The organism is Colwellia meonggei, from assembly GCF_057537295.1.
Genome location: NZ_BAAJLZ010000009.1, coordinates 1 through 115,343, shown reverse-complemented (window position 1 = coordinate 115,343; position 115,343 = coordinate 1). Strand labels below are relative to the sequence as shown.

The window sequence follows — 115,343 nt, the reverse complement described above, 5'->3', positions numbered from 1 at the left end:
ATTTCGCAGGTTAGAGGGTTTCGATTTAACTAGCTATAACTACCAAACCGTACTTGTTGATCCTCCTCGTGCTGGGCTTGATCCGGACAGTGTTGAACTCATTAGCCGCTTTGAGCGTATCATTTACATTTCATGTAACCCTGAAACATTAAAGAGCAACCTGATAGAGTTAGTTAAAACTCACAAAATAGAGCACTTTGCACTATTTGATCAATTTCCGTATACCCACCACGTGGAAACAGGGGTTATTTTAACTCGCCTTTAGTGCTATCACTACCCGACTTACGGGATTCGTTTCGTAGGCCAAATTCAAAAGCACCGCGAGCAATAAACCTAAGCTGTTTGATTGTTCGCTGTGCTAATACTTCTAAATCTTTTTTATCGCAATCCAAAGCATCAGAGCCAGCACTAAAAACAATAGTTACCGCGGCATTGGCTTGTAAATAAGCCACTTCAGCATCTAACTTATTTGCTTGTTGTAAATAATCACAAAGCTCTAAAGTGAAATAACGAATTTCTCGATTAACCGCAGCACGAAAGGCTGCCGATGTACCAGAACGCTCACGTAACAATAAGCGAAATATATTGCCATTGTTTTCAATGAATTCCATAAAGGTATGTACTGATATTTGAATAACAGAGCCACCCTTTTCAATACGCTGCCTTGCTTGACGCATGAGCTGTCGTAAGGTTAAACCCGCTTCATCAACAAGTGTTAAGCCCAATTCATCCATATCACTAAAATGTCGATAGAATGATGTAGGTGCCAATCCTGCCTCTTTAGCTACTTCACGTAAACTTAAGCTGGAAAAACTTCGTTCACTGCTGAGTTGCCCCAGCGCCGCATCAATTAATTGACGGCGAGTTTTTTCTTTTTGTAGTGCACGAATTCCACTCATAACGTTGTAAACCTAATCTTCGTTTTTCTTATACAGCAAAGTTATCATGATACTGAAAACCGTTGATATTGCCAGTAAATTGAATTAAAACGATGATAAATATCACAACTTTGAATTTTTTATTACAAGGCAATAATCACCAATCAACACTTGACTCTAGTACCACTAAAGCTAAAATAGCGTACATGTGTACACTGAAATAAGCAGTGTTTAATCTTTATTGGAAAATTAATGAAAAAACCTCCTGTAATTTGGCTAAATGTATTCGTATTTAGCATTACCTTTTTATTTGCTGCTATTGCGGTACCTTACCGAGCATTTACTCACGGTTTTGATAGTGCAGAAATTACCGCAGCAATTATTTGCTTTATTTATTGTGGTATGTCGATTACTGCTGGCTATCACCGCTTATGGTCACACAAAACATATCAAGCGCATTGGTCGCTAAGGATAATATACGCATTAGGCGGCGCATTTGCTTTACAAAATAGTGCTTTACACTGGTCTTCAGATCACCGCATTCACCATAAACATGTCGATAAGAATCATGTTGACCCATATTCAGCGAAAATGGGATTTTGGCATTCACACATTGGCTGGATGCTAAGAGATTTCCAACCTGAGCGTTACAACGACTACGATAATGTTCGCGACTTACAAAAAGATCCAATCGTGGTTTGGCAACATAAGTACTATTTGCTTCTTACCATCATAATGAACTTTGGCGTGCCACTAGTATTTGGTTTATGGCATGGTGATGTCATTAGCAGTTTATTATTACTAGGCTTTTTAAGACTTGTGCTTAGCCACCATACAACGTTCTTTATCAATTCTTTAGCCCACATTTGGGGTAAGCAAACCTATACCGAGAGAAATACAGCGCGTGATAACGGCTTCTTGGCATTCTTTACATTTGGTGAGGGATATCATAATTACCATCATATATTTGAGAATGATTATCGTAATGGTATTCGTTGGTGGCAGTTTGACCCTACTAAATGGTTAATCAAAGGGTGTGAACATTTAAGACTTACCTCTAAATTACGAGTAACACCTGAAGATAAAATTGAAAAAGCCCGTTTATCTATGGTGTTATTACGTAGCCAGCAAAAAATAGCTACTCACCCTGACGCTGAACAATTACTTGAGCGTTTACAATATGAGTACGACGAGCTTATTCATAAAGTAAATGCATTTTATGCCGCCCGCAAAGCCTTACTTGCTAGTAAACGTGATCAATTAATTGCTGATGTTGAAAACTCAGAAGCGATGGCTCAATACCAAGAAATTAAGCAGCTTTTGGCACAGCAACGACGCAGCTGGCAACTTACGATTGAGAAACTAGCATAAAAACAGTTACCTTGTATTTAATTCCTGCTAAAATTTTCGACATTATGGCAGGAATTAGCAGGGTTGATCATTGAGTAAGCAAGCACAAAGCAAAACAACAGCAAAAACACCGAAGCAATATGATTTTGACGCTATTATCATAGGGACAGGTCCTGGCGGCGAAGGCGCTGCAATGAACTTAGCAAAACGTGACAAGCATGTTGCCATTATTGAGCGATATCATAACGTTGGCGGTGGCTGTACTCATTGGGGCACCATTCCTTCAAAAGCACTGAGACAATCGGTTAGCCGCCTTATTGAGTACAACTCAAATCCACTTTTCAATGCCGGTCAAAGTGCCAAGCAATTAACCTTTCAAGATATTTTAAGTCACGCCTCGGCAGTTATTCGTAAGCAAGTTAACTTGCGAAGCGGTTTTTATAACCGAAACCAAGTAGAGCATTTTTATGGCGAAGCATCTTTTGTTGATGCAAATACTATTCAAGTACTACGAAATGATGGCTCTATCGACACCATAACGGCAAAACAAATTGTTATTGCTACTGGCTCACGTCCGTACCATCCTGATGATATTGATTTTTCACACCCTCGTGTCTATGACTCAGACAGTATTTTATCACTTGAGCATTCACCACGACATATTATCATTTACGGTGCAGGGGTTATTGGTAGTGAGTATGCGTCAATATTTCGCGGCTTAGGTGTAAAAGTCGACTTGATCAACACCCGTGATCGTTTACTGTCATTTTTAGATGATGAAATGTCTGACTCTCTCAGTTACCACTTATGGAACAATGGTGTTGTTATTCGCCATGGTGAGCAAATTGAACGGGTTGAAGCAAGTAATGAATCAGTAATTGTTCATCTTGAGTCTGGTAAAAAAATGCGTGCCGACTGTCTATTATTTGCTAATGGTAGAACCGGTAATACCGCAGATTTAAAACTTGAAAATGCAGGGTTAAAAGCCGACGGCCGTGGGCAACTAAAAGTCAGCGAAACATATCAAACCGAAGTTGAAAGCATTTTTGCCGTTGGTGACGTTATTGGTTATCCAAGTTTAGCCAGTGCCGCATTCGACCAAGGCAGAATTTGTGCCAGCGCTATGCTCGATGGTAATAGTAAAGCTAAGTTAATTGTTGATATTCCAACAGGGATTTATACCATCCCAGAAATTAGCTCGGTCGGTAAAACAGAGCAAGAGTTAACGGAAGCAAAAATTCCTTATGAAGTGGGTCGAGCGCAGTTTAAGCACTTAGCGCGAGCACAGATTTCCAATAACTTAGTTGGCTCTTTGAAAATTTTATTTCACCGAGAAACCAAAGAGATTTTAGGCATACATTGTTTTGGTGAGAATGCAGCTGAAATTATTCATATTGGTCAAGCCATAATGCAACAGGTAAATGGCGGCAACAATATCGAATACTTTGTTGAAACAACCTTTAATTACCCAACCATGGCAGAAGCATTCCGAGTTGCAGCATTAAATGGTTTAAACCGACTATTCTAGTAATTAAAGTGAGCAATGCTTTATTTATTCAGCGTTGCTCACTCTTACTTTGAATTATAAAAGTTAGCTTTATACTAGCCCAAACACTTAGAGGAACTCATGAAATATAGTTTAATGCTCATTTTATTGCTATCAGCCTTCGCGACTCATGCTGACAATAACTTCACCATTTACTTAACTCGTCACGCTGAGAAACAAAAAGAGCAAGAAAATCCAAAGTTAACCCAATGTGGAACACAGCGCGCACAGCAATTAGCAAGTTTATTAGCTAAGACTGAGCTCAAAAAAATTTATAGCACACAATATAATCGTACACTTGCAACGGCGCAGCCAACAGCCAAAACATATGCCTTAGAAACTCAACATTACTCGCCAGTAAAGCTAAAGGTATTTGCCAAGGAATTACTTGCTAATAAAGAAAATGCTTTAGTGGTTGGTCACAGCAATACCACACCACAACTAGCGGCTCTATTAAGTGGTAGTGATATCAAGAAAATATCTGAAAAGGAATATCAAAATTTATACCAAATACAAATTAGCGGCAGAGCGAAAACAGTAACTTTACTAACTCAGCCACTAACTTGTTATTGATAGCAATTAAAGGTCAGCAGGATTTCCTATTGTACCAGGACTAATAAGTTCAATTTCAGTAATGGTGAACGGCGTACCCCATTGCTGAATGGTCATAATATTTTTAACTTTACCTTTAACCCTAACAATTGCACCATTTTGAGCAAATTCTTTTTTCATATTCATTGGTAATAATTTCTTACCTGAATCAGTGATAATACCGTAAAAGCCACCTTCTAAATTCAAAAACTGCACACGGCCTCGCTGCCAACCAGAGTACTCTCCTTTCAATTTATCTTTTATTTCTACCATTTCATGCTCTTTTAATCGTTCTTCGGTATTAATTGGTGTCGCTACAAGTTTAGTTGAGTTTTCTTTAGGGTTGCTGTCGGTTACTTGCTGCGCTGCCTCGTTACCATTGTCAGGCACATTATCCTCCTCATCTTTTGTGTTGCTGCCACAAGCGGCAACTAGCAAAGCAACTGCTAACGCTGATATCACCTTATTATTTATCATCATTATAATTTCCATTTCTAAAATAAGCCTTTAGCTTAAGCATACCTTAAACATGCACTAAACCAAAACGAATACCCAACTCTTCCATTACTCATAATAACTTAATTATGGTCGTAAAATTACACGAAAAAACCTCTGAAGAGGCTACTAAAGATATAAATAATAAAAAAGGAGCCTATGGCTCCCTTTCTTAAAACTTTTTCTACCAGTTAATAACTTGGCAACTCGTTAAGCCTATTTATGAAATGGCTTACTTAAACGATGTACTGAGTCAATAAAGTGACCAGCATGTTCTGGATTCACATCAGGGTGAATACCATGACCTAAATTAAATACGTGACCAGTGCCACCATCACCAAAACCGGTTAGTATTTTTGATACTTCCTGCTCAATGCGTGGTAATGGTGCATATAACATTGAAGGGTCCATATTGCCTTGTAACGCCACTTTATCACCAATGCGTGCTTTGGCATTTTCAATATCAATAGTCCAATCTAAGCCAACAGCGTCACAACCTGTTGCAGCAATATCTTCTAACCACATGCCACCATTTTTAGTAAATAAAGTTACTGGTACTTGGCGGCCATCATTATGGCGTGTTAAACCATCAACAATTTTTGCCATATATTGTAGTGAAAATTCTTTATAATCGCGTGGCGACAATACACCGCCCCATGTATCAAATACCATTACAGACTGAGCGCCAGCAGCAATTTGTGCATTTAAGTAAGAAATAACAGAATCAGCTAACTTATCAAGCAACAAGTGCAATGTTTGTGGCTCTGCAAACATCATTTTTTTGATTTTGGTAAAACCTTTTGAACTACCACCTTCGATCATATAAGTCGCTAGAGTCCACGGGCTGCCAGAGAAACCAATTAATGGTACATCACCATTTAAAGTTTTCTTAATAGTACGAACTGCATTCATGACATATTGCAATTCGCCTTCTGGATCAGGGATACCAATTTTATCAACATCGGCTTTACAGGTAATTGGGCGTTCAAACTTAGGACCTTCGCCTGTTTCAAAATATAAGCCTAATCCCATCGCATCTGGAATGGTTAAAATATCGCTGAACAGAATTGCAGCATCAAGCGGGAAACGGCGCAATGGCTGAATAGTCACTTCACACGCTAAGTCTGCGTCACGACAAACCGTCATAAAGTCGCCAGCGTCTTTACGCACTTCACGATACTCAGGCAAATAACGACCAGCTTGACGCATCATCCATACAGGGGTGTAATCAACAGGTTGACGCAATAGTGCGCGCAAATAAGTATCATTTTTTAATTCAGTCATGAAAGTTCTTCTCCGCTATAATATGCGCGCATTCTAGCACTTCAAAATTTATTGATCTATGTCCCAAATCAAATCTAGGCCCGCTCTTCCAGCTCAAAGCACTTTTTTTGTGATATTTCGCAAAATTAATGACAAAAACTAGATTTGCAATATTCGAGGTACAGCTAAAAGAACTCATTAACGAAATACACTTTACGTTTTAATCACAGAATTTGAGGTACAAAAAACAAGCAACAAAAAAATAAATTAATAAATTGTGAAATTTTTTTAACGGTAGCAAGAAACATATGTGTCAATATATTTTACAGATTTTTTGTTGTTTTTCATTAGCTTCCACACCAGTGGTTAACCAGATGCGAACCAAGAATTCTCATCTGATTAATCGTAGACATTATCTTTAACTCTTGATAGGTAACACTTTTTTACATGCATATTTTTAGTAAAAATGGCTTCCGAATTAGTTGATGAAAAAAGCTTTTTAAATTTTCTCTGTCAAAAAAGCAATTCTAGTAAAAATAACGCTAATGACGGCACCTTACGTACGAAAAAATTCGTGGAATATATGCTCTATTAAAGTTGTTGCAGCATGAAAAAGCCTTTGCTATAAATTGTCCCGCGCTACAGAAAAACAATAATAAAAATCAAGAATAACTAAAAAGAAGCTAGTTTAACTAGACCATACAGCGAGCATTTCAAGCCTTACTTCGGTAAGGCTTTTTTATTGCCTAAATTATTATAGTCTGCACTTCCAATATACTAATGTGGTTATATTTAATACCGTAAATACTAATAAAATAATAGAGAGTTAGCATGCCAACAGTAATCGAATGTAATCGCATAATGAAAACCGCTATTATTATTTGGCTAATCGCTGTCACACAAAGTTTATTAGCTATTAGTGGTATATTTGGTATTACAAACACAACTTATGAGCGTATAACCTTTGGTCTATTAGAGTTAATGACGATGGTGCTAGTGATAGCCAATTTAGCAGCAATTAAGCGCATTATTGCAAAGGAGAAACATCCTATTGCGCATAAACTGGGCCGGCTATGCTTTTACTCATTATTATTTTGTTTTATAGGCGATATTATTAATCGCAATTTTTTACAGCAGTTTTATCAGTATGACAGCCAAATAAAACACAGCTACCTAGCTGACTCGGTAGTATTTTTCTTTCCTGGCTATCTCATTTTAATTGCAGCAGTGGTATATATTACCAAATTAAAAGGCGTATCAAATCGCTTCTTAATTACTACGGCTGCACTGGCAAGTTTTATAGCGCTATATACTTACTTTGATATGCACATTGCTAATAGCAGTACACTATTAACACTTATTACCGCATCATATTCAGTATTAGTGAGTATTCTAGCCGTGTCAGCAATTTGGTTATTAAAAGCTTTTAAATGGCGACAAGCTTCGCTAAAAATATGGTTAGTCGCCTTTGGTTTATTACTCGCTATGGTAGCAGATGCAATTATTGGCCAGTTTTGGATTTTTGGTAATCAAGGGCAAGGTTACTTCCCAATGGTGAGTCATATCAATTGGATTATCTACGTTGCTTCTCAATTATTAGTCCAACAACTACCCCTTGCGCTTTTACAAAATAAACATCGATAATGATTTATATCAATAAGTGAGTGTTAACATCACTAACAAAAGTAGTATATTAAAAGTAGCACATATATTTTTTGTACTAATCAGGTTACTAGCTAGAGTCTAATTATGACAGTTGCACACGGCGAACATACCATCGACATTCAAGAAGACATAATTCTTTTGAAGTTAATCGGTTCTTTTAATGAAATGGGTGCAGCAAAGTTTACAAAAGGAATGAAAGACGCAATTCTAAGTTTCAAAGGTGCTCCATTTGCAATTTTAGTTGATGATTTAGAAGTTATTGGTGGCACACCGGAAGCATATGCCGAGCTTGAATTATACAATCAATGGCTAAATACTCAGAATATGCGCGCCAAGGCAATGGTTATAGACTCCCCTGTAACCTTGGCTATAATTGAAAAGTACGCACCATCACGTGAAAAACAAAATATTTCCATATTTAACAATCGTATTGATGCTATTGCTTGGCTAAATTCTCAGTTATAAATAACTTTACGCTTTCCTAGTAGTTCAATTAATATAATTCCTATGACTCCCCTACATTAAAATTATGTTGGCAGTTCAAATTATACACATGAACGAAATGCAAAAGTTTTGTGTTATAACACATAGAGAGAATCGTTATACGGAGCAATATGCATGGAAGAAGTTGACGTATTAGTTGTTGGTGCAGGTGTTGTCGGTTTAGCAATCGCTGCCCAACTAAGCATGCGGTACGCTAATGTACTTATAATAGATAAAAACCTAAGCTTTGGTGAGGAAACCAGTAGCCGAAATAGCGAAGTGATCCATGCTGGCATTTACTACCCAAAAAACAGCTTAAAGGCGCGGTTATGTGTGAAAGGGAAAGAGCTACTATATCAATACTGTCAACAGCGCCATATTCCACATCAACGAGTCGGAAAATTACTAGTAGCACATAATAAACAAGAAGAAGAGCAGTTAAAAACAACCTTAGCCCAAGCTAAGCGCAACGGTGTTGATGACTTAGTGTGGCAGAACCAATCGCAATTAGCTAAGTCCACGCCAGCATTAGCCGCTACTGCCGCACTATTGTCTCCATCAACGGGGGTTATCGACGTACACAGCTACATGCAAAGCTTACTTGCCGATATTGAAAATCAAGGTGGATTATTTGTCGCACAAACCAACTTTGTTAAAGCTACCGTAAACAAGCTTGGTATTGCTGTCACACTGAATAGCCAAGGAGAAAAAATTAAACTGCAATGTAAAACAATTATTAATTGTGCGGGCTTGCACGCAACACAAGTTGCAAAAGCAATTACAGATATGCCAATTAATAAAATCCCTAAACTTTACTATTGTCGAGGACATTATTTTAGCTATCAAGGGCAAAGCCCTTTTCAACAGCTCATTTATCCAATACCAGAAGCAAATGGGCTTGGTATTCACGCCTCGCTCAATACAGCTGGGCAGTTAAAGTTTGGCCCAGATACACAATATATCAAAAATATTGATTACCAAGTTTCCGATAACTTAAAAGCAAAGTTTATTGAAGCAATCACAAAATATTTCCCTACAATTAATCACGATAAGTTAATACCTGACTATGCTGGCATTAGACCTAAATTACAGGGCCCTAATGAAGGCTTTAAAGACTTTTGTATACAAGATGAAAGACAACACAATGTGAAAGGGCTAATTAACCTCTTTGGCATCGACTCTCCGGGCTTAACCTCAAGCCTAGCGATTGCTGAGTATGTTGATGGCTTACTCAATTCATAATATTTAAGCACAAAAAAGCCAGCGCTAAGGCTGGCTTTTCATATTAACGCTGTAGGTTAAGCATTTAATAACATTAAATTACTTATCACCAACTTGTGCTGCTGCTTCAGGCTTTTGAATTTCAAGTAATTCAATTTCAAATTCAAGCACTGAGTTACCAGGAATGCGTGGTGGGTTACCGTTTGGTCCATACGCTAAGTCAGATGGAATAGTAAATTTAAATTTAGAACCAACTGACATTAACTGAACACCTTCAGTCCAACCAGAAATTACACGATTCAGTGGGAATACTGCTGGCTCGCCACGATCGTATGAACTATCAAAAGTTTCGCCATTTAAGAAAGTACCTTTGTAGTGAACTTTTACGGTATCAGTCGCCGCTGGTTTTTCACCTTCTGCAGCAGTCATTACAAGGTACTGAATACCTGAATCTGTTACTTTAACACCTTCTTTCTTAGCATTTTCTTCCAAGAACTTTTGACCTTCAGCTAGGCTTGCTTCAGCACTTACTAATGCTTGCTCTTGTTGCTTAGCTTTCATCGCTTGATCTAAGTTCATTAACAACGCCTGAATGTCTTCTTTCTCTATTTGAGATTTGCCATTTAAGCTATCAGTGAAACCACGAAGGATAAGTGACTTATCTAACGCTAAACCCATTTTATTATGTTCTTCTAGGTTACGCTCCATGTACATACCAATAGAAGCGCCTAAACCATAGGCTTGCTTTTGTATTTCAGTTTCAAGAACTGCTGGCTTTTCTTCTTGTTTTGCTTGTTCTTGACAACCCATTACTGATAATAAAGCAATGGCGACTACAGTCGGTTTAAAAAATCTCATTTACATCTCCGTTTTACTACTCAGTCGGAAATTCCCGCTAAGTCATTAAATATGTGTGAATTGTGAAACAATGCGGCTTATACTAACGATAAATGAGACAAGAAAAAAGTATTAATATTTTGCTAAACTGTAACTTAACTATTCGAACGCTCAAACTACTGTTTTTACTAACATTACTAACTGCTTGCCAACCTAGCGGCCAAACACCAGAGCAACGTTGGCAACATGCGGTTGAAGGTGCCTACGCTGCCAATATTTCAAATGACGGCAAATATAGTGTGGTGTCTTCTATTCATCATGGTGTCAGTCTTTGGGATCTTGAAAAGAATGCCTTAAAATATAGTTGGTCACAGCAGCAAAACAGTGCCGATAACTTAGTGCTCGTTGCTGATATTGCCGACAACAATAGCCACGCCCTGATTGCAAATCGTAATGACTTCTCTTTGTGGAATATAACCAATGGTAATTCAGAGGGATTTTGGGCAATTAGCGAGTCCAACATTCGTGACATTGCCGTTGCTAATGATGGTCGTTATGTTTTAGTTGGGCAAAGTAATGGCAAAGTGGTTCATATTAATACCAACAATGGTCGCCGTTTGGAGTTTTTAGGTCATCAAGAAAAAATCAATGCCATAGATATGATGCCGAATGGTCGCGTTGCCATTTCTGGTTCGAATGACTTTGTTGCCTATGTTTGGGACACAGAGTCAGGGCAAGTAATTTATCGCTTTAATCACCCAAGTAGAGTCACCATGGTTGCCCTCGACCCTAAAGGCCGATATGCATTTACCGCTGACAGCAAAAAGTCGGCAAATATATGGGATTTAAAAACCGGAAAGCTAATAACAAAGTTAAATTACACTAATCGCCAAGAAGTTTTCAGTGCCGTACAATTTTCGCCAGATGGCACTAAGCTCCTTACTGGTGCGCCATCACGTAAAGTTAGTGTCTGGGCAATTTCAACTGGCGATAGAATTACCAGTTGGCGAGTAACGCCACGTGAAGACATTCGACCCGCTGGTGCTGTTGTTTACAGCGTTGCTTTTAGAGATAATAACCAAGTAATTACAGAAAGTTCTTCCGGATACGCCGAATTATGGCAGGTAAATAAATAGTGAAATCAGTTAATGACCTAACTCAAGCAATAGAATCGCTTGAAACTCGTAACGCTTTTCAAGACGATGTTATTGAGCAACTCAACCATGAATTATCAGTGCACCAAAGTGAAATAGCAGAATTAAAATTACAACTGAACTTAATTGCCAAACGACTTAAAGAAAACAATTCGAGTCAATCAGGTAAAGAAGAAATAGAGCCTCCACCACCGCACTACTAAACACAGTTAAGCAAACATTAAGCTAAATAAATATTTGTTTAGCTTAATGTTCTTTCGTTATTCCTGCTTAAAAATACCAATAACCTGCTCATTAGGTCGCACTTCTTGCGCAACATGTTCTTGTGATTGCGACATTTGTTCACCACAATCTACACAAGTAACAGTTTCAACGTCATTTTCTTTGGTTAACGCCATGGTATCCATTGCCTGACACTTTGGGCAAGTAGCCCCGGCTATAAATCGTTTTTTCACGCTAATACTCAATTTAAGGTAAGTTTCATTTCAATTTCAGTTAAGAAAGCAAGATAAATGTCCTGCTGCTTTATTTTACCTTGAATAATCCCCTAAGGAAAAGCGACAATAGCGCCCTGCATTGAAAAGAGTAATTGATAAATGATCACAGCCACAGACTTAAGTTTAGCCCGAGGTGCAAAATACCTTATAAAATCATCAAGCTTTACAATACACCCTAACCATAAAGTTGGGCTTGTTGGTGCGAACGGCTGTGGAAAATCATCATTATTTGCAAGTTTATTAGGCACCTTGCCGCCAGACATGGGCAATTTATCAATGCCTGCAAGTTGGAAAATTGCCACCGTTAAGCAAGAAACGCCGGCACTAGAACAGTCAGCATTAGATTATGTTATTGATGGCGACCACGAATATCGTCAACTAGAAGCAAAGTTAGAGCAAGCACGACAAGACGACAACGGAACACTAGAAGCGACTATTATCAACCAAATAGACGCTATTAGCGGTTATAGCTTACCAGCGCGAGCAGGTGAATTACTTCATGGCTTAGGTTTTTTGCAAGAACAGTTATCAAACCCAGTAAAATCATTTTCTGGTGGTTGGCGAATGCGCTTAAATTTAGCACAAGCATTAATCAGCCGAGCAGACTTACTATTACTCGATGAGCCTACTAACCATTTAGATTTAGATGCAGTCATTTGGTTACAACGCTGGTTAAAGCGCTTTACCGGCACCTTGGTATTAATATCACATGACCGCGACTTTCTAGATGATGTTATCGGCCAAATTTTACATATTGAGCAACAAAATGCGAAGTTATACTCTGGCAACTACTCAGCATTCGAGCGCCAGCGCGCAGAGCATTTAGCCCAACAAGACGCACAATTTCAAAAGCAGCAAAAGGAAGTGGCGCACTTAACCTCATTCGTTGACCGCTTTCGTGCTAAGGCAAGTAAAGCAAAGCAAGCACAAAGTCGATTAAAAAGATTACAAAAACTGCCAGATTTAGCGCCTGCACACGTTGATAGTCAGTTCACTTTCAGTTTTGAAAAACCTGATACCCTACCCTACCCGTTATTGGCACTAACAGAAAGCCAGTGTGGTTATAGTGATCAGGCAATAATTCTTGAAGATGTTGCTATGACACTTGTACCAGGCAGTCGTATTGGCTTACTTGGTCGTAACGGTGCCGGTAAATCAACCTTGATAAAATCACTGGCTGGAGACTTAAGCATTTTGCAAGGTGAGCGTTATTGCGCACAAGAGTTGCGCGTTGGCTACTTCTCTCAGCACCAGTTAGAACAATTGCATATGGCAAGTAGTGCAATTGAGCATATTATTCGCGCTAAGCCAGAATTAACTGAATTACAGGCGAGAACCTTTTTAGGGCGTTTTGGCTTTAGTGGTGACCAAGCTCTCGACAGTGTTGGCACTATGTCTGGCGGTGAAAAAGCTCGGTTGGTACTAGCGCTTATTGTTCTAGAGAAACCACAGCTGCTACTACTTGATGAACCAACTAACCACCTTGATTTGGAAATGCGCCAAGCCTTGGTACTTGCGCTACAAGACTTTGACGGTGCTATTATTCTGATTGCCCATGACAGGTATTTATTAGAATCATGTGTTGATGAGTTTTATTTGGTTGCAAATGGTCGAGTTACCGACTTTGATGGCGACATTGACGATTATCAACAATGGCTGAACGATGATAAAAAACAAACAGTAAAAGCAAACAAAGTGGTTAGCGAACCGCAAATCGATAAAAAGCAATTGCGTAAAGAGCAGGCAGAACTTCGTAAGAAAGCTTCACCACTTCGTAAGCAAGCCGACAAGTTTGAGAAATTAGTTCAAAAAGATCAAAGCACTTTAACTGAAGTAGAAGCTAAACTTGCTGATAGCGACATTTATCAAGCAGAGTATAAGGCTGAGCTAACAAAATTACTAAAGCAACAAGCAAACCTTAAACAAGATATTGAAGAGAATGAAATGCAATGGCTCGATTTAGAAGAGCAAATAGAAGAGATAATGTCACAAGCATTATAAATTTATTGCTACACTTAAACTAGGGCATGTTGATCTTTGGTGTATGTTTTTGCTGCAGTTTAGTGAGTATTTATACAAGGCAGAACTTATAACGTGTGGTTGTTCCACATAAACAATTGATAACACGGTAGAAATACTCAATAGACGCTACCCTTAGGGTTCGTTTAAAAGTGATTTACTCGTTGTTGTCGCTCATTTATGTAGAATGACTATACTTCAATCGCTACGCTGCGATTAAATCACTTTTAATTCAAACAAAATTTATACCACAAAGTTCAACACGCCCTAAAGCATTCCGTTATTTTAGTTTTTGGCACAACACAGTTATAGGACATTATGATGAAAAAATTAACCTTAGCAATATTGAGTATTGCCCTATGTACAACGAATTTTGCGCACAGTGCTGACCTAGATCTTGGCATTTACGAATTAAATCGAGGAGAATTTAAAGCCGCTATTGCCGAATTTGAACCTTTAGTTGCTGAAGAATATGCACCAGCTCAATATCAAATGGGCTTAGTGTACTTAAATGGTTATGGTGTGATCAAAAACCCTAAAAAGGCACTTGAGTTATTTAATTTAGCCGCTTCACAAAATTATACAGAAGCATTGTTTGATTTATCGTTACTGTATAGTGAAGGTGAAATCATCAAGAAAGATTTAAAAACTGCTTATGCTTTAATGGAAAAAGCTGCCAATAAAAACTTACCACGTGCGCAGTTTAATCTTGGGGTTATGTTATATAACGGTGACGGTGTAACTCGCAATTATTTAAAAGCATCACGTTGGTATCAAAAGGCGGCTGACCAAAACTACGCCCTAGCGCAATTCAACCTTGCTTTAATGTATTTTGAAGGCAAAGGCGTAGCAAAAAGCACAGAAATGTCTTATATCTGGAATATTATCGCCGCTAAAAATGGCTATAAAATGGCGGAAAAAAGTCGCGATATGGACGAACATAAACTGACGGTTGATCAAATAAAAACCAATCGTGAGAAGGCCGATGCTATTTATCGAAAAATTCTAGATCAAAGAGAATTAAAATTACGTAAACTCTCATAGCGTTTAACGCTAAATGGTCACAATAAGCCCGCTACAAACATAGCGGGCTTATTATTTTTGAAGCGAAAATAATTCACCTAACACTGCAAATAAAACTAAATAATTAAACTAACTGTGCTTTCAAGTTATCTTTATATCTTCTAGATAAATTTAGAACTTTACCGTTATTAAGCTTTACTTCACTATCACCACTACTTAGCGGTGTAATTGATTCAACATAGCTTAAGTTAATGGCATGCGAGCGATGAATGCGACAAAAGCCCTTCTCTGCTATCTGTTCACTTAATTGTGTTAAAGTTGCTCGTGTTGGATAAATACGGCCATTTATATGTAAATTTACGTAATTTCCAGCTGACTCTAACCATTCTACGTCAGTAATCTTAATAATAAATTCCTTGCCAAGCTTTTTCACTAATAGCCTATCAATAGGTTTATTTACTTGTTGGTTATCACTTTCTTCTTCACTTTCCGCCACAGGGTTCGCTTCACCTTGTAAGCGCGCCAAAATAAAACGATAACCTTGCAAAAATATAATAAAGAATATAAATGCCCATAAATCTTTTCGATACTCGTAAAGCAATTCAAACCACAAATCACCAAAGTCATAACTACGCTGCACTGAAAAATAAGCTAATTTTCTAAGCCCGACCATAATGCCAACATGCAATAGTGAGAATACCGAAGCGGCAACAAAATATTGCAAAAACGAGCGTTTAACAGCTTGCCAATTAAAAGGGATTTTTCTCAATAATAGAATAATAAAAGGTAATAGTAGCAAGGTACTTATTGCACTAGAGTATTCCCATACAAAAGGTTCCCATATGTCGAAAGGCAATGAGGTATTTTTTCGCTGTGCTTCCATTATTTCAGAAGTTGCTAATAAGGTATTATTAATAAAAAAATAAATAACAACCGCAACAACTTCATAACGTAGCTTGTATTTCTGAAAATGTTTTAACTTGCTCATAATATTTATCCCAGGACTATATTTTTTATCCCTGTATATCGCCTTTTATCCCTAGCCATTGTTTTTACAACCTTTATAGCAAGTATTTATTGAGTGTATCAGTGAAGATATCTTTATCACAAGTTGAATGAGTTTTTAAAAAAATGCCAAATTTATTACCGCACCACCTTAAAAGTACCTTAACCAAGTTATTCATTCCAGACATTAGGCAAATGCCAGGTAGGCGCTATGATCTTGATTGGCTAAGAGTAATCGCCTTCGGTTTATTGATCCTTTTCCACTGCGGTATGTTCTACGTAGAAAACTGGGGCTGGCACGTTAAAAGCCAATATCAGTCAGCGTTGCTTGAAAATATTATGCTAATTGTTGAGCCCTGGCGCATGGCCTTATTATGGCTAATTTCAGGTATCGCCATTCGCTTTATAATTGCGAAAGTTTCAGTGTGGCATTTTATTAGTATGCGCTCTTTACGCATATTACTACCTTTACTATTTGGAATTTTGGTTGTCGTACCACCACAACTTTACGTTGAAATGACTGTAAATGGCGATATCAATATGAATTACTGGCAATTTCTAAAGGCATTTTTTAGCAATAACAGTGGCATATTTGACAACTATCAGTCTGGAATTTGGCCACATATTGATGTTAACCACTTATGGTTTTTACGCTCTCTTTGGCAGTATTCACTACTGATACTCTGCCTATTGCCTCTACTAAATAGCGCAAAAATAACCAGTGCCGTTAACTGGCTGTTTCGTAAACCAGGCGCACTGGCAATATTACTGGCAACATTACCGATATTTATTATCCAAATTAATTGGCCAATGGATACGGTACGTTACCCGCTTGGCTTCACTTTTATGCTTTACGGCTATTTAATTGGTTGGCAACCGAATTTTTGGCAACGACTAACCAGTAATTTAGGTTGGCTAAGCAGTAGCTTTGCCGTGGCCTTTATCTGTTTCATTTATTTTTATAATCAGGTTTGGCTTCCAGAGCAGGCAAACCCTAATAGTCATGACGCTTGGCTACTTATGCTAGGTATGTTTAATTACAGCTTATTACGCATACTCGGTGCTCTGGTACTTTTTGCCATTGCCTATAAAGTGCTTAACAAAAACTCGCCAACGCTAAGTTATTTAAATAACGCCGTGTACCCATTTTATATATTGCATCAAAGCTTTATCGTCGTTATAGGTTATCAATTATCTAACTATCATTTAGGTGCCTTTATAGAGGCTAGTTTGCTTATTTTTGCAACCATCATTTCTTGTTTCATTAGCTACGAAATCATAAAGCGTATTAATTTACTCAGACCTTGTTTTGGACTAAAAATGCGACCGTTTAAGCAACAAATAAGTCAACGATTCGCTTATACTATTACGCTTTTGATGGTTTTACCCATAGGCATAGAGATATTGATTTAAGTCGCAAGCTCCCTCAAAGCAAAACTGCAAATATTGTTTAAAAGAGAGGACGACAGTGATCTAAATCAATAAGCACTCCGAAGAGGTTATTTACAATAGGTTAAGTATCTATTTACTTTTTTGTTATCTCTAGGAGTGAGTTATGAACATTTTCGATATGCTTATCAATGACCCTGTAGTGCTATATTCTTTTATCGGTTTAGCTGTTGTATTAGGTATTTGTAGTTTTTATGTTTACTACTTTTTGAAACATATAAACGAAGATGAAAAGTAGTTAGTCTGCCAATAGTTAGCATGTCACAGCACCTAAAGTCATATTGAGTAAAGTTCATTGTGGCTTAAGGTGGGCATTATTATGCTTATATCGTACAATATGCTTTTGTTGTTTTCAGCCTTAAATACCTTATGTTTACCGAAAGCTCTTTCTCACCTGCGTGGTGGCTTAAAAATGGTCATGTGCAAACCATGGCGGCAAAATTCCTTAGACGTAACCATACTTTAGATACTCGCAATGAAACGCTAGAGTTACCCGATGGTGATTTTGTTGACTTAGCTTGGACCGAGAGAGTGAGCGCAGATTGTAATCGCCCCATAGTGGCGGTATTACATGGTTTAGAGGGCTCTAAAAACAGCCATTACGCCAGAGGAATGCTTTCAGCAATCAAAGCCAAAGGTTGGGTTGGAGTGTTAATGCATTTTCGTGGCTGTAGTGGCAGGCCAAATCGCATGGCAAAATCTTATCACAGTGGCCAAACTTGCGACGTTGATTTTTTTAGTCGCTATATAGCCAAGCAGTACCCGCAAGCAAAAAAGGCTATTGTTGGTTTTTCGCTGGGTGGAAATGTCCTTACCCGTTATTTGGCTGAACAAAAGGAAAACATTTATCACGCCGCCAGCGTAATTTGCGCGCCGCTCGATTTATCCAGCTGCTGCGATAGAATTAACCAAGGCTTTTCCCGAGTTTATCAAAAATACCTAGTCGATATGTTAAAAGATAGTACGCTGGAAAAAATGCGTATTAACTTAGTCAACAATATTGATAAGCACAAATTACTCAATATTCGTTCTATTCGCGACTTCGACCAAATGGTAACCGCGCCAATAAATGGCTTTATTGATGCTAATGATTATTATCAAAAAGCCAGTGGCCGCGATGTAATTAGTGATATTCAAACACCTTGCTTAATTATGCATGCAAGCGATGATCCTTTTTTATGTCATAAGAATACCACCGCAATCAGTAGTCTACCTGACCATATAATTTTTGAAGTCAGTGAACGAGGCGGTCATGTTGGTTTTATTAGTGGTAACAATCCATTCAAACCACATTATTGGCTAGAATCACGGATCCCTGAATTTTTTGCGAGACACTTATGATCATCCCATTAGATAGCTTACCGAAAGAAACAGTAACCGCCATTATTGAAAACTTCGTACTACGTGAAGGCACAGAATATGGCCGCGAAGATGTCGCATTAGCAGATAAAATTCAGCAAGTTTATCAACAGCTAAAACAAGGTACGGCATTACTGGTTTATTCTGAGCTACACGAAACCGTTAATATTTTACCTGCAGATCAATTTGTAGAGGGCGTTGAAGAAGAGTATTAAGCATAATTTTGCAATAAAAAAGCACTGGTTAAGTGCTTTTTTTATTTCTGTGTTGGCACTGTTAGCGAGTAAACGTTACCGAAAAACTCACCGGCACGACATAATCAATACTTGGTAATGACGCTAACTCTTTTAATTTATTAATGCCGGCAACAATTCCGTAAGCGTCAGCTTTAATAAAAAATGGCTTTAACGTGGAGACCAGTAACTTATCTTTATTAAGTTTACTAACCGTTACATCGAAGTTCACTTCTTGGCTGTGGCCATGGAAGTTTAATGTGCCGTTAATAGTTGCCATTTTGCTATCGCCAGCACTTAGTTTCGCTAACAGTTTTTTATCAAGCTGAGCATTAAATATTGCAGAAGTATATTGTTGTGTTTCAAAAACAAACTTTTTCATGCGTTCATCACGAATTGCAATATTGGTATCAACACTGGTTAGATCAACGCTGATATTAACTTGACCACTTTTATCAACACTGCCTTTTAGCATTTTAAAGTGATGATTTTCAGCAATCGCGCCCTTTTTCACTGAAATAAAATTAAGCAGTGAATTCTTATTATCTAAATGCCAACCGGCGAAGCTAGGTAAACTTAATACCGAGCATAAGAAGAATGTTATTAAAGACAAGATGGATTTGCGCATTTAGCACTCCGTAAATTAAGTTAAACGATAATTGCTGATTAAGTTATTCAACTCGTTCAGCAATTTCTCAGTTAACTTAATTGTAAGGCTAATTATGTGACATTTCTAACATTATAGAATTTTTTACGTTAACAATCGGCTAGCTCGGTGTGGTTTAATGACCTTCTGCCAAGGGATAGCCTTATTCCCTAAGGAGAGGAAGTCAGGCTGCATTAAAGTATCACGTTGGTTATAGGTCAGCGGCTTAAATTCGCTATCAATAATACTGCCGCCCGCCTGTTCGATAATACAATGGCTAGCGCCAGTATCCCATTCCCCTGTTGGGCCAACTCTTAGGTAACAATCAGCTCCACCTTCAGCGATTAAACAGTTTTTGAGTGAGCAACTGCCTAAGGCAATATGATCATAAGAAAACTCATCACTAAGATATTGCCCCATTAAATTGATATCTTGACGACGACTGATAGCAACCTTTATGCGGCGCTCTCCATCGTACTCAGCAACATGAATCCTATGGCTACCAACATTATTTTCTTTGAAGGCGCCAAGGTTCTTTTGCCCATAATAAGTTAACTGGTGATCAGGGGCATGAATAACGCCAATACTTGGCCAACCGTTTTCCACTAAAGCAATATTAACCGCGAAGTCACCACTACCAATAATAAATTCACCTGTGCCGTCGATAGGGTCAAGTAACCAATACCGAGACCATTTGCCACGTTTGGCTAGCTCTAACGCCCCAACCTCTTCTGAAATCACAGGAATATCCGGTGTTAGAGTTTTTAACTGTGCCATTAAAATATCATTAGCGGCGATATCAGCACTTGTAACAGGGCTATTATCTTCTTTCATTTCAGCGGTAAAATCGCCATGTTTATAGTAGCGAGCAACTTCTTTTCCCGCTTTTTTTGCACTTTCTATGGCTATTGCTAATAATTTCTCTGAGCTCATTCAGTACCTCTTAAATGATCTTTCACTAATAACAACGCGGCGATACTTCGAGCTTCGTTAAAGTCGCTAGCTTGCAATAATTGCTGGTAGTCATCTAAACGCCACGGCACCACCTCTAATTCTTCAGGCTCATCACCTTCAAGCTTTTCTTGATATAGGTTTTCACCAAGGAAAATAGTCATTTTCGCATCAAAAAAAGCAGGGGCTGTTGCTAACTTATGAATAAAGCTTAGCTTATCGGCACCATAGCCAATCTCTTCTTTAAGCTCACGGTTTGCGGCAGTGGGCGCATCCTCGCCAGCGTCAATCAAACCCTTTGGAAAACCTAGTTCGTAGCTATGCGTACCAGCACAATATTCTCGCACCAGTAGCATAGTATTGGCATCTAACATTGGCACCACCATTACTGCACCATTACTGCTACCAGGAATTCGCTCGTACTCTCTGCTCTCGCCATTGCTAAAGGTTAGGTCAACCTGTTCAACAGCAAATAATCGACTTTTCGCAACCTGTTTAATTGCGGTAATTTGTGGCAGTTGTTTTTTTTTGCTCATAATGCCCTTCAAACACTACAGAAATCAGGAAATGAATCTATAGAAATAGGTATAATCCTATAATAAACGTGTTTCTAGGAAAAAATCTATGCTTGATTGGACAAAAATTTCAACTGTTTTACTGGATATGGATGGCACCATTCTAGATTTGCATTTTGACAACCACTTTTGGCTGCAACATTTACCCAAACGTTTTAGTGAAAGTAACAATATCTCTTTTGAAGAAGCACAAAGCCAACTTAGAAGTCATTACCAAAAGGTAGAGGGAACCATAGATTGGTATTGTTTAGATTATTGGGCTCAGCAAACTAAACTATCGATTACTGATTTAAAGCGAGAAGTACAACATTTAATACAATTACGTGCTGATGCCCATGATTTTTTAACGGCATTAAGAGAATCTGGTCGAGACGTTGTACTGGTTACAAACGCTCACCCAGATAGCTTGTCACTAAAAATTGAACGTACTGAACTTCATCAATACTTTGATACCTTATATTCAACCCATGAATTTGGTGTCACCAAAGAATCACAACTACTATGGCAAAAACTGCAAGCTAAACATGACTTCGACTTAGCAACAACACTATTTGTTGATGATAGCCTAACGATTTTAGATTCAGCGAAGCAATTCGGAATTAAACACTTATTAGCGGTAGCTAATCCCGATAGTCAGCAAGCAAATAAGGTTATTGAAGAGTACCCAGCAGTAACAGATTACCGAGAGTTTATAGCTGAAATAAAACGTACTAGCTTCAAATAAACAATAAGTTTTTGTGCCAGTACGTTATTTATATATTAATTAAGCGTCGCTATATTTTTAATCGGTAGCGACCTTTTTTATCCACCTTACCTAAGAAACTTAGCGCACCTTTTAACTGTTCAGGAAATTGTTGCCCCGGCGTTAAGTAACCACTACCACTAAAGCGACCACCTTGTTTAATTTGCGCTTTATAACTTAAACCTAAGTTATTTTTTGGGTCAACTTCTGCAACAAGCTCACCTTTTTCACAGCTAAGCTGAGCTGAGAGTTTACCCAGTTTTACTTTTTCATCTAGCGCTGTAATTGCAGCATTTTGCCAATGTAAATTACCAGAGAGTTCTGTACATATAGGCTTTCCAATCACAAAATTAGGCACATTAATCGTTAACTGCTCGTGAGCAATAACATCAATAGGTAAATTTAATCTTTGGGAGATATTATTTGCCGCTATACTGATGTTGGCATTTTCTACGGTAAGATCCGCCAATAAACCACTTAACTCTAACTGCCCTTCAGGACCACTGATTAATGCGTCACCAAAGCGAATATCGAGTTTAGGGTCAAACATAAACACTGACCACAAAGACAATGAGCTTTCGACATTATTAATAACGATATCATCAACCTTTACTTGAGATATGTTCGTTTGCCAAATACTGCCTTCAACGCCAGCAACAGCAACATTGCTTGGTAACTTTATTTGACCAACAAGCCAATTTGCCGGCATAAGCGCGATGACAAAAACACCATATAAAACGAGAAAAATTGCTACGATAGCAACGTGCTTTTTCATTAATTCTTTCCTAACTGTAATCGGCGAACACGGACAACACCGGCTTGATCGGCCTTACTTAAATCAATACTTTTTACTTGCAAGCCATCACGAACGGCTAAACGTTCTAGCCAAGACAACAACTGATTAAACGAGATTTCATCAATCCACACTTGTAAGTCATCCCCTTGAGGTTGCATACGAGTAATGGTAATTTTTTCCAATCGTGAAGTTCGATTAACAATACTTGATAAACTTTCACCACTACTTCGGCCACCATTACGCTTAGCTTGTTGATATCTTTGAGTACCTTCTTGTACCCATGCTAATAGTGTTTGTTGACGTTCAATTTTAGCTTTGCTATTCGCTATGTTTTCGTTAATTGGCTGCCAAATAAGACTATATAAAATAAAAATCGATATCAATGTAGACATCGCCATCACTAGTCGTTGCTCACGAATATTTAATTGTTGCCACCAAGTTTTCATGAGCGCCCCTTCGATGATTTATCCGTTATACTAAACGAGCCTGAAATTTCATCACCTTGATTATTCTGTGCACCTAAATTAACCGATAAGCCAGCTTTCTCTAGTGCGACCTTTAACTTTTCAAAGTACTGATAATCTTGTGCTGTTGCTTGCATACGCACTTCTTTACGCCTGCCATCAAACTTTAAAGTTTGTGGTTTAATTTCCGGCACACTTGCCAATGCTGGCTCCAAATCAATCAACAGCGGTAAAAAACCTGCTGACTCGCCACTTGTACCAACTTCAGCCAACTTTCGTTTTAATTGTGACCGAATAGTTGCCACCTTAACTCGTTTAGTTGCCGGGAACGCTTTTTTGTAACTAGCAACAATTTGCGCTTCGATATCAGCCTGCTGATTTGATAATTGGTAAAGTTCAGTACCTTTTAGGATAAAATTTAATACCAGTGCTAGACCTGCAATACCTGCTACCCAAAGCCAGTTATTAGCTGTAGCTGAGCGTTTTTCTTTAACTTGAAACTCACCCTGCAATAAATTAAATTTAAGTGAATAGTTATTTGCAAATATAGCTAAAGGCAATTCTTCTGGCAGGTATTCTATCAGTAACTCATCCGGTATATTAGGTAATGGAGAATAGGCGTAAATGGTTTTGCTCGTATCATCACCCTGATTTAATTGCGCAGCTATAATTGACCAAGCATTCTCTTCAAATGACATTAATTGCCATGTATCAAGACGCATCAATATTTGCTGTTCTAACATTACCGCAGTCACGGAATTTTCAGTCACGGGGAGTGCTAAGGCATCCGGAATCATCACTTTACAAAATATTTCAGCATCAGTAAGCCATTGTCGCCATTGCATTAGCTGTGCACGCTCTAATGCAGCCAAAAAACAATTTTTGCCATCATCACTTTGCTTTTGTTCGCTAAAAGCAAAGAACAATTGTTCAACATCTTGTGCTAATTCATCTTCTAGCATATATGGCGCAGCTAAACGAATAGCACGCTGCGAAGAACCAGGCACAGTTAAACTTTTTATGGCAACGTCAGATGCAGGAACAAATACAATCACTTCTCGAGAGTTTGATTTCTCAGTTAATTGTGTTAATTCATCAGCATTTGGCAACTCGCCACTAGCTATAATTTCTTCATGTCCGTTAGTTTTAATTAACCAATGTATTTTGTCTTCTACCTGGCTACCTAAACGGATAAATAAGGTTTCACCCATTATTTTCGTCCTATGATGCGACTATCCACATATATATTATTCTTATTTTTCACTTTAGTATTCACGTTAGCTTTTCAATTTGTAACAACATTCATCACGAGCTTAATCTCGTCCAATGCGACGGCTGATGACATTAATTTTATTTTTATTTTCTACTTGTATCACCGAGTTCATAGCAAAATAACTGTTATTAAAACTTGCTGTTGTTTTCAACTTAAAGTACTCGCTTTTAACGGTAAACTGCTCTTTTTGTTCTGCTGATATCTCAGCTTTACTTAACTCTTTAAGCGCAAAGAAATCATCAATGTTTTCGAAACCATCATCTTCACGGCTGGAAAGCACTTGTGAAGCATCATTTTGACTTATCCCCAACATACCGACAAGTATTTCAACTCTATCTTGCGCTATAGTATTCACATTCACTTTATTCAAATTTGTATTTGGCAACACACATGCATAATCTTTTAACTTATTAATGGCAGCAACGCTAAAGTGCTCAATCACTCGCAGTTCACCAATACTCGCCAAATAGTTATTTGCAGCTAAATACGGAAACTCTTTTGCCGCATAATCATTATCTTCAGCACCGCCTGCGCTTGAAATGCTGCCATCAGCGTCAAGCCAGTCAGTTAATGCATCAGCCATAGACTCGGCTTCAAAATTTCCAACACCTTCAATATTTAACGCAATAAGTAACTCTTCAAAACCTTTTCTCGCTGCTGATTTTTTCGTGCTTTGATTATTTTCATCATTGTTATCAGTACGAAGCGCATTTAAATTAAAACAACTATGCAAGTCGGTTATTTCACCGGTAATTTCACCGAAATCAACTGGGAAAGTGTTTTCTCCTTGAGCCCATATCTGTTCTAAATTTGTTACTTCCTCATTATCTTCAAATGACTTTCTTAATATTCCCTTAGCGAATGCCTCTGCACCCATAGCATACCAGTAAGCCTGTTGATTTGAACCCACATTGGTTGTTCGCTGCATTTGTAACTGTAAACGCGCTGTCATTTGCGTGGCTAGTATGGCAATAAGCGCAACAATCAGCATAACCGTGATTAATGCCACACCTTTTTGCAAAGAAGCTTTAATCATTACTGCTTTCCTTATCAGCGAGGCTATCTCCAGCTACTAAGAATTGACGACGAATAACGCCATAATCGGTAGTATCAAGTTCGATCGCAATAGCAATTGGCAACGAGTTTTCGGCCAGTGTTTTTTGCCATTTTTTGCCGTCGTAAAACTCAAAATCTAACTTTTCAACTTTTGAAATTAACGGTCTTACTTTTGGTTCTTCGCCCAGTACTGCATCAACAAAATTAAAGTGTAAACGCTCAAGTACGTTTTCATTTAGTTGGTACGCTACTGACTGTACATCACTACGCGGTAATAAAAGACCAGGATTGGTCCAACCATGGCGTACAAACCCTAATGCCTGCTCATTGCTTGAAAAGCTCTCATTGTCTGTATGTAAAAAGCCTTCCTGTGGAGGTTCACCATTAAAGCGCACACTACGGCGAGTAATTTGTATCATGTCGCGTTCAATAACTAAAAAGCCGCGTTGTAGCTCATTAATTCTATCTGTGCGTTCTTTCGAAACAGTGTCGCTATTTAGTACTGTTTGAAAGATACTAAAGCTCGCCATACTGATAACAGAAAAAATAGCGACCGCAATCAGCACCTCTAGCAAGGTAAAACCTTGCAATTTTTGCTTACCGCTTAACTTTATTGCTGGCCTTTTAAGCGCGTGATGAACACTTAATGTTTTCATTTACTATTCTTTGACACGTATGTCATTAAGGTGGTCAATGCTGATTCTTCTTTTTCTTCCAATCGCACTTCCATGACAATCGCTCGCATATCCTTATCGGTTGTTTTGATCACTTTTTGTTGCCAAAACCATTCTTGACCGGCAACTTCTACTTTGCCTTTACGGTTATTCTTTGGTGGCCAACTATTGTCTAGATTTGCCTCAACTAATTGATTTGACGCTACCCAACTGGCAATAATTTTACTTTCCAAATAACCTAAATTTCGGGCATTAGTATCGGCAGTACCTAAAATGGCAATGCCTGCAACTGAAAACACCGCCATCGCTAGCATCACTTCAATTAACGTAAAGCCTTTTTTCAATCGCTTACCAACGAGGTAGCTATAATTAACCACGGTTTTCATTGGCTAAAGGGCCTTCTATCGTTAATGGAGTTGCATAAATACCGGTAACTTTAAAAATTACATCATCACTTTCGTCAAAGGCAAAATCCGCTAATGCAAATGTCAAACTAAACGGGGTAATATCACCACCAGAAAGAATATAAACCTGTGGAATAGTCTTCTTTTCTTCTTCGTCTTCTTCAGAAAAACTGTCTTCATCTTCTTCGTTATTTAATAACTCAGGATCAAACAGTAACTCTTCTTCAATTGGTAAATCATCAAGTTGCAATGAAATTTCAACACCTTCTGGCAACTCGTAAACTTCAAACAATGGTTTATCAGCAATCGGTGACCAACGCACACCGTCATATCCTAAAAACTGATAGCTATTTTCTTCAATATATAAACCAAGTTCGACATTATTTAGCATGCCATATTCAGCTGCGACGTCAAAAATGCCCGCAAAGCGGGCACTGTTTTGTTGTAATATTTGCTCAGGTTTGCTGCTAGAAAAACTAAATTGCACCGCCGATATCATAATGCCAATTAAGACAATCACCAGCATAACTTCAATTAATGTAAAGCCTCGAGATGGCTGAGACTTAATGTAAAGCCTCTTAACGGCATAAGTTTTCATAGCGAACAACTGACAGTAATAAATAACTACTGATAATCGCCTAAGTTCCAGTTACCGATATCATCATCTGTACCAGCTTCACCATCTGGTCCCATAGAAAAAACATCCATATTTCCATGTTCGCCTGGATTCAATAATTGATATTCGCTACCCCAAGGGTCGTTAGGTAAACGTTTAACATAACCACCTTCTGGAAAACGACGTGGTGCTGGCTCGATATCAGTTTCTGTTACCAGAGCTTCTAAACCTTGTTCAGTGCTAGGATACTTATAGTTATCCATTTTATACATACTTAGTGATGTTTCTAAGGCGTTAATATCTGAAACGGCTTTTTGCATGTTAGCACGCTCTTGGCTGCCCATTAAATTTGGCACAACCATACTGGCTAAAATACCTAAAATCACAATAACTACCATGACTTCCAATAATGTAAAACCACGAGTATTTTTTACTGCTTTCATTTCTAACTTCCTATTAATGTATTTAACTGAAGAATTGGCTGTAAAATAGCCATTACGATGAATAAAACGATACCAGCCATAACTACCATAAGCGCTGGTTCAAATGCTTTTAGTGAAATGCTTACAATCGCCTCAAACTCTCGGTCTTGATTGTCTGCTGCGCGGCCAAGCATATGTTCTAACTGACCACTTTTTTCGCCACTAGCGATCATATGTAACATCATAGGTGGAAAAAGTTTTGTTTGCTCTAACGAGACACGTAAACTAGCCCCCTCCCTGACCTTATCCGCTGACTCTTTGACACTCTGCTTGATAAACAGGTTATCTAGTACCTCACCAGAAATTTTCATGCTCTCTAATAGAGGAACGGCGCTAGCGGTTAAAATGCTCAATGTACGAGCAAATCTTGCGGTATTTATACTTTTAGCGACCTTACCAATTCCTGGCAAAGCCAAAAAATGCTTATGATAGGCAAACTTAAAGCTCGCTTTTTTAAGTAATTGCGACCATAAAAACATGAGTGCTGCAATAACCAAAACAATTGCTAAGCCATAGTCGCGTAGAAAGTCACTACTAGCAATGAGTAACTTGGTGGAGCCCGGTAAATTGGCTCCCATATGTTCAAATTGACCAACAATTTTCGGTACAACTGCAGTTAACAAGATAGCAATAACCCCTGTTGCCACAACAGTCATAATTATTGGGTAAACTAACGCTTGAATTAACTGAGACCTTAATTGCTGGCGCTGCTCAGTATAGTCAGCTAACCGATCAAGTACTTTATCAAGGTGGCCTGATTTTTCACCCGCAGCAACCATAGCTCTAAATAGGCGATTAAAGATTTGCGGGAATTCCGCCATACTTTCTGCTAAGCCATAACCTTCGGTAACTTTAGTGCGAACTGCCATCACCATACTTTTTAGCGAGTTCTTATCACATTGCTCGGCAACCGCCATCAACGACTCTTCAATTGGTAAGCCTGATTCAACTAATGTTGATAGTTGGCGAGTAATTAACGCTAATTCTGCCGCTGATATTTTCTTGCCACCAAAACGAGAGGCCTTATTTTGCTGTTTGCTTTTTTGTAAGCTTGGCGTAACTTCAATCGGCATCAGACCTTGTTCGCGCAGCAAACTACGAACATGCCTTGGCGTGTCCCCTTCAATGACACCTTTTTTATTTTTGCCACGGCTATCAACCGCTTGATAATCAAAAGCAGCCATAATCTAATCTTCTCGTGTTACACGTAACACTTCTTCAATAGTGGTTTCACCACGCATTACTTTATCAAAACCGTCACGACGAATACTTGGTGTAGTTTTACGAATAAACTTTTCGATAACTTGCTCACCTTTGCCGTTATGAATAAGTTCACGAACTTTGTCGTCAACAACAATTAATTCATGAATACCGGTTCGTCCACGATAACCTTTAAAGTTACATTCTTCACAACCAACTGCTCTAAATATTGGCGCTTGGTCATCGTCAGCTAATTGTAAAAGTTTACGTTCTTCAGCAGACGTTGGGCAGCACTCTCGACAATGAGGACATAAGGTTCGCACTAACCGTTGTGCTAATACCCCGAGCAAACTAGAAGATAATAAAAATGGTTCAACACCCATATCTTCCATTCGCGTAATAGCACCTGCGGCAGTATTAGTATGTAATGTCGACAAGACTAAGTGGCCTGTTAAACTTGCTTGCACGCCGATTTGTGCAGTTTCTAAATCGCGAATTTCACCAACCATCACCACATCAGGATCTTGTCGTAAAATAGCACGTAAACCACGCGCAAAGGTCATATCAACCTTGGTATTTACTTGCGTTTGGCCAATACCTTCAATGGCATATTCTATTGGATCTTCAACCGTTAATACGTTGCGTTCTTTACTATCAATTTGGCTTAAACCGGCATATAGCGTGGTACTTTTACCTGAGCCTGTAGGGCCTGTTACCAATATAATACCGTGCGGCTTATCAATAAGTTCAGAAAAGCGAGCACGGTTACCGTCAGTCATACCTAAATCTTGTAAATCGAGTCGAGTAGAATTTTTATCAAGTAAACGCAATACTACGCGTTCACCATGCCCTGTCGGCATTGTTGATACACGCACATCAACTGCTCGACCAGCAATTTTCAATGAAATTCGGCCATCTTGTGGAATACGTTTTTCAGCGATATCAAGCTTAGCCATAACTTTGATACGCGACACCAGCAGTGATGCTAATTTACGATTAGGTTTCAATACTTCACGTAGAACGCCATCAACACGGAAACGAATTTGCAGTGCTTGCTCAAAAGTTTCAATATGAATATCAGAAGCATTTTCTTTAATCGCTTCACTGAGCATAGCGTTAATCAATTTAATGATCGGCGCATCATCTTCATTTTCAAGCAAATCTTCTGTTTCAGTCATTTCATCAGCAAGTGAATATAAATCCACTTCATTGCCGATATCTTCCATCATTTGCTGCGCTTCTGAAGAGTCGCGCTGATATGCAATGGTTAGTAATTGTTCAAATTCTTCTTCGTTCTTTACATCAATTTCAAACGGCGCTTTTAAAACTCGTCTAACTTCTAACAATATTTCTGCACTTAAATCTTTTAAACAGACTAGGCGCAATGCGTTATCGTCTTTTTCAATTAATACACTGTGGCGCTTTGCAAAACCAAACGGTAAACGAAAACGACTTGTGCCTACAGCATCAATGTTGTCTTCATTTTCCAATAACTGTTTGCTATCAGCTTCACTTGCGTTAATAAACGCTTCTGCTTGAGAGTCAATTTCACTCATGTTTATTTATCTTTTTTAGTCGAGAGTTTTTCGTTCTCTACTTTTTTCATATGTTCTTCGAATGAAGGTGGTAATGACAATTGATCATTCCATTCTGGTAAAATAGGTAACTTCTCATCATCCATTAATTCAAGACCGGCTTCACGACTTGCCATTTCTTGTGCGCGAATATAGTTGTATTTTTCTTTACTTAAATCATTCATTAATTGACCATCACGAACGATTGTAGGACGTAAAAACACCATTAAGTTTCGTTTACGCTTGCTGTTACTGGTTGATTTGAATAAGTGGCCAAGAATTGGAATATCACCAAGTAATGGTACTTTCTGAACACTTTCTTGCACATCATCGTCAATTAAACCGCCTAAAATAACGGTAGCGCCGTCATCTGCCATCACAGTAGTTTTAATTTCACGCTTATTAATAGAAATATCAACACCCGTTGCACCACTTACAGATGATACTTCTTGTTCAATAGTTAGCTGTACGCCACTACCTTCATTAATTTGTGGTGTTACTTTTAATTTGATACCAATTTCTTGACGCTCAACTGTTTGAAACGGATTGCTATTATTGCTGCTCGAAGTTGACCCCGTAATGATTGGTACTTCTTGGCCAACAATAAAGTAAGCCTCTTCATTATCCAGCGTGGTAATACTTGGTGTTGAAAGTAAGTTTGAATTAGTATCAGAGCTGACCGCTTGCACAATTGCGCCCCAGTCATTTTTAACAATACCAAATAATGTACCGCTAACTGAGCCTAGCACTTCCGCTGCTAAACTGTAATCACCATCAACATCAGGTTGATCTGGATTAACAGTAACAGCACCATTTTCTGAAGTCACTGTTGACCCCTTAGCACCTGGGGTGGATTGCGCTGCCTCAGCTGCTGCAGCAATCGAGCTAATGGGTGCAACACCGTTGGTAAATTGTGACATAGCACCAGATTCGTGATACCACTGCACGCCAAGATTAACGCCATCGCCTTCGAATACTTCAACAATAATCGCTTCAATCAAGACTTGTGCACGACGAATATCTAGCTGACGAATTACCGCCTCTAATGATCGCAACATATCAGGTTGAGCAGTAATAACTAAAGTATTGGTATCTTCATGAGCATCGATACTGACATCACGCCCCTTGCTGCCTTTCGATGATTTTTTTGCCCCTGATTTATCAGAAACAATAGATTCACTTACCCCTTCCAGTACTTTCACCATGTCTTCAGACTTAGCATATTTAAGATGATAAACACGGGTATTACCGTTTGACTCTAATTCACTGTCTAATCGAGAAACTAAACGAGCAACACGCTCACGGGCTTGTATTTCGCCACTGACAATGACGCTGTTAGTTCGCTCATCAGCAACAATTTTTGGAATTAAAAAGGTCGGAGTTCCTGCTGACTTACCTTGGCTCGACTTGTTCATCGCTTCAATAATACGCACCATTTCAGCGGCTGAAGCATACTTGAGCTTAATAATTTGTACGTCTTGGTCACCCGCTTTATCAACGCGTTCAATAATCTTAACCAAGCGATTAACAACAGCAGCGGTGCCTGTTAGCATTATAACGTTGGCTGGGTCGTAGTTTACTACGTTACCACCACCTGCTTGATCTGATAATTGACGTAGTAGCGGTGTTAATTCTCGTACGGTAACGTTTTTAACTTCAACAACACGGGTAACCATTTCGTCACCAGCACCAGGGTTATCATTACCAACAACAGGAATAGATGAAGTTTTCGCATCTTTATTTCTGATAATTTTAACAATATTGTTATCCATTTCTACGGCGGCAAAACCATAAACTTCAAGGACATTTAAGAAAAATTGATAATACTGTTCTTCAGATAATAGGTCGTAACTACGCACGTTAACTTTGCCACGAACGTTAGGGTCAACGATCATGGTTTTTTTCAAATTCTTACCAACGATATTGATAAACTCAGCTATTTCCGTGCCTTTAAAGTTCGGTGAATATTCAGCAGCTTCAATATCTGTTGAAAGTAAAACACCATTTAGCATAACTGCGGTAACAACCCCGGTAAGGCTTCGCTTATACCAAGGTGCGCTTAATAAGTTGCGCATGTATTATTCCTTTTATTCTAATTATCTATACTGAAAAGTATTTCGGTCATATCACCATTGCGGTCGAGCAATAATGAAACTTCACGCTGTTCTTTTAAAGACTTTATTGCCTGAGCAGCTTCTCTAGGCTCAGTTAAATCAAACCCGTTCATTTGTATGGCAACGTCGCCACTTTTAAGACCAGCGCTTTGGAAAAAAGTTGGATCTTTTCCTGGCATAATTCGATAACCACTAATTTTTCCATTATCACGCTTAGGTGATATTTTTAAATAGTCAGTAATCTTTCCTGGATCTTTATCTAAGTCTTTTCTCAATGATTTAGTACTTTGCGTTAACGCCTTATTGTTTCTTTGATCAACAACGTTAAGGGAAGATAAGCGCTTAGATGGAGCTTTTTTTAACCCGTTTTGTTGTAATTTATTAGTTTGCTTTATTGCTTTAACATTTTTATTAAAATCGACACCTTCAATCATCAGAGTTTCAAGACGACCTGATACTTTTAGCAGTACTCGGTCGTTAAACACATTTTCTAGAACCGCTCGTGTCCCTTTAATGTTTTCACCAATGCTGTAAGTTTCTTGTTTACCAGCACTTTCAATAATTGCCGCCGCCGTTGATTTATCGCTACTTGCCACTGCCCCTGTTAATGTTAATTTCAAGCGTGTTTCTGGAGCATTTTCAATGACAACCTCTTCGACTTTTTCAACCGTTTGCTGAGAAAAAATGCCAAATAAGTTAAGTGCTTCAACGGCTTTTACGTTAATTTTTTCAGTATTTGCTGTTTGGCTACGCTGTGAAGCATTGCTTTGAATTGCCAGGCCTTTATTTTCTTGCGGCATCGCTTGCCAAGTTAATTTCGCGCACAGTAAGGCAATGTATGCAAGCAGCAAGAAAATAATCGCTTGCGATATTTTTCGCTGGGGGAGTTTAGACAGCTGATCAAACACGCTTGATAAGTTATTCAATAATGACATTTTTATAATAATTTTATTGTCTGGAAATTTTAATTCACTTTGATGATACTTGACCGGACGCTTGGCAACAAGACGTCATATTATTTTTTCGCTATAATTAGTAAACAAATTTTTCCGACTAGCTTACACACAATAGCTGTGGTAACTTCGCCAATTTTATAACATCTACTTTGAGTAAACGCAAAATAATGGCCAAATTCAGTAATAATCCAAGCCAAGATAAGCTTTCGATTCGTTTAGATAAATGGTTATGGGCGGCACGCTTTTATAAAACCCGCGCTATAGCCAAGCAAATGATTGATGGCGGCAAAGTTTTTTATAATGGCCAACGTAGCAAATCAGGAAAAGCCGTGGTAGTAGGCGACCGTATTACTGTAAGACAAGGTTTTGAAGAAAAGCAGGTCATCGTTATCGCTCTTGCAGATAAGAGAAGAGACGCTAATTTTGCCCAAACGCTATATCAAGAAACCAAAGACAGTATTGAAACAAGAGAGAAAAATAGTTTAGCACGCAAGCAAGGCATATTACTTAGTCCTGCTAGTGATACAAAACCCGATAAGAAACAACGTCGACAAATTCGACATTTGAAAGAAAGGATTTAAACAGTGACAAAGCAAACTGATGTATTAAATCGCTATTTATTCGATAACTTGCACGCACGTGGCGAGTTAGTCAATTTAAAGCAAACATTTCAAGATATTATTGCACCGCATAATTACCCTGTTGGCGTTGAGCAATTATTAGGTGAACTTGTTGCAGCTACTTGTTTGCTGACTGCAACGCTAAAATTTGAAGGCGAAATTGCTGTGCAATTGCAAGGCGATGGACCAATAGGTTATATGGCCGTAAATGGTAATCACCAACAAGAAATGCGTGGTATTGCTCGTTTAACTCGCGAAACAACTGCGACCTCGCTTCATGAACTGATTGGCAAAGGCAATATGGTCATTACTATTCGCCCAAATAACGGCGAAGCTTATCAAGGTGTAGTTGCTCTTGAAGAAGATACATTGGCAGAGTGTTTGGCACATTACTTTGAGGTATCTGAACAAATACCAACGAAAATTTGGTTATTTATCAATGATGATAAGACGGAAATTGCCGGTAGTTTAATACAACTTTTACCTGACGGTGAAGACAAAGAAAAACAGCATGAAGATTTTGAGCATTTATGCCAGCTAACAAATACTATTAAGAATGAAGAAATTTTTTCTTTAGATAGCGAAGCATTACTATATCGTTTGTATCATCAAGAGGAAGTTCGGTTATTCGATCCACAAACCGTTAGTTATAAATGTAGTTGTTCTGCAGAAAAGTGCTTAAATGCAATTGCTCAAATAGAACCAAGTGAATTAGAAAACATTCTTACTGAACAAGGTAATGTTTCAATGACTTGTGATTATTGTATTACAACATATAAATTTGAACGCCCACAACTAACACAATTCTTGGATAGTGCTATGCACTAAAACCGTTAGACTACTTTCAGCGATCGAGTAAATCACCGGTCGCTTAACCCTCATAATTATTCATTAAATCCTCTACTGTAAACTCTATTTTCCACTTTAAATTAATTAGCTCAAATTAGATAAACTCTTTTAACACAACTTGTTTACATTATCTTTACATGTGCTATGTTTAAGCGTCGCAATTCTTGCGTATCTCGTATTATAAAATCTGTAGGGTTGTTAACTAACGACCTTACTTACTAAAAAGTATAACTAGCACTAGATAGTGCATTTAGGGAGGTTCTTTGTGAATAACAAAGTAACAATCGCTGTTTCTACAGCGCTATTATCGATGGCAACTTTGCAGGCGTCAGCCAGCACTGCTCCAACTAAGTACTCAGCTGAGCCACTTAAATCAGTTGCAGCAACTTCAATTAATAAAGGCGGCACATTTAATACTAAACAAGCTAAAAAATTTCGTGTAGAAAAAGATTTAGCTGCTGGTACATACACGTATATTGTGCGACTTAAAGATCAACCTATAGCAACCTACGACGGTTCTATTGCAAATCTTGCAGCAACAAACCCGCAAATCGCAAAGAAATCTCTTTTCAAGTCTTTGGCAAATAGTAAAAAAACCTCTCAAGAAATACGTAAAGAGTTACGCCTAGATTTAAATTCTGTTGAAGCTGTTGCTTATGGCGAATACTTAGAAAGTAAACAACAAGCATTTTTAAACAAAGCAAATAGCAAGTTAGGAAGCAGTCTAAACGTTATTTACCAATACAAAAACGCCTTTAACGGTATGGCTGTTCGTTTAACTCAAGACGAAGCGCAGGCGTTATCAAAGCTAGCTGATGTTGCATATGTAGAGCGTGAACGTATAGAACAACTAGATACAGATACTGGCCCTATTCACATTGGCGCCCCTAAAGTATGGGAAGGTGAAGGCCAAAGTGCTGTCAACATGGGTGAAGGTGTCATCATCGGTGTTGTAGATACTGGTATCAATTCAGACCACCCTTCGTTTGCCGATATTGGCGGTGATGGTTATGACCATACAAACCCATGGGGTGCTGGTGTATACGTTGGTGATTGTGCCACCGATTTCGCATCTATGTGTAATGACAAACTTATCGGTGTTCGTAGTTACGCTTCAGTCGTTGATAATTACGACGATGCAGATGTATTTGGTGATACACCTCCTGCGAAAAACGGTGAAGATTACAACGGCCACGGTTCACACACTGCTGGTACTTCAGGCGGTAATATTTTAATCGACGTACCATTACTCGACCAAGAAGTTGGTGAAGAAGAAGGTGACGGTATAAATACAACAGGCTTTGAATTTGGCCAAATTTCTGGCGTAGCACCTCACGCTAACATCGTTGCTTACCAAATTTGTAGCCCAGGTAATTCAACGCAATCAGCGTCAGATACATACGCTGGCTGTCCTGGTGCTGCTATTATTGCCGCTTTAGAAGACGCAGTTGCCGATGGTGTTGATGTAATCAACTACTCGATTAGTGGTGGTGGCGATCCGTGGGCTAGTTCTTCTGAACAAGCTTTCTTATCTGCTCAAGAAGCCGGTATTTTCTCTTCAGTTTCAGCTGGTAACAGTGGCCCTGACGCGTTTACAACACCTAAAAGTGCTCCTTGGTACACAGTTGTTGGTGCATCAACTCATGGTCGTGAAGTAGCGTTTGAAAAGCAAATAGGTGAATTTACTGGTGGTGAATCTGAACTAGCGGCTATCGATGGTAGTAGTGCGTCAGGTGGCATTTCAGCTAGCATTGTTTGGGCTGGTGATTACACTAACTCTAATGATCCAGATGGCGACCCAGCACAATGTTTACAACCTTTCCCAGCTGGAACCTTTGATGGCGAAATCGTTGTTTGTGACCGTGGTGCAATTGCTCGTGTACAAAAAGCAATTAATGCTGAAGCTGGTGGTGCAGGTGGTTTTGTTCTTGCTAACATTGACGGTGGTTCAAATACCGTAGCTAATGATGTTTACGTTGTTCCTGGTATACATATTAACAACGAAAACGGTAATGCATTGCGTACATGGTTAGCAGCTGGTGATAACCATATGGCTACAATCACAGCAGCTGATGGTGAGTTAAAAATCACTCCTGAAAATGCAGATGTTATGGCTGACTTCTCTTCACGTGGTCCAAATAACTTCGTAGCAGATATCATGACACCATCTGTAACTGCACCTGGTGTTTCAATCTACGCTGCATATTCAGATCAACACTTTGGTCACGATGTATTAGGCCCAGATCCTTCTGATTTTGCTTTCTTACAAGGTACCTCAATGTCAGCGCCTCATGTTGCTGGTGCAGGTGCAGTATTAAAATCTGCGCATCCAACATGGACACCAGATAACATTCGTTCAGCATTGATGATGACAGCTGTAACGGCAGACGTTAAAAAAGAAGATGGCACTACAGCCGCTGACTTCTTTGATATGGGTGCTGGTAGCATACGAGTTGATTTAGCACACCAGACTGGTTTGGTAATGAACGAAACTGCGGCTAATTATACTGCAGCAAACCCAGAAGCAGGTGGTGACCCTAAAACCCTAAACATTCCTTCAGTTTCAAATGCAAATTGTGTTGGTTTATGTGATTGGACTCGTACAGTTACAGCAACAGCTGCTGGTACTTGGACGGTTGAAGGTGCCTCAATTTCTGATGGATTAGTTATTACTGCCACTCCGGCGACGTTTACACTTGCTGAAGGTGAAAGCCAAACATTAACGATTAATGTTGATGCAATCCAAGCAGAAAGTAACGCTTGGTCGTTTGGTCATGTTGTAATGACATCGGATGATCATCCTACAGCTCGTATACCTGTAAGTGTTCAAGCTTCGAATGGTAACATTCCAAAGGCCGTTTCTTTTGACGCAAACCGCAATACCGACAGCTTCTTAATTGAAGATGTAATGGCGATTGAAATATCAGAGTTTACAAGTCGCTCTTATGGTTTAACAAAAGCAACCCAAGATAAAGCTACACTTGCTGTAGATAGCAACAATGGTTCTGCGTACGATGACCTAGAAGACGGTATTAACATCACTATGCATACTGTTCCTGAAGGAGCTAAACGCTTTGTAGCTGAAATATTAGCATCAGAGTCTCCTGATTTAGACTTACGTGTAGGTTTAGATGCTAATGGCGATGGTATTCCTCAAGAAGACGAGCAAGTAGGTATCAGTGCAACAGGTACTGCACTTGAGAAAGTTGACTTGCTTATGCCAGAAGCTGGTAGCTATTGGGTATCAGTTCAAAACTGGGCTGCGTCTGAAGAAGGTGCTGAAGATGCGTATACCTTAGCAACTGCAATTGTTGATGCTGAAGCTGGTGATAATCTATCTGTTGAAGCCGATGCAACTGTTCCTGCGTTAACTGAATTTGACATACGCTTTAAATGGTCGCTTGACGATGGCATGTATGGTGATATGTATTACGGCGCTTTAGACTTAGGCACTAGTGCTGATAATGCTGGTAACTTAGGTTTAGTTACAGTAGACCTTATGCGTGGCATGGACGATGTTTCTATTTCAAGCAATGCAGATGCATATATGGAACGTCAAGACCGTGTAGACTATGAAGTAAGTGTACTTGCAAACGTAACACCTGGTGACCGTACTTACACAGTTAAAGCAACTGTACCTGCAGGTATGACACTTGATGAAGAATCTGTTACGGGTGACGCTGTAGTTGATGGCAATGAAATTACTTGGACATTACTACAAGAGTCTTTATATGGCTTAGCTCCATTTTACACGATGACTAGCAATGTTGATGATGCAAGTTGTGCATTACCAAACTTTGGTGCAGGTGGCGCATATATCAACTTAGCAGATTTAGGTGTTAATCCTGGTGATGTTGAAGGTAATGACCAAATAGGTACATATAACATTAGCACTAACTTCTTAGGTAAATCTTTCTCATCATTCAATGTAACTGATGATGGCTTTGTTTACTTTAGCGGTGGCGCAGGTTCATCACCATGGGTAAATCAATTACTTCCTGATAGTGCTGAAGCTAATAACTTAGTTGCACCGATGTGGAGAGATGGACATATCGTAAAAGGTCCAGAATCTGGATTATCTGTAGCAAGTAACTCTTCTTACGCAATCATTGAATTTGATAACATGATGCACTGGTTAGGCGTTAATGGCTCAGCAGCCAACGGTATTGCTCCTGGTGACATTGCAGATATTATGGATTTTGAAGTCGTAATCGAACGAGCAACAGGTAACTTTATGTTTGCTTACGATAACGTAACTCATCATTGGGGCTCTAACTTAGGTGCAACTGTTGGTTACGAAGATGCAACCGGATCTAATGGTCAAACTGATATCTACGCTAAATCAATATGGAATGGTGGCGCTGAAGGTTCAATCAGCACTGTTGAGTCAATCCAGTCAGGTTTAATCATGTGTTATACATTGACTGAAATTGCAAAGGAACCTACAGTATTTAAGTTCTCAACTGAGATCTCTGATGACTTTGCTGGTGGCCCAACTAACGTTGTTATTTCAAGTACAACTGATGATGTAAATACAGCTGAAGTTGTTAATGATACAAGTGTTGCTATTCAGGTTGAAGGCGCGCCAACAGCTATGATTACAGGTAGCACTTCAGTTGTTGAAAAAGAGAATGTTTCACTTGACGCTTCAGGTTCTACAGATCCAAATGGTGATGAGCTTAGCTACACATGGGTACAACTAGCAGGTACTCCAGTAACCTTTAGTGCAAGTGCTGCATCAATAAGCTTTGAAGCACCAAAAGTATCAAAAGATGAGACTATCTCATTCCAATTAACTGTTGATGATGGTAACGGTAATACTGATACAACTGTTACTTCAGTATCAATTGTTAATAAGAAATCAAGTGGTTCATTTGGTTGGTTAATGTTACTACTAACTCCTATGTTATTTACACGTCGTAAAAAAGCGTAATAATATAGAAGCTTGTTATTTAACAAATAACTAATAGATAAAAAGCCATCAGCATAGTCTGATGGCTTTTTTATACATTGAACTATCGTTTATAAACCTAAGACGGATATAACATTAACTCCAAATAACAACTAAGCTGTTTGCGCAATAAGAGCTGGCTCTATTTAACCAGAATTAGTCAACATTACTTAAGTATCCACTAAAGCCAAGTTACCAAGCCGACACTATACTCCCCCTCTATCTTTGCCTTAAGGTCATTTAATACTCAAGCCCAATACGAAGCGTAATAAATGCTACCTCATTGATATGCTATATAAGAATGGCCATCGCAGACATTTCAAATCAGCACTATAAGTTAGCTATGGCCAAGAAGCTTACTTAGTCACTCAAATAAAAACACTAGATAAATTATTAAAGTAAATAACAACAAACAATAAAAAAGCAGAGCTGATTTCTCAACTCTGCTTTTTGTAAGTGAATTAATTTAAGCTTTAGAAGTGAATTGTTGTACCAACAAATACACCATCAAACTCAATGTTTGTATACAAGTCATTTAAATCTTCTAGCTCTAATTTAACCGAACGATAGCCAGCATTTAAATTCATATCAACAACCATATTATCAATTAATTCATAACTTACACCGACTTCGTAGTCATATAAGGTATGGTCGTCGATTGATAGGAAGTTACCTTGAGCATATAAATTTAAACCCGTTAACGGTAAACCGACATTAGTGGCAATATATAACATAGGAACAATATCTGTTACGGCAATAGTGTCTGACTGAGTCACTGTACCTGTATTTGTTATTACTTGTGTAGAGACAGTAACATCACCGTCAAAGTCACGCGCAGTTATACCAAAATCGAACGACAACAAATCATTATCAAACAACTCGTAGTACAGGGTGTAATCAACATAACTTACATCAAAGTCGGCATTTACATCTGCACCGCTAACGAAAGTTTCATCATCAAATTTAAAGTCTTCACCGAGTGTTGTCATACCCTTTGTTTCAAGCGATGTTGAAGCAATACGTGCGTTTGGAATAAGTGGTAAAGGATGCTCAAAAGCAATAAAAAAGCTATTTTGTTTCTCATCAACTAAATTAAAATCAACCAGTGAACTGCCGTCACCAAATGTACCTGAAGCTTGGTTGTCCCATACTTGACCACCTAAATAAATGCCTAAGGCATCAGCTTGTACGTTGGTTGATAAAACAGTGGCAAGTGCCGCCGCTAATGCTATTTTTTTCATGTTTTTATTACCCTTGACTCAATAAGTCGTTTAAATCAATCAGTGCAGCATTTGCACGTGATATATAATTTGCCATTACTAAAGAATGATTTGCTAACATACCAAAGCCATCGCCATTAAGCACCATAGGGCTCCATACCGATTCCTGGCTTGCTTCTAATTCTCTAATAATCTGTTGTACGCTAACTTTAGCATTTTTCTTTTCTAAAACATCATTAAAATCAATTTCAATGGCTTTTAAGAAGTGCAATAAAGCCCAACAAGCTCCGCGAGCTTCATAAAATTCATTATCAATCGCCCACCAGCTGGTTTTTAATTGCATACTCGCCGCAGTTGACGTTGATTGCTGCGCACCACTATCGCCAGCAAGATCAACATTAATTTGCTCACGACCAACACTAGCACTTAAGCGTTGTGAATAACTTCCTAAACGTTTAGTTGCTTCTTGAATCCAGCCACGTAAGTTATCCGAACGGGCATAAAACTGCGCTGACTGATTATTAACTTGTGTTAGCGCTGTACGATAAGCATAAAGCTCTTTAATCGCTTTTTGGTATTCACCTTCCGCACTAGGAATTGCCCAACTCGTATGGTCAATATTAAACTGAGGTTGTGCAGCTTTTAAGTTAACATTTTCTACTGACTGCGATTGTGAACGACTAAACTCCTGGCGCATAACTAATGCCATATCGCGAATCATTTCTAACGCGCCGAATTCCCACGCAGGAATATTATCCAAAAAAACTGACGGAGGGAGAGCATCATTTGCTAAGTAGCCACCCGGCTTATTTAGCAAAGTTTCAGTTACCCTGATCAATGCTGTAGTTGTCGTGTAACCAACTACAGGTGCTACATTTTCCGCTGTAGCAGCTTTTGTTACTTCTTCACGAATATCAAGTTGGGCTGGTTCAAAGCTCCAATAAACACCAATAAAATACAATACGATAACTAAACCGGAGAAAGCAGATATCACTGCCTTAGTTGAAATATTCACACTCATAATAAACTCCTAATGGTGATGGTGCTGCTTTTGTTTAAGGCCTTTTACCTGATAATTCACATCAATACTCGACTCATCATCAAAATACAAAGTGATGATAATAGTTTCACCAGCTTTTAATGGCTGCTTTAAATCAAATATCATCAAATGATACCCCGATGGCTGAAATACCGTACTATCATTAGCTAATATTTCGACAGAATCTCGCTGACGCATACGCATCATGCCATCTTTCATTATGTGCTCATGAATCTCGACACGCTCACTTACCGGGCTAGCGGCTGAAATCAAACGGCGATTTTTAGATGTAGCGTTATTCAACGTCATATAAGCTGAAGAAATATTCGTACCGGGAATAGTTTCCCTAACATAGCCATCTTGCGCCGAAACCTGTGTTCCCTGGTTGGCAAAGCTCACATTCAACAGTAGGTTAGTTGTTAATAACGCAAGTAAAAAAATAGGTTTAAGTATATTCATCATAAGCCGCTATACATCCTTTTTTATCCATATTATGATTCAACTTCACTATTGTAACTAAGCTCGAGCAAAATGGATAACTTAATTCTTTCAAATGAACACAATGGTGTTCTCACGATTACCATCAACCGTTTCGATAAGAAAAACGCCTTAAACAATGATATGTATTTAGCGCTTTGCCAGCTATTTACCCTAGCAAATAGCAACGACGATATTCGCTGCGTGTTAATTCAAGGTGATGAGAAATGCTTTTGCGCAGGTAACGATCTACACGATTTTATTAAATGTAGCGAAAGTGGCGACTTAGCCGCGTTTGATCTTGTTAAAGCACTCGCTGCATTAGAAAAGCCACTAGTTGCTGCCGTTGCAGGCCCTGCAGTCGGCATAGGTACCACCTTATTACTACATTGCGACATGGTTTACGCCGCTAATAACTCAAAATTTAAACTACCATTTACCCAATTAGGTTTAAGCCCTGAAGCTGGCTCAAGTTTATTACTACCGTTACGTATAGGCCATAATCGCGCTTTTGAATTACTGGTTTTAGGCAAATTATTTACTGCTGAGCAAGCACTCGAATATGGCTTAATTAATGACATTTGCCCTGCCGAAGAGCTACTCGCTACAGCACTTAATACCGCAGAAGCCATTGCCAAGCTACCACTAGATTCACTGCTCACCAGCCGAAAATTAATGAAAGCGCATACACAGGCACTATTACCGCAAGTGATGGAAAATGAAGCTGAGCAGTTCAAACGTTTAGTGAATACTGATGAATGTAAAACCATTCTAAATAGCTTTTTTAAATAACATTCACGTTGCTAACTTTAAGCTACAAACCTTTTAAAGAGTAAGCTGAACTCTATATCAGCTTATTCTTAATTTCCCTGCTTCTTAACCCATCAATTTCTTTAATTTTTTCTTCAATTTTTTCACTTTATCTTCAAGTTCTTCATCTTCACTTACATCAATTTCAGCGATAAAGTCACCCGCTTTAGTTAACTGTTTTTCAGTAATATATAACTGCGCTAACCGATAAGTAACCCAAGGTTTATATTGTTTATCAGCAATGGGTAATGCCTGCGTTAAAGCATCAATACCCAATGCCGCTTCTTCACCAGACTTCACTGAAACTTTACCTTGCTGATATAAAGCTCGGCTTTTTTTCTCATCATCTTTTGCATATTTAGCTGCAAAAATTAAATCAGCTCTGGCATCTTGCCAAGCTTCATCGGCAATATTCGCCATGGCACGAGTAAAATATAACGTGCCGCTTTCAGGGTGTTTCTTAAAGCCCTCAGCCATTATTTGCTTGGCGAGTTCCGGCTTTTCTGTTTGCCAGTAAACATTGGCAATTTGACTATACCCTTGTTCTTCATCATATTGTTGCAGTTGCTTAGCAAAAGTAAGTGCTTGCTCCGAATCACCACCAGCTATACTTGGCGCATTCAGATGAAAGCCGATTAAAGTATTAAGCGCATCTTGATGATCAGGTTTAAGTTCAACGGTTTTTTCCATGGCTTTAATAAAGTCTTTTGCATAGCCTAGCTTAGAAAAAATACTCGCTTTTTGCGCCATGATTACCGCGCTAACACCTAAGTAATAATTCACATCAACATTGCTACTATGCTCGTCTTGCAGCTCTTCAAAGTAATCAAATGCATCTTCAGTATCTTCTTTAACCAGCATTAGTCGACCGGTTAACACTTTTCCATCAATACTGTTTTTGTCAGCTGATGATAAACCATCAAAGGCCTGCTGAGCTGCAACTTTATCTTCAGCTTCCAATGCCTGCTGTACATCATTAATATCAGCAAAACTTGCCATACTTACTGCACCAGCAATAACTAGCGCCACCAATTTTCTTTTCATCTTACGTCCTGTATTTTTATTATTCGTCATATTAAGCGGTGTTAATATTGAGCTGCTCTTTTGTCTCGCGTCACTAACCAAATAACCATAGCGATTAAAATAATTGGCCAAAACACACCAATTAACAACATAGCACCGCCACCTAGTAACAGAATGGCGACAAAAATTAGTGAGCCAAATACACTCATGGCGATAGCCAATGCAACCAACACCAATAACACCACAACTAATGCTGAGATACTAATTGCCTTTAATGGTTCAATCAATTGTTCACCAATATAGATGTCGACATCAAGTAGCTCAATCAAACTTGTACCTAAAACATAGGTTAAAAACATCGTGGCAAAAATAGCTAAAAATAATGATTTAAAGAATGACATTGGTTCTCCCTCTTTATAAAAGCGCTGGTAACCTCTAAAGTTAATTACAACTCTTACAACAGAAGGTTAATATTTACTTATTTTCGATGGCATTAATAAAGTTGCAACTAAATAGGCAACGCCAGTAGCTACAGGAAACATTAGCAAGGCAACAATAGCGCCAGCTCTAACCGCAATACGTGGTACGTTATAATGCTTGGCAATACCACCACAAACGCCCGATAACTTCTTGTGAACCGTATCTTTCGTTAAGGTTTTATTTACTGAATATTCGCGATTAAAACTCATACTTTACTCCTCATGTCCAATTCTGGGGCGTTTGAACATCAACTTTAAAAAAACTAGCAGCCCAGCACCGATAAAGAAGCTAACCACTGGTGTAATAAACATCACACCAGCAATCAACCACGATGAAAATGCCACGTTAATACCTTGCCTATCTCTTAACCGTTAACAACTTTTTTCTTAAGTTGCTCAAGCTCTTGCTCGATATTTTCATTAGTTTCTAGCTCACGAAACTGGCTGTCTAAGTCTTTTGCAGTTGTCATATCATAAGCTTCAACTTCTGCCTCTACTCGGTCAATCTTTTGCTGATAGCGCTCAAACTTACTAATAGCTTCATCAATATTGTAAACCGCCGCTTTTTCACGAACTTTCAAACGAACTTCAGCTGACTGTTGACGCATTGCATAGGCTTCTTGCTTACGTTTTGCTTCGCTTAGCTTATCTTGTAAGCGCTGTCCGTCTTGCTGAACCGCTGTTAAAAATTCATCAAACTGGCTTAACTCTTCATTAAATTCAGCAAGCTTTTGCGCACAACTTTGCTTTTCTACAAGTGCCGACTTTGCTAAGTCTTCTCGGCCTTTAGTTAACGCTAGCTCGGCTTTTTGCTGCCAGTTGGCAACACGACTTTCCATATCACGAATATTGCGCATTACCGTTTTCTTTTCCGCAATGTGTTTCGCGGCTGTTGAACGCACTTCAACCAGAGTTTCTTCCATTTCCTGAATAATCAACTTGATCATTTTTTCAGGGTTTTCTGCTTTATCTAACATTGAATTAATATTCGCGTTAACAATATCTGTGAATCGTGAAAACATGCCCATGGTTTTTCTCCTATTACTCTTCTGAAGTTTGTTGTTTTTGTTGACGTAATTTACTTTGCTTGGTAACTGCTGCCACGTCTTGACTGCTTACTAAGGTGTAGCGCATTGAAAATCGTTGCAGCTCAGCTTTAATTGAATTTGAAAGTTCTGCAGATAAATCACGTGCAACCTTTTGTCCTTGTGCCTGTACCGTTGCTGCTAAGCTTCTTTCCAGTGAAGCTTCTTGTGCCGAAGCACCTACTGTAAATAGCAACGTACAAGATAATAAAACGGTGCTTAAAGTGCGTTTACTTTGTAATAGTTTCATTATGAATATCCTTATGTCTGTCACATGAAAAGCTAACTGTTAGCTCTTCTTGTTGATTTCTGATATTACTATTACAAGTGCTGTGCCAATTGCTAAAAAACTTTTAAACACCTGTTATAAAAGACTTTTTAATTTTATCAATAAAAATCACCCTCGCCAGACATAATATGTCACACGAAAATATGGTCAATATAATCACTACCATTGGTTAAATTGACCAACCGATATTAAAGAATAAAATTGAATTGAGAATGCTGAGCAGAAAGTAAGATAAAAATAGAAAATGGCAGCTAGGCTACTGCCATCAATTTAAGCTTTATTAGCTAAGTCGTAATTAAACTTATAGTGGCAACTAGCCCTTGTCGACCTTTGTATGTTCAAGTGATCCCCATTCGCTCCATGAACCATCGTAAACACGAACATCATTCAAGCCACTAATATTAGCAGCTAGTGCGAGCACACATGCCGTAACGCCAGAGCCACAGCTCATAATCATAGGTTTATTATCTGCATTTAACCTTTTAAATATTTCAACCACATCATCAGTGCTTTTAAAAACACCTTCTATTAGTAAGTCACTAAAAGGTAAGTTTTTAGAATTTGGAATATGACCACTACGCACACCCGCACGTGGCTCTGCAGCCTCGCCTTTAAAGCGAGCATTGGCTCTAGCATCAAGTATTAATTCAGTTTGTTGCTGGGTTTGTTTTTCAACTTCCTGCCAATCACAAAAGTAATTTTCGTTAGCCTTTGCAATAAAGTCTCCTGTTAGTAATTTACTTGCTACTTTAAGGTTGTTCTCGGCACTTACTAACGGTTTATTCATTTTAACCCAGTAAGGTAAACCACCATCTAATACTGCAACATTTTTATGGCCCATGGCTTTGAACATATACCAAGCTCTAGCAGCTGAAAACAAACCAAGATCATCATAAATTACAATTTGGCTTTGCTGATTAATACCCAATGCTTGCGCTGCACGCTCAAAATAGTCAGCTGACGGCATAGTATGAGGTAATTGGCTATCAAGATCAGAGAAGTCTTTATTTAAGTCAAAGCGACGAGCATTAGGAATGGCATGCGTTGGCCAGCTAAATTCAGCAGCTTTCATATTACCTACAGGGGGAATACTAGCATCTAGCAGCACTAAATCGGATCTATCTAAAATAGAATGTAAATCAATACAAGATATTAACTGTTGAAAATGAGTCATTTTAATAACGCTATGCTGAGTAACATTAAGCAAAATTAACCGAGTTTAAACAGAATGTACAGTGCTAGTAAATGTTAGGGATTCTATTCAAATTAGTTTGAAATAGTCTTTAGTTTGGCAGCCATCAGCAAAGTAACATGGAGAAATAATGGAGAGTGTTTTAGTGTAATAAGTCGTTAGGCAATGGCGTACATCAGCCTTAAAACAAAAATGCCGCAAGGTTTAGTCTCAAACTCACCTTACGACAATAAAGATTTTTTACCTTGCTCTAAACGAGCCACAACAAAAGACGTTGCTAACATACATACACCTGGCAACATAAATAGAGTAAATAACATGGTTAAACTTGGCATTGCATCAATCCTTTTAAGCAGTTTTTAAAGTAACATTTTTAATTTGTTACTAATTAAGTTGCACAAACACTTACAAAGGTTGTGCCAAGGATCGAAAAAAAAGTTAACCTATTGTTTTTAAATTGAATTTAATTTTTACAAATTTTCTGTATTTGTTAAAAACCCCCTGTTTTACGGACAATGTGGTTAAATTTACTAATTAATAGTGAATTAAAGAGTTTCTGATAAAAAACCAAAAAAATGTCCCGATATCGGGAAATGACTTACCGATATCGAGACATACATATATTGCGGGCTAGCTATCAATCAACAATAATTAAAAAGCCAATAGCTATTAGTTTAGATCTGGATTTAAGTTTTTAACATTGGCAAATGCCTGATGCAAAATATCACCAGTAACTTCTTTACCACTACAATTCTCACTTAAAAAGCGACGAAATTGCTTGGCGCCTGCTAAGCCATTACACAGCCCAAGCATATGCCTAATAACATGCCAGGCACGACCACCGTTAGCAACATTGCGATCAATATATTCCGACATTTCATCAACAATAGCTTGTCGAGATTTAACAGCAGTATTGGCCTGCCAAATAGCGTTATCAGCCTCAGCTAACATATAAGGGTTTTGATAAACTTCTCGGCCTATCATTACGCCATCAATATGCTGCATATGTTCATTAGCTTCAGCAAAGCTTTTAATACCGCCATTAATCGATATTTCTAACTCAGGAAAATCACGCTTCACTTGGTAAACTCTTTGGTAATCCAACGGCGGAATATCTCTATTTTGCTTAGGGCTTAAACCACTTAACCAGGCTTTGCGCGCATGAATAATAAAATGCTGGCACCCTGCCGCACTTACCGTTGTTAAAAACTTATGTAAGAACTCATAACTGTCTAAGTCATCAATACCAATACGAGATTTCACTGTAACCGGCACATTAGTGGCATCTTGCATACTTGCAACACAATCAGCAACTAACTGTGGCTCTGCCATTAAACACGCGCCAAACATACCGTTTTGCACGCGGTCTGACGGGCAGCCAACGTTAATGTTAATTTCATCGTAGCCATGCTGCTCAGCAATTTTCGCGCATTCAGTCATCGCTTTTACGTCACTACCACCCAGTTGTAACACAACAGGATGCTCTTGCTCGTTATATTCTAGGTAATTTCCCTTACCAAATAGAATAGCGCCAGTAGTTACCATTTCCGTATACAGCACCGTTTGCTTCGACATTACACGGTAAAAATACCGACAATGGCGATCCGTCCAATCTAACATGGGTGCTATGGAAAGCTTGTGACTTATTGAATTTGTTGGGTTTAATGACTTTACTGAGCTAGACAATTTTCTACCTTGTTCGATGTACTTTATAAACGATTCGCGTGATATAACTGATGACAACACACATCATAAAAACAACGCGATTATACACTGATAATCTAAAACATGTGCTAAAAAGAGTTAAGCAAAATTTATAAGAAAGCATAGAAACAAAAATATCAATAATTTCTGCTTTTGAGTTTGTCTAAAAATGCTAGCATATACAAAAGATTAAAGAATGGCGGCATTTACGTAATGCGTCACGACAACAATTTATTAATCAAACGCTTATTGCCATTACCCGGTCCAATGTATTTACATAGCATCAAAGTAAAATCTGATAACAACATGTACGAGCCATGGGGAATTAACAAAAAGCATTTAAATGGAACAGATATAGAACTAATTGGCCGTGTAGTGTGGTCAGGTCAAAGAATGTAAAAATTAATTAATTTTACATTTATAAAAGTGATAATTGATAGGAAGAAAAAATGCCTCAAACTTTATACATAACTAGAATTAATGCTGATGACCACCCATTTATAAAACAAAAACATATTGAAATTAATTTACCAAAAGACAAAAAACAAAACATAATTATAACTGGTAAGAATGCGTGTGGAAAAAGCACCCTTTTACGTTCAATTAGAGATAATGTCCAAACAACAAACCTACAAGGTATGGAAAAAAAAGCTCAAGATAAACGAGACGTAATTGAGAACTACAAAAAAAGCATAAGACAGCTTAAAGCCGAATCAAGAGATTACTCTACAGTTTCGGGCTACCTTGAACAGCAAATCGACTTACTTTTTCGGATGGGTCAAGCACTAAATATTAGTTACTCTGGCATGAACGATACTGCGAAAAATCACAATGTACTCGCTTACTTTGCCGCAAAACGAATTACAAACTTAACACAACCTACTCATATAGAGTCACCTAAGCTTACTGTAGAACCTATTGGGTCGAACAATGCTGGGACAAAATTTATTCACCATTTAGTTAACAGAAGATCTCAGTTAGCATTTGCAAATGAAGACAATGATACCAACGAGGCAGATAAAATACGTTCATGGTTTTCTAGCCTAGAAAGTTTATTTAGTAGCTTATTTGAAAAAAAAGTAAAATTAAAGTTCTTGCGAAACGAATTAAACTTTGTTTTGGAAACCGAGAATAAAGAAATTATTGATATGAAAGTACTTTCAGACGGGTACTCTGCAATAGTTAACGTGGTTACAGAAATAATAATTAGAATGGAAGCAATAAGTTTTGGCAGGCTTGATATAGGTGGCATTGTACTTATTGACGAAATAGAAACTCACTTGCATGTTTCTTTACAGCGACAAATATTGCCTTTTTTAAACATTATATTTCCACACATCCAATTTATAATAACTACACACTCACCTTTCGTCCTTTCATCTGTGAATAACGCAGTAATATACGACTTAGAAAGTGGTGAAACAATCAATCAAGAAGAGATGCTCTGGGCATACTCATACGAAGCATTAGTAGAAGGTTATTTTGAGGTTGAAAAATATTCCAAGGTACTTAAGAATAAAATTCAACTATACAAAAATTTAGTGGAAAAAAAAGAGCTAGATAGAGGGGAACGAAAATTATTAAGGCAATTGAAAAATGAATTGCAATCAGTTCCTATATATAAAAATGCAGCTATTGAAAGAGAATTAAAAAACTTAGATTTAAAATAAAGGTATTACTAAATGATTTATTTTGAAAAACCTAGTAATCCAGCAATCGAAACCCAGCTATTACACCAAAAAAGCTTAACAACAGGAACATATAATTTAGACTCAGTAGTTACTCAATTGGCAATAGATTTTCATATGAAATGTTATATATGCGAAAGTAAAACAAGGTCAATACGAATAGAACACTTTCGCCCTCAATGTTTAGGAAAAGATGAAAAATTTGATTGGTATAATATTTTTAATGCCTGCGAACATTGTAACGCTATTAAATCAGATGATTATAAAACACTAATTGATTGTACAAGTGAACTCCCTGAAGCACATATAAAGTTTGCAATAGAGCCACTAGCGCCAATAGGACAACAAGTTAAACTAACTCAACTAGCGTCAAGTCAAATATCTCCAGATACTATCACTTTACTTAATGCTGTGTACAAAGGAACAAATAAGCGAAAAGAGCTTCAAGCAGAAGTAATTGTTGAAGACCTACTTGATGAACTCAATCAATTTGAAAACTTAGTAAGAGATTACCTTGAAGAACGCGATCAAGATGACCTAGATGATATAAAATATGAAGTTAACAATGCTAGTCCATTTACCGCGTTTAAAAGATGGTTAGTAAAAGAGAATAATACTTACAACAATGAAATAGCACAGTTTTTCATCAACTAATGCATTCAATTTGATTATCAAAAAAGATTAATGAAAATCTAAGACCCCTAATTAATATAACTATGAATTTATTTCACTACACTGACCTTGATGCAACTAAATCAATTTTATCAAACAAAACCTTATGGCTCTCTAACCTTAGGTTTCTAAATGATGGGAATGAATTACGAAATGGCATAAACCACGTAAATCAAACTCTTTGGGAAGAAGTAAAAAAGCTATGCGTAAATGAAAATTTTTCTGTAGACGATGTATTCAATGACATAAATATGAAGGATATCGAAACCGACCTAAGAAAAAAAATTGTTATGCTGTATCTTTTTGTCAAGACGGAGACCTATTAAGCCAGTGGAGAGGATATACCCCTACAAATGGTGGTTACAATATTGAGTTTTGCAAAAAAGAACTATTAGAGTTGGCCGGTAACATTTCAACTGGTTTAAGCAAACCAAAACTTTCTAATACTCCTATATCTAGAAGTCATTTTGGCAAATGTATTTATGACGAAAAAGAAGCTATTGAACGACTTTCTATACCTATTCAAGAATTAGCAAAGTGGGAACTGGAATATCATAACAGCCAAGCTTTACGCAACAATGACAGCTGGACTGCACCTAGTATACAAACTAAAAAAATCGAAGAAATATATCATATTACTAGCTTTTGGAAAGATAAAGGTTTTTCTGAAGAACAAGAATACAGACTATTTATCGAGCTTTTTAAAAGAGATAAAAATCCTCTAAAGTTCAGAAACAAACAAGGTATGTTAATTCCGTACATCGAATTAAACATACCTTCTAATGCAATCTTAAGTGTAACTATTGGTCCTAATCCCAATCAAGATTTAGCTGCTGACTCTATGGAGCTTTATTTAGAATCATTAGTGAATTCTGGGGAATTGTCTTCAAAACCTGACATAATAAAATCTGAAATTCCATTAAGATATTAAAAAGGTATAATAAAAATCAATCTATTTCGAAATAAAGAATTAAGGAAGTACACCCGAACCTTTGAAAAAGTCAAAAGTACACCTTGCCGCACTAGAGGTTATGTATTTAGCTAAAATCAGTCCAATCCAGCAGTCAGATATAAGTAAGGCCAAAAATAACGCCCACATGATAGGCTAAGTAACGTTGGCTGAAATGTGTATCAAAGCAGAACGCAGCCAACTTTACGTATCCTAATTAACTTGCTTGTTAGCTGCATTTTAGCCAACACTGCTTTGTTTCAGTATAGATATTCGAAATTTCTTCAGGATAAAAGGGTGTATCCAAGGTTGATAGCGTAACTGATGTCCAGTCTGGAAAATTAGAACTTCCAGACCACTCAATATTAGAACCACACTCGCCACAAAATTTGCGTTTAATTGTCCCTGATGAGTTATAAGATTTTAAAAGCCGTTTTCCAACAACATACTCTAAATCTGCTTTTAGAAGGCTTCCGTATGTAGCAAAAGCTGCACCGTGTTGCTTTTGACACATAGTACAATGACAACTCGTAACCTTTTTCGGCTTACTTAGTAATCGATATTTAATTTTGCCACAGAGGCAGCTTCCTTGATACATAACTTTCCTGTACTGCTAACGCCCTAATAAAGGACAAAAATAGCTCTCTAGCTTTTTGTCCTGTTAATTAGTTTGTTATATTGTTAACTACACAAGAGATTCAGCAATAAATTTTTTTGCCTGCTTTGGCGAGTTTAACCTAACGAAATCAATGTGTGAATATCTCTCAGATTTCATTATTTCAAAATATTTCTTACGATTTGAATGATAATTTTGCAATGTCCATAGAATTATTGACTTTCGACTAAGAAATGTTTTTTTAAATGATTCAACATTTCCAGTATTAGGCCATATTTCTTGTTTACTTATAATTCGCTGAATTGCTCTTTTAAAGGCCTGAAATATAGTGCGACTTAACGAGTAATCGAGCCAAATAATTGTGTTAACTTTGGCCCATTTTAACGAGGAAGTTCTGGAGTAATTACCATCAAGAACCCAGCCATCCTTCAAAATAGCTACCTCGATTTTAGAAAGAAACTCATTATTACTCGACTCTTCCCAGTTAGGTTTCCAGAAGAGTTCATCCATTTCTATATATCGAACATTCAATTTAGCCGCTAATTCTTTGCTAAATGTAGATTTACCACTAGCGCTTGTTCCTACTACATTAATATTTTTAAAAGAACCCACAAGTGCCTCGATTGAAATAATGAAGAGTTAAGTAACATAACGCCCTGTTAAGGGGAGAATTGTAGTTGGCTAAAATGTTGAACGGAGTGAAAACAGCCTGCTGTATTTTTACGTTTGAACAGCTTGTTAGTTGCTACATTCTGTGACATGCCAAAGCTCTCCTGATGGCCCCCACAGATAAACAACTTTCCCCCAATGCTCAATTTTAATTGGTTCATACTTTATGTCGAAACCATCAAGACTTGAAATAACCTCAAAGGCTTCATTTATATCTAAAATTGAAAGTTGAAGCATTAAATTTTTTGCTAACTCTTCGTTATAAAACCGCTGTAGAAAAAACGTACATTCGCCATTTTCGAATAAAGATAAATCATCAGTTACATAATCCATTTTAAAGCCTAAAGCTTGGTAAAAGGACTTAGATATTTCGTAATTCTTACTAGGGATGAAAACTCTAATATCATCAACTTTCACCAGATTCTCCTTTGGCAACTAAAGTACTATTAAGGGGCAAATTGTAATTGGCTAAAATGTGAAGCGAAGCGGAACCAGCCAGCTGTTATTTACCCCGCTTGAACAGCTTGTTAGAGCTTTGTTTAACTTTACCTTTTACTAAAAAGTTCATCAAGCCGGTATATTTCCTTCCCTTTTCCAGGCGACAAGCTAACCGACACCATTTTCTTAGCAACATCTTCTCCTGATATTGGTCTGTACTGCTTAAGAAATGGCAATTTACATATAATGGGAAGTAACCAGTTTGCAATAGTCTCTCCTAACCGAAAAGACTCGCGCTCTCCTTTTAGAAGAGAGGGCTGTAATATAGTTATCTGTTTGAAAGGCAACGCTGAAACTTCAGTCTCTAATTCACCTTTCATTTTTAAATATGGGCTTTTACTTTTTTCATTAGCGGCACTAGAAGAAACCAAAATATAATGACTTACTTTATTTTCTGAAGCTAGCTTTGCTGCTTTGTACTGGTATTCGAAGTCAACTTTTCTTTGCTTTTGAAAAGTTCCGGCTTGTTTAACTGTTGACCCTAAGCATGAAAAAATCATATCTCCTCTAAAAACATTAATGTATTCCTCAATATTTTCAAAGTTGATAACTTCATTAACAATTTTTGGGGATGCGTACTCAACATGTCGCCTTGTAATAGTAACAACTTTTTCAATACTCGGCTCTTTCACTAATCTTTCGACAAGTTTTTTTCCTACTAAACCTGTCGCTCCCAAAACTATTGCTATCTTCATAAACTTACTTTTACGATACTCAAAATTCAAATTAGATGAATATGCTTAATTGATACTACAGAGCCCTAACTGCTTATTATGCAGACGTCTCAGTAATATGAATATAAAAATTAAAGAAGTACACCCGAACCTTTGAAAAAATCAAAAGTACACCATTAGTACGCGTTGTTGCCTTGAGGGTTTTGTATTTAGGTAAAATCAGTTCAATCCAGCAATTGAAATCATTAACGATACAAAAGCTCAGAAACGCTACATAGCACTTACATATACACAGTTTCTACCTTGGCTTTTAGCACTGTATAATGCTTTGTCTGCATCGGCTTGAATAAAATCAAACGTATCAACATCTGATAGTTGTTTACTGGCGATACCTACACTTAGCGTAATAGCGTTATCAAAAGCTGACGTTGCTTTGCAAGCAAGACTGAAAGACTCTCTTATACGATTTGCAATCGTAATTGCATAATCAGCATTGGCGTCGTGCAATAATATGCATGCCTCTTCTCCACCCCAACGAGCAACAATATCAGTTTCACGTAGTGTACTTCGTAATGTACCTGAAAATATTTCTAATACATCGTCCCCTATCGCATGGCCGTACTGATCATTTATACGTTTAAAATGATCAATATCTAACATCATCACGGTGACCAGCTGCTTATTGCGTTTCGAAATTGACAGTATTGGTTTAGCTTGAGCAAAGAAACCTCTACGATTTAGCAACTTTGTTAATGGATCATGATGGGCTGCAAAATCGAGCTTTTCAACCAATCTTCCCACACTTAGCAACATTAATAGTGGCGTACTAATAGTAATACCTAATAAAGCACCTAACCACGTTATGCCCGATACCCAACTCATTTGCGTACCCACAAAAGATAGATGTCCGAGCGAACCGTAAATAGTATAAATAATTGTAAAGCAAACTTCTGCTAACGCTACGACAGCGGCAATGTTGGCTGCCAACTTTTCTATTCGATTATTATGAGCGTATCGAAACAATATCCACGCATAGTGCTGACGAACTACAATCAACCAAATGCCGATAATAGCAATCCGATATTCTATTGCTGGCCATATCATGGTGAAAGTTAGAATAAGAACAACGACAGGAAAAATAAGCCAAGTTTTTTGCTGAATTGTTAATGGTCGTCCAACAAATTTATATGCTCCTATCAACCAGCAAGCATGTCCCAAGACCAAGCATAAATTATGGCTATTGGCTCTTATGGATAATGGCATTCCCTGTAGAAATAAGTGGGAGCCATAAGCGACAGATAATAATGCAAGACCAATTGCCCAATATTTCGAACCTTCAACGGCTCGACTCAACTGCGATAAAATTCCCAGGATAATAGCACCAACCAAAGACGCTAAAGATAAAGTTAACATTAGAGTTATGTCATGAAGCTGCAATAAAAGTCCTTTGGTTATGAATTATTTTGGAAGATTTCCATTATGTAGTAATAATCTGCACTTATCTAGCCAAGAATAATTACAAGAAAATAAGAAAGGAGGTGGATTGTTTCAAATGATATTTAGAATAAATTTATGCTCTTTTATAATTAGTATTGAAAAAAAATTTTACACATTTGGTCATGCTATGATTTCTTAGCAATATGAATTAACGAAGTACACCCGAACCTTTGAAAAAATCAAAAGTACACCACTAGTACACCTTGTTGCGTTAGAGGCTATATGTTTAGATAAAATCTGTCCAATCTAGCAGTCAGTTTAGTAAGTAAGGCCAAAAATAACGCTACAATAAGCAGCTAAGTAATAGTTGGCTAAAGTGTGAAGCGAAACCGAGCCAACTGTCGCGTATCCGTTTGATTGTCTTGTTAAGTGTGCGATGCAATTAATACTTTTTTGATACGCATACATTGAGCAATGCCGCATACCCTTTTTCCCGAGTGAAATCAGGTTTATCTACTTTTTTATTCACAACGACTCTAAATTTGTCGAAATCTACGAGGTTTTCGCAGATATAAGCTTCAGTAAGATTTCGATTGCACATATTGTTGTGATAACAAAATCCCCAAGCACTTAAGTGTGCCTGAATTGGAAAATAAATCGTTTGCAGGTGCCCCCATTCTTCCTTAGTAGCATCTTTCTTTTTTATCAGCTCATTAAATACTTCCTGAATCCTTTGTGCGGATTTCGATATTGATTCATTCTGCCCACTAACTATGAGTTGCAGCACCGCCTCTTTTTGTAAGCGCTCCTGTGCTCGGTCATGTAGAACAAACTCCCGCATGGCAAATGCAATCCCAATAGTAACTGCAAGAGCTTGGATCCAATCAGTAATTGAAGATTTCATTTTTCGAACACCTAACGCCCTAATAATGGGCAAAAATTTGTTGACTAAAATGTTGAGGAACGAAAACAATCAACTAGTTTTTGTCCTTATTAATTAGCTTGTTATAAATACTTAGCCACGTAATTGCGATGTTATAGAGTCTTGAATTGATTTGTCATATTCATTATCACTAACCAAATCAAGGCAAAGCTCCTTTGTGCAATAGGAAACAAATTTGATCTGCTTATTATCAGAGTTCTTTGCGGTTAATTCGTAAAGCGTATAAGACTTAAACTTGCTTTCATTTACCACAACATCAGTTGAACTTTCCTTAAAGTCAGCCACTAAATCTATATTATTTAGTCGGAAATTATAAAAGTACATACGCTGAGAAGAGTCTTTACAGGCGTATAAAATTGAAAAGTCTTGGGCAACTAAATCTGCCATTGCTTTACAACTTGAGTTTAAAACCAAAGAATCAGGAAGTATTTTCACAACAACCCCACTTTCTTCTTTGGCTGATAGATTAAAAGCTATGAACAATAATATTATGGTGAAAATTTTCATTGACCCTTCCTTGTATTTATAATGCCCTGTTAAGGGGCTGATAATGTTTGGCTAAAATGTGTAGCGTAGCGAAACTAGGCAAACTGTAAAAATTCCCACTTGAACAGCTTATTAGGCGGATTACCCACCGTACTTTATATTAGCCTCGAACGCTTCAACTTCTAGTGGAGCTTTATCGTATCCATATTTAGCAAGATCAGATAAGTGTTGTAAAGTTACGTCCTTAAAGTTTGACCTCTCTATTTGCAAGACATGAACGATTTCATGAGCTAACTTTGGTTTATCAAACTCTAAATCTTTTCTAACATATATTGAATAACCAAAAGCCTGCGCTTCGGTTGTAATATTATCTCCTATAAACCCTACGGCTTCGCCTAACACCTTTAAAGCAAAGTTATCGTGTGGAAAAGGCACTTCATCAACATAAACAATTCTAATTTTCTCTGGAGATTTAATACCAATATCTTTTGCTAACATTAGGCCTTCGCTATCTAAAGGAACACCCAATTCAAGCCCTTGTTCCTCGATTTCATAGCCCCATTCAATATATTGAGGTACTAATATTTTTGACGCAATGTCTTTGTGAAAAACCACTACCCCAATTAAGGAAATAATTAATATTACCAATACCGATTTTACTACTGCCATGTTTATATTCTCTCCATGTTTCGCCTAACAGCTTATTATGTAGACGTCTCAGTAATTCCCGTCCCATAAAATTCATTTAATTGACATTAATATCACATAATTTCAACGCATTAGAAACTAGAAAAGACTGAATAAAGTCCCAAAAGTGGAATTAGTGAAAATTCACAGTAAGATGAATTAAAGGAGTACACTCGAGTCTTTAAAAAAATCAAAAGTACACCATTAGTACACCTTGCTGCATTAGAAGCTATATGTTTAGATAAAGTCTGTCCAATCCAGCAGTCATTTTAGTAAGTAAGGCCAAAATGACTCCTCGTTATGAGGCAAATAATTGTTGGCTAAAATAAGCGACGCTGTAGTAAAATCCAACTGTTATTTGTCCGACTTGAAAACCCTTGTTAGGCATTTGACAGCACTAAACTATCAGCAATTACGTTTTTAGCTAAGTGCTCTTTATAACTTTTGAGTAACAACGTCCTTTCTTCTTCTGTTTTTCGTTGCACACCATGAGCGATAAAAGCAGGTAGTATTTCCCAACCGATGAATCCAAATATATCTTGATATAATCCATCGATTTTATTTTGGTAATATTCTAACTCCTCTTTAGAGTTAGCACCGCCTGTTGTAATTGAATACATGATTTTTTTAGGCTTCAGTATTGCATTGTTACCATAAGCAAAGCCGGAAGATAAAACACGATCTATCCAGCCTTTTAATATGCCAGGAAAAGACCACCACCATAAAGGAAATTGAAAAATTAGCAGATCGGATGAAGCCAACTTTTCTTGCTCTTGACTAATGCTATTTGCAAAAGAGTTACTTGAAAGCGCTAACCTTTGGGCTTTTGCCAATTGAAATATATCTTCAATTGGAAAATTAGTAGTATCATTTTTCCCCGCAACAGGATTGAAGTTTTGTTCATACAAGTCTGAAACTTCAAACTTGATGTTCTCTTTGTTCAAAACTTCTATTGCTGTTTTGTGTAACGCGAAATTAAAAGAACCTTGTTCTGGGTGTGCTACAACTAGGTGAACTTTCACCATATCTCCTTAGAATGCCTAACGCTGTTTTAAGCGGCAAATCACAGTTGGCTAAAATAAGTGAGGTACGAACAAAAAGCCAACTGCAATTTTTCCGTCTTGAAAGCCATTGTTAGTAAGCCTTTCGACGACCTAGAAATTTAATGTACGTAAACCATGCTTGCTGTTGGAAATGGCCCACCTGCCATTGACGGAGTACATGCACCATCTAACCAAAATGCAATTTTTTTATTATTCGCATGAGCCAGCATTATTGAAGCATAAAGTTCAGTAAAGTTTTCACGCTCAGTAGATATTGCTACTGCGGCTGCTTCATTTGAACCGCTGCAGTTTTCATTATCAATAAATTTAGTCGCAGTGTCTGCATATACGACTATTCTACTGGCGTCTATTTTATAATAATTTATATTGGATTTTCCCGAGTTATTTTGGGCAAGGCATGGTTGAATAAATGTCATAGCGAATAAAATGGCTACCAATGATTTACATTTTTTATTTATCATAATTATCTCTTTGTTTTTATTTAGATTTAACTTTATTGAAACCATCATCTTCAAGACCTTTCCAAAGTCTTAGTGGACCTAAGTATTTAGTCATATAGCGTTCTTCTTCTGTTATTATTTCATTATTCTTCATGCGCTCATGTCTGTATACCCCTGTACGAATTTCAGGAGAAGGTATAGGGAAGTCGAAGTTATTCGGATATTGATACATTGTAGGCCCATTGTAATCCCATTCAGGAAGTGAATTTTCAATACTTAGATTATCGTTACTTAAGGGGTCATGCTCAAAAAGCCAAATTCTAAAACGGCCATCTGATTCTTGTGAGTATTTAATTTGAACTACGAAATCATACCATTTCCCTATTTTTATACTCTTACTAGATATATGGGTATTGCCTGTAGGGACAGTCCAATTTGTTGGCTCTCCGTCGCGAGCAGTGAATTGGTAATGTAATTGACCATTAATTGGAGTGGTAATAATGCCTATTGCAGGCCCCCCAGTAGTTAATTGTTCATCAACTATTAAAGCAATATCATCGTTATTAAAACCTTTTTCAGCAAGTGTAGTTGTATTAGGTTGGTTTCTAAACTGAAATACTGTTGTCACCTTTGACTTGTCTAAATCGCTATAATATTCAGACCAGCCAAGCCATAAAGTTGAGCCTTCTTCGACGTTTAATTTCTGTAATGTAGTACGAATGTGCATTTCTGCTCGAGTCATTCCTAAATCTGCTGCACCAGTTTGACCAAAATCCGTATAAAACCGAACATTTTTACTATTCTGCTCTCTAGGAGCTATAGTTTCGTCTCCAAATTCTATTTCAACTCCAAAATCTTCATTATTTGGACCTTTAAATCCAGGGTCTGTAACACTATATGGTTGAACAAGAGGGACTGGCATTCCTTGCGTACCTGGATAACGATCACTAATTCCCCATATTTCAAATAAAGGACGGTTCCAATTCCGGGTTTCTTCACTTACGGTGCCGTTAACTTCTCCTGTCCATAAGAACTCTTTAATATTGTCTTTCTTTAAATCTTTAGCTTTAAGCATCATATAAGCTTCGATTGCAGTTGAATCTGACGCGTAACTTAGAGTAGAGCCTAAGCATAAAAAACCTGCGACTTGAATATATAACAAAAACCTAATTTTCATAAAAACTCTCTATTGGATGAAAAAGTTATAGACATGCTAACGCCCACATAAAAGGGCTTTTTAATAGTTTGCTGAAATTATGTATCGTAACCGAGCCAACTGTTAAAAATCACACTTGATTGGCTTGTAATAGGGTTAAATTATGTGATTTATTGGCTATCGTCACTCTTATTATGTTTAAATTTATTTATAGTGCCGTAGACAACTCCAAGCCCAGCTCCTGCGGATAAGCCTATGCCAACATCATCAAAAATAAACTGCCCAAAAACAAGACCAATCCCAGCTCCCATTGCTATAGCCAATCCCATATTATTGTTAACTTTATTTTCGCTCATATCATTGCAACCTTAAGTTATAATTACACAAATATCTAAAACCGTATACTGCCCGTATAAAGGGTAAATTGTTTGGCTAAAATGTGAATCAGAACGGAACCAGCCAACAGTTAAAAATACCGCTCGATTGCCTTGTTAATTTTCCTTTATAACGACTTTGTTCTTTGCGGTAAAAGTTTTATTGATAATACGCCATTCATTTTGGCGCTTATACATAACTAAATAATCGATGTAGTGTGTTTTTGGGGTATGAAAGTCAAGTTTTACCATAGCCATTTGATCGTCAACAATATCAACAGACAATATATTCGCTTCCCACTTATCTTTGGTCGCTTTTTTGAAATAACCAGCAAACTCTTTTAATGGAACTGTTCTGATGACTTCCTTTCCTGTTTCCTTGCTAAGGGTAATCATTTTCACATGACCAAACTCTTGATCAAAGGCTTTAGAAAGAAGCTTTTGATCTCCATTTGCAACTCCATTAAAGTAATTATAAGCGGTTTCAACAACTGCTTGATATTCCTTACCTGTCAAAGCTTCAGCATGACTAGGCAACGACAAATAAGAGGCAAACAACACAGCAGTCATTAAAAGTAATTTAATTTTATTCATCCTATTTATACTTCCCGAATAGATTAACGTTTAATTTTGGAGAGATACTATCTAATACGCAAATAGATAATAAGTAAACCATTGCAATTGTTCCAATTTATGAGTGAATAACCATCAGGTAAATTAATGTTATTTATAAAAGCACGCTAGGCTTAGGCTAGTAAACTAACGCCCATTTAAGATGGTTGGTCATTGTTTGCTATACTTTGAAACGAAGTGAAACTGAAGTGAACTTAAGCAGTCCAGCTGAACAATTTGTTAGGTTTTATTACCAAGCCAAAATAGTGCCTTTTCTTCACTACTAAACAACTTAATTTCGAGACCCTTTTTATGAGCTTCTTTACTCAGTAATTCATCAGTAGGCTGGCCAACATTTAGCAGTATAGCGACTGAAGCCCCCTTTAATTCATCTCTTGATGAGATATACTTTCCAAAAACTTCTTGCTCAATAGAACTCATTCCTTGTTTAATATTTCTAACATCAATTAACAGCCGAAACCTTTTAAAAATATTAAAGTCACGACATAGTTCATTAAGAACGAGTGAGCGTTTCTCTAAAGTCACAACACACTCGTGAGTAACTTTAATTACTTCAGAGCCTTCTAATATTTCAATTTTGTGACTCATAGTTAATTTCAACCCTAACAGTTTTTCATGTAGACGCACTCATAACCCTCGCCCCATAAAATTATTCAACTGACATTAATATCACACAATCTCAATGAATTAGAAACCAGAAAAGGTGAATGAAACCCAAAATGTGGAATTGGTGAAAATCCACATTAATATGAATATAAGAATTAAATTAGTGCGCCTTACTGCGCTAGAAGCTTTATGTTTAATTTAACCCCTGCAATCATATTAATAAATCAGCACTGGATAGCAATCATGTAAGGGGCAAAATTTAGTTAGCTAATCTGTGAAGTAAAGTGGAACAGAGCCAAACTTTAGCAGCTCAGCTTGAACAACTTATTAGCAAAACACTACCCCATGTAACGTTTTCTTTCTTTTGTGAAGTGCCACCACGGAAGTGAATCACCACCCTCCATATAAGATATTGCCGATAAGAAAACATCTATAATACAGTGATCTTGTTTGCATCCTAGTCTAGTACAATGTTGTTGATACAAGTCATATGCATTTTTGCCAATGAGCTGTTTTGGATGAGTTAAGCCAATTTTTTCTAAATCAGCCGATATAGCTTTACCAATATTTGGTAAATCTGTCATTTTTGAGGTTTTATCGCGGTCTGGTGATTTCATATTATATTGCTAACGCCCTACTAAGAAGTAAATTACGCTTGGCCAAGATGTGTAACGAAACGGAATTAAGTCGTACTTTAACAATTCAGCTTTGTTGCTTTGTTAATGCTATATAACTGCGCACTTGGCTGTTGAATTTTCTTTAAGAAGAAGCAAACAGGTCGCTAAATACAATGGAATTAGTGCAATAAATGTATATGCATATGAGAACTCACTCCCCCAAATAGCCATTACACACCCCATTAGAGGCATAGTTATACCTAAAAAATAGTAGGCTTTACTTTTATAAAGCCAACCAAAAGGAATAAAATGAGAGCCAAAAAGAATTGCTAAAGTAAAAGGAAACCAATTAGGTGTTAATTGCAGTACTAGAATAAGCACAGGCCAATATAAGAATTGAGCACAGGCGAGCACAGTACCTAAACTTGTTAATGGCGGCAGTTTAGCAAATGGGTTGACTCGAAATATTTTTGAGATAAAAAATGCAATTGGGAATGTACTTCCTGTAGCAATGATAGTTGTTATTAAAGCCTGCCTTTGTGGAAGTAAGTTAATAGCAATAGCACAAACGCACATTACAATTAATCCCGCAAAAGGGAAGCCAATTCCCTTTTTAGTAAAACGTATCAATTCATCTCTATTGTCCATAATTTTTCCTAAAATCGACTTATAACTCAAATGCCCCGTTAAGGGCTAAAACGAGCTTGCTTAAATTGTGTGGAGAAACGGAACCGAGCAACTGTTAGCATTGCCACTCAACGGCTTAGTTAGACATGTTCAACTCAAAATTTTAATTTGCTCAAGCGAGGCAACTCTAACGTGCGTTTGAAAGTAGTATTTTTTAGTAATTTTTCCCTTTGAAAAAAAGAAAATTTTCATACGCTTTGCCTCACCAGTTACTTCAATAGTTTTATCTATGAGGTATGACTCCGGAGATTCACCATACTTTTTTATAAACGCATTAATTAGCTTAGGATGAATTGCTACGGTAATATTTCTTCTATCTCGATAATCATTTTCAGTATTAAAATAGATAACACCTCTTTGATTACCTGAAGTTTTTATTGGAAATCGAAACGTACCTTTGACCCCTTCAGGTGCCTTATCTTCAGTTAAAGCAATCAAATTCATAATACTTGCCGTATCAGTATTTGAAGTAATTTTAGGTGTAGAACTACATCCGAATAAAGTGACGATGGATATTAAGACTAAATATTTCAATTTACTACTTCCTTGTTGGCACGCCTAACCGTTTATTATCGAGACGTCTCAGCAAAACCCATCTCATAAAATTCATTTAACTTGCATTAATATCACACAATTTCAACGTATTAGAAACTAGAAAAGAGAAAATTGAGTACAAAACACAGAATTAGTGGTATTTCACCGTAATACACAACATTTAACGAGCATTTTTATATTTAGTATTAACGCTTTAAGAAAGTAAACGACTATTTTTTAAGATCTTTATTAAGACTGCACAGTAACTATAGAAACAATAATGAAATTAGTACGTTCTAATAGCTAAAAGACAAAAGGCACTTCTTTAAAATGTCTTTTAGTAGTTTGAAGTTATAAGCGAAGCCACTGAAAGCTCCACTTAAATTCTTTGAGACTTACCAATATTCCCTAACGAGTGAGACTTTTCCGTCTTTAAAGCCAAACAAAGCGAACTTTACATGCCCTTTAGTCCAGCTTCCGTCCTCATTCAATGTACCGTAGGAATACTCAACTGCCGCATGATTTTTACCATAAATAATATTTAATATTTTGGCTCTGGCGTTTGGGCTACTTACATATGAACCCAACTCTAATTGATTAATAAACGCTTTACGCCATTTTGTTTTATCAAAATCAGCTTCATACTCTTGATGCTCGTATTTTACCTCTTCGTGTAATCCATCAAGAAAGTTATCTATTTCTTTTACAGTCGACCCTTTTATAAAAATTTGCACAATATTGCGCAGGTAATTTTCAGTTTGTATTTTTTTACACTCGTTATCGCAAGTAAGTTCTTTTGACAGAATGGGAAGCGACAACAGTAAAGTGATCAATAAAATAGTTAACTTTTGCACGAATACCTCCATTTACTTAGCCCTATTTTTCAAAGGCTTTCAATTAACTTTAAAAAGCTGCGTGAAACAAAATCAGCGAAACCATTAGTAGCTGGTTATTTTGCTTGCAGCTTTGTAAGTGTTTTATTGTTTCACTCTAAGATTCTCAATGACTTGCGCATCAACCCAATAGCTTTTGCCAACCCAATTACGAATCCCACTTTCGTTAACTTTCCATTCCCCTCTAGAGAAAAATAAATATTTTCCATCATGAGTCACGCGTGGTGAGCTTTCTTGTAGTACTGTGTTTATTATCGGCCCCATATTCATTGCAGGTAACCAAGAGCCATTTTTGTGCCTAAAGCTGATATAGATATCTGACTTACCTTGCCCATCTTCCCGTTCTACATCCCACATTAAGTAAGATTCATCTGGTGCAATATAAGGGTGAGCGATGTATTTTCCAGTATTTATATCCGCAGACATTTTTACTGGCATTTCATGTTTACCGTTAATTATGCGTGAATAAGCAAGGTTGCCATGGCCCTTATCTTGTTTTTTAAAAAATGGGAAATAATAGGTACCGTTAGCTGAAATCGATATGCCGTGCGCTTGTTCTTTTAAGAACTTCCCTTTGCTTTTTCGCGGCGACCATCCTGTATCTGTTCGTTCTCGATACTCCTTACCTAGGTACATTACCTTGCCGTCAGCAGAAAATTGCGGCCATCGAATATCCGTTTCAGTTTCTCTACCCCAACGGTTATTCTGATATTTAATAACAAAAAATGCGCGCTCTTTATATTTGCCGTTTTTCCGAGTGAAATAGAATGTTTTCATATCAGGGGAAAACGAACCGCCTTCGAACCTTCCATTTGGTGAGACTACTTTGGGATCAAATAGCTTTGGTATTAAACCCGGAGGCTTTTCACCAAAATAGTGATTATCTATAGCTGAAGAACTGTCTTTACTAAAACTATTACTACTTACGGTTAATGTAGAAACAAGTAAAAAAGTTGAAATGTAAATACGGCTCATAAAATCCCCTTAAATTTAAATCAACGAGTGAGTTCACTTCTCTGTGAAGTTACTTTCATTGATAAAATATTTGTTGCGAGCCACCTTAACAAAACAAGTTTTAATTACCTGACGTTACTATGATTTTTTGCTGATTTTTTTTATTGAAGAGGTAATTTTAGTGGCATTAACTACAAACAACGCCTGAAGGTGCGGAAAATAATAGCTACTCAAAATACTGAGGAATAAACATATTGTTTCGACAGTTCATTATTTTTAAATAAATTTTTATAACGACTTATTATCAATATCTTCATCAAGTGGCTCACCACTTTCACCTTCACTTTTCACTTTTTCTTGCTTTATTCTTTCCAGCTTTTTGATTTCTTGAGGTGGGATTGGAAATATGGATATTAATGGGAAAATAGCTAAAAAGATAAATGCCCCTTTTGGCATTTTCTTACTCCAACTTATCAACCAAATCATCCCTCGAAATATGAATAAAACAAACACTATGGCAATGAAGTAATAGAGAATACTTTTTAGTTCAATTACGCTTAATAAATCCATTTACCACCCTATCTCTTATATGAAATAAGTGGGGTAATTTTCAAGTAGAGGTAAATTAATACTTATGTGCATTATTAATTTGTTAGAGAGAATATCCTAAGCAGCTTTCTATTCTCTATTATGGTGAAGAAATAATTTAATCAAAAAAAGCACCAGCTATAAAGCTGATGCTTTTAAAGAATTTATAGCAAAATTAAATTAACGTTTACTCTTTAAACGACGAGAGGCAAACGCCATCAAACCTAAAGCGAATATAGCTAGTGTCGATGGTTCTGCAACATTAACAGACTGATTAACAACAATATTATCATAACCAACACGATTGTGGTTTCCCGTAGCATCAAAAACGGCATAACCTAAACCTTTAAAAGCATTCCCAAGATCTAATGTAGTAAAAATTAAGTGACTATATTGTGCAGACGTATAAGTAGTACTACTAATTAAATTACCTAATAAGTCAAACCCGCTAATTGTTAATGTTGCTGCTATATCAGAGCCATTAAGATAACCACTCGTAAAGTCGAAAGCATTTAAGTCGAATAAAGAATTATCAACTGCATTCATTCTCATAGAAGAAACTAACGGAGAATTAGACCAATCCATTAAATGAATAGTGCCGTTATCAACACTAGTATCATCTAAATTTGAAGCTGTACCTAGTGAATCTTCGCCAGTAAGATCATTAAAAACAAAGCCACCAGCACTAATTGGATTTACAAAATAGGAATCCTCCAAATTAGTATCAAAATTTATTATTGAAGCATCACTTATAGCTGAGAATAGTACAAAAACTGCGCCTAAAATTATCTTTTTACTCATATTGCTTAATCCTTAAAGTCAATTGTTACCATATTTTGCGTAATGTCCTAGCAAGAAAAGCACCAACAACCAAATAACAATCAAAAACAAACACTTAACTATCATCAACTCTATATTACAACCTTGTTCGTAAAATTTATCGACAAAATATAACTTGGAAACATTTTACTTACTAAATGATTCTGTTTAAGGTTTTTTTTCTTCAGCAAGCATGGTCATATATTTTTTAAACCTCCTTTGTCTAGTTTCAGGCTTTTTAGCACTTGTCAGCCCATATGCGATCGTAGAACGACTAGACTTATTAAGGGTTGTAAAGAATAGCTTCACCGTCGGCTTACTTTCCAATGCATTTAGAAAGTCTTGCGGTATTTCCATCTTACTAACAACATACGCTTTCTCCCAACGTCCATCAACTTTAGCCGCGCGAACATGCACTAGCCCCGCTTCCTTCATTCGACCTGCAGTTATCAATTGTTCAACATGCTCTGTATTCCTTTTGGACCAATTACTTAATGCTTTTCTTGGCGTAATACGTTGAAGATAAGCTTGCTCATTAAGTGATTTTTTAATTCCGTCGATCCAACCAAAGCATAACACTTCAATTACAACATCATCCCAAGTAACACTTTGAATGCCTGTGTTTTTCTTAAAAATTTTCACCCACAACTCTTGCTCAGTTGTGTGGTTACCACTGAGCCATTCTCGTAACTCTTTTGAATTGGTAAATGATCTTATTTTTAATGAATCCGGCTCAGGCATGAAATTCAACTCTCCATAGTATTAAAGTTTTTTACTCAAAAGGTAATAAGGCTAACTGAAGATAAAAGCGAAGCACACAGCTAATTGAAATATATTTCGCTTTACCAGCCAGTAATCATTATTTTCAAATTGAAAGAAAATAAGCCTGAACCGCAGCCTTATAAATTTAAGTGTCATACGGTCATACTCAACGATGTTACTGTCTTTTTCTTTAAGAGCAAAGCTAAGTAGTAATCTCCAAACGCCTTTATCATAGGCTTTCGTATTTTTTTGCTGGTAACCAGGAACCAACAACATTAGTGCCATAGAGTTCTGACATGTTTTAGTTGTTTCTGGATATTCTGCTATTCTTTTAGCCTAGTCAGGCCACTTTCTGTAATAATCAAGGTTATGCTGCAGACCAACGTAACGACCATTGTCTTTTAACAATGAAGCGAGTATATGTGATCACCAAGGACTACTTCATCAACAGAAGAGTTTTTGGAATAGCGTGAACCTAACTTCAACGATTCACACAATATAAAAAACGTTCCTCCTACTCCTTGAAAAATACAATATTACTGTGCCTGAAAGTCATCTTCCCTTAACTTTGCACTACCGTCACTTTGCAATACCCAAAGTTCATTAGTAATAACACCTGCCGCCTTATTCATTTTCCAGCCTGATGTTAATACTGCACTATTTTCATCAAGTACCTCTACGCTAGGTTCCACGTAATCAACATCACTAAAACCATCAGCAATTAATTGCTGCCAAAAACCTTGAATTACTTCTCTGCCTTTAAATTGCCCAAATGGTATAGCATTCATTACCGCGTCGGCTTCATATTGTTGTGCACAGCCAGCGTAATCACCGCTATTAAACGCCGCCTTCCACTTATTACTCGCTTCATTAACCGCTGTTAATACTTGTTTTTTTGCTTTTTCCGAAATTTGTTTTTGCTCTGATTGTTGATTAGTCATGTTGAACTCCTACTTGATCTATTAGCTTAATACTTGGTTATTGAGTGCTATTATGCAAAACTTGCACTAGCTAAACCTATGGCGTAACTGACATAAAAGAGTTTAAAAATGACAAAACCAATTAGTATAGCTCTGATAGATTACCCACAAGCACTGCAAAGTGCGGTACATGGCTTAACTGAGTTATTTACCATGGCAAACAAAATAGCCCATCAGCAACAGCTAAGTAGCACTTTTATCATTCACCTTATTAAGCCAGAGCAACTAATTAGTCAGTTTAATGCAATTACTAAGCAACATTTTGACCTTGTTATTCTGCCGCCAAATTCAAATGAAGAATATTTTCGTCAACCACCAGAAGAATTACTGTTATTTTTAATAGCATCTCATCAAGCTGGCGCCGTGACCTGTTCAGCATGTGCTAGTGCCTTTACCTTAGCGCATACTGGCTTGCTCGATAACCGCACCGCGACAACTCATTGGCAACTTGCTGAGCAATTTAATGCAACCTTTCCCAAGGTAAATTTAAATATAGAAAGTTTACTTATCAACGACGGCGATATTATTTGCGCCGGCGGGCTAATGTCGTGGCTTGATTTAGGACTAGAGCTAGTAGCACAATTTATGAAGCCGCACATTATGCGCAAATTGGGTAAGTTACTAATAGTTGATACCGGTAAGCGAGAACAACGTTATTATGGCAGTTTTACGCCATCGTTTAATCATGGCAACCAGGCAATACTTAACGTACAACACTACTTGCAAGCTAACTTTTCTCAACCAATAACCATTGCTACATTGGCGGAGATAGCAATATTAAGCGAACGAACCTTTTTGCGACATTTTACTAGTGCGACATCACACAAACCCATGCAATACTTGCAACGCCTTCGCGTACAAAAAGCCTGTGAGTTATTGGAAACCAGTAAACAAAGCTTCGAACAAATATCAGCGGTAGTAGGTTACGACGACGTAAACAGTTTCCGTAAAGTATTTATTAAAATCATTGGCCTAAGCCCAAGTGCGTTTAAGGCTAGGTTTGTCTGAATAATAGCAAACAACCTTGATTTTTAAAAAATATAAAGAACGTCAGAAACTACCATTTACATTAACGCTCTAAAGCTCCAAAAAATGTTCATTTAACATACATTGTTTCTTTTGGGAACAATTAGCATATAAATTAGCCATGCAGGCCATGAAACAAATAAAAAATCTCAAAACCACAATATTTTAATTCCACCTGATGTACATTTAGACTTTACTAAAGCGATAATTAGGGTAAACCATAATAATGCAATGAAAAGTAATGCGAACATATTAAAATCCGAAGCATTATTCCTCTTAACAAACCAAAAAGACTATTATTATGAAAAGGAGTTATGGCTAAGTTTTAGCTAATATCAACGACTGCTTTATCGCCAAATCATCACACATAACTTTATATTACAAAAGTATACTTTAGAATTTAAAACGTTAAATATTAAGATAAAATTAAGTCAACTATTTAGCTCCTCATTCAGTTAAAAGTATAAATTTTGCAATCCCTTATTGACCCGTCTATAAGTGTAGGGCTGATACTTCCTCCACTGGCATGATGAACGCAGGATATAACATGCAAACCGTTACCGAACTGGCAAAGCACTTTAATTTATCGCGTACGACTATTTTGTATTACGAACGCATTGGTTTATTAACACCAAAATTTCGTTCCGATAATGGTTATCGTTGGTATGGCGAAAACGAAGTGTCGAGATTAGCAAGCATTGTTGCTTATCGTGCATTTGGAATGTCACTTGCTGATATCACTCCATTGCTCAATCAAACCAGCGAGTCATCTCAACCTCAATTGTTAAAAGATCAATTTTATAAACTTGAGCAAGAGATAAATATACTGCGAAAACAGCAAGAAGCCATTGTTGTTACGCTAAAAGAACCGGGATTATTGGAGGAAAAAATGGTAACTAAACAACGTTGGGTAGAAATAATGCACGCATCAGGTTTTGATGATAATGATATGAAAACATGGCACAAAAACTTTGAAGCTATGGAACCCAAAGAACATCAAAAATTCTTAGAATCATTAGGCATTAACGCAGCAGAAATTAGCAAAATTAGAGCCATGTAAGTTAGGCAAGTAAGTTAGGCAAGTAAGTTAGGCAAGTAAAATCAATAACAAGGTTGGTATTCTATATAGTATTAGTACCGGCCTTTATTTCTTTATCTATGAACTACCACCTACCCTGTTAGTTAGCGAAAGTAGTTAATCACCAATAAGTATTAAAATATAAAACAGAGGTGAACGAGCAAATTATAGCAACTAACTTGTCTCTGATATTGTTAACTGATAGTTATATAAAGCAGATTAATACTGTTAATTTTCATGATAAAGCGATAAAAGGTAGCCTAACTTTCAAAAGATCAGTTACTATTAATAAAATCGCCGATAATAATTAATACTAGTAGATTTACATTTTACTCAGATACGTGCAAAATCGAATAACTAGTTAAAACCAAAAGGTTTTGGAAAACTTCATGAATGTAGAGTTTATTAACCCGTTTTTGTCTTCAATGCTTAATGTTATGTCAACCATGGCACAAATGGAGCTTACCCCTGAAAAACCCCGTTTAAAAAAGAATGAGGTAGCGCAAGGCGATGTTTCTGGTCTAATTGGCATGGTAAGTGAACAAACCAAAGGGTCATTATCTATTACATTTGAAGGTAAGCTTGCCTTAGCGACGATGAAAGGTATGGTGGGTGAAGGCCCTGACGAAATTAATGAAGAAATTACTGATTTAGTTGGCGAAATCACTAATATGGTTACCGGTGGTGCAAAACGTATGCTAAGCGAAAAAGGATTTGAATTTGATATGGCGACACCTATGGTCGTTTCAGGTAAAGATCATACTATTAATCATAAGGCCGACGGCCCAATTGTCATTATTCCACTTGCCTCAGAACACGGTAAAGCTTTTATTGAATTCAGCTTCGATAAATAAGTAAATAAATGTCTAAACTGGCCTCGTTATTACGGGGCTTTTTTATGTTCAGAGCTATTTAGGATAGTCTATCCTAAGGTATAAATAATCATCATTAGTGTTAAGAGCCTATTTTTCCGCCTAAGAGGTGTTTATGTGGCAGCAAGTTGAGTTAACTCTAAAACCTTATCGTCGTGGCTTTCATTTGGTCACAAATGAAATAGAACACACTCTCAACAAGCTCGATACTATTCATTGTGGTTTACTTCATATTTTTATTAAACACTCTTCAGCATCGTTGACCATTAATGAAAATGCCGACCCCACTGTTAGAGTTGATATGGAAAGTCATTTCAATCAATTTGTTCCTGAAAACGCATCATACTACCGTCATACCTATGAAGGACCTGACGATATGCCAGCTCATATTAAAGCCAGTACTTTAGGCACTAGTGTGAGCATTCCATTAACAAATGGAAAAATGAATTTAGGCATATGGCAAGGAATCTATTTAGGTGAACATAGAGATCATGCTGGTGAGCGAACTTTAGTGCTGACTTTACAAGGTGAATAATAATTCACACGTACTATTTTAGTTGCTGGTTAAAGCCTCTTCAAAACAACTAAGCAAGCTGAATATGAACTCTGCGGGTAATATTACATAAAAGTTCATAGGGAATGGTAGTCGCAAACTCAGCAACTTCTTCTACGGGTAAACCTTTACCCCATAAAGTCGCAATGTCTCCTATCTGCTCATGACTGTCACAACCTAAATCAACGGTAATCATATCCATGGACACGCGACCAATTAGCGGTACTCGGCGACCATTTACTAATACCGGCGTGCCGTTAGGTGCATGGCGAGGGTAACCATCACCGTACCCAATAGCAATCACACCTATAGTTGTCGATTTTTCGCTAACCCAAGCTCCACCATAACCAACGGCTTCACCAGCGGCAATATCACGCACGGCAATTAAGCTTGACTGCAAGGTCATAACAGGCGCAATACCGTTAACAGACACTCCAGAGGCAAGCGGCGAGACACCATACAACATTAAACCAGGTCGTACCCAGTCATAATGACTTTCTGGCCACGCGAGAACGCCAGCAGAGTTTGCTAAACTTTTTTCTAACGCCTTATCCGCAGTAAGCTCTTTAAATAATGCTAATTGCTTAGGTGTCGCTGGATTATCTTTTTCATCTGCGCAACCTAAATGGCTCATCAGCACGATAGCTTGTTGAACATTATTGGACTGACTTAGTGCATTGTAAAAGTCGGATAATTGCCCAGGATTAATACCTAAACGGTGCATTCCTGTGTCAATTTTTAACCAGACTTTTAACGGCTTTTTTACATCAGCATCAACAATAGAGGCAAGTTGCTCACTATTGTGAACGATCGTTTGCAGGTTATGAATAGCAAGAACATCAATATCTTCTTTAGCGAAAAAACCTTCCAATAACACTATTGGTTTAACTATGCCGGCAGCTCTAAGAGCAAGCGCTTCATCTATACGTGCAACACCAAAAGCATCAGCATCAGGCAATGCTTTGGCAATACGCTCTAAACCATGACCGTAGCCATTAGCTTTTAACACCGCTAACACCTTACTACTAGGTGATAAAGATTGTATTAAACGGAAATTATTTGTTAGCGCATTTAAATCAATTACTGCTGTGGCTGTGCGTAAAGTCATCTATAACTAATCTTCTTCAAGCACGTGTGGTCCCGCATAATTATCAAAACGAGAAAATTGCCCTTGGAATGTTAATGGTACACGGCCAATAGGCCCATTACGCTGCTTACCGATAATAATTTCCGCCATGCCTTTAAACTCAGAGTCATCGTGATAAACCTCATCACGATATATAAACATGATTAAATCGGCATCTTGCTCTATTGAACCTGACTCACGTAAATCAGAGTTAACCGGACGTTTATCGGCACGTTGTTCCAAACTACGGTTAAGCTGTGATAATGCTACTACAGGCACTTCCAATTCTTTTGCCAAAGCTTTAAGTGAACGTGATATTTCAGCAATTTCCAAAGTACGATTATCAGCAAATTGAGGTGCGCGCATTAATTGTAAGTAATCAATCATGATCAAGCTAATACCACCATGGTCTCGGGCAATACGGCGCGCTCTTGAACGCACTTCCGTTGGCGTTAAACCTGCGGCATCATCAATGTACATTTTGCCTTTTTCCATCAACAAGCCCATGGTTGACGATAATCGTGCCCAATCTTCGTCTTCAAGTTGGCCGGTACGAATTTTGGTTTGGTCAATGCGACCAAGCGAGGCAAGCATCCTCATCATAATTTGTTCTGAAGGCATCTCTAAACTAAAAATAAGTGCAGGTTTATCTTCAGTCATAGCGGCATGTTCTGCCAAGTTCATAGCAAAAGTGGTTTTACCCATAGATGGACGTGCTGCAACAATAATCAAATCAGATTTTTGTAAACCTGCGGTCATTTTATCTAAGTCTGTGTAACCACTAGAAACCCCTGTAACACCGCCTGTTGGTTCCGAACAAAGCTTTTCAATTCGATCGACAGTTTTCTCTAATACCGAGCTAATATTTTCAGGCCCTTCCGATTTATTCGCTCTTTGTTCAGCTATCGCGAAAACTTTAGTTTCGGCAAAGTCGAGCAAATCAGCACTGGTACGCCCTTGTGTGTCATAGCCTGCTTCGGCTATTTCATTAGCAACGCTGATCATTTCACGCGTAACCGCACGTTCACGTACTATATCAGCATAAGCGGTAATGTTAGCGGCACTTGGGGTGTTTTTCATCATCTCGGCAAGATAAACAAAACCACCAGCATCTTCTAACGTTTGCTCGTTTTCTAAGGCTTCAGATAATGTGATCAAATCTACTGGGTTACCCAGTTCAATTAAGGCACCGATAGTTTCAAAGGTAATACGGTGCGAACGACTGTAGAAGTCTTGTGCAACTACACGCTCACCAACCTTGTCCCAGGTTTCATTATCCAATAACAAACCACCAAGTACTGACTGCTCTGCTTCTAAGGAATGCGGCGGTACTTTCAATTCATCAATTTGTTTGTCTTTAGGAAATTGGTTGTTTTTACTAAACTTGGCTGGCTTTCGATCGGCCATATTACACCTTAAACTTGTGGCGAAAATTTAAAAAATTATTCGAAAATAAAGAGTGCTAATGTAGCAGAAATTAGCCTTAAGCAAAATGCTCATGCGAAAAGAAATATTAAGTGGAAAGGTTTATGAAGAGATAACGTAGTGTGCAGGTATTGGTTTACTAGGCTATTAAAAATGTTAAATGAGCGCTTACCGATATGGCGGCAAGCGCATCACTATTAAAGTTACTTAACCTCAATGCGCCCGCTAACTGTACTCGCTCGCACTGAGCTACTACCATTACCCGTTTCAAAAGCAAGTTTAGAACTTGGTCCGTATTTAGCTCGCTTAGCTTTTGCTGACGTTAAACGGTTAACTATGTCACCACCGGCGTTAGCCTTTAAATTAAAACTCGCTTGTACGTCATTTTTAAAGTTAACGTGCAAATCTCCACTAACACTCGACATTTTCAGCAAGCCATTGTCATTTAGAGATAACTCACTTTCAAATTCGCCACTAACGGTAGAAACAATAAGTTCATCAATGTCTGCCAGTTGTAATTCAATATCACCAGATACCGAGTTTGCAGATATCTCGTTAGCACTTGAGCGTGAACTTAAGCTACCACTAACGGTTTTAAAACGTGCTCTCCCTGATGAATTACGGTCTTCAATATCCCCACTAACAGACGATAGGCGTAATTTTCCAGATAAGTTTTTGCTATCAATATTGCCACTTACGGTCGCTAACTCAACCTGTTCGTGTAAGTTTTTAGCCGTTACATCGCCGCTCACGGTTTGTATTTCAGCACCGTTAGTAAAATTATCTATATCAATATTTGATGACACCCCTTTAAAGCTAACTCGCACTTGTTTTGGTAATTCAATAACCAAATTAGAACCATCAGCTCCCCAACCATTATGGTTATTATGAGGAATTTCAACTTTGATAATTATTCGTGAACCCGACTTTTCAAATGTAAGACCTTCGGCTTTGTCATCTAGTTCACCAACAACCGATACGGTGTCGCCGCTATTACCAGTAACTTTTACTTCGCCCCGTAAATTCTCAATAGTAACGCTTTTCACATCACCTAACGACATTGACTCATCAACACGCTCACCAGCCATTGTTGGCATTGCACTTGTAAGTAATAGTAGTGGTAAATAATTACGTAAGTTTCCCATATAAACCTCTTTTTTCGTATTTAATAACAACTAAATAACGACTATATTGTTTGCCACTGTGGACTATATAATTGCTTTAGTAAATCTAACTCTTGCTTCTGTGTCCAGCGTAATAAGTTTAATAAATCACTATTATTTGGATCATCAACAAGAGCTTTGCTAATTGTTTTTTGCGCCGAGCTTAGTTTAGTTAATTCGGCCTGCATGGCATCAGAAAGCTGTTTAACATCTGGCGTACCAAAACTCACTAACATAGTACGCTTTTGTTGTTCAAAATCTTGCTGCATTTGAGCAACTAAATTAAATGGTTGCTCGGTATTTTTATCTTGTGGTGCCAATGTTACCCATGTAAGTAATACCGCTGCAACTACCGAAGCTGCCCAAGCGCTAGGTGTAAAAACTTTTGCACTTTGATTTTTACTTTCCGTTTGAGCTTGTTGATTAATGGCTTTTTCAATACCTGACCACAAATCACGCTCAGGTGTCATTTCATTTGGCAACTCTGCAACAGCATCTCGTAAGTACTGCTCTGATTTCTGCTCTTTCGTCATCGTTTGTTTCATATTTTACTCGCTTAACGATTCACGTAATAAACTTTTTGCCCGATGATATTGCGATTTACTCGAACCAACCGCCATACCTAACATTTTCGCAATTTCTTCGTGGCGATAGCCTTCAATGGCAAACAATACAAACACTTGCCTTGCTCGCTCTGGTAACGTTTGGATTTTCTGATCCAAATTCGATAATTCAGGCATTTCTATCGCAACATCTTCTACTATTTGCTCTTCAATACTAAAAATGCGCTGTATCCAGGTTTTATTCTTACGAATGTGTCCTAAAACAATATTGGTGGCAACGCTATGGAGCCAAGTAGAGAATTTACTCTCACCACGAAAGTTATTTATTTTTTGCCACAATTGTACAAACACTTCCTGACAAACATCTTCTGCACTGTCTTTGTCAGCCATCATTCGCCAGCACAGCGCATAAATTCGGCGGTGATAGTTTTCATACAAATGATAAAATGCCTGTTGGTTGCCTTGTTGAGCTTGCGCTATCCATTGTGACTCAACATCTGGGCTAAAACGTTCATGGGCATCAATAATTTTTAACTTATCCAAAAAGTAAATTCTCGATGTTTTGCTTAATTATTAGGTTAGATGCAGTATGCCGCAAAAGGGTTTAAAGAAAAGTAAAAATAAATTAATTTTTTGAGATATGAAAACTACAGACATAAAAAAAGCGCCAGTTGGCGCTTTTTTCCGTTTGATAAACTAGCAGAATTACTTCTTGCTAAGAGCACCAAAACGTTTGTTGAATTTATCAACACGACCACCAGTCTCAGCAGCTTTTTGCTTACCAGTGTAGAATGGGTGACATTCAGAACATACGTCTAAGTGTAAGTCTTTACCTACAGTTGAACGAGTTTTGATAACGTGACCACAAGAACAAGTTGCGTTGAACTCAACGTAATTAGGATGAATACCGTCTTTCATGGGAACCTCTGTTAAGGCCGTATCGCCACTTGATCAGTCATTATTGCTGCCAAGCACCATACGAGTTAAAAATAATGGAGGCGAATATTATAGGATCACAACCAGCATGGCAATAAATATCGCTAAAAAAATAAACAATTACGGGTTTTATGAAATAAATAATCGTTTCAAACAATTTTCTCGCTTGGCATCAGTTAATTTAACAGTAAAATAAGGCAACACTTACTTTCTATATGACAATTATTTGTGGCAGTAAATCCTCCCGATAAGTACCTACAAGTCGCTATTCCTGTACCAATGCGCCAATTATTTACTTATAAGTTGCCAGAAAAATTAAATACCCCATCAGTACAGTTGGGTGAACGCGTCATAGTTCCGTTTGGATCACGGCAAGTTGTCGCCATAGTATTGGCAATTGACGAGGAAAGTGAATATGAAGCCGAAAAGTTAAAAGCTGTTTTAAGTCGTGTAAATGATAATTATAGTTTCTCCGCAGAGCTACTTTCTTTCTTACAGCGCTGTGCGGATTATTACCATCACCCGATTGGAGATGTTTTTCAGCAAGCATTGCCCGTACTGTTACGACAAATAAAACAACCCGATGTTGAGTTACCGCAAATTTGGCTGGCAAATGAATTTGTCAGTGATAATGATTACAAGGCAATAGAAAAACGAGCCCCTAAGCAAGCTGAATTACTGAAGTTACTCAAGCAGCATCAAGGCATGACTTGGTCGGAACTACTAACTTTAGGTTTTAATAAAGCGCAATTAAATGCCCTAGAAAAAAAGCAGTACATATATGCGAAAACACGCGATGTTAAAGTTTTTGCTTGGCAAGAAAGTGCATTACAACAAGAAAACCGCCTAGCACTCTCCCCCGAGCAAGCAGTAATAGTGTCGACGATCAAAGAAATGCAACAGCAATTTTCTTGTCACCTAATTGATGGTATTACCGGCAGTGGTAAAACCGAAGTCTATTTACAGGCCATGGAACAAATATTGGCGGCCAATAAACAAGTATTGGTGCTTGTACCAGAAATAGGTTTAACACCACAAACACTTTCGCGATTTGAACAACGTTTTAATGTGCCTATCTGCCTACATCACTCAGGACTTAACGATAAAGAACGACTCCAAACTTGGCTTGAAGCCCAGCGCGGCTCGGCAGCAATTGTTATTGGCACACGTTCAGCTATTTTTACCCCACTGCATGACCTGGGCTTAATTATTGTTGATGAAGAGCACGATGCATCATTTAAACAGCAAGATAGTTTTCGCTATCACGGCCGTGATATTGCTATTTTACGTGCTAGACAATTAAACATTCCGATTATTTTAGGCAGTGCTACCCCAAGTTTTGAGACATTACAAAATGCACTTAGCGGTCGTTACCATTATCATCAACTTAAAAAGCGTGCTGGTAATGCCTCAACAGCAAAAATTAGCTTAATTGATGTCGCCCAGCAGCAAATGGAACATGGCCTTTCTGGTACTTTAAAACAAGCAATCAAGAATACTTTAGTACGTGGTGAGCAAGCCTTAGTATTCCTCAACCGCCGCGGCTATGCTCCAGCAATAAACTGTCAAGAATGTCATTGGATTGCCGATTGCCAACGTTGTGATAAACCTTATACCTTGCATCAAGGACAAAGGTTATTGATCTGCCACCATTGCGGCAGTCAAAAGCGTATTCCGCCACAATGCCCAAGCTGTGGCAGCGTTAGAATAAAGCCAATGGGACAAGGTACTGAGCAATTAGAAGAAAAAATTAGCGCACTATTTCCAGAATACAGCGCTGTGCGCATTGATCGCGACAGCACTCGTAAAAAAGGTGAATTGGCCAAGTTATTACAACAAGTTAATGATAAAGAGCATCAACTGTTAATTGGCACACAAATGCTAGCAAAAGGGCATCATTTTCCTGATGTTACCTTAGTGGCAATACTCGATGTTGATGGAGCCTTATTTAGTTATGATTTTAGAGCTGCAGAGCATATGGCGCAACTTCTAGTGCAAGTGTCTGGTCGAGCAGGTCGAGCGAGTAAACCAGGAAAAGTCATGGTGCAAAGTAGCTTTCCCGACCACCCGTTACTACAAGACTTAATTAATAATGGTTACCAGCACTTTGCCAAACAGGCATTAACGGAGCGAAAACAAGCACTATTGCCACCTTTTAGTTTTCAGGCCTTGTTTCGTGCCGAAGCGAATTACCCATCTTACCCTGAGAAATTCTTACGTGCACTTTCCGAGGTAAATTACGATGGTTGCCAATTTGCAGGACCTGTACCTGCGGCAATGGAAAAGAAAGCCGGTAAGTTTCGCTATCATTTAATATTGCAGGCAAAATCAAGAAAACAATTACACCAAGCAATATTTCATCTCATTCACCACCATGCGAATAATGAATGGCAATCAAAAGTGCGTTGGACTGTTGATATCGACCCTATGGATTTAAGTTGGTAAATAAAAACACTGATAAGCATTTACAATATATAGCTGACAAAGTAGTGATATTTTTCTACCAGTTGGTTAGAATTGTCGAAAGTCTTCCTGTTTAAGTTTTCCATGGCACATCAAGATTACGTTTCCCGCTCTCGAGCAAAAAATAAAAAGCAAAGTCCTTATAAAAAAAATGTTGAGCCAGCGCCTGCGGTATCAATTAAAGTGAAAATGATTGCGGTATTTTTACTAATTGCTTTACCTGCATTTGGTTATTTACTGTGGAGTATTAAAGACAAGCAACCGGAAACTATTACGACGCCTCAAACGACTAAAACTGTAAAAGCAAAAAGTACAGAATTACCTAAGCCACCAGAAGAAAAATGGACTTACGTTGACGATCTAAAAAGTAAGGAAGTCGAAGTTGGCGAGTACGAAGTAACGCAAAAAGGGCCATATAAAATGCAATGTGGCTCTTTTAAAACCCGTAAACAAGCGGAAGCTTTAAAAGCCAAAATAGCCTTTACAGGTTTAGAAGCTATTGTTAGTAAGTCAGTCGGCACCTCGGCCACTTGGTTTAAAGTTTATTTAGGTCCTTACCCGAAAAAGCGTGGCGCGGAAAAAGATAAACATAAACTAAAAAACAACTCAGTACATGGCTGCAAAATTTGGAATTGGAACTAAGACCTTTTCCACTCTCTACAATACAAAAAAATTCCTATAATTTCCTGATAGCTCCCTTGAAAAAGCGTGAGCTATCCCTTATCTCTTCTACATTGGACAAGCCAGCTACCTTAGTTGGCAAAATGTAAGAGGTTAATTGTGACTACTATTGTTTCTGTTAGACGTAATGGCAAAGTTGTTATTGGTGGTGATGGCCAAGTTTCTCTTGGCAACACGGTAATGAAAGGCAATGCACGTAAAGTTCGTCGTTTATATAATGATAAAGTACTTGCGGGTTTTGCGGGCGGTACTGCTGATGCATTTACCCTATTTGAACGTTTTGAAAGTAAGTTAGAAATGCACCAAGGGCACCTAACTAAAGCTGCTGTTGAACTTGCTAAAGATTGGCGTAGTGATCGTGCATTACGTAAACTCGAAGCTTTACTTGCTGTTGCTGATGAAACTGCGTCTTTAATCATTACCGGTAATGGTGACGTTGTACAACCAGAGCACGACTTAATTGCGATTGGTAGTGGTGGTAATTTTGCGCAATCAGCCGCCACAGCCCTATTAGAAAATACTGAATTATCAGCTAAAGAAATTGTCGAGAAATCATTAAAAATTGCTGGCGATATTTGTGTGTTCACCAATCACCAACATGTGATTGACGAACTATAACGCCGGATTTGCTAAGGAATAACTATGTCGAATATGACGCCACGTGAAATAGTTCACGAATTAGACAGCCATATTGTTGGTCAAAGTGACGCTAAAAGAGCCGTTGCTATTGCATTAAGAAACCGTTGGCGCAGAATGCAACTTAATGAAGAGTTGCGTGTAGAAGTAACCCCAAAGAATATCTTAATGATCGGCCCAACTGGTGTCGGTAAAACAGAAATAGCTCGTCGTTTAGCAAAATTAGCAAATGCACCGTTTATTAAAGTTGAAGCGACTAAATTCACGGAAGTGGGCTATGTAGGTAAAGAAGTTGAAACCATTATTCGCGACTTAGCTGATATGGCAATTAAACTGACCAAAGAACAAGAAATGTCACGCGTTAAGCATTTAGCTGAAGAAGCGGCCGAAGAGCGAATTTTAGATGTGTTAATACCACCAGCTCGTGATAGTTTTGGCAATGACGAACAAGCTGATAATAGCTCAACCCGCCAAGTATTTCGCAAAAAGCTTCGTGAAGGTAAACTTGACGATAAAGAAATTGAATTAGATTTAGCAGCGCCACAAGTAGGTGTGGAAATTATGTCGCCTCCAGGCATGGAAGACATGACATCGCAATTACAGAACATGTTCCAAAGCATGTCGAGTGAAAAAACTACTAAGCGTAAACTAAAAATTAAAGATGCTTTTAAAGCTCTGCAAGAAGAAGAAGCGGCAAAAATTGTTAATCAAGACGATATAAAACAAAAGGCGATTGAAGCTGTAGAGCAAAATGGCATTGTTTTTATTGATGAAATTGACAAAATTTGTAAACGTGGTGACTCTTCTGGCCCAGACGTATCACGTGAAGGCGTGCAACGTGACTTACTGCCTTTGGTTGAAGGTTCAACCGTTAGCACCAAGCACGGTATGGTTAAAACCGACCATATTTTGTTTATTGCTTCCGGCGCCTTTCAAATGGCAAAACCTTCTGACTTAATTCCTGAGTTACAAGGCCGATTACCCATTCGTGTTGAGCTTAAAGCACTGACAACCGATGACTTTGTGCGTATATTAACTGAGCCAAACGCTTCGTTAACTGAACAATATATTGCACTATTAGCCACCGAAGGCGTTGATATTTCATTTAGTGAAGATGGCATTCAAGCCATTGCTAATGCCGCATGGCAAGTAAACGAAAGCACAGAAAACATTGGCGCCCGTCGTTTACATACTATGATGGAACGCTTAGTTGAAGAGTTGTCTTTTACCGCTAACGATCGTGCCGGTGAACGCATTGTTATTGATGCTGATTTTGTTAGCAACATTTTAAATGACTTAGTTAAAGACGAAGACTTAAGCCGCTTTATTCTATAATAAAAATGTACAAACCTATTGGAGTTAACTATGAGTAATATCAATAGCTTTACTATTCACCGTCATGCAGCAAGTTTATCAATACAATTTGATAATCAGACGCAAGATAGTGCAGATTTGAGTTTTGAATATTTACGAGTTTTTGCGCCAACTGATGATAAAGGCCAACCAACAGGCTTAACTCCTAAGGTTTACCATAAAAAGCAAGTTCAGCTATTAAATATCGAGTCTGTTGGCAAACATGGTTATCGATTTATTTTTGATGACGGCCACAGCAATATATATAGCAATGACTATTTAAGGATATTGCTAGCAGAGCGTGAAATTCGTTGGCAACATTATTTAAAAGGCGCCAATTCAGCTATCAACAATCGTGAAGCAACAATAGAGATCACGGAAGTTAAATAGTCAAAAATAACCTTCGATAATGAAAGAGCTTAAGTTAAATAACTTAAGCTCTTTCATTATCTTTAAGTAAAAACGTTAACTTAAACCGTAAACTGGCTAACCTCGTCATGCAGTACACGTGCTTGTTCGGAGAGCTCTTCACTCATCTGTGCATTATGCTGTGCGGTAACACCAGATTGTTCTGCAACATCACGAATAGCGACAACATGCTGGTTAACTTCAGATGCCACCGTACTTTGCTGATGAATTGCAGTAGCAATTGAGGTGCTCATTTCCATTATAGTCGTTACATCTCCTGTTATTTGCTCTAGCATCTCGCCAGCACTACTCGCTTGCTCCGCACTCTCTTTTCCTTGGTCTCGACATGATGCCATATGAGTAACAATATCACTGGTGCGGGTTTGTAATGAGCTAATAATAGTCTCTATTTCTTGTGTAGATTCTTGAGTACGGCTGGCAAGAGTTCTTACTTCATCTGCAACCACTGCAAAGCCGCGCCCTTGCTCACCAGCTCTTGCAGCTTCAATTGCTGCATTTAACGCTAATAAATTCGTTTGTTCAGCAATACCACGAATAACATCTAGCACTGAACCAATGGTATCACTGTCTTTTTCCAACGCATGAACAACAGTTTCTGAATCTGATAATTTATCTGACAACTGACCTATTTTACTGATGGTTTGCGCAACGCCAGTTTTCCCAGCATTTGCATTTTGACTGGTACTTTCCGCTTTATTAGCCGCTTCATGAGTATTAGAGGCTATTTCCTCTACTGTCGCCACCATTTCTGTTACAGCTGTTGCAACTAAATCAGTTTGCTGAATTTGATTATCAACCCCTTCGTTAGAAATATGAATATTCTCTGATAGAGTTCTTGTCGCATTATTTAACGTACCAACTGATTGATTAACTTGCACAATAAGGTGTCTAAAACTATTTAGCATCTGATTAAAGATCTCAGCCATTTCACCTATTTCATCTTTATTGTCCATCGACACTCTAATCGATAAGTCTTGCGTTTCAGCAACCTTATTCATCACTTCATTCAGATTATTAATGCGCGATAAAATATTACGGCTCACTACCATGGCCATTAAAGTTGCTAATATTAAAACAATGGCAAAAACACTATAGGAGATAACATTAACTGTTTGCGCATGCTCTGCGACATTACTTTTACTCACGGCGACAACTTTAGCAATCATGTCATCAACTTTATGAACTGCAGAGCGCATTTGTCCTTGAATACCACTGTTTGCATCAAAACCTAAGCTTTTTTGTGCTTGTACTAAATTACCAAAGCCTTGCTGATAAACGTTAATATTGCTAATCACTTGTTGTTTAACATCTTCATTTAATGCACTTTCTTCAACATGCAATAAAAATTCGCTGGCATTTTCTTGCCAACGCACAAAGTACTTCTCATCAAGACGTAGCATAAAGTCTTTTTCATTACGTCTAAGCTGCAACATATCACTAAGTAATCTGAAATCAGCGCCAGTAAGTAACTCTTCAACCCCATGTACAGCGTTACGTAACTCTCCATATAAGCCATCTTTTGGATGCAGGCCTATACGCTTTTGCGCACTAGAAAATTGACGAAAGAATTCATTATAGTCATTGAGCACAGTAGCTAATGTTGCTAACTCAGTAACATCTTTATCAATATCTTTAAATTTTTCAGAAAGCTGTGATATTTCGGTTTGTAGTTTTGTGAAGTTAGTTTCGAATTTTTGCAGGTATTTAATATCTTTGCGGGCAATAAAATCTTTTTCGTCTCGCCGTAACTGTAACACTAAGCTTTCCGTGTTACCTATCATTCTGGCAATATTCACATCGCTTTCAAGAGAGTTAACAGAATAATTTATTAAGCCAAGCATGACTAGCATGGCGACACCAACAATAGCGCTGTTAGCGAGTAGTTTGTGCTTTATTAACATACCTTATTTTATACTCTAAGTTTATTCACAATAAATTGAGTATAGACGGCATAAAAAAATAGCAATAATTTTAGTTAAAATTATTTACGCTTTAGGTACTTAGTAAATTCTTCTTCACTAATAGGCTTACTGATAAAGTAACCTTGAACCGCATCACAGCCGATATTGCGTAATAATTGTAATTGCTGCTGCGTTTCAACGCCCTCAGCAAGTACCCGCTTTCCTAAACCATGAGATAACTCCACCATAGTTTTTACTATGGTTAAGTCAGAATCATTTGAGGCTACTTCTTGAATAAAACTACGATCTATTTTTATTTTATCTATCGGTAATTTACGTAAATATGCCAATGAGGAATAGCCTGTTCCGAAGTCATCAATAGAAACTTTAATACCCATATTTTGTAAAACAACAATGGTATTCATCACTAGATCAATATCGGTAATAACAACATTTTCAGTGACTTCCAACTCTAGGTAAATAGGTGGTATTTCATACTTCATCAGCAAGTTTTGAATGTTACTGATAAAATCAGATGCTTGAAATTCATCTGCGGTAATATTAATAGCTAACGGTACACGACGTTTATAGGTTTGATACCAGTTGGCAATGGTTTGGCAGGTTTTCTCCAAAACATAATTGTCGAGTTCACTATATAAATTTAGTGCTTCTATATCGTCAAAAAACTGCCCTGGTGCTAATAGGCCTTTAGTTGGGTGTTGCCAACGCACTAATACTTCAGCACCTTCTAAGCGATTATTTTTCAAGTTAAGCTGTGGCTGAAAGTGTAAAACAAACTCTTCATTTGTAACGGCTTGCCTAATTTCTTTTTCCATTGCGAGCAGACGACGCCCTTGTGACTGCATTCCCGCTTGATACTTAACACTCTGAATATTGTTACTTTCTGCCTGAAATAATGCCAAATTTGCTTTTTGTAGTAACTCATCGGCGACATTAGCATCAGTGGGAAACTCACAATATCCAACACTACATTGTAAGTGCACTTCCTGTTGAGAAACCAAATAAGGCCTTTCTATTAGTGCATGTATATGCTCTGAGACTGTCAATTGCTGTTTTTCATTTTCATACTCAACAACGTACATAAAAGAATCGCCACTTAAGCGCCCTACCACTTTAGGCTTTAATAAACTCTGATTCAGTCTTCGGGCTATTTCGCCTAAAATAAGGTCTCCAACCTTCAAGCCATAAGTATCATTAACAAATTTAAAGCGCTTAATATCTAATAAAAATACACAAAGGGACTGCTCACTCCCTTGTGCTATTTGCATTTCATTAGTGAGTTTTTCTAACACCTGTTCGCGATTTAGAACGCCCGTTAATGAGTCATGTTTGCCAAGATATTTTGCTCGGTTGATAGCTGTCGAAGCAACATGACGCTCTGCGCCTTGCATCCAAATCAACACCAGAAAACCTAGCACAGTGTTTACACCAATATCGATGTAAATTAAATTTTGTGTCAAATAGCGAAACCAATCTTCGGTTAAAAAGATAATAGAAGCAAAAGAGTAAGCTATATATCGCGTGCCCACTACTAAGCAAAACGCTAAAAACACTTTGCCAGAAAAATGATTAATTTTGGCTGAATATAAATAAAAAGCCGAAGCAATCAGCGCACTACCAAAAATAAAAGCGGATAGGCTTTCTCTTAAATAAAAGCGATTGAATACACTTTCGACATCAAAACCGTAAATTAATGCCGCTAATGCTCCCAATACACCGGCAAGTGATACTCCAATCACTAATAACTTATTTGAAACTATTTGCTGCTTAGTCGCAGCATAAATACCAAAAATCAGAAACAAAATATGTAAATACAAACTAATTTGCCGCAGCAATGCAATACTAATATCAACAACACTACCAACATCTTGTTCATTGAAAGTATTTTGGCAAAAAAGAGCAAATTGATTAGCAGCAAGGGCAAATAAACTGATGGTCCAAAATTTAACGTACTGGCGACCTAACCCGCGATAATAAGCAAGAAGAAGTAATGCGAGAATACTGAAAATAAGAGTTTCACTAAAATAAATTAAGCTGTGGGTTAATGCCCGTTCTGCCATGAATACAACTCTTAGGGGAGATAAATTAGTACTGTTATTAAATAATGTTTCTTGGCTAATTACAAGCGACAGTTTAGTTGAAAAAATTTTAGCCACTATAGTAGCTTAGCAGTTGTGCCCTGACACTTAGTCGTTATACTAGAAGTTAAGAAAGAATAGCATTAGGGACCAATCATGGAATATAACACTTCAGAATTATGCGACATTTACACAGATTTAATCGATGTACTTGAGCCTATATTTAGTAATTATGGTGGTCGTAACTCCTTTGGCGGTAAAGTTGTCACAGTAAAGTGTTTCGAAAGTAATGGTCTTATTGAAGAAATAGCAGCTACTGACGGTACTGGTAAAGTCATGGTAATAGACGGTGGCGGTTCAACACGACGAGCATTAATTAATATTAAAATTACTGAGCTTGCCGCCCAAAATAACTGGGAAGGCATAGTCTGTTTTGGCAGTGTTCGTGATGTTGATGCATTAGAAGATATTGATATCGGTATTCAAGGCTTATTATCAATTCCCGTGGGCGCAAATGACAATAAGGTCGGGGAGAGTGATTTAGCAATAAACTTCGCCGGTGTAACGTTTTTACCTGACGATCACATTTATGCTGATAACACAGGTGTTATTTTGTCACCAGACCCATTAGATATCGAATAGACTTTTCACATTTCCCAACTAACTATGTAGCTTATCTCAAGCTGTTGGCATGGTAACCTTAGTGCGTTTGACTTGGATATTGCTGATACCAAGATTTAAGCCATGCTGACAATTCATTAAGACTTACGCCAGCACTATAGTGGCTTCCCTGTGCGTACTCTCCGCCCATTGACACAAACATGTCTTCAATGGCAGTACTATTAATATTGGTGCCAATTAGTGGTAAATCCATTTTACGTGTCAAGTTGATAAGTGCGTTGATAATTGCCTTATCCGATGAGCCAGCCTCTGCTTGCGCTAAGGCCTGACAATTAATTTTAATTTCACTTACAGCTAACCGTCTTAAATAGCGTAACGCTTCATAACTACCAGAAAACTCATCAATCGCAACCAAAACACCAAGTGATTTTAACTGCTCAATACTCGCTTTAGCAGCTTGGGCTGTCGTTAGTAATACTTCCTCTTGAATTTCTAGTACCAAGTACTGACAATCAATATTATGTTGTATGGCTTGCTGTTCAATATAGTCAATTAAATCGGGCTCGAGTAGGCAATGGTGAGACACTTTCAATGCCACAGGCACTGGTGTGTGATTACTGTGTAGCAATTTTAGAAAAATAAATGCTTGAGTAATCATTTTTTGGCACAGAATAAAAGCATCGCCACTTTGTTGAGCTAACAACATTACCTCATTAAAATTTAACTTTTTTTCTGTTTGATGTTGCCAACTCAGCAACAATTCAAACGCGAGTAAATTTTTTGAAGCTAACTTAATTTGTGGCTGAACTTGCCATGCAATTGCATCTGATAAAATATCACGCTTAAGATGCTCCATTTTTTGCAATTGTTGTTGATTAAAAACGGCAAGCTCTTGCGCAAAAAAACACACTAATTTTTGCTGTTTATCAGCTTGCAGCAAGGCATCTTCTGCACATGCAATAACTTCACTAACATTGCTACTGTCTTTACCAACAAAAGCGACACCAAAAACTAATTTAAAAAATAATGAAAAGCTTTTAAAGCTCATAGGGCCAGGTACCGCATTTGCTAGCTTTTTACAAAGTTGTTCAATAATAATTTTATCATCGTGCTTACTTAACGAAACATCAATTACCACTAAAAAATGTAAACCTTGTAAGCGTGCGATCCTAACTGGTCGCTTCTCGGTAGAAAAATTTAAAAGTTCATGATCAAGTTCAACAGCTTTCTGCAAACAATAAGCAAGTTGCAGTAAAAGGATATCGGAATTATGATGACCTAATACCGCATTAACCTGTTGAAAATTGGTAGGCTTAAAAGTGATTGCTGCATACCGTGCCGATGATTGATGTTTGGCTTTAAAATTAAATCTGTTTAATGCACTTTGATAGCTTGGTAAATTTGTCGCTGGATCTAAGCTAATATTCTCAGGTGCGTGTGGGGCATTATTTCGAGAAACTTCAATAGTTTTAGTCGAAAAAATTAACAACCAAAAACCAACAACCATAGATGCCACATAACTTGTTACGACAATCATGGCTAGTACTTCAAGAGAAAGTTGGCTACTAACCCAAATATATACTGCGATAGCAAAAATAATATTTGCACTCAAAAATAGCAAAAAACCTTGCTTATTTTTACCGACAACACGCTTAATAAAATCGGGCTGAATCACAAAGAATGATATTTGCAAAATACTAAATACTAGCCAAGCCGTCGCTGCATCTATAATACCTAACCACAATACCACCAAAAAAACGACCAACAGAACGGCGCACGCCGAACGTTGCCAAGCATGTTTATTTATCTTTGTATTCTTAATCGCTGCTGCTTGGAATTCCGCGAACCAATAGAAGCTTAACTGCAAAATTAAAGCACTGAAAGTTAACGCTATAGCATCATTTCTTACAGGTATATAAACCATACTAAAAAGTAGTGCCAATAATGCTACCGTTAATAAAATAGGAGAGTATGCTGAAAGTCCATTAGCACGACTAATAAGAAAGGCTGTCACCAATGTCGGTAAACTCAAACCTAGTACAAAGGCAATATTAAATTCGAAAAACGAAAAAGATGTATTCCCAGCATAAGCAGAAAATGAACAAAAGCCGCTAAACAAGCAAAAGCAGATAGCAGTTAAAACAAAGTAGGATGTAGCTTTAGCATTTAGCATAGCAACCCCAGTACTCACCACGTATGCTAAGGGTAATCAATCGAATGGTATTTGTACAGCAACTAACGAATCAACAAGTAGATAAGAAAATTAACAGTGATAATACTAATATCACTGTTATAATGTACCTGTTCTAAGCAATAACGATATCACCCGCCTGCATTAATTTACTCAACGGATTAACACCAAATTGATAGCACAACTCTGCCGGCTGTTGAATGTCCCAACAAGCAATATCAGCGTCAAAACCAACTGCTAATTGTCCTTTTTCATCACCAAGCCCTAGCGCTTTCGCACCATTACAAGTAACGCCAGCAAGCGCTTCAGCGGGAGTTAAACGAAATAGCGTACAGGCCATATTTAACATTAACTGAATTGAGTTTATTGGAGAGGAACCAGGGTTTGCATCACTTGCAATTGCCATATTTACACCATGTTTTCGCAACAAATCAATTGGTGGTAATTGCGTTTCACGCAAAAAGTAAAATGCTCCTGGTAATAACACAGCGGTCATATTCGCTTTCTTCATCGCAACAATTCCTGCTTCATCAAGAAATTCAATGTGATCAGAAGATAAAGCCTGATACTTGGCGGCTAACTCAGTACCACCTAAATTTGATAACTGCTCAGCATGTACTTTTACCGGTAAAGCAAATTTCTGCGCAGCAGCAAACACTTGCTCAGTTTGTTCTTTACTAAAACCAATACCTTCGCAAAATACATCAACTGCGTCAGCTAACTGTAAGCTGGCAATTTTCGGCAACATATCATTGCAAACTAATGCAATATAATCATCCGCTTTGCCTTTATACTCCACAGGTAAAGCATGAGCGCCCAGAAATGTTTTCTTAACCGTCACTGGCAGCGCTTTTGCTAACTGCTCAGCCACTTTCAACATTTTAATTTCATTGGTAGTGTCTAAACCGTAGCCAGATTTAATCTCAACAGTGCTAACCCCTTGCTGGTGCAATGCGGTTAAGCGCTTCAAAGCACTGTCAAATAGCTCACTTTCACTAGCTGCACGTGTTGCTTTTACGGTTGAAACGATACCGCCGCCAGCATTAGCAATTTCTTCATAGCTCTTCCCTTCAAGGCGCATTTCAAATTCATTTGCACGATTGCCACCATAAACAAGATGGGTATGACAGTCGACGAGGCCCGGAGTTAACCAAGCACCGTGCCCATCAATCACTTTAACCTGTTCATTATTGAACGCTGGTAAATCATCCATTGCCCCTAACCAAGCAATTTTACCTTGGCTAATCGCTAATGCGCCATTTTCAATACTGCCATAGCTATTGCCACCATCTTGCATCGTCGCGAGATTGACATTTATCCAAAGTGTTTGCCATTGTTGGGGTGATGTTGACATAAAAATTCCAAATAATTTATTTCCAGCTACGCTTAATCTACATTTTAACTCTTAGTTAAAATCACAAAGTAAGGTTAGCACCTATCAATAATTCGCACTCTAACTGATAGCAAATTAACAAGCAAGCTTGTATATACAACTCTTGACCTGCTAGAAAAAAAATGAGATTGTATATACAAGTTTATTCTTTCATCTAATTGAAAGTGTTTGTCGCATTTTACCGAGTATAACAATGAGCCAATTAAAACCTGCTAAGTATACTATCATCAAGCAATACATTTGCGAAAAAATTGAATCTGGCCAATGGCTTGAACATAGTAAAGTGCCTTCTGAAAATGAGCTTACTGAGCAGTTCTCGGTAAGTAGAATGACCGCTCGCCGTGCCTTGCAAGAATTGACCGAGCAAGGGCTTTTAGTGCGATCTCAGGGCTCAGGTACTTTTGTGGCAACATTTAAATCGCAATCATCTTTATTAGAGATTCGGAATATTTCTGATGAAATTCAAGACCGAGGCCATCAGCATCACGCTGAGCAGCTTGCCTTAAAAACGGTTGAAGTAAATGAAGAAATGGCTATTTTGCTGGCACTAAAGCCCGGTGATAAAGCACATTTCTCAAGTGTATTACATTTTGAAAACAACGCTGCGATTCAGTTAGAACAGCGTTTTGTAAACCCTAAATTAGTACCCAATTACTTAACACAAGATTACACCCAAATTACCCCTCATGAATATTTATCTTCTGAAGCGCCGCTAACAGAAGCAACTCATGAAGTGGAAGCAATATTGGCTGGCCAAGATATTTGCCATGCACTTGCTATTATGGCAACCACACCATGCTTACAGGTAAAACGAAGAACATGGTCGAAACAAGGTGTTGTTAGCGTTGCTATTTTAACAAGTCCAGGCAACAAATATCGCTTAGGCAGCCATTTAATTTTTTAATTTAGGAGCATTAAGATGACCTTTAAATATGGTATTGACCATCTAGAGCTTAATATTGTGAACGGTATTGCCGATGGCAGTATCAAAGCCGAGCTTTGCCAAGAAGCATTAGATAAAATTAACACAAGCCGCCAAAGAGTTGAAAAAATGGCTGCTTCTGATGAAGCCGTATACGGTATTAATACTGGCTTTGGCCCATTATGTGATACACAAATATCACCAGAAGATACAAATTTACTGCAAAAAAACCTACTTATCACTCATGCAGTAGGTGTTGGTGAACCAATTGCTAAAGCAATTTCAAAGTTAATGTTGATCACTAAAGTTCACGCATTAAGCCAAGGCTTTTCAGGTATCCGCCTGGAAACTGTTGAAAGAATGCTGACCTTTATTGAACTTGACCTTATTCCTGTAGTACCAGAGCAAGGCTCAGTTGGCGCATCGGGTGACTTAGCCCCACTTTCACATTTATTTTTACCGTTACTTGGTGAAGGTGAATTTTGGGCAAGCGGAAAAGATGATGAAATCATTCCTGCTGCACAAGCGCTAAAAGAGCATGGTTTAGCACCAATGGAACTGCATGCTAAAGAAGGTTTAGCATTAATTAATGGTACGCAGTTCATTTTATCGCATGCTATTACTGGCTTAACAAAAATGCGTTACTTATTAGATTTAGCTGATCTTACCGGTGCCATGAGTATCGAAGGTATGCAAGGTAGTGAGTCACCATTTAGAGAAGAGTTACATCAAACACGCGCTTTTAAAGGAAACTTAGAAGTTGCCGCCCGCATGAGAAGCTTCTTTAAGAATTCAGAAAATATGGCAGACCACGAAGAATGTGATCGCGTGCAAGATCCATATTCACTGCGATGTATTCCACAAGTGCATGGCGCTTCACGTAACGCTTATTACCACTTAAAAGAATTAGCTGAAATTGAAATGAACTCTGTTACTGATAACCCAATTGTTATCAGCAGCGAGGAAGCTATTTCGGGTGGTAGCTTTCATGGTCAACCGTTAGCCATGGTGCTTGATTATGCCTCAATCGCAGCGTCTGAATTAGGTAATATTTCTGACCGTCGTTGTTATCTATTATTAGAAGGTTTACACGGTTTACCGCGTTTATTGACCACTGCTGGCGGTTTAAATTCAGGTATGATGATCCCACAATATGCGACAGCGGCTTTGGTTACTGAAAACAAATCTTTGTGTTTCCCACCATCTGCAGACAGCGTTCCAACGTCTATGGGGCAAGAAGATCACGTTTCTATGGGTAGCATTTCTGGCCGTAAACTCAACCAAATTTTAGGTAACTTAGAGAAAATCCTAGCAATTGAGCTTATGTATGCCGCGCAAGCTGTTGACTTTAGACGCCCAAATAAATGTTCAGATATTATCGAGCAAAACTTCCAATTGATCAGAGCAAAAGTCGATAAGCTTGAAGAAGATAGACTATTAAAGCCTGATATTGATGCCATGATTTCACTAGTAAAATCACAAGCATTTATCGTTAACTAAGGGGAGCTTTTAACATGGAAACAGCAATAAACTTTCAAGCACAAATCAAGCAAGGTATTCCAAGTGAATTACCAGCAGCTAAGCCATACCCTGCTGATGCTAACCGTGCTCCTAAGCGTAAAGATATTCTTTCAATAGACGAGAAACAGTTGGCGGTAAGAAACGCATTACGTTACTTCCCAAAAGAATGGCATCAAGAGTTAGCTACTGAGTTCGCACAAGAGCTAAAAGACTTTGGCCGAATTTACATGTATCGCTTCAAACCAAGCTATCACATGAAAGCACGCTCAATTGCTGATTACCCAGCAAAGTGCGAGCAAGCTGCGGCGATTATGTTAATGGTCGACAATAACTTAGATCCAGCGGTTGCACAGCACCCAGAAGAGCTAATTACTTATGGTGGTAACGGTGCAGTGTTCCAAAACTGGGCACAATACTTATTAGCCATGAAATACCTAAGTGAAATGGAAAGCGACCAAACATTACACCTGTATTCTGGTCACCCTATGGGTTTATTCCCATCATCAGTAGATGCTCCTCGCGTGGTTGTTACCAACGGCATGATGATCCCAAATTACTCTCAACCCGATGACTGGGAAAAATTCAACGCTTTAGGTGTTACTCAGTATGGCCAAATGACTGCCGGCTCGTTTATGTACATTGGCCCACAAGGTATTGTACATGGCACAACCATTACGGTAATGAACGCCTTCCGTAAAGTTTTAAACAAAGGTGAAAGCCCACAAGGTAAAATTTTCCTTACCGCAGGTTTAGGCGGCATGAGTGGCGCACAACCGAAAGCGGGCAACATTGCTAACTGTGTAACGGTTTGTGCTGAAGTAAATGCCAATGCAGCAACTAAGCGTCACCAACAAGGTTGGGTTGACGAGCTAATTGACAACATGGACGACTTAATTGCCCGTGTTAAAGACGCACAAGCAAAAGAAGAAGTAATATCAATTGCTTATATTGGCAACATTGTTGATGTTTGGGAAAACTTCTATGAACACCAAATATATGTTCACTTAGGGTCAGACCAAACGTCATTACATAACCCTTGGTCAGGCGGTTACTATCCTGTAGACATTAGCTACGAAGAATCAAATCGTTTGATTCGCGAAGAGCCGGAAGTATTTAAAAACAAAGTACAAGCAACTTTAAAGCGCCATGCTGACGCTGTGAATAAACATACAGCTCGCGGCACTTACTTTTTCGATTACGGTAATGCTTTTCTTCTTGAAGCCTCACGTGCTGGCGGCGATGTTATGGCTGAAAACGGTATTGATTTCAGATACCCGTCATACGTTCAAGATATATTAGGCCCTATGTGTTTTGATTATGGTTTTGGACCATTCCGCTGGGTTTGTGCCTCAGGAAAGCCCGAAGACCTAGATAAAACAGACGAAATCGCCGCAAGTGTGCTTAAAAAAATCATGCAAGAGTCGCCAGAAGAAATTCAGCAACAAATGCAAGACAACATCACTTGGATTGAAGATGCTAAACAGAACAAATTAGTGGTTGGTTCACAAGCTCGTATTCTTTACGCCGATGCTCAAGGCCGTATGGAAATTGCAAAAGCATTTAACGATGCCATCAACAATGGCGAAATTGGTCCAGTAGTACTTGGGCGTGATCATCATGATGTCAGTGGTACTGATTCACCGTTTCGTGAAACATCTAATATTTACGATGGTAGCCGATTCACTGCTGATATGGCGATTCACAACGTTATTGGTGATAGTTTCCGTGGCGCTACTTGGGTATCAATCCACAATGGCGGCGGTGTTGGCTGGGGCGAAGTAACTAACGGTGGTTTTGGTATGTTACTCGATGGTACAGAGTCAGCAGAACGCCGATTAAAATCAATGTTACTATTTGATGTTAACAACGGTATTGCTCGTCGTAGTTGGGCACGTAACTCTGAAGCCAACTTTGCTATTAAACGTGAAATGGCGCGTACACCCAAGCTAAAAGTGACTTTAGCCAACTTAGTTGAAGATGATATTTTAGATAATTTATCACTATAAAATTAGAGCACTTTACTAAGTAATAAAAAGCCGGCACTTGCCGGCTTTTTTATTTACAGGACGTACAGTATAACGCAGGTACATGAGCGTATATGTACAGGCCTTTCTCTGACATCTTGTCTTTCAAGGCATTAGTGCATCCATGCACATCAATGTATGGTCAGTTTTTTGTTCCAGACAAAAACTAAGTACCTGCATCCATACAAACAATAACGCGAGTGCTTCGGAAATACTTTCAGGTTGAATGAACGCCCAACAGAATTAATATAGCGAAATTGAGCTTAACGGTTACTCAAAATTTAACTCAATAACTGCGCCTGTCCCGAAGAGAGTGTGAATTGCGAAAAATGTCGACATTGCTACAAGCCAATAAAAATATAGCCTGTCATAATAATGACGCTATAATGACGTAACATAACTCTCGCTTTTCTCTTAAACCAATAGCATATTTGCCAGCGAAACGAGAATGACATTTTAGGAGTATTCATTGCGCACTAATCAATTAAACAAGCTCAGTACTAATTTATCCCCTGAAAGGGTAAAACACTTCCGCAAAGATAACGGTTGGTCGCAAGAGTTATTAGCAAAAGCATCGGGCCTTAGCTTGCGCACAATTCAACGTGCAGAGAAAGATGGCAATAGCTCGGCAGAAACACAATTAGCCTTAGCTGCTGCTCTTAATATTTCTCCTAAAGAATTATTCCCTGTTTCATCAACCCTAGATGTAAATTGGAAAAGGAAGAATATTATGCAGAGTTTTTTAGCGTTAATTGTTGTAACTGGTGTCGTTGTAATGTTAGCGATACTTGCCGGAGGTGTCTCGCAATTTATAGACGTCCAGAGTATGTTGTTTGTTATGTTATTCATGTATGCCGCAACCGTAATTGCTTTTGGTTCTTCTGGTTTAATAAAGTCGATTAAAGGATTAAGTTACTTATTCGCAAGTGAAATATCATCAACGCCAGCAACTGAGTATTTATCCTTAATTTTAAAAAAACAAATATATTTTATTTATGGCGCAGCACTTATTGGCCTGCTAATCGGGAGTATTGCAATTCACACCAATGTTGACGAGGCTATCGTATTTCATCGTGCTTATGCGGTGAATTTAATTGTTCTATTGTATAGCGCGATCTTCGCTGAAGGCATATTACGGCCGCTATCAGCTAAACTAGAACAAAGAGAATTGGTAACTCAATTCGACTAATCTCTGCCTTCACCTCAATTTCAGCAACACCAATCAAGCTTGACATAATATGTCGAGCTTGTTACTTTCTCTAATACGCTGTTAATGAATAGTTAACAGTGTTTGATTTATTGGAGGTCGTAATGGAATACATTTTATTTTTTGAAACTTGGTTGGTTCTTGCAATAGTGCTTGCCTGTCTCGAAATTTTTATTCCCGGTGGTATTTTGCTTAATTTAGGCATTGCATCTTTACTTGTCGCCATAGGCGTGCACCAAGAGCTTCTTGATACGTGGGTGCTAACCTTAACTACTTGGTTTATTCTTTCAACCTTTCTCCTCTTTGCTGCGTATTTCGTCACTGAGCACTTTTTTGCTGGCGAAACCACCATTGATAATGTTCATGAAGAACTAGATATCTACGGTAAAACGGTTAATGTTACTGAGCAAATAGGCCCGGGCACCCAATCTGGTCGTGTTGAATTTCAAGGTACTACATGGTCGGCACTAGGCAATGGCTCTGTTATATTGCCAGGAGAAAAAGCAGCAATTGTGTGCAAAGAAAACATTTCTTTAGTAGTTGAAGCCGTCAAATAACGCGCTTCAACTAACGTTTTTCAAAAATTAAACTTAATTAACTTCAATTAAATAGGAGAATACCTATGTTAGCGACTGTGACTTTTGTCTTTCTCGCTTTACTGTTTATCGTTGTAAAGCTGGTACTAATAGTACAAATGAAAGAAGTCTGTGTAATAGAGCGCCTCGGAAAATTTAGAGCAGTAATGCAGCCTGGATTACATTTTCTCATTCCGTTTTTTGACCGCGTGGCTTATCGTCACGAAACCCGAGAACAGGTATTAGATATTCCTGCACAAAGCTGTATTTCACGTGACAACATTCAAATAAGTGTGGATGGCTTAGTGTATATTCAAGTAATGGATGGCGCGAAAGCAAGTTACGGTATTGAAGATTATCGTCGCGCCAGCATCAATTTAGCGCAAACCACAATGCGTTCGGAAATTGGTAAATTAAATTTAAGCCAAACTTTCTCTGAACGCGAAACGCTCAATGAAACCATTGTTCGTGAAATTGATAAGGCCTCAGATCCTTGGGGAATAAAAGTATTACGTTATGAGGTGCGCAATATTACGCCATCAGAAAACGTAATTCATACTTTAGAAAAGCAAATGGAAGCAGAACGTCAAAAACGTGCTGAAATTACCTTAGCTGAGGCTGAAAAGGAGTCGACAATCAACTTATCAGAAGGTGAACGTCAAGAAGCTATTAATTTATCTGAAGGTGACAAACAAAAACAAATTAACGAAGCTCATGGACGTGCTCAGGAAATTGAAATTCTGACACAGGCATCAGCGGAAGGTATTAATTTAATTGCTAAAGCTGCGGCACTGCCTAGTGGTGATCAAGCCATAAAAATGCGCTTACTCGAACAATTCATTGGCCAAACGGGTCAGATCCTTAAAACTGCCGATATATCAATTGTACCAAGCGATGTCGCCAAGCTTGAAGGCTTTTTCCAAGGTATGGAAAAAGTAACGCAAAATATTCAAGGAGCAAAATAATGATACCAACTAACGCTAGTCCTATCGAACTTGCCGTATTAGGTGTTTGGGCATTTATTTTCATCTATTTAGCATTTAAATTTTTTCAAGCAATTTGCTTGGTGCCTACAAAATCTGCTTACGTTGTTGAACGCTTAGGTAAATACCGCTGTACTTTATCTGCTGGTTTTCATGTACTTTTACCTTTTATTGACCGTGTCGCATTTGTACAAGACTTAAAAGAAGAAACTATTGATGTGCCACCACAAGAATGTTTCTCAAAAGATGAAGTAAATGTTGAAGTTGACGGCGTTATTTATATTCAGGTGGTAGATGCTGTTAAAGCCAGCTATGGCATAACTGATTATCGCTTTGCCGCAATGCAACTTGCCCAAACTACAACTCGCTCGGTTATCGGTACACTTGAGCTCGACAGAACTTTTGAAGAACGTGATATTATCAGTGCTAAAGTAGTTGAAGTACTTGATAAAGCTGGTGAAAGCTGGGGGATTAGAGTACACAGATATGAAATTAAAAATATTACCCCACCTATGACAGTGCGTAATGCCATGGAAATGCAGGTGAATGCTGAGAGAGAGCGCCGAGCAATATTAGCTAAAAGCTTAGGAGATAAAGCAAGCCGTATTAATCGTTCAGAAGGACAAATGACCGAATTAATCAACTTATCAGAAGGTGAAAAGCAACGTCGAATAAACTCAGCACAAGGTAAAGCTGCAGAAATTTTGGCGATAGCGCAAGCCACTGGCGATTCAATAAGTAAATTAGCTTCTGCTATTGAGCAACCGGGTGGCCAACAAGCTTTAGATATGCAGCTAAGTGAGCAATATTTACAACAAATGAAGGGCTTAAATAAGCAGGCCACTAAAGTGATATTACCGGCTAATTTACTCGACTTTCAGCAATGGCTAGCGACTGCAGGTATTCATAATAAATAGCGTTCTAGCTTATCAGAAAAATAAAAGCCGACGTTTTTGTCGGCTTTTTTATAACGGTATAAAAGAACTTAAAAGACTAAAAAGCCAATCGAAAGCAATAAAACAACAGAACAAACCAACCAAAATTTATCTGTAACTTTTACCGTTTTAATAGCATTAACCTGCCTTAACTTACTCACACTTAGGTAAAATAGAGTGGTTAAGAGAGCTATTAGAAAGTGCACTTGTATAGTTAATGGTTCACTGTTTTCTTGCCATAAAAAAACTGGCCCAGTATAAGAAACAAAAAATAAATTAAGTAAAGATACATGCGCCCACAAGGCAATAAATAACAATGCAATCTTATATCGATAAAGCTTCTTTAATGTTTTGGTGATGACATTATTTGCCATAAAATTTTAACCTGAAATTGGAGCTAAATATGAAATTGAAAATAAACTTAATTTGCGTTTATAAGCTACTTGCCCACAACAATAAATCGTCATGTTGATAGTGATAATTTAACGCTTTGCGAAGTTTATCTCCTTGCACATTCTTGCTGGCATTTGCTGTCGTCTCCGGTTCAAACTTAGGAATAGGCAAAGCCATAGCACGAGCTGCTACTTGATAATATTGCTTACGATCGCTTTTGGTTGCACTAACAACGTTATAAATCTCTGAACAATTATTACCTGTAGCTTCTATGAATTTTTTAATGATATTCACCACGTCTAGTTGATGAACTAAATTTACCTGCGCACTGGCATTATTAAACAACCGATCTGCTTGTAGAAACTTTCCCGGATGGCGGCTAGGCCCAACTAAGCCTGCCAAACGTAAAATGCACACATCTTTAGTAAAAACCTGTACTGCTTTCTCAGCAGCTAATAACACTTCAACTTTCGGAGCCTTAAGGTCTAAACGGGTGTTTTCATCAACGTCGCCAACTAAGCCATTATAGATAGCGGTCGAGTTGAGTAAAATAATTTTCTTTGTTGCACCTAATTCAGCCATGCTAACTAATTGCTGAATTTTTAACGGATAGTCTAACCGACCTTTTTTCAATTGAGGTGGTAAAGCAATAACCAATACATCATTTTGAAATAAAGCTTCATCAACATCAATGTCGTTGAAACACAATGCCTGCTCTTGGCTCATGCCCGTAATCGGTAATATTAATTTTGTTGCTGGAATATTTGATTGCTGCAACGTTGTTAACGTTTGTTGTGATTGATAACTGGCTAACACTTTAACGTTTTCAGCCATTAGCGCTTGTGCTAATGCTTGCCCTAACCAGCCACAACCTATGATACTGACACTCATTTCCACATTTCCTCTGAAGCACTTTCGAATAAGTAGATACTTACTCACCAACATCTTTTACTTGATTGCTACGATACCCTTGAATCGACTTAACAACATCGGAAGCAATAGCATTTGGCACTGGGATTGATAAATTATATTGTAAAATTTTCCAGCCTTGCTCAGTTCGAATTAATAGACCACTGCCACGACAACGTCCGTAATTTTTATTTTCTAATAACTCATCAAAAAATACGATATTAGCTGCTTTAGTATTTGAGATATGGCGTTGTACTGGCTTGTATAACCAGCCTCTTCCTTGACTAAAGTAAGGCTTAACAAAAGCAGAGAACTCAGCTTTATTCCAACGTTCACCGCTATCGGTCCCTAAATAAATAGCATCATCTGCAAGTAAATTCATATAACGAGGATAATCAGCGTCAGCCGCCGCTTGATGAAAATTATCGAGTACTTGTTCAAGTGACTCATTTGCAGATGCAAAAGCACTAAGAAGCATAAAACTTAATATAATTTTGTACATTTCTACCTATATCCTTATGGGAATTTAATCGCGCCATCATAACCTAAATTTAAATGCGCTGTCAGTACGCATGTAAATCAAACTCTGTAGCTACTTACGTTTAATACACCTACATACTTACCCGTAAAAATTGCTACCGTTTTATCACCACAACATACTTCGACTTCAATAGTAAATTTGGCATTTCGTCCTTGCAGTAGTGCATCACCATCTCCTATTATTAACGTTTGCGAGGTTCGTGCATGTGCAACGCCAGCTAATGGTGCTATATAACGTATATTACCTTCTGCCAAAACAATGTCGGCCTGTTGTTGATATTGTGCTAAGGCAAAATAAACCCAACCCCAGCCCGTTAATGTTGCTAATGCATATATGCTGCCAGCAAACATCGTATTGTGTAAGTTCTTATTAAATGTAGGCTCGCAGTTAGTTATAAGCTCTTGTCCGTCAAAGTAGCCAATATTGATATTCATTGCTTGGCTAAGTGGTATAGTTTGATGCCAAATATTTTGCAATGCCTGTGCTTTTTCTTCCATATGGGCATTTTCACAGCTCAAATACTTAGTCATTTTATTATGCACAATACTTTCATATAAGGTGTGCGAAAAACCTTTGTCTTCATAACCAAGGCGCTGATAAAACCCAAGGGCATTCTCTCTAGCATTTAGCGTCATTTGCTTAACGCCAACTTTTGCTGCGATATTTTCAAACTCTATTAACAGTAGCTTACCAAGCCCTTTACCTTGGGCAGAATCATCAATCGCCATATATCGAACTTGTGCAGTATCTTGCGAGCACTTATGCATTCGACCTACACCAACAACGTTATCGATATCATCAACAATCACTCGATGGTATGATTGCCCTTCCAAATCATCTTGTTCACTACCTAACGGCTGTTGCCATGGACTGCGCAATATTTGCCAGCGTAGTTGGTAATATGCATCGAATTCAGCTTGATTTTTTGGCGCCCTACATTGGTACATTGTCTATTATTTCTCTTATTGCTATTAAACACAGGATCGATACAACACGTGAAACTTGCTCAACATGTTAATCAAGGCCAACTAGTTTACCTTAGTAATGATCAAGACCAAATATCCATTTATCAAAATGCCCATTATCGTTGGCTTATGTTTGACGATGTTATTCAAAGTGTGATGCTTTTACGTGCACCTAAACAATTAACCTTACCCCATCAATACGCGGTACTAATGCCACTACTTTTTTTCAAACCTAAGAGTATTATTGAATTAGGCTTAGGTGGCGGCAATTTAAGCCGTTTCATTCAGGCATTAGCACCTGATATAAGCGTCAAAAGTGTCGAACTTTCACAACAAGTAATCACTTGTTATAACAACTATTTTAAAGCTGAAGGTTGTACTTTAATAACAGAGCATACTGACGCTATGTCATGGCTAACGCAAGATGAGCAGTGCCACAGTAATGATATTGACTGGATGATTTGCGATGTTTATCAGCATCACACAGAAAGCTTTCAACGCCGAGTAGCTTTATTAACTGCCTTAACTGATAAGTTGGCAGATAACGCCTGCTTAACTATTAATTTACCTGATTTGGATGACCATGAAATCAACTTATGCTTAACCATTCTCAAACAATTACAAAGTAGCCATAATATTATTTACTTTCACATTCCTCGCTATCTTAATATCGTCATTCATTTGGTACCGAGCCACTGGCAAACAAATAATATAAAAAAGCGCAGTAAGAATTCTTTCTTACCACACTGGCAATACTCAAGGTGGCGTCGACTTTTCGCTCATCATATAAACGCTTGAAGATAAGATTAGATTTGTAGGTTAATTGTGACAGGGCCGTCATTTATTAAGCTAACTTTCATATCCGCGCCAAAAATTCCAGTTGGTACTGTGAAGCCAAAACTACGCAGTTGAGTAGCAAAATATTGATACAAGCCTTTGCTCATATCTGGGCTTGCGGCACTGGTAAAGCTTGGTCTAAGGCCCTTGCTTGTATCTGCCGCTAAAGTAAATTGAGACACGACTAAAATATCACCCCCAACCTGCTTAATGTTTAAATTCATTTTGCCATTTTCATCTTCAAAAATACGATAACCGGCAACACGTTCCGCTAAGCGCTTGGCTTTCGCTTGAGTATCATCTGGTTCGATAGCCAGAAGCACCAATAAGCCCTGTGAAATATCACCTACAAGCTCATTTTCAACACGAACTCCGGCCTCAGATACTCTTTGTAATAATGCAATCATTTACTCTATATTTCCCTGCTCAGCAATAAAATTAGCCATAGTATCTGCTGCTTTACAAAATCCATCAATAGTTTGTGACTCAAAGCCACCGTGCCCAGCTTTAGGTAAAATTTGTAATTGTGCGTTTGGCCAGTTTTTTACTAAGTTATACGCATTACTTAACTGGCATACCATATCGTAACGTCCGTGTAGCACAATTGCCGGAATTTCTGAAATACTAGCTAAACGATTTAAAATAAAATTTTCTTCAATAAAGCATTGATTAACAAAATAATGGCTAGAAATTTTTGCCATACATAACGCTTGATGGGTATCGTCAACATGATGCATTTCAATATGGTGATGCTCAATAGTTGATAACCTCAGTTCCCATAAACACCACGCCTTACTTGCGGCAATAGCTGCTATTTCATTATTACCTGTTAGTACATTATGATAGCTGTGTAGAAGGTGGTTATCGTTTACTGATGAAATATGCTGACTAAACTCTTGATAATACTCAGGGAAAAAACAGGCTGCACCAGTATTATTATACAACCATCGATATTCATTATCCGTACCAAGAAATATCCCTCTAAGAATAAACCCTAAAACCGTATCAGGATATTTAATTCCATAAAGCATTGCCAACGTGGTTCCCCATGAGCCACCAGCAACAAGCCAGTGCTGAATGTCTAGATGTTGACGAATTATTTCTATATCTTCAATTAAATCTGCACTGGTATTAGTCTCAATACTGGGGGAAGGAATAGAACGGCCGCAACCTCTTTGATCCACCAAAATAATACGATATTTTTCAGGATCAAAATAACGACGATGATTTTTGCTGCATCCGCCGCCAGGTCCACCATGAAGGTATATCACCGCAATGCCATGAGGGTTTCCTGATTGTTCAATATATAGTTGGTGCCCACCTGAAACGTCTAACCATTCTGTTTTATACGCAGCAATATTCGGGAAAAGCACTCTAGACATATATTCCTCCTTGGCGAGAATATAATCAGTTTAGTAACTAACACTATAAATTGCGATTTTAAGTTAGCAATTGAAACTGTTAACTAACCTGCTTATTTCTCTGTCAATTTTGCTAAACGTTTTTCCTCAAAATCTTCTAAAGAAACAGTAAACAATGCGCCAACTAAAACGACTAACCAACTTAAATAAACCCACAAAAATAAAATTGGAATACTCGATAATGCCCCATAAATTACTTGGTATGACGGCAATTGGGTAACATAGATAGCAAATGATTTTTTTGCGATTTCAAACAAAATGGCCGCTAGTGTTGCACCTGCAAAAGCAAACCTAGCCGGAATAACTTTATTTGGCACCACCATATATAAAATAAAGAATGCCGCAATAGAGGCAAGTAATGGCAATGCTCTAACAAGAATATTGGTTAATCCTAGAAAGTCATAATCACCAAGCGATACTAATGAAATTATGTATGAGGTCATAACCAAACTACTACCGACTAACACCGGACCTAAAGTTAAGACCATCCAGTACATGGAAAATGAGGTCATTACTTGTCGTTTCTCATTGATGCGCCATAATTTATTTAAGCATTTATCAATGGCAGAAATAAGGAGCATGGCAAGAATAAAGAGTGCTGTAATTGCAACAGCTGACATTTTCGAAGTATTGCTGACAAACCCCGTTATATATTCACGTACCACATCACCAGATGCAGGAACAAAGTTTTGATAAACAAAATTCTCGATCAATTCACGAATTTCAGAAAAAATAGGAAAAGCAGTCATCATTGACAACATAACGACGATTAAAGGTACCAATGACATCAATGTAACGTACGATAAATAACCGGCGGTTACATGAATATGTTCTTTTTTTAAGTTGCCATAAAATAATAATAGAAAGCTAAAAGTGCGCTCTGTAAAACGGTGCTGTTTAATTTTTTCAAATTTATCAAACATAAAGTCCACTATTGGTTATTTTGTCAGTTAATTACTCTAAAGCACTGTTTCGGTAAGCGCATAGTTATATATTAAGGGAATGGTAATAGGAGTGATAGTGAATTGTTACAAATAGGTAGTCAAAAAGTATCAAAAATAGCTAGTACTTTTCTCTAATTAACAATTAGCTATAGCATTTTATTATTCAGTAACAAAATCACTATAAGAACAGTTCTTCAAAATTATCTTCAGGTGTATCAATGCGTTGATTGATTTCAGCAAGTAATTCTGACAATTGCTTCACCTGTTTTGGTCCCGCTAAGCCGTCTTCAAATAACTGGCTTAGCTTCTGTAGCGTTTGAAGCTGCTCGGGTGACATCGAAATATCCTTTTATTTATTATAATTATTATTTTATTAGTATTTCTATCCAGCAGTTAATCTCGATTTAATGGGAAACTCTACCGTATTACTCGCTTTGTGATCTCGCCCGTCATTAATAAATTCATTATATAACGCATTGAGCTCACGCTTTTCTAATAACTTTGCATTATTAGCAACGGCTTTTTCAAATAAACAATTCAATCGCGATAGTTTACTTGGTTCCATAATTTTGCCTTCCTATATGGCTGAATTCACTACGGCTATTAGATGTATTAAATATAGCATCAGTAATAAATACTAAAAGGCAGAAGAAGAATTGAAAATTAAGGAAATTTAAGAAAAGCGAAGAATAAGTTATTTATAATTTTAATAGGCTGATTTTATTAGAATTAATATTGGTCCACTATGTTATGGCTGATTATAGCCTATAGCATTTTGAGACATGTCTTACATAGAGAGGCTCTGGTCGACAAGTTATATCGCACAAAAAAGCCACCTAGGTTTCCCTAGATGGCTTTTGATAAGCTTTTAATTAAAACTATTTAGCTGTACGGCTTTCGCGTTTACGATCAGATTCTTTTAAGAACTTCTTACGAATACGAATGCTGTCAGGTGTAACTTCAACTAATTCGTCATTATCAATAAACTCTAACGCTTGCTCTAATGACATTAAAATAGGTGGCGTTAACGTTTGCGCTTCATCAGTACCTGATGAACGAACGTTAGTTAATTGCTTACCTTTAAGCGCATTTACCGTTAAGTCGTTATCACGTGAATGAATACCGATAATTTGACCTTCATAAATATCAAGACCGTGACCAATCAACATACGACCGCGAGACTGTAAGTTGAATAGTGCATTGGTTAGTGCTTTACCAGTAGCATTTGCGATCATAACACCATTTAAGCGTTGACCAATATCGCCGCCTTTATGCGGGCCATATTGTAAGAATGTATGGTAAATCAAGCCTGAGCCTGAAGTTAATGTCATAAACTCAGTTTGGAAACCAATTAAACCACGACTTGGCATAATGAAATCCATACGAATACGGCCTTTACCGTCTGGTGCCATATCAGTAAGTTCTGCTTTGCGAACACCCATTTTTTCCATGATTGGACCTTGGTGCTGTTCTTCAACATCAATAGTCACAGTTTCATACGGTTCTTCTAACTGACCATCAACTTCACGCATAATTACTTCAGGGCGAGAAACCGCTAATTCGTAACCTTCACGACGCATGTTTTCAATTAAAATACCTAAATGAAGTTCACCACGACCTGATACTTTAAACTTATCAGGATCGTCTAATTGTTCTACACGTAGTGCTACGTTGTGTACTAGCTCTTTATCTAAGCGATCTTTGATGTTACGTGAAGTAACATACTTACCTTCCTGACCAGAAAATGGTGAAGTATTTACTTGGAAAGTCATGTTAATTGTTGGTTCATCAACTGACAGTGGTGGTAAAGCATCTACTTCGTTTGGACAACAAATAGTATCAGAAATCTTTAATTCACCTAAACCAGTAATGGCAATAATATCACCAGCATGAGCAATATCTGTTTCATTACGCTCTAAGCCTAAGTAACCGAATACTTTACCTACTTTACCGTTATGAAGTTTACCGTTAGCACCTTCAACCGTTACTTGCTGGTTTGGTTTAACGCTACCACGAGTAATACGACCAACACCAATAACACCTAAATAAGAGCTGTAATCAAGTTGAGAGATTTGCATTTGGAATGCGCCTTCCAAATCAGCATCCGGCACAGGTACTTGATCAACAATGGTTTGGAAAAGAGGTGTCATATCAGTACCTACTTCGCCTTCTTCCATTGAAGCCCAACCATTAATGGCTGAAGCATAAACAACTTGGAAATCCAACTGGTCATCAGTAGCACCTAAGTTATCAAACAAATCGAAAACTTGATCCATAACCCACTCTGGACGTGCACCAGGCTTGTCAATTTTGTTGATGACTACAATCGGCTTTAAGCCTTGAGCAAACGCTTTTTTAGTTACAAAACGCGTTTGAGGCATTGGGCCCTCTTGCGCGTCAACAATTAGTAGTACAGAGTCTACCATTGACATAACACGTTCTACTTCACCACCAAAGTCAGCATGGCCTGGAGTATCTACAATGTTTACACGGTAGTCGCCCCAGTTAATAGCAGTGTTTTTTGCTAAAATTGTGATACCGCGTTCTTTTTCGATATCATTTGAATCCATAACACGTTCTTCAAGACCATTTCTTGCGTCAAGCGTACCTGACTGATCTAATAACTTATCAACCAAGGTTGTTTTACCATGGTCAACGTGGGCGATGATGGCAACATTACGTAATTTATCTAACACGGGCGTTTTGCTCAATAGGGCTATAATTGGGCGCGTATTGTACAGGAGAAGTAGCAACAAATATACTGTCCTGAAGAAATATAAATTAATTCACATTAGGCCTTTAGTTTTAAACTAAAATAGTTCGAATACCCAAATTAGAGCATACGCACCACAATGCAACATAGACCGCACCAAATCGGTGCAATCCACATTAAATTAAAAAATTAAAACGATATATTTCAATAACTTTACTATTGGCACAATACTCGCTTATGCTCAGACAATAGAAAATGTATTTTTGAAATTTGAAGAACTAACGATACCGGAGACTATCAATGTCAAACGCAGTTTTAGATTTAATTAAAGAACATGACGTCAAGTTTGTTGATTTACGCTTTACTGACTCAAAAGGTAAAGAACAACACGTTTCAATTCCTCATCATCAAGTAAATGAAGACTTCTTTGAAGACGGTAAAATGTTTGACGGTTCTTCTATTGAAGGCTGGAAAGGTATTAATGAATCAGACATGGTGATGATGCCTGATGCCGATTCAGCTGTACTTGACCCATTTACTGAAGCTGTAACATTAAACATTCGTTGTGACATCGTTGAGCCAGCTACCATGCAAGGCTACAGCCGTGACCCTCGTTCAGTAGCTAAACGTGCTGAAGACTACATGCGTAGTACAGGCATTGCAGATACCGTATTAATTGGTCCAGAGCCAGAGTTCTTCGTATTTGATGATGTACGTTTCCACACAGATATGAGTGGTTCTTTCTATAAGATTGATGATAAAGAAGCAAAATGGAATTCAGGCACTTCTTATGAAGAAGGTAACACAGGCCATCGTCCTGGTGTTAAAGGCGGATACTTCCCAGTAGCACCAGTAGATTCTTCTCAAGACTTACGTTCAGCTATGTGTTTAGTAATGGAAGAAATGGGCTTAGTTGTTGAAGCACATCACCATGAAGTAGCGACTGCTGGTCAAAACGAAATTGCTTGTCGTTTTAATACTATGGTACTTAAAGCTGACGAAGTACAAATATACAAATATGTTGTTCATAATGTTGCACATGCATACGGCAAAACAGCGACTTTTATGCCAAAACCAATTGTAGGTGACAACGGTACTGGCATGCACGTTCACCAATCTCTTGCTAAAGATGGTGTTAACTTATTTGCTGGTGATAAATACGGCGGTTTATCAGAAACAGCACTTTACTATGTTGGTGGTATTATCAAGCACGCTAAAGCACTAAATGCTTTCACTAATGCTTCAACTAACTCATACAAACGTCTTGTTCCTGGTTTTGAAGCGCCGGTAATGCTTGCATATTCAGCTCGTAACCGTTCAGCATCTATTCGTATCCCAATCGTGCCAACACCAAAAGCAATGCGTATTGAAGTGCGTTTCCCTGATCCAACAGCAAACCCATACTTAGCTTTCTCAGCAATGCTAATGGCTGGCCTTGACGGCATCAAAAACAAAATCCATCCTGGCGATGCTATGGATAAAGATTTATACGACTTACCTGCGGAAGAAGCGTTAGCTATTCCACAAGTAGCAGCTTCATTAGAAGAAGCACTTGATGCATTAGAAAATGACATGGACTTCTTAACAGAAGGCGGTGTTATGGATAAAGATATGATCAATGCATATATTGGTCTGAAGCGTGAAGAAGTAGAATTATTAAACTCAACAACACACCCTGTTGAGTTCGATATGTACTACAGCGTTTAACTAATTCAACAAGTTAGTTAATAAAAAGCTCACTTCGGTGAGCTTTTTTTGTGGCGAAAAGCACAATATTTGGATAGATTAATAGATAGACCTATGGAACAGGAACTTAACTTTTGATTTATATCGCACGAATATGCATATTTTTAGTGTTATTTACACACGCTGCGCCTTTATTTGCAGGCTCGGCTAAAATATATGTATGGCGTAATGAGCAAGGGGTGTTAGTCTTTTCCGATAGTCCTAAACCTGGTGCTGAAGAAGTCGAAGTAAAAGAACCAAATACCGTCAAGTCTAATATTGATACCTCGATATTAGACATCAAACCAAAAGTAATTCAAGAAGAATATCAAGTTAGTATCACTCAACCAGAAAACAATGCGACAGTTCGGGACAATACTGGCTCAGTTTATGTTTCTGGTCGTATTCAACCTGTTTTCAAGCGCGGGCTTAAAATTCAACTATATCTAGACGACCAACCTTATGAAAAGCCGCAAACTCACTCTATGTTTGTTTTACGAAATGTAGATAGAGGCGAGCATCAAATAAAAATGGCGTTGCTCAGTGATAAAGGCAAGGTTATTGCAACGTCTTCCCCAGTAACGTTTTATATGCACAGAGTCTCTGTTAATAAGGCTAATTAGCAGTATTTAAGTGCACATTGCACCATAATTATTTACACTCGTTACTTAACGCACCATTTCGGTGCAAAGGATGATGATGTCTAATAATGCCGTAAATTTAAAAAAGCTAAAGTTGCACTATCAACAAGCATTGCCTAATCAAATGGTAACAGCAGTTGTGGTGTTAGATCAGCAGCTTGCCATTTGCTATGTAAACCCTGCTGCAGAAGCATTATTAGTTAAGAGTTTAAGTAAGTTGTATACATTGCCGATTGAGCAAGTGTTCTATAACACTCCTATCAACAATGATCGCTTACAGCAGTTACTAACCACAGGACAAGAATTTAGTGACAGTGATGTAACTATCGAATTTTTTGATCATAGACTGATCACAGTAGAAATTACCGCTTCATCAGTAACCTTTGAAAATCTTCCACACATTTTGCTGGAATTCAAACAGATAGATCAGCAAAAACAAATTAGTGCTGAAGCATTTCAGCAACAGCAATGGGAGTCAGCTCGAGATTTAATACGAGGTTTAGCGCACGAAATTAAAAACCCACTCGGTGGGCTTCGTGGAGCAGCACAGTTGTTAGACTTAGAGCTTAATCAGGAGCAAAAAGAATATACCGCCATGATCATTGAGCAAGCGGATAGGTTAACCAACTTAGTTGACCGCTTGCTAGGGCCTAACCAATTACCGGTCATGAAATTGCAAAATGTACATATTGTTATTGAAAAAGTATTCCAATTAATTCAATACGACAATCCGAAAAATATTGTATTAAAGCGAGATTATGATCCTTCGATACCTGACTTAATCTTTGATCAAGACAAACTACAGCAAACCGTAATTAATATTGTGAACAATGCAATACAAGTGCTAAATGCTGGTAATCAAATAACTTTAAAAACGCGCGCCGCTAGCAATAAAACGATAAATGGTAAGCGCATAAAGCTATGTGCGGAAATTAGCATTATTGATAATGGCCCAGGTATTCCTGATCATATTCAAAGCACATTATTTTATCCTATGGTATCTGGTCGAGCGTCTGGTACCGGACTTGGCTTATCAATCTGTCAGACATTAGTCCATCAACATAACGGCAAGCTTTCTTGTAAAAGCAGACCCGGATATACCGAATTCACCATCTTATTACCATTTAGTCGCGAGGCAAGTTAATGATCACAGAACAAGTTTGGATAGTTGATGACGACAGTTCAATTCGCTGGGTTCTTGAAAAAGCTTTATCTAATGCTAATATCAGCGTTGGAACGTTTCACAACCCTGAAGATCTTCTAGTTGCACTTGAGCATAATCAACCCGAAGTAATCATTTCTGATATTCGCATGCCAAACATTGATGGCATGAATCTTCTTGGCCAAATAAACGAAAAATTTGCTGATATTCCCGTGATCATCATGACTGCACATTCAGACTTAGATAGTGCGGTTAACGCATACCAAGGCGGCGCTTTCGAATATCTACCTAAACCATTTGATATTGAAGATGCGATATCCCTTACCCATAGGGCATTAACACATGCCCAAGAACTAAAATCAAAGAAGCAACTTAACATTCCTTCCGTTGACAACGTCGGTATTATTGGCGCAGCACCTTCTATGCAGGAAGTTTTTAGAGCAATAGGTCGATTGTCTCGGTCAAGTATTAGCGTATTAATTAACGGTGAGTCTGGCACAGGTAAAGAGCTCGTTGCCCACGCCCTACATATGCACAGCCCTCGCTCTAGCGCCCCATTTATCCCGCTCAATATGGCCGCAATCCCTAAAGATTTAATAGAATCTGAATTGTTTGGTCACGAAAAAGGCGCGTTTACTGGTGCTAATGCTGTCCGGCAAGGCCGTTTCGAACAGGCTCATCAAGGAACGCTGTTCTTAGATGAAATAGGTGATATGCCACTTGATATACAAACACGTTTATTACGGGTATTAGCTGATGGACAGTTTTATCGTGTTGGCGGCCATTCACCGATAAAGGTTGATGTCAGGATTATTGCAGCAACTCACCAAAACCTTGAAGAGCGCGTTAATAGCAGTGAATTTCGTGAAGATCTTTTTCATCGACTCAATGTCATTAGAATCCACATTCCTAGTTTACGAGAGCGAAAAGAAGACATTGCCCAACTAGCCCTACACTTTTTGAAACAAGCAGCTAACGAGCTCTCCGTCGAAAGTAAAACGCTACATAAAAGTACATTGGTATACCTTGAACAATGTAATTGGCCCGGAAACGTTAGGCAACTGGAAAATATTTGTCGCTTTCTAACGGTTATGGCAAGTGGTAAAGAAATACTGTTAGATGATTTACCCAGTGAATTGACAGATAAAGCTGTAGCAATAAGCAATACTGAGCTTAGTTGGCAAGAGAGTCTTAAAGCTTGGGTTAACAATGAATTAGCCCAAGGTAGTAGTAACATAATCGATAATGCTTTACCTGAGTTTGAAAAAATACTACTTAAATGCGCTCTAAAGCACACACAAGGCCATAAACAAGAAGCTGCTAAACGTCTCGGTTGGGGCAGAAATACGCTTACAAGGAAGCTTAAAGAACTTAATATATCCGATTCCTAATTCTAGGCTCTATCTATTGGAAAACTCAGTACTTGCTCAATTGAGTCTCGATTTAGTGCTAACATAATTAAGCGGTCAATGCCTAAAGCAACACCGGCGCATGTCGGTAAACCATGAGATAAAGCATCGATAAAGTTTTTATCAATAGGACGCTGCGCCATACTCAGCTCAGCTCGTTTATTGTTATCATCTTTAAATCTGTCAACCTGTTGTTCCACATTAGTCAACTCATTAAAGCCATTGGCTAATTCAAGTCCTCTGAAATAGCATTCAAATCGTTCGGCCACTCGAGCGTCTTCTGTGCATATTTTCGCAAGTGACGCTTGACTTGCAGGAAAATTATAAACAAAACAAGGAACCTCTTTACCAACCTTAGGCTCAATTAGCTCAGCCATAATAAATTGCAAAAGAGTATCTTTATTGTTCTCTGCTGCCAACCAATCACTAAAAGCGCCATATTCTTTAATTACTTTCAACAATTGCGCTTTTGTTGTATTTAAAGGGTCAATGCCTACTTCGCGAAGAAATAAAGCCTGATAACTAATTCTCTCAGTACTTTTACAACCAAGTACTTCTTGTAAAAACTCGGCCAATTCATCCATCAATTGAAAATGATCAAAGCCAAGTCGGTACCACTCAAGCATAGTAAATTCAGGATTATGATGATGCCCGTGCTGTTCATGACGAAATGCTTTGCATAATTGAAAACAACAACCGTAACCAGCAGCCAACAAGCGCTTCATTGCATATTCAGGAGAAGTTTGGGCGTACAATGTAGTTGAACTATTAATATCACTATCAGAAAAGTAATTGTAGTCGGTAGTAAAAGCGTCTAAATGAACATCGGTAATTGTAGAGTTTGAAAATAAAGGTGTTTCAACTTCAATAATATCGCGAGCAGAGAAAAAAGATCTCACTGATGCGAGTATTTTTGCTCGTAATTTGGCATCTTGCCAACTCATACTCGGTCGCCATGCACTCATTAGAGTATCCTTATTATCAACAATTATTTATTTGATATCTTAAACGAAAAAAGCCCTTGTCAATAGACAAGGGCTTGGAAAAGAAGTCTGATAATGTCCTACTCTCACATGGGACCTCCCACACTACCATCGGCGCTACTGCATTTCACTTCTGAGTTCGGCATGGGATCAGGTGGGACTACAGCGCTATTGTCATCAGACAAAAAACGTTATGAATTAATTAACTTATAAATTAACTAAGCCATAAGGTTTTGACAAAAAGCCCGTCACTTTCGTAACGGGCTTCT

At 37.9% G+C, this 115,343-nt stretch carries 120 protein-coding genes, 1 rRNA gene and 1 pseudogene (1 of these 122 running past the window's edge); 46 read left to right on the top strand and 76 right to left on the bottom strand.

Going from position 1 to position 115,343, the window contains the following annotated elements:
* Window positions 1-265, top strand: partial view of a tRNA (uridine(54)-C5)-methyltransferase TrmA gene (gene trmA / locus AC27E9_RS17375; protein WP_487132367.1) — the 3' portion only. Its footprint begins 830 nt before the window's first position; 265 of the gene's 1,095 nt are visible here — the last part of the coding sequence; its start codon lies off the left edge, out of view; its stop codon occupies window positions 263-265.
* Here trmA and fabR read toward each other — a convergent pair.
* Window positions 246-899, bottom strand: a complete 654-nt coding sequence (gene fabR / locus AC27E9_RS17370; RefSeq protein ID WP_487132366.1) for an HTH-type transcriptional repressor FabR — start codon at window positions 897-899, stop codon at window positions 246-248. The genes trmA and fabR overlap by 20 nt on opposite strands.
* A gap of 231 nt (window positions 900-1,130) precedes the next feature.
* Between fabR and AC27E9_RS17365 the strand changes: the two genes are divergently transcribed.
* From AC27E9_RS17365 to AC27E9_RS17355, 3 genes are all read left to right on the top strand, one after another.
* On the top strand, window positions 1,131-2,249 hold the full coding sequence (locus AC27E9_RS17365; RefSeq protein ID WP_487132364.1) for an acyl-CoA desaturase: 1,119 nt from the start codon (window positions 1,131-1,133) through the stop codon (window positions 2,247-2,249).
* A gap of 70 nt (window positions 2,250-2,319) precedes the next feature.
* A complete protein-coding gene (gene sthA, locus AC27E9_RS17360; RefSeq protein ID WP_487132362.1) occupies window positions 2,320-3,756 on the top strand; it encodes a Si-specific NAD(P)(+) transhydrogenase in 1,437 nt (478 codons plus the stop codon).
* Window positions 3,757-3,855: 99 nt separating this feature from the next.
* Window positions 3,856-4,347 (top strand): SixA phosphatase family protein, encoded by a 492-nt coding sequence (locus AC27E9_RS17355; protein WP_487132360.1) that lies wholly within the window; start codon window positions 3,856-3,858, stop codon window positions 4,345-4,347.
* A 6-nt stretch (window positions 4,348-4,353) separates the two neighbouring features.
* On the opposite strand, the gene AC27E9_RS17350 is transcribed toward AC27E9_RS17355, so the two are convergent.
* Window positions 4,354-4,845 carry a hypothetical protein gene (locus tag AC27E9_RS17350; RefSeq protein ID WP_487132358.1) on the bottom strand — a complete coding sequence of 164 codons (492 nt, stop codon included), beginning with the start codon at window positions 4,843-4,845 and terminating at the stop codon, window positions 4,354-4,356.
* 231 nt (window positions 4,846-5,076) lie between these two features.
* Window positions 5,077-6,144, bottom strand: a complete 1,068-nt coding sequence (gene hemE, locus AC27E9_RS17345) for a uroporphyrinogen decarboxylase (protein ID WP_487132357.1) — start codon at window positions 6,142-6,144, stop codon at window positions 5,077-5,079.
* An 810-nt stretch (window positions 6,145-6,954) separates the two neighbouring features.
* Between hemE and AC27E9_RS17340 the strand changes: the two genes are divergently transcribed.
* From AC27E9_RS17340 to AC27E9_RS17330, 3 genes are all read left to right on the top strand, one after another.
* A complete protein-coding gene (locus AC27E9_RS17340; protein WP_487132355.1) occupies window positions 6,955-7,767 on the top strand; it encodes a hypothetical protein in 813 nt (270 codons plus the stop codon).
* 105 nt (window positions 7,768-7,872) lie between these two features.
* Window positions 7,873-8,253, top strand: coding sequence for a hypothetical protein (locus tag AC27E9_RS17335; protein ID WP_487132353.1), 381 nt, complete (start codon window positions 7,873-7,875; stop codon window positions 8,251-8,253).
* A gap of 153 nt (window positions 8,254-8,406) precedes the next feature.
* Entirely contained in the window at window positions 8,407-9,513 is a 1,107-nt protein-coding gene (locus AC27E9_RS17330) for an NAD(P)/FAD-dependent oxidoreductase (protein ID WP_487132351.1), read from the top strand.
* Between the two features lie 78 nt (window positions 9,514-9,591).
* Here the strand turns inward: AC27E9_RS17330 and AC27E9_RS17325 are convergent, their stop codons facing one another.
* Window positions 9,592-10,350, bottom strand: a complete 759-nt coding sequence (locus AC27E9_RS17325) for an FKBP-type peptidyl-prolyl cis-trans isomerase (RefSeq protein WP_487132349.1) — start codon at window positions 10,348-10,350, stop codon at window positions 9,592-9,594.
* 92 nt (window positions 10,351-10,442) lie between these two features.
* Between AC27E9_RS17325 and AC27E9_RS17320 the strand changes: the two genes are divergently transcribed.
* Both AC27E9_RS17320 and AC27E9_RS17315 read left to right on the top strand, forming a co-directional pair.
* Window positions 10,443-11,465, top strand: a complete 1,023-nt coding sequence (locus tag AC27E9_RS17320; protein WP_487132348.1) for a WD40 repeat domain-containing protein — start codon at window positions 10,443-10,445, stop codon at window positions 11,463-11,465.
* Window positions 11,465-11,686 (top strand): SlyX family protein, encoded by a 222-nt coding sequence (locus AC27E9_RS17315; protein WP_487132346.1) that lies wholly within the window; start codon window positions 11,465-11,467, stop codon window positions 11,684-11,686. The genes AC27E9_RS17320 and AC27E9_RS17315 overlap by 1 nt, the downstream gene beginning before the upstream one ends.
* Before the next feature lie 57 nt (window positions 11,687-11,743).
* Here the strand turns inward: AC27E9_RS17315 and AC27E9_RS17310 are convergent, their stop codons facing one another.
* On the bottom strand, window positions 11,744-11,944 hold the full coding sequence (locus tag AC27E9_RS17310; RefSeq protein ID WP_487132373.1) for a YheV family putative zinc ribbon protein: 201 nt from the start codon (window positions 11,942-11,944) through the stop codon (window positions 11,744-11,746).
* A 135-nt stretch (window positions 11,945-12,079) separates the two neighbouring features.
* On the opposite strand from AC27E9_RS17310, the gene AC27E9_RS17305 reads away from it, so the two are divergent.
* Complete coding sequence (locus AC27E9_RS17305) at window positions 12,080-13,981, top strand: ATP-binding cassette domain-containing protein (protein WP_487132344.1); 1,902 nt, start codon at window positions 12,080-12,082, stop codon at window positions 13,979-13,981.
* Window positions 13,982-14,317: 336 nt separating this feature from the next.
* Complete coding sequence (locus AC27E9_RS17300; protein WP_487132342.1) at window positions 14,318-15,043, top strand: tetratricopeptide repeat protein; 726 nt, start codon at window positions 14,318-14,320, stop codon at window positions 15,041-15,043.
* A 103-nt stretch (window positions 15,044-15,146) separates the two neighbouring features.
* Here the strand turns inward: AC27E9_RS17300 and AC27E9_RS17295 are convergent, their stop codons facing one another.
* On the bottom strand, window positions 15,147-16,010 hold the full coding sequence (locus AC27E9_RS17295; protein ID WP_487132340.1) for a LytR/AlgR family response regulator transcription factor: 864 nt from the start codon (window positions 16,008-16,010) through the stop codon (window positions 15,147-15,149).
* Window positions 16,011-16,153: 143 nt separating this feature from the next.
* On the opposite strand from AC27E9_RS17295, the gene AC27E9_RS17290 reads away from it, so the two are divergent.
* The 4 genes from AC27E9_RS17290 to AC27E9_RS17275 all read left to right on the top strand — a co-directional run bounded on the left by AC27E9_RS17290 (window position 16,154) and on the right by AC27E9_RS17275 (window position 19,050).
* Window positions 16,154-17,440: an acyltransferase family protein gene (locus AC27E9_RS17290; RefSeq protein WP_487132338.1), complete on the top strand. Its 1,287-nt coding sequence runs from the start codon at window positions 16,154-16,156 to the stop codon at window positions 17,438-17,440.
* A gap of 142 nt (window positions 17,441-17,582) precedes the next feature.
* Window positions 17,583-17,714 (top strand): DUF3149 domain-containing protein, encoded by a 132-nt coding sequence (locus tag AC27E9_RS17285; protein ID WP_487132336.1) that lies wholly within the window; start codon window positions 17,583-17,585, stop codon window positions 17,712-17,714.
* Between the two features lie 131 nt (window positions 17,715-17,845).
* A complete protein-coding gene (locus AC27E9_RS17280) occupies window positions 17,846-18,817 on the top strand; it encodes a hydrolase (protein ID WP_487132334.1) in 972 nt (323 codons plus the stop codon).
* Window positions 18,814-19,050: a YheU family protein gene (locus AC27E9_RS17275; RefSeq protein ID WP_487132332.1), complete on the top strand. Its 237-nt coding sequence runs from the start codon at window positions 18,814-18,816 to the stop codon at window positions 19,048-19,050. Before AC27E9_RS17280 ends, AC27E9_RS17275 begins: the two co-directional genes overlap by 4 nt.
* Before the next feature lie 61 nt (window positions 19,051-19,111).
* Here the strand turns inward: AC27E9_RS17275 and AC27E9_RS17270 are convergent, their stop codons facing one another.
* The 3 genes from AC27E9_RS17270 to nudE form a co-directional block, all read right to left on the bottom strand.
* Window positions 19,112-19,696, bottom strand: a complete 585-nt coding sequence (locus AC27E9_RS17270) for a YceI family protein (protein ID WP_487132330.1) — start codon at window positions 19,694-19,696, stop codon at window positions 19,112-19,114.
* Window positions 19,697-19,819: 123 nt separating this feature from the next.
* Window positions 19,820-20,647: a 3'(2'),5'-bisphosphate nucleotidase CysQ gene (gene cysQ, locus AC27E9_RS17265; protein WP_487132328.1), complete on the bottom strand. Its 828-nt coding sequence runs from the start codon at window positions 20,645-20,647 to the stop codon at window positions 19,820-19,822.
* Window positions 20,644-21,201 (bottom strand): ADP compounds hydrolase NudE, encoded by a 558-nt coding sequence (nudE, locus tag AC27E9_RS17260; protein ID WP_487132326.1) that lies wholly within the window; start codon window positions 21,199-21,201, stop codon window positions 20,644-20,646. Before nudE ends, cysQ begins: the two co-directional genes overlap by 4 nt.
* Before the next feature lie 88 nt (window positions 21,202-21,289).
* On the opposite strand from nudE, the gene yrfG reads away from it, so the two are divergent.
* Entirely contained in the window at window positions 21,290-21,964 is a 675-nt protein-coding gene (yrfG, locus tag AC27E9_RS17255) for a GMP/IMP nucleotidase (protein WP_487132324.1), read from the top strand.
* 49 nt (window positions 21,965-22,013) lie between these two features.
* On the opposite strand, the gene AC27E9_RS17250 is transcribed toward yrfG, so the two are convergent.
* The 12 genes from AC27E9_RS17250 to gspC form a co-directional block, all read right to left on the bottom strand.
* Complete coding sequence (locus AC27E9_RS17250; protein WP_487132322.1) at window positions 22,014-22,757, bottom strand: type II secretion system protein N; 744 nt, start codon at window positions 22,755-22,757, stop codon at window positions 22,014-22,016.
* On the bottom strand, window positions 22,757-23,224 hold the full coding sequence (gene gspM / locus AC27E9_RS17245; protein WP_487132320.1) for a type II secretion system protein GspM: 468 nt from the start codon (window positions 23,222-23,224) through the stop codon (window positions 22,757-22,759). Before gspM ends, AC27E9_RS17250 begins: the two co-directional genes overlap by 1 nt.
* On the bottom strand, window positions 23,221-24,453 hold the full coding sequence (gene gspL / locus AC27E9_RS17240) for a type II secretion system protein GspL (protein ID WP_487132318.1): 1,233 nt from the start codon (window positions 24,451-24,453) through the stop codon (window positions 23,221-23,223). The genes gspM and gspL overlap by 4 nt, the downstream gene beginning before the upstream one ends.
* 102 nt (window positions 24,454-24,555) lie before the next feature.
* Window positions 24,556-25,551, bottom strand: coding sequence for a type II secretion system minor pseudopilin GspK (gene gspK / locus AC27E9_RS17235; RefSeq protein WP_487132317.1), 996 nt, complete (start codon window positions 25,549-25,551; stop codon window positions 24,556-24,558).
* Entirely contained in the window at window positions 25,544-26,227 is a 684-nt protein-coding gene (gspJ, locus tag AC27E9_RS17230) for a type II secretion system minor pseudopilin GspJ (RefSeq protein ID WP_487132315.1), read from the bottom strand. The genes gspK and gspJ overlap by 8 nt, the downstream gene beginning before the upstream one ends.
* Window positions 26,224-26,631 carry a type II secretion system minor pseudopilin GspI gene (gene gspI, locus AC27E9_RS17225; protein ID WP_487132313.1) on the bottom strand — a complete coding sequence of 136 codons (408 nt, stop codon included), beginning with the start codon at window positions 26,629-26,631 and terminating at the stop codon, window positions 26,224-26,226. The genes gspJ and gspI overlap by 4 nt, the downstream gene beginning before the upstream one ends.
* Window positions 26,615-27,247, bottom strand: coding sequence for a type II secretion system minor pseudopilin GspH (gene gspH, locus AC27E9_RS17220; protein ID WP_487132311.1), 633 nt, complete (start codon window positions 27,245-27,247; stop codon window positions 26,615-26,617). The genes gspI and gspH overlap by 17 nt, the downstream gene beginning before the upstream one ends.
* A gap of 26 nt (window positions 27,248-27,273) precedes the next feature.
* Window positions 27,274-27,708: a type II secretion system major pseudopilin GspG gene (gspG, locus tag AC27E9_RS17215; RefSeq protein WP_487132309.1), complete on the bottom strand. Its 435-nt coding sequence runs from the start codon at window positions 27,706-27,708 to the stop codon at window positions 27,274-27,276.
* 2 nt (window positions 27,709-27,710) lie between these two features.
* Window positions 27,711-28,931 (bottom strand): type II secretion system inner membrane protein GspF, encoded by a 1,221-nt coding sequence (gspF, locus tag AC27E9_RS17210; RefSeq protein WP_487132307.1) that lies wholly within the window; start codon window positions 28,929-28,931, stop codon window positions 27,711-27,713.
* A gap of 3 nt (window positions 28,932-28,934) precedes the next feature.
* Window positions 28,935-30,503 (bottom strand): type II secretion system ATPase GspE, encoded by a 1,569-nt coding sequence (gene gspE / locus AC27E9_RS17205; protein ID WP_487132305.1) that lies wholly within the window; start codon window positions 30,501-30,503, stop codon window positions 28,935-28,937.
* Between the two features lie 2 nt (window positions 30,504-30,505).
* The gene (gene gspD, locus AC27E9_RS17200) at window positions 30,506-32,596 is read right to left on the bottom strand and encodes a type II secretion system secretin GspD (protein ID WP_487132303.1); all 2,091 of its coding nucleotides are present in this window, start codon (window positions 32,594-32,596) and stop codon (window positions 30,506-30,508) included.
* 17 nt (window positions 32,597-32,613) lie between these two features.
* Complete coding sequence (gene gspC / locus AC27E9_RS17195; RefSeq protein WP_487132301.1) at window positions 32,614-33,570, bottom strand: type II secretion system protein GspC; 957 nt, start codon at window positions 33,568-33,570, stop codon at window positions 32,614-32,616.
* 188 nt (window positions 33,571-33,758) lie between these two features.
* On the opposite strand from gspC, the gene hslR reads away from it, so the two are divergent.
* The 3 genes from hslR (at window position 33,759) to AC27E9_RS17180 (ending at window position 39,993) form a co-directional block, all read left to right on the top strand.
* Window positions 33,759-34,172 carry a ribosome-associated heat shock protein Hsp15 gene (gene hslR / locus AC27E9_RS17190; protein ID WP_487132300.1) on the top strand — a complete coding sequence of 138 codons (414 nt, stop codon included), beginning with the start codon at window positions 33,759-33,761 and terminating at the stop codon, window positions 34,170-34,172.
* Between the two features lie 3 nt (window positions 34,173-34,175).
* On the top strand, window positions 34,176-35,039 hold the full coding sequence (gene hslO / locus AC27E9_RS17185; protein ID WP_487132299.1) for an Hsp33 family molecular chaperone HslO: 864 nt from the start codon (window positions 34,176-34,178) through the stop codon (window positions 35,037-35,039).
* Between the two features lie 286 nt (window positions 35,040-35,325).
* Entirely contained in the window at window positions 35,326-39,993 is a 4,668-nt protein-coding gene (locus AC27E9_RS17180) for a S8 family peptidase (RefSeq protein ID WP_487132297.1), read from the top strand.
* A 491-nt stretch (window positions 39,994-40,484) separates the two neighbouring features.
* Here AC27E9_RS17180 and AC27E9_RS17175 read toward each other — a convergent pair whose 3' ends face one another.
* Genes AC27E9_RS17175 through AC27E9_RS17165 form a run of 3 tightly spaced genes read right to left on the bottom strand, consistent with a single transcriptional unit; the run spans window position 40,485 to window position 42,732 of the window.
* Window positions 40,485-41,252: a TIGR04219 family outer membrane beta-barrel protein gene (locus AC27E9_RS17175; RefSeq protein WP_487132295.1), complete on the bottom strand. Its 768-nt coding sequence runs from the start codon at window positions 41,250-41,252 to the stop codon at window positions 40,485-40,487.
* A gap of 7 nt (window positions 41,253-41,259) precedes the next feature.
* Complete coding sequence (locus tag AC27E9_RS17170; protein ID WP_487132293.1) at window positions 41,260-42,252, bottom strand: DUF2333 family protein; 993 nt, start codon at window positions 42,250-42,252, stop codon at window positions 41,260-41,262.
* Between the two features lie 9 nt (window positions 42,253-42,261).
* On the bottom strand, window positions 42,262-42,732 hold the full coding sequence (locus tag AC27E9_RS17165) for a copper chaperone PCu(A)C (protein ID WP_487132291.1): 471 nt from the start codon (window positions 42,730-42,732) through the stop codon (window positions 42,262-42,264).
* 69 nt (window positions 42,733-42,801) lie between these two features.
* Between AC27E9_RS17165 and AC27E9_RS17160 the strand changes: the two genes are divergently transcribed.
* Complete coding sequence (locus AC27E9_RS17160) at window positions 42,802-43,539, top strand: enoyl-CoA hydratase (protein ID WP_487132289.1); 738 nt, start codon at window positions 42,802-42,804, stop codon at window positions 43,537-43,539.
* 84 nt (window positions 43,540-43,623) lie between these two features.
* Here the strand turns inward: AC27E9_RS17160 and AC27E9_RS17155 are convergent, their stop codons facing one another.
* The 7 genes from AC27E9_RS17155 to dusA all read right to left on the bottom strand — a co-directional run bounded on the left by AC27E9_RS17155 (window position 43,624) and on the right by dusA (window position 49,245).
* Window positions 43,624-44,601, bottom strand: a complete 978-nt coding sequence (locus AC27E9_RS17155; protein ID WP_487132287.1) for a tetratricopeptide repeat protein — start codon at window positions 44,599-44,601, stop codon at window positions 43,624-43,626.
* 41 nt (window positions 44,602-44,642) lie between these two features.
* The gene (locus tag AC27E9_RS17150; protein ID WP_487082323.1) at window positions 44,643-44,981 is read right to left on the bottom strand and encodes a hypothetical protein; all 339 of its coding nucleotides are present in this window, start codon (window positions 44,979-44,981) and stop codon (window positions 44,643-44,645) included.
* A gap of 66 nt (window positions 44,982-45,047) precedes the next feature.
* Window positions 45,048-45,269 carry a PspC domain-containing protein gene (locus AC27E9_RS17145; RefSeq protein WP_487132285.1) on the bottom strand — a complete coding sequence of 74 codons (222 nt, stop codon included), beginning with the start codon at window positions 45,267-45,269 and terminating at the stop codon, window positions 45,048-45,050.
* Between the two features lie 155 nt (window positions 45,270-45,424).
* Window positions 45,425-46,087, bottom strand: a complete 663-nt coding sequence (gene pspA, locus AC27E9_RS17140) for a phage shock protein PspA (RefSeq protein ID WP_487132283.1) — start codon at window positions 46,085-46,087, stop codon at window positions 45,425-45,427.
* A gap of 13 nt (window positions 46,088-46,100) precedes the next feature.
* Window positions 46,101-46,394: a hypothetical protein gene (locus tag AC27E9_RS17135; protein ID WP_487132281.1), complete on the bottom strand. Its 294-nt coding sequence runs from the start codon at window positions 46,392-46,394 to the stop codon at window positions 46,101-46,103.
* A gap of 352 nt (window positions 46,395-46,746) precedes the next feature.
* Window positions 46,747-47,607 carry a sulfurtransferase gene (locus tag AC27E9_RS17130; RefSeq protein WP_487132279.1) on the bottom strand — a complete coding sequence of 287 codons (861 nt, stop codon included), beginning with the start codon at window positions 47,605-47,607 and terminating at the stop codon, window positions 46,747-46,749.
* A 687-nt stretch (window positions 47,608-48,294) separates the two neighbouring features.
* Window positions 48,295-49,245: a tRNA dihydrouridine(20/20a) synthase DusA gene (gene dusA / locus AC27E9_RS17125; protein ID WP_487132371.1), complete on the bottom strand. Its 951-nt coding sequence runs from the start codon at window positions 49,243-49,245 to the stop codon at window positions 48,295-48,297.
* A gap of 243 nt (window positions 49,246-49,488) precedes the next feature.
* Here dusA and AC27E9_RS17120 point away from each other — a divergent pair, with 243 nt between their 5' ends.
* From AC27E9_RS17120 to AC27E9_RS17105, 4 genes and pseudogenes are all read left to right on the top strand, one after another.
* Window positions 49,489-49,728: a S24 family peptidase gene (locus AC27E9_RS17120; protein ID WP_487132277.1), complete on the top strand. Its 240-nt coding sequence runs from the start codon at window positions 49,489-49,491 to the stop codon at window positions 49,726-49,728.
* 50 nt (window positions 49,729-49,778) lie between these two features.
* Complete coding sequence (locus AC27E9_RS17115) at window positions 49,779-50,999, top strand: AAA family ATPase (protein WP_487132275.1); 1,221 nt, start codon at window positions 49,779-49,781, stop codon at window positions 50,997-50,999.
* Window positions 51,000-51,011: 12 nt separating this feature from the next.
* Window positions 51,012-51,671, top strand: coding sequence for a hypothetical protein (locus tag AC27E9_RS17110; RefSeq protein ID WP_487132273.1), 660 nt, complete (start codon window positions 51,012-51,014; stop codon window positions 51,669-51,671).
* Between the two features lie 358 nt (window positions 51,672-52,029).
* Window positions 52,030-52,620, top strand: a pseudogene (locus AC27E9_RS17105) (DUF2971 domain-containing protein); the annotation flags it as partial.
* Between the two features lie 247 nt (window positions 52,621-52,867).
* On the opposite strand, the gene AC27E9_RS17100 reads toward AC27E9_RS17105, so the two are convergent.
* The 23 genes from AC27E9_RS17100 to AC27E9_RS16990 all read right to left on the bottom strand — a co-directional run bounded on the left by AC27E9_RS17100 (window position 52,868) and on the right by AC27E9_RS16990 (window position 69,716).
* Window positions 52,868-53,236, bottom strand: a complete 369-nt coding sequence (locus tag AC27E9_RS17100; RefSeq protein ID WP_487132271.1) for a GFA family protein — start codon at window positions 53,234-53,236, stop codon at window positions 52,868-52,870.
* 87 nt (window positions 53,237-53,323) lie between these two features.
* Entirely contained in the window at window positions 53,324-53,866 is a 543-nt protein-coding gene (locus tag AC27E9_RS17095) for a P-loop NTPase family protein (RefSeq protein ID WP_487132269.1), read from the bottom strand.
* Between the two features lie 126 nt (window positions 53,867-53,992).
* Window positions 53,993-54,340 (bottom strand): VOC family protein, encoded by a 348-nt coding sequence (locus AC27E9_RS17090; RefSeq protein WP_487132267.1) that lies wholly within the window; start codon window positions 54,338-54,340, stop codon window positions 53,993-53,995.
* Between the two features lie 128 nt (window positions 54,341-54,468).
* Window positions 54,469-55,116 (bottom strand): NAD(P)H-binding protein, encoded by a 648-nt coding sequence (locus AC27E9_RS17085; protein WP_487132265.1) that lies wholly within the window; start codon window positions 55,114-55,116, stop codon window positions 54,469-54,471.
* A gap of 249 nt (window positions 55,117-55,365) precedes the next feature.
* Window positions 55,366-56,508, bottom strand: coding sequence for a GGDEF domain-containing protein (locus tag AC27E9_RS17080; protein WP_487132263.1), 1,143 nt, complete (start codon window positions 56,506-56,508; stop codon window positions 55,366-55,368).
* A gap of 466 nt (window positions 56,509-56,974) precedes the next feature.
* A complete protein-coding gene (locus tag AC27E9_RS17075; RefSeq protein ID WP_487132261.1) occupies window positions 56,975-57,436 on the bottom strand; it encodes a hypothetical protein in 462 nt (153 codons plus the stop codon).
* Window positions 57,437-57,547: 111 nt separating this feature from the next.
* Window positions 57,548-57,982 (bottom strand): hypothetical protein, encoded by a 435-nt coding sequence (locus AC27E9_RS17070; protein ID WP_487132259.1) that lies wholly within the window; start codon window positions 57,980-57,982, stop codon window positions 57,548-57,550.
* A 120-nt stretch (window positions 57,983-58,102) separates the two neighbouring features.
* A complete protein-coding gene (locus AC27E9_RS17065; protein ID WP_487132257.1) occupies window positions 58,103-58,630 on the bottom strand; it encodes a hypothetical protein in 528 nt (175 codons plus the stop codon).
* Window positions 58,631-59,028: 398 nt separating this feature from the next.
* On the bottom strand, window positions 59,029-59,673 hold the full coding sequence (locus AC27E9_RS17060) for an NAD(P)H-dependent oxidoreductase (protein ID WP_487132255.1): 645 nt from the start codon (window positions 59,671-59,673) through the stop codon (window positions 59,029-59,031).
* Between the two features lie 137 nt (window positions 59,674-59,810).
* Window positions 59,811-60,173 carry a hypothetical protein gene (locus AC27E9_RS17055; protein WP_487132253.1) on the bottom strand — a complete coding sequence of 121 codons (363 nt, stop codon included), beginning with the start codon at window positions 60,171-60,173 and terminating at the stop codon, window positions 59,811-59,813.
* 16 nt (window positions 60,174-60,189) lie between these two features.
* Window positions 60,190-61,329 (bottom strand): heparin lyase I family protein, encoded by a 1,140-nt coding sequence (locus AC27E9_RS17050; protein WP_487132251.1) that lies wholly within the window; start codon window positions 61,327-61,329, stop codon window positions 60,190-60,192.
* 149 nt (window positions 61,330-61,478) lie between these two features.
* Window positions 61,479-61,664, bottom strand: a complete 186-nt coding sequence (locus AC27E9_RS17045; RefSeq protein WP_487132249.1) for a hypothetical protein — start codon at window positions 61,662-61,664, stop codon at window positions 61,479-61,481.
* Window positions 61,665-61,799: 135 nt separating this feature from the next.
* On the bottom strand, window positions 61,800-62,276 hold the full coding sequence (locus AC27E9_RS17040) for a nuclear transport factor 2 family protein (RefSeq protein WP_487132247.1): 477 nt from the start codon (window positions 62,274-62,276) through the stop codon (window positions 61,800-61,802).
* A 258-nt stretch (window positions 62,277-62,534) separates the two neighbouring features.
* Window positions 62,535-62,903 (bottom strand): hypothetical protein, encoded by a 369-nt coding sequence (locus AC27E9_RS17035; protein WP_487132246.1) that lies wholly within the window; start codon window positions 62,901-62,903, stop codon window positions 62,535-62,537.
* Between the two features lie 356 nt (window positions 62,904-63,259).
* Window positions 63,260-63,538 carry a helix-hairpin-helix domain-containing protein gene (locus tag AC27E9_RS17030; RefSeq protein ID WP_487132244.1) on the bottom strand — a complete coding sequence of 93 codons (279 nt, stop codon included), beginning with the start codon at window positions 63,536-63,538 and terminating at the stop codon, window positions 63,260-63,262.
* A gap of 108 nt (window positions 63,539-63,646) precedes the next feature.
* Window positions 63,647-64,186: a DUF7010 family protein gene (locus AC27E9_RS17025; protein ID WP_487132242.1), complete on the bottom strand. Its 540-nt coding sequence runs from the start codon at window positions 64,184-64,186 to the stop codon at window positions 63,647-63,649.
* Between the two features lie 129 nt (window positions 64,187-64,315).
* On the bottom strand, window positions 64,316-64,759 hold the full coding sequence (locus tag AC27E9_RS17020; RefSeq protein WP_487132241.1) for a hypothetical protein: 444 nt from the start codon (window positions 64,757-64,759) through the stop codon (window positions 64,316-64,318).
* Window positions 64,760-65,154: 395 nt separating this feature from the next.
* Complete coding sequence (locus tag AC27E9_RS17015; RefSeq protein WP_487132240.1) at window positions 65,155-65,613, bottom strand: nuclear transport factor 2-like protein; 459 nt, start codon at window positions 65,611-65,613, stop codon at window positions 65,155-65,157.
* Window positions 65,614-65,736: 123 nt separating this feature from the next.
* Window positions 65,737-66,627, bottom strand: coding sequence for a hypothetical protein (locus AC27E9_RS17010; RefSeq protein ID WP_487132238.1), 891 nt, complete (start codon window positions 66,625-66,627; stop codon window positions 65,737-65,739).
* Window positions 66,628-66,894: 267 nt separating this feature from the next.
* Window positions 66,895-67,176, bottom strand: coding sequence for a hypothetical protein (locus AC27E9_RS17005; RefSeq protein WP_487132237.1), 282 nt, complete (start codon window positions 67,174-67,176; stop codon window positions 66,895-66,897).
* Between the two features lie 198 nt (window positions 67,177-67,374).
* Complete coding sequence (locus AC27E9_RS17000; RefSeq protein WP_487132236.1) at window positions 67,375-67,995, bottom strand: PEP-CTERM sorting domain-containing protein; 621 nt, start codon at window positions 67,993-67,995, stop codon at window positions 67,375-67,377.
* A gap of 186 nt (window positions 67,996-68,181) precedes the next feature.
* Entirely contained in the window at window positions 68,182-68,754 is a 573-nt protein-coding gene (locus AC27E9_RS16995; RefSeq protein WP_487132234.1) for a YdeI/OmpD-associated family protein, read from the bottom strand.
* Window positions 68,755-69,311: 557 nt separating this feature from the next.
* Window positions 69,312-69,716 (bottom strand): YybH family protein, encoded by a 405-nt coding sequence (locus tag AC27E9_RS16990; RefSeq protein WP_487132233.1) that lies wholly within the window; start codon window positions 69,714-69,716, stop codon window positions 69,312-69,314.
* Between the two features lie 108 nt (window positions 69,717-69,824).
* On the opposite strand from AC27E9_RS16990, the gene AC27E9_RS16985 reads away from it, so the two are divergent.
* The 4 genes from AC27E9_RS16985 to AC27E9_RS16970 all read left to right on the top strand — a co-directional run bounded on the left by AC27E9_RS16985 (window position 69,825) and on the right by AC27E9_RS16970 (window position 73,266).
* Window positions 69,825-70,763: a GlxA family transcriptional regulator gene (locus AC27E9_RS16985; RefSeq protein ID WP_487132231.1), complete on the top strand. Its 939-nt coding sequence runs from the start codon at window positions 69,825-69,827 to the stop codon at window positions 70,761-70,763.
* A gap of 565 nt (window positions 70,764-71,328) precedes the next feature.
* Window positions 71,329-71,841, top strand: coding sequence for a MerR family transcriptional regulator (locus tag AC27E9_RS16980; protein WP_487132229.1), 513 nt, complete (start codon window positions 71,329-71,331; stop codon window positions 71,839-71,841).
* A gap of 407 nt (window positions 71,842-72,248) precedes the next feature.
* A complete protein-coding gene (locus AC27E9_RS16975; RefSeq protein ID WP_487132227.1) occupies window positions 72,249-72,713 on the top strand; it encodes a chemotaxis protein CheX in 465 nt (154 codons plus the stop codon).
* A gap of 133 nt (window positions 72,714-72,846) precedes the next feature.
* Complete coding sequence (locus tag AC27E9_RS16970) at window positions 72,847-73,266, top strand: secondary thiamine-phosphate synthase enzyme YjbQ (RefSeq protein WP_487132226.1); 420 nt, start codon at window positions 72,847-72,849, stop codon at window positions 73,264-73,266.
* A 49-nt stretch (window positions 73,267-73,315) separates the two neighbouring features.
* Here the strand turns inward: AC27E9_RS16970 and alr are convergent, their stop codons facing one another.
* From alr to rpmE, 6 genes are all read right to left on the bottom strand, one after another.
* Complete coding sequence (alr, locus tag AC27E9_RS16965) at window positions 73,316-74,392, bottom strand: alanine racemase (RefSeq protein ID WP_487132224.1); 1,077 nt, start codon at window positions 74,390-74,392, stop codon at window positions 73,316-73,318.
* A 6-nt stretch (window positions 74,393-74,398) separates the two neighbouring features.
* Window positions 74,399-75,817, bottom strand: a complete 1,419-nt coding sequence (dnaB, locus tag AC27E9_RS16960) for a replicative DNA helicase (protein WP_487132222.1) — start codon at window positions 75,815-75,817, stop codon at window positions 74,399-74,401.
* Window positions 75,818-76,038: 221 nt separating this feature from the next.
* Window positions 76,039-76,980 carry a DUF4097 family beta strand repeat-containing protein gene (locus AC27E9_RS16955; protein ID WP_487132220.1) on the bottom strand — a complete coding sequence of 314 codons (942 nt, stop codon included), beginning with the start codon at window positions 76,978-76,980 and terminating at the stop codon, window positions 76,039-76,041.
* 41 nt (window positions 76,981-77,021) lie between these two features.
* Window positions 77,022-77,543, bottom strand: a complete 522-nt coding sequence (locus AC27E9_RS16950) for a hypothetical protein (protein WP_487132218.1) — start codon at window positions 77,541-77,543, stop codon at window positions 77,022-77,024.
* A 3-nt stretch (window positions 77,544-77,546) separates the two neighbouring features.
* Window positions 77,547-78,104, bottom strand: a complete 558-nt coding sequence (locus AC27E9_RS16945; protein ID WP_487132217.1) for an RNA polymerase sigma factor — start codon at window positions 78,102-78,104, stop codon at window positions 77,547-77,549.
* Window positions 78,105-78,266: 162 nt separating this feature from the next.
* Window positions 78,267-78,479 (bottom strand): 50S ribosomal protein L31, encoded by a 213-nt coding sequence (gene rpmE / locus AC27E9_RS16940; RefSeq protein WP_487082278.1) that lies wholly within the window; start codon window positions 78,477-78,479, stop codon window positions 78,267-78,269.
* Between the two features lie 246 nt (window positions 78,480-78,725).
* Here rpmE and priA point away from each other — a divergent pair, with 246 nt between their 5' ends.
* The 5 genes from priA to AC27E9_RS16915 all read left to right on the top strand — a co-directional run bounded on the left by priA (window position 78,726) and on the right by AC27E9_RS16915 (window position 84,020).
* Window positions 78,726-80,942: a primosomal protein N' gene (gene priA / locus AC27E9_RS16935; protein WP_487132215.1), complete on the top strand. Its 2,217-nt coding sequence runs from the start codon at window positions 78,726-78,728 to the stop codon at window positions 80,940-80,942.
* 102 nt (window positions 80,943-81,044) lie between these two features.
* Complete coding sequence (locus AC27E9_RS16930) at window positions 81,045-81,602, top strand: SPOR domain-containing protein (RefSeq protein WP_487132214.1); 558 nt, start codon at window positions 81,045-81,047, stop codon at window positions 81,600-81,602.
* 138 nt (window positions 81,603-81,740) lie between these two features.
* Window positions 81,741-82,259 (top strand): ATP-dependent protease subunit HslV, encoded by a 519-nt coding sequence (gene hslV / locus AC27E9_RS16925; protein ID WP_487082275.1) that lies wholly within the window; start codon window positions 81,741-81,743, stop codon window positions 82,257-82,259.
* Between the two features lie 24 nt (window positions 82,260-82,283).
* Window positions 82,284-83,612 (top strand): ATP-dependent protease ATPase subunit HslU, encoded by a 1,329-nt coding sequence (gene hslU, locus AC27E9_RS16920; protein ID WP_487132212.1) that lies wholly within the window; start codon window positions 82,284-82,286, stop codon window positions 83,610-83,612.
* 30 nt (window positions 83,613-83,642) lie between these two features.
* Window positions 83,643-84,020 (top strand): gamma-butyrobetaine hydroxylase-like domain-containing protein, encoded by a 378-nt coding sequence (locus AC27E9_RS16915; protein ID WP_487132210.1) that lies wholly within the window; start codon window positions 83,643-83,645, stop codon window positions 84,018-84,020.
* Window positions 84,021-84,100: 80 nt separating this feature from the next.
* On the opposite strand, the gene AC27E9_RS16910 is transcribed toward AC27E9_RS16915, so the two are convergent.
* Window positions 84,101-85,960, bottom strand: a complete 1,860-nt coding sequence (locus AC27E9_RS16910) for a methyl-accepting chemotaxis protein (protein WP_487132208.1) — start codon at window positions 85,958-85,960, stop codon at window positions 84,101-84,103.
* A gap of 80 nt (window positions 85,961-86,040) precedes the next feature.
* Window positions 86,041-88,041, bottom strand: a complete 2,001-nt coding sequence (locus tag AC27E9_RS16905) for a putative bifunctional diguanylate cyclase/phosphodiesterase (protein WP_487132206.1) — start codon at window positions 88,039-88,041, stop codon at window positions 86,041-86,043.
* Between the two features lie 174 nt (window positions 88,042-88,215).
* Between AC27E9_RS16905 and rraA the strand changes: the two genes are divergently transcribed.
* The gene (rraA, locus tag AC27E9_RS16900) at window positions 88,216-88,701 is read left to right on the top strand and encodes a ribonuclease E activity regulator RraA (protein ID WP_487132204.1); all 486 of its coding nucleotides are present in this window, start codon (window positions 88,216-88,218) and stop codon (window positions 88,699-88,701) included.
* 58 nt (window positions 88,702-88,759) lie between these two features.
* Here rraA and AC27E9_RS16895 read toward each other — a convergent pair whose 3' ends face one another.
* Complete coding sequence (locus AC27E9_RS16895) at window positions 88,760-90,853, bottom strand: EAL domain-containing protein (RefSeq protein ID WP_487132202.1); 2,094 nt, start codon at window positions 90,851-90,853, stop codon at window positions 88,760-88,762.
* Window positions 90,854-90,986: 133 nt separating this feature from the next.
* Window positions 90,987-92,225: an imidazolonepropionase gene (gene hutI, locus AC27E9_RS16890; RefSeq protein WP_487132201.1), complete on the bottom strand. Its 1,239-nt coding sequence runs from the start codon at window positions 92,223-92,225 to the stop codon at window positions 90,987-90,989.
* A gap of 232 nt (window positions 92,226-92,457) precedes the next feature.
* On the opposite strand from hutI, the gene hutC reads away from it, so the two are divergent.
* The 7 genes from hutC to AC27E9_RS16855 all read left to right on the top strand — a co-directional run bounded on the left by hutC (window position 92,458) and on the right by AC27E9_RS16855 (window position 100,413).
* Window positions 92,458-93,168, top strand: a complete 711-nt coding sequence (gene hutC / locus AC27E9_RS16885; RefSeq protein ID WP_487132199.1) for a histidine utilization transcriptional repressor HutC — start codon at window positions 92,458-92,460, stop codon at window positions 93,166-93,168.
* Between the two features lie 15 nt (window positions 93,169-93,183).
* The gene (gene hutH, locus AC27E9_RS16880; RefSeq protein ID WP_487132198.1) at window positions 93,184-94,686 is read left to right on the top strand and encodes a histidine ammonia-lyase; all 1,503 of its coding nucleotides are present in this window, start codon (window positions 93,184-93,186) and stop codon (window positions 94,684-94,686) included.
* Between the two features lie 14 nt (window positions 94,687-94,700).
* The gene (hutU, locus tag AC27E9_RS16875; protein ID WP_487132197.1) at window positions 94,701-96,713 is read left to right on the top strand and encodes a urocanate hydratase; all 2,013 of its coding nucleotides are present in this window, start codon (window positions 94,701-94,703) and stop codon (window positions 96,711-96,713) included.
* Between the two features lie 487 nt (window positions 96,714-97,200).
* Complete coding sequence (locus tag AC27E9_RS16870) at window positions 97,201-97,920, top strand: helix-turn-helix domain-containing protein (RefSeq protein WP_487132195.1); 720 nt, start codon at window positions 97,201-97,203, stop codon at window positions 97,918-97,920.
* Between the two features lie 122 nt (window positions 97,921-98,042).
* Window positions 98,043-98,495 carry an NfeD family protein gene (locus AC27E9_RS16865; protein ID WP_487132194.1) on the top strand — a complete coding sequence of 151 codons (453 nt, stop codon included), beginning with the start codon at window positions 98,043-98,045 and terminating at the stop codon, window positions 98,493-98,495.
* Between the two features lie 65 nt (window positions 98,496-98,560).
* Entirely contained in the window at window positions 98,561-99,478 is a 918-nt protein-coding gene (locus AC27E9_RS16860) for an SPFH domain-containing protein (protein WP_487132193.1), read from the top strand.
* Window positions 99,478-100,413 carry an SPFH domain-containing protein gene (locus AC27E9_RS16855; protein WP_487132192.1) on the top strand — a complete coding sequence of 312 codons (936 nt, stop codon included), beginning with the start codon at window positions 99,478-99,480 and terminating at the stop codon, window positions 100,411-100,413. Before AC27E9_RS16860 ends, AC27E9_RS16855 begins: the two co-directional genes overlap by 1 nt.
* A gap of 68 nt (window positions 100,414-100,481) precedes the next feature.
* Here the strand turns inward: AC27E9_RS16855 and AC27E9_RS16850 are convergent, their stop codons facing one another.
* The 4 genes from AC27E9_RS16850 to AC27E9_RS16835 all read right to left on the bottom strand — a co-directional run bounded on the left by AC27E9_RS16850 (window position 100,482) and on the right by AC27E9_RS16835 (window position 103,221).
* Window positions 100,482-100,805, bottom strand: a complete 324-nt coding sequence (locus AC27E9_RS16850; RefSeq protein ID WP_487132191.1) for a hypothetical protein — start codon at window positions 100,803-100,805, stop codon at window positions 100,482-100,484.
* 58 nt (window positions 100,806-100,863) lie between these two features.
* On the bottom strand, window positions 100,864-101,715 hold the full coding sequence (locus AC27E9_RS16845; protein ID WP_487132190.1) for a Rossmann-fold NAD(P)-binding domain-containing protein: 852 nt from the start codon (window positions 101,713-101,715) through the stop codon (window positions 100,864-100,866).
* A 40-nt stretch (window positions 101,716-101,755) separates the two neighbouring features.
* Window positions 101,756-102,235, bottom strand: coding sequence for a nuclear transport factor 2 family protein (locus tag AC27E9_RS16840; protein WP_487132189.1), 480 nt, complete (start codon window positions 102,233-102,235; stop codon window positions 101,756-101,758).
* A gap of 77 nt (window positions 102,236-102,312) precedes the next feature.
* Window positions 102,313-103,221 carry a bifunctional GNAT family N-acetyltransferase/hotdog fold thioesterase gene (locus AC27E9_RS16835; protein ID WP_487132188.1) on the bottom strand — a complete coding sequence of 303 codons (909 nt, stop codon included), beginning with the start codon at window positions 103,219-103,221 and terminating at the stop codon, window positions 102,313-102,315.
* Window positions 103,222-103,269: 48 nt separating this feature from the next.
* On the opposite strand from AC27E9_RS16835, the gene AC27E9_RS16830 reads away from it, so the two are divergent.
* A complete protein-coding gene (locus tag AC27E9_RS16830) occupies window positions 103,270-104,037 on the top strand; it encodes a class I SAM-dependent methyltransferase (protein WP_487132187.1) in 768 nt (255 codons plus the stop codon).
* An 8-nt stretch (window positions 104,038-104,045) separates the two neighbouring features.
* Here AC27E9_RS16830 and dtd read toward each other — a convergent pair whose 3' ends face one another.
* The 6 genes from dtd to typA all read right to left on the bottom strand — a co-directional run bounded on the left by dtd (window position 104,046) and on the right by typA (window position 109,137).
* Window positions 104,046-104,483, bottom strand: coding sequence for a D-aminoacyl-tRNA deacylase (gene dtd / locus AC27E9_RS16825; protein WP_487132186.1), 438 nt, complete (start codon window positions 104,481-104,483; stop codon window positions 104,046-104,048).
* A complete protein-coding gene (gene pip, locus AC27E9_RS16820) occupies window positions 104,484-105,458 on the bottom strand; it encodes a prolyl aminopeptidase (RefSeq protein WP_487132185.1) in 975 nt (324 codons plus the stop codon).
* Between the two features lie 92 nt (window positions 105,459-105,550).
* The gene (locus AC27E9_RS16815) at window positions 105,551-106,420 is read right to left on the bottom strand and encodes a virulence factor BrkB family protein (RefSeq protein ID WP_487132184.1); all 870 of its coding nucleotides are present in this window, start codon (window positions 106,418-106,420) and stop codon (window positions 105,551-105,553) included.
* A gap of 199 nt (window positions 106,421-106,619) precedes the next feature.
* Window positions 106,620-106,778, bottom strand: a complete 159-nt coding sequence (locus tag AC27E9_RS16810; RefSeq protein ID WP_487132183.1) for a hypothetical protein — start codon at window positions 106,776-106,778, stop codon at window positions 106,620-106,622.
* Window positions 106,779-106,823: 45 nt separating this feature from the next.
* Window positions 106,824-107,006, bottom strand: coding sequence for a hypothetical protein (locus AC27E9_RS16805; protein ID WP_487132181.1), 183 nt, complete (start codon window positions 107,004-107,006; stop codon window positions 106,824-106,826).
* 313 nt (window positions 107,007-107,319) lie between these two features.
* Window positions 107,320-109,137 carry a translational GTPase TypA gene (gene typA, locus AC27E9_RS16800; protein WP_487132179.1) on the bottom strand — a complete coding sequence of 606 codons (1,818 nt, stop codon included), beginning with the start codon at window positions 109,135-109,137 and terminating at the stop codon, window positions 107,320-107,322.
* Window positions 109,138-109,454: 317 nt separating this feature from the next.
* Here typA and glnA point away from each other — a divergent pair, with 317 nt between their 5' ends.
* The 4 genes from glnA (at window position 109,455) to glnG (ending at window position 114,073) form a co-directional block, all read left to right on the top strand.
* On the top strand, window positions 109,455-110,861 hold the full coding sequence (gene glnA, locus AC27E9_RS16795; protein ID WP_487132177.1) for a glutamate--ammonia ligase: 1,407 nt from the start codon (window positions 109,455-109,457) through the stop codon (window positions 110,859-110,861).
* A 146-nt stretch (window positions 110,862-111,007) separates the two neighbouring features.
* Window positions 111,008-111,502 (top strand): DUF4124 domain-containing protein, encoded by a 495-nt coding sequence (locus tag AC27E9_RS16790; RefSeq protein WP_487132175.1) that lies wholly within the window; start codon window positions 111,008-111,010, stop codon window positions 111,500-111,502.
* A 70-nt stretch (window positions 111,503-111,572) separates the two neighbouring features.
* The gene (glnL, locus tag AC27E9_RS16785; RefSeq protein WP_487132173.1) at window positions 111,573-112,664 is read left to right on the top strand and encodes a nitrogen regulation protein NR(II); all 1,092 of its coding nucleotides are present in this window, start codon (window positions 111,573-111,575) and stop codon (window positions 112,662-112,664) included.
* Window positions 112,664-114,073, top strand: coding sequence for a nitrogen regulation protein NR(I) (gene glnG / locus AC27E9_RS16780; protein ID WP_487132171.1), 1,410 nt, complete (start codon window positions 112,664-112,666; stop codon window positions 114,071-114,073). Before glnL ends, glnG begins: the two co-directional genes overlap by 1 nt.
* A 2-nt stretch (window positions 114,074-114,075) precedes the next feature.
* On the opposite strand, the gene epmA is transcribed toward glnG, so the two are convergent.
* Together epmA and rrf are read right to left on the bottom strand one after the other, a co-directional pair.
* Window positions 114,076-115,056, bottom strand: a complete 981-nt coding sequence (epmA, locus tag AC27E9_RS16775) for an elongation factor P--(R)-beta-lysine ligase (protein WP_487132169.1) — start codon at window positions 115,054-115,056, stop codon at window positions 114,076-114,078.
* 85 nt (window positions 115,057-115,141) lie between these two features.
* Window positions 115,142-115,256: ribosomal RNA gene (gene rrf / locus AC27E9_RS16770) — 5S ribosomal RNA — on the bottom strand.
* Window positions 115,257-115,343: the final 87 nt, after the last annotated feature.

What these genes read in the sequence shown, in the direction of transcription:
- AC27E9_RS16805 (WP_487132181.1), bottom strand. Translation starts at nt 107,006, where the DNA reads ATGGAACCAAGTAAACTATCGCGATTGAATTGTTTATTTGAAAAAGCC.
- AC27E9_RS17055 (WP_487132253.1), bottom strand. Translation starts at nt 60,173, where the DNA reads ATGATAAATAAAAAATGTAAATCATTGGTAGCCATTTTATTCGCTATG.
- AC27E9_RS16970 (WP_487132226.1), top strand. Translation starts at nt 72,847, where the DNA reads ATGTGGCAGCAAGTTGAGTTAACTCTAAAACCTTATCGTCGTGGCTTT.
- AC27E9_RS16850 (WP_487132191.1), bottom strand. Translation starts at nt 100,805, where the DNA reads ATGGCAAATAATGTCATCACCAAAACATTAAAGAAGCTTTATCGATAT.
- AC27E9_RS16955 (WP_487132220.1), bottom strand. Translation starts at nt 76,980, where the DNA reads ATGGGAAACTTACGTAATTATTTACCACTACTATTACTTACAAGTGCA.
- AC27E9_RS16865 (WP_487132194.1), top strand. Translation starts at nt 98,043, where the DNA reads ATGGAATACATTTTATTTTTTGAAACTTGGTTGGTTCTTGCAATAGTG.
- AC27E9_RS16910 (WP_487132208.1), bottom strand. Translation starts at nt 85,960, where the DNA reads ATGTTAATAAAGCACAAACTACTCGCTAACAGCGCTATTGTTGGTGTC.
- AC27E9_RS16975 (WP_487132227.1), top strand. Translation starts at nt 72,249, where the DNA reads ATGAATGTAGAGTTTATTAACCCGTTTTTGTCTTCAATGCTTAATGTT.
- AC27E9_RS17045 (WP_487132249.1), bottom strand. Translation starts at nt 61,664, where the DNA reads ATGAGCGAAAATAAAGTTAACAATAATATGGGATTGGCTATAGCAATG.
- AC27E9_RS17305 (WP_487132344.1), top strand. Translation starts at nt 12,080, where the DNA reads ATGATCACAGCCACAGACTTAAGTTTAGCCCGAGGTGCAAAATACCTT.
- AC27E9_RS17005 (WP_487132237.1), bottom strand. Translation starts at nt 67,176, where the DNA reads ATGGATTTATTAAGCGTAATTGAACTAAAAAGTATTCTCTATTACTTC.
- AC27E9_RS16895 (WP_487132202.1), bottom strand. Translation starts at nt 90,853, where the DNA reads ATGCTAAATGCTAAAGCTACATCCTACTTTGTTTTAACTGCTATCTGC.
- AC27E9_RS17110 (WP_487132273.1), top strand. Translation starts at nt 51,012, where the DNA reads ATGATTTATTTTGAAAAACCTAGTAATCCAGCAATCGAAACCCAGCTA.
- AC27E9_RS17035 (WP_487132246.1), bottom strand. Translation starts at nt 62,903, where the DNA reads ATGAGTCACAAAATTGAAATATTAGAAGGCTCTGAAGTAATTAAAGTT.
- AC27E9_RS17080 (WP_487132263.1), bottom strand. Translation starts at nt 56,508, where the DNA reads ATGTTAACTTTATCTTTAGCGTCTTTGGTTGGTGCTATTATCCTGGGA.
- AC27E9_RS16905 (WP_487132206.1), bottom strand. Translation starts at nt 88,041, where the DNA reads ATGGCAGAACGGGCATTAACCCACAGCTTAATTTATTTTAGTGAAACT.
- gspH (WP_487132311.1), bottom strand. Translation starts at nt 27,247, where the DNA reads ATGAAAACTTATGCCGTTAAGAGGCTTTACATTAAGTCTCAGCCATCT.
- AC27E9_RS17135 (WP_487132281.1), bottom strand. Translation starts at nt 46,394, where the DNA reads ATGAAACTATTACAAAGTAAACGCACTTTAAGCACCGTTTTATTATCT.
- AC27E9_RS17300 (WP_487132342.1), top strand. Translation starts at nt 14,318, where the DNA reads ATGATGAAAAAATTAACCTTAGCAATATTGAGTATTGCCCTATGTACA.
- AC27E9_RS17280 (WP_487132334.1), top strand. Translation starts at nt 17,846, where the DNA reads ATGTTTACCGAAAGCTCTTTCTCACCTGCGTGGTGGCTTAAAAATGGT.
- AC27E9_RS17275 (WP_487132332.1), top strand. Translation starts at nt 18,814, where the DNA reads ATGATCATCCCATTAGATAGCTTACCGAAAGAAACAGTAACCGCCATT.
- hslR (WP_487132300.1), top strand. Translation starts at nt 33,759, where the DNA reads ATGGCCAAATTCAGTAATAATCCAAGCCAAGATAAGCTTTCGATTCGT.
- gspJ (WP_487132315.1), bottom strand. Translation starts at nt 26,227, where the DNA reads ATGAAAACATTAAGTGTTCATCACGCGCTTAAAAGGCCAGCAATAAAG.
- hutI (WP_487132201.1), bottom strand. Translation starts at nt 92,225, where the DNA reads ATGTCAACATCACCCCAACAATGGCAAACACTTTGGATAAATGTCAAT.
- gspK (WP_487132317.1), bottom strand. Translation starts at nt 25,551, where the DNA reads ATGATTAAAGCTTCTTTGCAAAAAGGTGTGGCATTAATCACGGTTATG.
- hutU (WP_487132197.1), top strand. Translation starts at nt 94,701, where the DNA reads ATGGAAACAGCAATAAACTTTCAAGCACAAATCAAGCAAGGTATTCCA.
- AC27E9_RS16995 (WP_487132234.1), bottom strand. Translation starts at nt 68,754, where the DNA reads ATGCCTGAGCCGGATTCATTAAAAATAAGATCATTTACCAATTCAAAA.
- dtd (WP_487132186.1), bottom strand. Translation starts at nt 104,483, where the DNA reads ATGATTGCATTATTACAAAGAGTATCTGAGGCCGGAGTTCGTGTTGAA.
- AC27E9_RS17155 (WP_487132287.1), bottom strand. Translation starts at nt 44,601, where the DNA reads ATGAAAAGAAAATTGGTGGCGCTAGTTATTGCTGGTGCAGTAAGTATG.
- AC27E9_RS16950 (WP_487132218.1), bottom strand. Translation starts at nt 77,543, where the DNA reads ATGAAACAAACGATGACGAAAGAGCAGAAATCAGAGCAGTACTTACGA.
- epmA (WP_487132169.1), bottom strand. Translation starts at nt 115,056, where the DNA reads ATGAGTGCATGGCGACCGAGTATGAGTTGGCAAGATGCCAAATTACGA.
- cysQ (WP_487132328.1), bottom strand. Translation starts at nt 20,647, where the DNA reads ATGAGCTCAGAGAAATTATTAGCAATAGCCATAGAAAGTGCAAAAAAA.
- AC27E9_RS17065 (WP_487132257.1), bottom strand. Translation starts at nt 58,630, where the DNA reads ATGGCAGTAGTAAAATCGGTATTGGTAATATTAATTATTTCCTTAATT.
- AC27E9_RS17030 (WP_487132244.1), bottom strand. Translation starts at nt 63,538, where the DNA reads ATGAAATCACCAGACCGCGATAAAACCTCAAAAATGACAGATTTACCA.
- AC27E9_RS16980 (WP_487132229.1), top strand. Translation starts at nt 71,329, where the DNA reads ATGCAAACCGTTACCGAACTGGCAAAGCACTTTAATTTATCGCGTACG.
- nudE (WP_487132326.1), bottom strand. Translation starts at nt 21,201, where the DNA reads ATGAGCAAAAAAAAACAACTGCCACAAATTACCGCAATTAAACAGGTT.
- AC27E9_RS17010 (WP_487132238.1), bottom strand. Translation starts at nt 66,627, where the DNA reads ATGAGCCGTATTTACATTTCAACTTTTTTACTTGTTTCTACATTAACC.
- AC27E9_RS16990 (WP_487132233.1), bottom strand. Translation starts at nt 69,716, where the DNA reads ATGACTAATCAACAATCAGAGCAAAAACAAATTTCGGAAAAAGCAAAA.
- hutH (WP_487132198.1), top strand. Translation starts at nt 93,184, where the DNA reads ATGACCTTTAAATATGGTATTGACCATCTAGAGCTTAATATTGTGAAC.
- rpmE (WP_487082278.1), bottom strand. Translation starts at nt 78,479, where the DNA reads ATGAAAGACGGTATTCATCCTAATTACGTTGAGTTCAACGCAACTTGT.
- AC27E9_RS17160 (WP_487132289.1), top strand. Translation starts at nt 42,802, where the DNA reads ATGGATAACTTAATTCTTTCAAATGAACACAATGGTGTTCTCACGATT.
- AC27E9_RS17350 (WP_487132358.1), bottom strand. Translation starts at nt 4,845, where the DNA reads ATGATGATAAATAATAAGGTGATATCAGCGTTAGCAGTTGCTTTGCTA.
- AC27E9_RS17320 (WP_487132348.1), top strand. Translation starts at nt 10,443, where the DNA reads ATGAGACAAGAAAAAAGTATTAATATTTTGCTAAACTGTAACTTAACT.
- AC27E9_RS16855 (WP_487132192.1), top strand. Translation starts at nt 99,478, where the DNA reads ATGATACCAACTAACGCTAGTCCTATCGAACTTGCCGTATTAGGTGTT.
- pspA (WP_487132283.1), bottom strand. Translation starts at nt 46,087, where the DNA reads ATGGGCATGTTTTCACGATTCACAGATATTGTTAACGCGAATATTAAT.
- hslU (WP_487132212.1), top strand. Translation starts at nt 82,284, where the DNA reads ATGTCGAATATGACGCCACGTGAAATAGTTCACGAATTAGACAGCCAT.
- gspC (WP_487132301.1), bottom strand. Translation starts at nt 33,570, where the DNA reads ATGTCATTATTGAATAACTTATCAAGCGTGTTTGATCAGCTGTCTAAA.
- AC27E9_RS17145 (WP_487132285.1), bottom strand. Translation starts at nt 45,269, where the DNA reads ATGAGTTTTAATCGCGAATATTCAGTAAATAAAACCTTAACGAAAGAT.
- glnA (WP_487132177.1), top strand. Translation starts at nt 109,455, where the DNA reads ATGTCAAACGCAGTTTTAGATTTAATTAAAGAACATGACGTCAAGTTT.
- AC27E9_RS17085 (WP_487132265.1), bottom strand. Translation starts at nt 55,116, where the DNA reads ATGAAGATAGCAATAGTTTTGGGAGCGACAGGTTTAGTAGGAAAAAAA.
- AC27E9_RS17165 (WP_487132291.1), bottom strand. Translation starts at nt 42,732, where the DNA reads ATGATGAATATACTTAAACCTATTTTTTTACTTGCGTTATTAACAACT.
- AC27E9_RS17295 (WP_487132340.1), bottom strand. Translation starts at nt 16,010, where the DNA reads ATGAGCAAGTTAAAACATTTTCAGAAATACAAGCTACGTTATGAAGTT.
- AC27E9_RS16930 (WP_487132214.1), top strand. Translation starts at nt 81,045, where the DNA reads ATGGCACATCAAGATTACGTTTCCCGCTCTCGAGCAAAAAATAAAAAG.
- gspE (WP_487132305.1), bottom strand. Translation starts at nt 30,503, where the DNA reads ATGAGTGAAATTGACTCTCAAGCAGAAGCGTTTATTAACGCAAGTGAA.
- AC27E9_RS17050 (WP_487132251.1), bottom strand. Translation starts at nt 61,329, where the DNA reads ATGAAAATTAGGTTTTTGTTATATATTCAAGTCGCAGGTTTTTTATGC.
- AC27E9_RS17100 (WP_487132271.1), bottom strand. Translation starts at nt 53,236, where the DNA reads ATGTATCAAGGAAGCTGCCTCTGTGGCAAAATTAAATATCGATTACTA.
- AC27E9_RS17075 (WP_487132261.1), bottom strand. Translation starts at nt 57,436, where the DNA reads ATGAAATCTTCAATTACTGATTGGATCCAAGCTCTTGCAGTTACTATT.
- fabR (WP_487132366.1), bottom strand. Translation starts at nt 899, where the DNA reads ATGAGTGGAATTCGTGCACTACAAAAAGAAAAAACTCGCCGTCAATTA.
- gspF (WP_487132307.1), bottom strand. Translation starts at nt 28,931, where the DNA reads ATGGCTGCTTTTGATTATCAAGCGGTTGATAGCCGTGGCAAAAATAAA.
- AC27E9_RS17365 (WP_487132364.1), top strand. Translation starts at nt 1,131, where the DNA reads ATGAAAAAACCTCCTGTAATTTGGCTAAATGTATTCGTATTTAGCATT.
- AC27E9_RS17130 (WP_487132279.1), bottom strand. Translation starts at nt 47,607, where the DNA reads ATGACTCATTTTCAACAGTTAATATCTTGTATTGATTTACATTCTATT.
- AC27E9_RS17060 (WP_487132255.1), bottom strand. Translation starts at nt 59,673, where the DNA reads ATGGTGAAAGTTCACCTAGTTGTAGCACACCCAGAACAAGGTTCTTTT.
- AC27E9_RS17340 (WP_487132355.1), top strand. Translation starts at nt 6,955, where the DNA reads ATGCCAACAGTAATCGAATGTAATCGCATAATGAAAACCGCTATTATT.
- hemE (WP_487132357.1), bottom strand. Translation starts at nt 6,144, where the DNA reads ATGACTGAATTAAAAAATGATACTTATTTGCGCGCACTATTGCGTCAA.
- AC27E9_RS16985 (WP_487132231.1), top strand. Translation starts at nt 69,825, where the DNA reads ATGACAAAACCAATTAGTATAGCTCTGATAGATTACCCACAAGCACTG.
- gspL (WP_487132318.1), bottom strand. Translation starts at nt 24,453, where the DNA reads ATGGGTGAAACCTTATTTATCCGTTTAGGTAGCCAGGTAGAAGACAAA.
- AC27E9_RS17170 (WP_487132293.1), bottom strand. Translation starts at nt 42,252, where the DNA reads ATGAGTGTGAATATTTCAACTAAGGCAGTGATATCTGCTTTCTCCGGT.
- pip (WP_487132185.1), bottom strand. Translation starts at nt 105,458, where the DNA reads ATGTCTAGAGTGCTTTTCCCGAATATTGCTGCGTATAAAACAGAATGG.
- rraA (WP_487132204.1), top strand. Translation starts at nt 88,216, where the DNA reads ATGGAATATAACACTTCAGAATTATGCGACATTTACACAGATTTAATC.
- dnaB (WP_487132222.1), bottom strand. Translation starts at nt 75,817, where the DNA reads ATGGCCGATCGAAAGCCAGCCAAGTTTAGTAAAAACAACCAATTTCCT.
- gspD (WP_487132303.1), bottom strand. Translation starts at nt 32,596, where the DNA reads ATGCGCAACTTATTAAGCGCACCTTGGTATAAGCGAAGCCTTACCGGG.
- glnG (WP_487132171.1), top strand. Translation starts at nt 112,664, where the DNA reads ATGATCACAGAACAAGTTTGGATAGTTGATGACGACAGTTCAATTCGC.
- AC27E9_RS17070 (WP_487132259.1), bottom strand. Translation starts at nt 57,982, where the DNA reads ATGAAAATTTTCACCATAATATTATTGTTCATAGCTTTTAATCTATCA.
- alr (WP_487132224.1), bottom strand. Translation starts at nt 74,392, where the DNA reads ATGACTTTACGCACAGCCACAGCAGTAATTGATTTAAATGCGCTAACA.
- AC27E9_RS17335 (WP_487132353.1), top strand. Translation starts at nt 7,873, where the DNA reads ATGACAGTTGCACACGGCGAACATACCATCGACATTCAAGAAGACATA.
- AC27E9_RS16845 (WP_487132190.1), bottom strand. Translation starts at nt 101,715, where the DNA reads ATGAGTGTCAGTATCATAGGTTGTGGCTGGTTAGGGCAAGCATTAGCA.
- AC27E9_RS16915 (WP_487132210.1), top strand. Translation starts at nt 83,643, where the DNA reads ATGAGTAATATCAATAGCTTTACTATTCACCGTCATGCAGCAAGTTTA.
- AC27E9_RS17270 (WP_487132330.1), bottom strand. Translation starts at nt 19,696, where the DNA reads ATGCGCAAATCCATCTTGTCTTTAATAACATTCTTCTTATGCTCGGTA.
- AC27E9_RS17175 (WP_487132295.1), bottom strand. Translation starts at nt 41,252, where the DNA reads ATGAAAAAAATAGCATTAGCGGCGGCACTTGCCACTGTTTTATCAACC.
- AC27E9_RS17150 (WP_487082323.1), bottom strand. Translation starts at nt 44,981, where the DNA reads ATGTCATTCTTTAAATCATTATTTTTAGCTATTTTTGCCACGATGTTT.
- AC27E9_RS17325 (WP_487132349.1), bottom strand. Translation starts at nt 10,350, where the DNA reads ATGAGATTTTTTAAACCGACTGTAGTCGCCATTGCTTTATTATCAGTA.
- AC27E9_RS17115 (WP_487132275.1), top strand. Translation starts at nt 49,779, where the DNA reads ATGCCTCAAACTTTATACATAACTAGAATTAATGCTGATGACCACCCA.
- AC27E9_RS17040 (WP_487132247.1), bottom strand. Translation starts at nt 62,276, where the DNA reads ATGAATAAAATTAAATTACTTTTAATGACTGCTGTGTTGTTTGCCTCT.
- AC27E9_RS16835 (WP_487132188.1), bottom strand. Translation starts at nt 103,221, where the DNA reads ATGTACCAATGTAGGGCGCCAAAAAATCAAGCTGAATTCGATGCATAT.
- AC27E9_RS17355 (WP_487132360.1), top strand. Translation starts at nt 3,856, where the DNA reads ATGAAATATAGTTTAATGCTCATTTTATTGCTATCAGCCTTCGCGACT.
- gspM (WP_487132320.1), bottom strand. Translation starts at nt 23,224, where the DNA reads ATGAAAACTTGGTGGCAACAATTAAATATTCGTGAGCAACGACTAGTG.
- AC27E9_RS17025 (WP_487132242.1), bottom strand. Translation starts at nt 64,186, where the DNA reads ATGGACAATAGAGATGAATTGATACGTTTTACTAAAAAGGGAATTGGC.
- AC27E9_RS16840 (WP_487132189.1), bottom strand. Translation starts at nt 102,235, where the DNA reads ATGTACAAAATTATATTAAGTTTTATGCTTCTTAGTGCTTTTGCATCT.
- gspG (WP_487132309.1), bottom strand. Translation starts at nt 27,708, where the DNA reads ATGAAAGCAGTAAAAAATACTCGTGGTTTTACATTATTGGAAGTCATG.
- AC27E9_RS17290 (WP_487132338.1), top strand. Translation starts at nt 16,154, where the DNA reads ATGCCAAATTTATTACCGCACCACCTTAAAAGTACCTTAACCAAGTTA.
- AC27E9_RS17250 (WP_487132322.1), bottom strand. Translation starts at nt 22,757, where the DNA reads ATGAAAAAGCACGTTGCTATCGTAGCAATTTTTCTCGTTTTATATGGT.
- hutC (WP_487132199.1), top strand. Translation starts at nt 92,458, where the DNA reads ATGAGCCAATTAAAACCTGCTAAGTATACTATCATCAAGCAATACATT.
- AC27E9_RS17285 (WP_487132336.1), top strand. Translation starts at nt 17,583, where the DNA reads ATGAACATTTTCGATATGCTTATCAATGACCCTGTAGTGCTATATTCT.
- AC27E9_RS16810 (WP_487132183.1), bottom strand. Translation starts at nt 106,778, where the DNA reads ATGTCACCCGAGCAGCTTCAAACGCTACAGAAGCTAAGCCAGTTATTT.
- AC27E9_RS17000 (WP_487132236.1), bottom strand. Translation starts at nt 67,995, where the DNA reads ATGAGTAAAAAGATAATTTTAGGCGCAGTTTTTGTACTATTCTCAGCT.
- gspI (WP_487132313.1), bottom strand. Translation starts at nt 26,631, where the DNA reads ATGAAAACCGTGGTTAATTATAGCTACCTCGTTGGTAAGCGATTGAAA.
- yrfG (WP_487132324.1), top strand. Translation starts at nt 21,290, where the DNA reads ATGCTTGATTGGACAAAAATTTCAACTGTTTTACTGGATATGGATGGC.
- AC27E9_RS16815 (WP_487132184.1), bottom strand. Translation starts at nt 106,420, where the DNA reads ATGTTTGATAAATTTGAAAAAATTAAACAGCACCGTTTTACAGAGCGC.
- dusA (WP_487132371.1), bottom strand. Translation starts at nt 49,245, where the DNA reads ATGTTAGATTGGACGGATCGCCATTGTCGGTATTTTTACCGTGTAATG.
- AC27E9_RS16860 (WP_487132193.1), top strand. Translation starts at nt 98,561, where the DNA reads ATGTTAGCGACTGTGACTTTTGTCTTTCTCGCTTTACTGTTTATCGTT.
- glnL (WP_487132173.1), top strand. Translation starts at nt 111,573, where the DNA reads ATGATGATGTCTAATAATGCCGTAAATTTAAAAAAGCTAAAGTTGCAC.
- AC27E9_RS17330 (WP_487132351.1), top strand. Translation starts at nt 8,407, where the DNA reads ATGGAAGAAGTTGACGTATTAGTTGTTGGTGCAGGTGTTGTCGGTTTA.